Annotated in this window: 72 protein-coding genes; 46 read left to right on the top strand and 26 right to left on the bottom strand. The window is 67.3% G+C overall.

Annotated features, from left to right (window positions below):
* Positions 1 to 325, bottom strand: a 325-nt coding sequence (locus tag ON34_RS37885) for a hypothetical protein (RefSeq protein ID WP_245548267.1), incomplete at its 3' end; no start/stop codon positions are given.
* Here ON34_RS37885 and ON34_RS37880 point away from each other — a divergent pair.
* Genes ON34_RS37880 through ON34_RS29935 form a run of 4 tightly spaced genes read left to right on the top strand, consistent with a single transcriptional unit; the run spans position 272 to position 4,721 of the window.
* Entirely contained in the window at positions 272 to 541 is a 270-nt protein-coding gene (locus tag ON34_RS37880) for a 3-oxoacyl-[acyl-carrier-protein] synthase III C-terminal domain-containing protein (RefSeq protein ID WP_245548266.1), read from the top strand. The genes ON34_RS37885 and ON34_RS37880 overlap by 54 nt on opposite strands.
* Before the next feature lie 32 nt (positions 542 to 573).
* Positions 574 to 3,249 (top strand): phosphoenolpyruvate synthase, encoded by a 2,676-nt coding sequence (locus ON34_RS29945; RefSeq protein ID WP_040785908.1) that lies wholly within the window; start codon positions 574 to 576, stop codon positions 3,247 to 3,249.
* Positions 3,218 to 3,991 (top strand): PIG-L deacetylase family protein, encoded by a 774-nt coding sequence (locus ON34_RS29940; protein ID WP_245548263.1) that lies wholly within the window; start codon positions 3,218 to 3,220, stop codon positions 3,989 to 3,991. The genes ON34_RS29945 and ON34_RS29940 overlap by 32 nt, the downstream gene beginning before the upstream one ends.
* Before the next feature lie 13 nt (positions 3,992 to 4,004).
* Positions 4,005 to 4,721, top strand: coding sequence for a maleylpyruvate isomerase family mycothiol-dependent enzyme (locus ON34_RS29935; protein WP_051023331.1), 717 nt, complete (start codon positions 4,005 to 4,007; stop codon positions 4,719 to 4,721).
* Positions 4,722 to 4,782: 61 nt separating this feature from the next.
* On the opposite strand, the gene ON34_RS29930 is transcribed toward ON34_RS29935, so the two are convergent.
* The 3 genes from ON34_RS29930 to ON34_RS29920 form a co-directional block, all read right to left on the bottom strand.
* Positions 4,783 to 5,214 carry a hypothetical protein gene (locus tag ON34_RS29930; RefSeq protein WP_040785905.1) on the bottom strand — a complete coding sequence of 144 codons (432 nt, stop codon included), beginning with the start codon at positions 5,212 to 5,214 and terminating at the stop codon, positions 4,783 to 4,785.
* Positions 5,215 to 5,325: 111 nt separating this feature from the next.
* Positions 5,326 to 6,081, bottom strand: coding sequence for an ABC transporter ATP-binding protein (locus tag ON34_RS29925; protein WP_245548262.1), 756 nt, complete (start codon positions 6,079 to 6,081; stop codon positions 5,326 to 5,328).
* A complete protein-coding gene (locus ON34_RS29920; RefSeq protein ID WP_218003950.1) occupies positions 6,078 to 6,746 on the bottom strand; it encodes a DUF2269 domain-containing protein in 669 nt (222 codons plus the stop codon). The genes ON34_RS29925 and ON34_RS29920 overlap by 4 nt, the downstream gene beginning before the upstream one ends.
* 226 nt (positions 6,747 to 6,972) lie before the next feature.
* Between ON34_RS29920 and ON34_RS29915 the strand changes: the two genes are divergently transcribed.
* The 4 genes from ON34_RS29915 (at position 6,973) to ON34_RS29900 (ending at position 12,843) form a co-directional block, all read left to right on the top strand.
* Positions 6,973 to 8,361 (top strand): cation:proton antiporter, encoded by a 1,389-nt coding sequence (locus ON34_RS29915; protein ID WP_245548261.1) that lies wholly within the window; start codon positions 6,973 to 6,975, stop codon positions 8,359 to 8,361.
* Between the two features lie 505 nt (positions 8,362 to 8,866).
* Entirely contained in the window at positions 8,867 to 9,622 is a 756-nt protein-coding gene (locus tag ON34_RS29910) for a DUF8832 domain-containing protein (RefSeq protein ID WP_373291988.1), read from the top strand.
* Positions 9,623 to 9,738: 116 nt separating this feature from the next.
* Positions 9,739 to 11,118, top strand: coding sequence for an MFS transporter (locus tag ON34_RS29905; RefSeq protein ID WP_040785901.1), 1,380 nt, complete (start codon positions 9,739 to 9,741; stop codon positions 11,116 to 11,118).
* A gap of 306 nt (positions 11,119 to 11,424) precedes the next feature.
* A complete protein-coding gene (locus ON34_RS29900) occupies positions 11,425 to 12,843 on the top strand; it encodes an MFS transporter (RefSeq protein WP_040785900.1) in 1,419 nt (472 codons plus the stop codon).
* A gap of 153 nt (positions 12,844 to 12,996) precedes the next feature.
* On the opposite strand, the gene ON34_RS33930 is transcribed toward ON34_RS29900, so the two are convergent.
* The 3 genes from ON34_RS33930 to ON34_RS29890 all read right to left on the bottom strand — a co-directional run bounded on the left by ON34_RS33930 (position 12,997) and on the right by ON34_RS29890 (position 15,156).
* Positions 12,997 to 13,413 (bottom strand): MFS transporter, encoded by a 417-nt coding sequence (locus ON34_RS33930; RefSeq protein WP_157172495.1) that lies wholly within the window; start codon positions 13,411 to 13,413, stop codon positions 12,997 to 12,999.
* Positions 13,414 to 13,519: 106 nt separating this feature from the next.
* Positions 13,520 to 13,699 carry a hypothetical protein gene (locus ON34_RS33925; RefSeq protein ID WP_051023327.1) on the bottom strand — a complete coding sequence of 60 codons (180 nt, stop codon included), beginning with the start codon at positions 13,697 to 13,699 and terminating at the stop codon, positions 13,520 to 13,522.
* A 32-nt stretch (positions 13,700 to 13,731) separates the two neighbouring features.
* Entirely contained in the window at positions 13,732 to 15,156 is a 1,425-nt protein-coding gene (locus ON34_RS29890; protein WP_040785898.1) for an MFS transporter, read from the bottom strand.
* Between the two features lie 116 nt (positions 15,157 to 15,272).
* On the opposite strand from ON34_RS29890, the gene ON34_RS29885 reads away from it, so the two are divergent.
* Complete coding sequence (locus ON34_RS29885; protein ID WP_063821767.1) at positions 15,273 to 15,962, top strand: TetR/AcrR family transcriptional regulator; 690 nt, start codon at positions 15,273 to 15,275, stop codon at positions 15,960 to 15,962.
* A 35-nt stretch (positions 15,963 to 15,997) separates the two neighbouring features.
* On the opposite strand, the gene ON34_RS38680 is transcribed toward ON34_RS29885, so the two are convergent.
* The gene (locus ON34_RS38680; RefSeq protein WP_157172493.1) at positions 15,998 to 16,087 is read right to left on the bottom strand and encodes a hypothetical protein; all 90 of its coding nucleotides are present in this window, start codon (positions 16,085 to 16,087) and stop codon (positions 15,998 to 16,000) included.
* 433 nt (positions 16,088 to 16,520) lie between these two features.
* Between ON34_RS38680 and lpqS the strand changes: the two genes are divergently transcribed.
* The 3 genes from lpqS (at position 16,521) to ON34_RS29870 (ending at position 19,504) form a co-directional block, all read left to right on the top strand.
* On the top strand, positions 16,521 to 16,931 hold the full coding sequence (gene lpqS / locus ON34_RS29880) for a putative copper homeostasis (lipo)protein LpqS (RefSeq protein WP_157172492.1): 411 nt from the start codon (positions 16,521 to 16,523) through the stop codon (positions 16,929 to 16,931).
* Between the two features lie 99 nt (positions 16,932 to 17,030).
* Positions 17,031 to 18,158 (top strand): PLP-dependent cysteine synthase family protein, encoded by a 1,128-nt coding sequence (locus tag ON34_RS29875; protein ID WP_040785895.1) that lies wholly within the window; start codon positions 17,031 to 17,033, stop codon positions 18,156 to 18,158.
* The gene (locus tag ON34_RS29870) at positions 18,155 to 19,504 is read left to right on the top strand and encodes an MDR family MFS transporter (RefSeq protein ID WP_083889898.1); all 1,350 of its coding nucleotides are present in this window, start codon (positions 18,155 to 18,157) and stop codon (positions 19,502 to 19,504) included. Before ON34_RS29875 ends, ON34_RS29870 begins: the two co-directional genes overlap by 4 nt.
* Before the next feature lie 467 nt (positions 19,505 to 19,971).
* On the opposite strand, the gene ON34_RS29865 is transcribed toward ON34_RS29870, so the two are convergent.
* From ON34_RS29865 to ON34_RS29855, 3 genes are all read right to left on the bottom strand, one after another.
* Entirely contained in the window at positions 19,972 to 20,334 is a 363-nt protein-coding gene (locus ON34_RS29865; protein ID WP_157172491.1) for a DUF2218 domain-containing protein, read from the bottom strand.
* Positions 20,335 to 20,523: 189 nt separating this feature from the next.
* Positions 20,524 to 22,071, bottom strand: coding sequence for a multicopper oxidase family protein (locus ON34_RS29860; RefSeq protein ID WP_040785891.1), 1,548 nt, complete (start codon positions 22,069 to 22,071; stop codon positions 20,524 to 20,526).
* A gap of 87 nt (positions 22,072 to 22,158) precedes the next feature.
* Complete coding sequence (locus tag ON34_RS29855) at positions 22,159 to 22,566, bottom strand: four-helix bundle copper-binding protein (protein ID WP_040785890.1); 408 nt, start codon at positions 22,564 to 22,566, stop codon at positions 22,159 to 22,161.
* A 198-nt stretch (positions 22,567 to 22,764) separates the two neighbouring features.
* Between ON34_RS29855 and ON34_RS29850 the strand changes: the two genes are divergently transcribed.
* The 5 genes from ON34_RS29850 (at position 22,765) to ON34_RS29830 (ending at position 27,702) form a co-directional block, all read left to right on the top strand.
* Positions 22,765 to 23,421: a YcnI family copper-binding membrane protein gene (locus ON34_RS29850; RefSeq protein WP_040785888.1), complete on the top strand. Its 657-nt coding sequence runs from the start codon at positions 22,765 to 22,767 to the stop codon at positions 23,419 to 23,421.
* 322 nt (positions 23,422 to 23,743) lie between these two features.
* The gene (locus ON34_RS29845; protein WP_245548260.1) at positions 23,744 to 24,094 is read left to right on the top strand and encodes an MmyB family transcriptional regulator; all 351 of its coding nucleotides are present in this window, start codon (positions 23,744 to 23,746) and stop codon (positions 24,092 to 24,094) included.
* A gap of 358 nt (positions 24,095 to 24,452) precedes the next feature.
* Positions 24,453 to 25,367 (top strand): D-alanyl-D-alanine carboxypeptidase family protein, encoded by a 915-nt coding sequence (locus tag ON34_RS29840; RefSeq protein WP_051023326.1) that lies wholly within the window; start codon positions 24,453 to 24,455, stop codon positions 25,365 to 25,367.
* A 105-nt stretch (positions 25,368 to 25,472) separates the two neighbouring features.
* Complete coding sequence (locus ON34_RS29835; protein WP_174372090.1) at positions 25,473 to 26,150, top strand: SGNH/GDSL hydrolase family protein; 678 nt, start codon at positions 25,473 to 25,475, stop codon at positions 26,148 to 26,150.
* A 163-nt stretch (positions 26,151 to 26,313) separates the two neighbouring features.
* Entirely contained in the window at positions 26,314 to 27,702 is a 1,389-nt protein-coding gene (locus ON34_RS29830; RefSeq protein WP_051023336.1) for an MFS transporter, read from the top strand.
* 9 nt (positions 27,703 to 27,711) lie between these two features.
* Here the strand turns inward: ON34_RS29830 and ON34_RS29825 are convergent, their stop codons facing one another.
* Together ON34_RS29825 and ON34_RS29820 are read right to left on the bottom strand one after the other, a co-directional pair.
* Complete coding sequence (locus ON34_RS29825) at positions 27,712 to 28,104, bottom strand: Rv0313 family protein (protein WP_040785944.1); 393 nt, start codon at positions 28,102 to 28,104, stop codon at positions 27,712 to 27,714.
* Positions 28,105 to 28,204: 100 nt separating this feature from the next.
* Positions 28,205 to 29,497 carry a hypothetical protein gene (locus ON34_RS29820; RefSeq protein WP_157172490.1) on the bottom strand — a complete coding sequence of 431 codons (1,293 nt, stop codon included), beginning with the start codon at positions 29,495 to 29,497 and terminating at the stop codon, positions 28,205 to 28,207.
* A 48-nt stretch (positions 29,498 to 29,545) separates the two neighbouring features.
* On the opposite strand from ON34_RS29820, the gene ON34_RS29815 reads away from it, so the two are divergent.
* On the top strand, positions 29,546 to 30,184 hold the full coding sequence (locus tag ON34_RS29815) for a cysteine hydrolase family protein (RefSeq protein ID WP_063821766.1): 639 nt from the start codon (positions 29,546 to 29,548) through the stop codon (positions 30,182 to 30,184).
* 87 nt (positions 30,185 to 30,271) lie between these two features.
* Here ON34_RS29815 and ON34_RS29810 read toward each other — a convergent pair whose 3' ends face one another.
* Together ON34_RS29810 and ON34_RS29805 are read right to left on the bottom strand one after the other, a co-directional pair.
* Positions 30,272 to 30,499 (bottom strand): hypothetical protein, encoded by a 228-nt coding sequence (locus ON34_RS29810; RefSeq protein WP_157172489.1) that lies wholly within the window; start codon positions 30,497 to 30,499, stop codon positions 30,272 to 30,274.
* A 626-nt stretch (positions 30,500 to 31,125) separates the two neighbouring features.
* Positions 31,126 to 32,121 carry an alpha/beta hydrolase gene (locus ON34_RS29805; protein ID WP_051023325.1) on the bottom strand — a complete coding sequence of 332 codons (996 nt, stop codon included), beginning with the start codon at positions 32,119 to 32,121 and terminating at the stop codon, positions 31,126 to 31,128.
* 184 nt (positions 32,122 to 32,305) lie between these two features.
* Between ON34_RS29805 and ON34_RS29800 the strand changes: the two genes are divergently transcribed.
* Together ON34_RS29800 and ON34_RS29795 are read left to right on the top strand one after the other, a co-directional pair.
* Complete coding sequence (locus ON34_RS29800) at positions 32,306 to 33,313, top strand: alpha/beta hydrolase (RefSeq protein WP_040785880.1); 1,008 nt, start codon at positions 32,306 to 32,308, stop codon at positions 33,311 to 33,313.
* The gene (locus ON34_RS29795) at positions 33,310 to 34,728 is read left to right on the top strand and encodes an MFS transporter (RefSeq protein WP_051023324.1); all 1,419 of its coding nucleotides are present in this window, start codon (positions 33,310 to 33,312) and stop codon (positions 34,726 to 34,728) included. The genes ON34_RS29800 and ON34_RS29795 overlap by 4 nt, the downstream gene beginning before the upstream one ends.
* Before the next feature lie 20 nt (positions 34,729 to 34,748).
* On the opposite strand, the gene ON34_RS29790 is transcribed toward ON34_RS29795, so the two are convergent.
* Positions 34,749 to 36,941 carry an MMPL family transporter gene (locus tag ON34_RS29790; RefSeq protein ID WP_051023323.1) on the bottom strand — a complete coding sequence of 731 codons (2,193 nt, stop codon included), beginning with the start codon at positions 36,939 to 36,941 and terminating at the stop codon, positions 34,749 to 34,751.
* A gap of 267 nt (positions 36,942 to 37,208) precedes the next feature.
* Between ON34_RS29790 and ON34_RS29785 the strand changes: the two genes are divergently transcribed.
* From ON34_RS29785 to ON34_RS29775, 3 genes are read left to right on the top strand one after another with little or no spacing between them, the layout of a single operon-like run.
* Positions 37,209 to 43,628, top strand: coding sequence for a type I polyketide synthase (locus tag ON34_RS29785; RefSeq protein ID WP_040785878.1), 6,420 nt, complete (start codon positions 37,209 to 37,211; stop codon positions 43,626 to 43,628).
* A 31-nt stretch (positions 43,629 to 43,659) separates the two neighbouring features.
* Entirely contained in the window at positions 43,660 to 45,057 is a 1,398-nt protein-coding gene (locus ON34_RS29780; protein ID WP_040785877.1) for a condensation domain-containing protein, read from the top strand.
* A gap of 9 nt (positions 45,058 to 45,066) precedes the next feature.
* Positions 45,067 to 45,750, top strand: coding sequence for a hypothetical protein (locus tag ON34_RS29775; protein ID WP_040785876.1), 684 nt, complete (start codon positions 45,067 to 45,069; stop codon positions 45,748 to 45,750).
* Between the two features lie 60 nt (positions 45,751 to 45,810).
* Here ON34_RS29775 and ON34_RS29770 read toward each other — a convergent pair whose 3' ends face one another.
* Entirely contained in the window at positions 45,811 to 46,179 is a 369-nt protein-coding gene (locus ON34_RS29770) for a hypothetical protein (RefSeq protein ID WP_157172488.1), read from the bottom strand.
* 318 nt (positions 46,180 to 46,497) lie between these two features.
* Between ON34_RS29770 and ON34_RS29765 the strand changes: the two genes are divergently transcribed.
* Complete coding sequence (locus ON34_RS29765; RefSeq protein ID WP_040785873.1) at positions 46,498 to 51,963, top strand: ATP-binding protein; 5,466 nt, start codon at positions 46,498 to 46,500, stop codon at positions 51,961 to 51,963.
* 232 nt (positions 51,964 to 52,195) lie between these two features.
* Positions 52,196 to 52,828: a VOC family protein gene (locus tag ON34_RS29760; protein WP_040785872.1), complete on the top strand. Its 633-nt coding sequence runs from the start codon at positions 52,196 to 52,198 to the stop codon at positions 52,826 to 52,828.
* A gap of 27 nt (positions 52,829 to 52,855) precedes the next feature.
* Here ON34_RS29760 and ON34_RS29755 read toward each other — a convergent pair whose 3' ends face one another.
* Positions 52,856 to 54,223: a flavin monoamine oxidase family protein gene (locus ON34_RS29755; RefSeq protein ID WP_040785870.1), complete on the bottom strand. Its 1,368-nt coding sequence runs from the start codon at positions 54,221 to 54,223 to the stop codon at positions 52,856 to 52,858.
* 61 nt (positions 54,224 to 54,284) lie between these two features.
* Here ON34_RS29755 and ON34_RS29750 point away from each other — a divergent pair, with 61 nt between their 5' ends.
* Positions 54,285 to 54,890: a TetR/AcrR family transcriptional regulator gene (locus tag ON34_RS29750; protein WP_040785868.1), complete on the top strand. Its 606-nt coding sequence runs from the start codon at positions 54,285 to 54,287 to the stop codon at positions 54,888 to 54,890.
* A 177-nt stretch (positions 54,891 to 55,067) separates the two neighbouring features.
* Entirely contained in the window at positions 55,068 to 55,886 is an 819-nt protein-coding gene (locus ON34_RS29745) for a class I SAM-dependent methyltransferase (protein ID WP_040785867.1), read from the top strand.
* A 28-nt stretch (positions 55,887 to 55,914) separates the two neighbouring features.
* Here the strand turns inward: ON34_RS29745 and ON34_RS29740 are convergent, their stop codons facing one another.
* The gene (locus ON34_RS29740) at positions 55,915 to 57,195 is read right to left on the bottom strand and encodes a PucR family transcriptional regulator (RefSeq protein WP_051023335.1); all 1,281 of its coding nucleotides are present in this window, start codon (positions 57,193 to 57,195) and stop codon (positions 55,915 to 55,917) included.
* Between the two features lie 171 nt (positions 57,196 to 57,366).
* Between ON34_RS29740 and ON34_RS29735 the strand changes: the two genes are divergently transcribed.
* Together ON34_RS29735 and ON34_RS33920 are read left to right on the top strand one after the other, a co-directional pair.
* The gene (locus ON34_RS29735; protein WP_051023322.1) at positions 57,367 to 58,272 is read left to right on the top strand and encodes an AMP-binding protein; all 906 of its coding nucleotides are present in this window, start codon (positions 57,367 to 57,369) and stop codon (positions 58,270 to 58,272) included.
* A 106-nt stretch (positions 58,273 to 58,378) separates the two neighbouring features.
* Complete coding sequence (locus tag ON34_RS33920; protein ID WP_051023321.1) at positions 58,379 to 58,957, top strand: LppA family lipoprotein; 579 nt, start codon at positions 58,379 to 58,381, stop codon at positions 58,955 to 58,957.
* Here ON34_RS33920 and ON34_RS37280 read toward each other — a convergent pair.
* Complete coding sequence (locus tag ON34_RS37280; RefSeq protein ID WP_051023320.1) at positions 58,954 to 59,475, bottom strand: hypothetical protein; 522 nt, start codon at positions 59,473 to 59,475, stop codon at positions 58,954 to 58,956. The genes ON34_RS33920 and ON34_RS37280 overlap by 4 nt on opposite strands.
* A 153-nt stretch (positions 59,476 to 59,628) precedes the next feature.
* On the bottom strand, positions 59,629 to 59,928 hold the full coding sequence (locus ON34_RS29715) for an aromatic-ring hydroxylase C-terminal domain-containing protein (protein ID WP_040785865.1): 300 nt from the start codon (positions 59,926 to 59,928) through the stop codon (positions 59,629 to 59,631).
* A 228-nt stretch (positions 59,929 to 60,156) separates the two neighbouring features.
* Between ON34_RS29715 and ON34_RS29710 the strand changes: the two genes are divergently transcribed.
* The 6 genes from ON34_RS29710 to ON34_RS29685 all read left to right on the top strand — a co-directional run bounded on the left by ON34_RS29710 (position 60,157) and on the right by ON34_RS29685 (position 67,650).
* Positions 60,157 to 61,242: a mechanosensitive ion channel family protein gene (locus ON34_RS29710; protein ID WP_245548265.1), complete on the top strand. Its 1,086-nt coding sequence runs from the start codon at positions 60,157 to 60,159 to the stop codon at positions 61,240 to 61,242.
* Between the two features lie 149 nt (positions 61,243 to 61,391).
* On the top strand, positions 61,392 to 63,170 hold the full coding sequence (locus ON34_RS29705; RefSeq protein WP_245548264.1) for a hypothetical protein: 1,779 nt from the start codon (positions 61,392 to 61,394) through the stop codon (positions 63,168 to 63,170).
* On the top strand, positions 63,167 to 63,355 hold the full coding sequence (locus ON34_RS29700) for a hypothetical protein (RefSeq protein WP_040785864.1): 189 nt from the start codon (positions 63,167 to 63,169) through the stop codon (positions 63,353 to 63,355). Before ON34_RS29705 ends, ON34_RS29700 begins: the two co-directional genes overlap by 4 nt.
* Positions 63,356 to 64,066: 711 nt before the next feature.
* Positions 64,067 to 65,308 (top strand): oxygenase MpaB family protein, encoded by a 1,242-nt coding sequence (locus tag ON34_RS29695; protein WP_040785862.1) that lies wholly within the window; start codon positions 64,067 to 64,069, stop codon positions 65,306 to 65,308.
* Positions 65,309 to 65,473: 165 nt separating this feature from the next.
* The gene (locus ON34_RS29690; protein ID WP_040785860.1) at positions 65,474 to 66,430 is read left to right on the top strand and encodes an alpha/beta fold hydrolase; all 957 of its coding nucleotides are present in this window, start codon (positions 65,474 to 65,476) and stop codon (positions 66,428 to 66,430) included.
* A 209-nt stretch (positions 66,431 to 66,639) separates the two neighbouring features.
* On the top strand, positions 66,640 to 67,650 hold the full coding sequence (locus tag ON34_RS29685) for a DNA topoisomerase IB (protein WP_040785858.1): 1,011 nt from the start codon (positions 66,640 to 66,642) through the stop codon (positions 67,648 to 67,650).
* 29 nt (positions 67,651 to 67,679) lie between these two features.
* On the opposite strand, the gene ON34_RS29680 is transcribed toward ON34_RS29685, so the two are convergent.
* Entirely contained in the window at positions 67,680 to 68,423 is a 744-nt protein-coding gene (locus ON34_RS29680; RefSeq protein WP_051023318.1) for a PDC sensor domain-containing protein, read from the bottom strand.
* A complete protein-coding gene (locus tag ON34_RS29675; RefSeq protein WP_083889896.1) occupies positions 68,407 to 69,171 on the bottom strand; it encodes a FadR/GntR family transcriptional regulator in 765 nt (254 codons plus the stop codon). Before ON34_RS29675 ends, ON34_RS29680 begins: the two co-directional genes overlap by 17 nt.
* Before the next feature lie 322 nt (positions 69,172 to 69,493).
* Here ON34_RS29675 and ON34_RS29670 point away from each other — a divergent pair, with 322 nt between their 5' ends.
* Entirely contained in the window at positions 69,494 to 69,751 is a 258-nt protein-coding gene (locus ON34_RS29670) for a hypothetical protein (RefSeq protein ID WP_157172487.1), read from the top strand.
* 84 nt (positions 69,752 to 69,835) lie between these two features.
* On the opposite strand, the gene ON34_RS29665 is transcribed toward ON34_RS29670, so the two are convergent.
* Positions 69,836 to 70,042, bottom strand: coding sequence for a hypothetical protein (locus tag ON34_RS29665; protein WP_040785854.1), 207 nt, complete (start codon positions 70,040 to 70,042; stop codon positions 69,836 to 69,838).
* A 118-nt stretch (positions 70,043 to 70,160) separates the two neighbouring features.
* Here ON34_RS29665 and ON34_RS29660 point away from each other — a divergent pair, with 118 nt between their 5' ends.
* The 3 genes from ON34_RS29660 to ON34_RS29650 all read left to right on the top strand — a co-directional run bounded on the left by ON34_RS29660 (position 70,161) and on the right by ON34_RS29650 (position 73,732).
* Positions 70,161 to 70,829 (top strand): cyclase family protein, encoded by a 669-nt coding sequence (locus tag ON34_RS29660; RefSeq protein WP_063821765.1) that lies wholly within the window; start codon positions 70,161 to 70,163, stop codon positions 70,827 to 70,829.
* A gap of 303 nt (positions 70,830 to 71,132) precedes the next feature.
* Complete coding sequence (locus ON34_RS29655) at positions 71,133 to 72,113, top strand: DUF3089 domain-containing protein (RefSeq protein WP_157172486.1); 981 nt, start codon at positions 71,133 to 71,135, stop codon at positions 72,111 to 72,113.
* Between the two features lie 182 nt (positions 72,114 to 72,295).
* Complete coding sequence (locus ON34_RS29650) at positions 72,296 to 73,732, top strand: ABC1 kinase family protein (protein WP_051023316.1); 1,437 nt, start codon at positions 72,296 to 72,298, stop codon at positions 73,730 to 73,732.
* Between the two features lie 68 nt (positions 73,733 to 73,800).
* Here the strand turns inward: ON34_RS29650 and ON34_RS29645 are convergent, their stop codons facing one another.
* Positions 73,801 to 74,379 (bottom strand): DUF2165 domain-containing protein, encoded by a 579-nt coding sequence (locus tag ON34_RS29645; protein WP_063821764.1) that lies wholly within the window; start codon positions 74,377 to 74,379, stop codon positions 73,801 to 73,803.
* A 190-nt stretch (positions 74,380 to 74,569) separates the two neighbouring features.
* Between ON34_RS29645 and ON34_RS29640 the strand changes: the two genes are divergently transcribed.
* The 5 genes from ON34_RS29640 (at position 74,570) to ON34_RS29620 (ending at position 80,295) form a co-directional block, all read left to right on the top strand.
* Entirely contained in the window at positions 74,570 to 75,625 is a 1,056-nt protein-coding gene (locus tag ON34_RS29640) for a FecCD family ABC transporter permease (RefSeq protein ID WP_245548259.1), read from the top strand.
* Positions 75,622 to 76,710, top strand: a complete 1,089-nt coding sequence (locus tag ON34_RS29635; protein ID WP_245548258.1) for a FecCD family ABC transporter permease — start codon at positions 75,622 to 75,624, stop codon at positions 76,708 to 76,710. Before ON34_RS29640 ends, ON34_RS29635 begins: the two co-directional genes overlap by 4 nt.
* Before the next feature lie 269 nt (positions 76,711 to 76,979).
* A complete protein-coding gene (locus tag ON34_RS29630) occupies positions 76,980 to 77,867 on the top strand; it encodes an ABC transporter ATP-binding protein (protein WP_051023334.1) in 888 nt (295 codons plus the stop codon).
* Between the two features lie 59 nt (positions 77,868 to 77,926).
* Positions 77,927 to 78,940 (top strand): ABC transporter substrate-binding protein, encoded by a 1,014-nt coding sequence (locus ON34_RS29625; protein WP_040785849.1) that lies wholly within the window; start codon positions 77,927 to 77,929, stop codon positions 78,938 to 78,940.
* Between the two features lie 143 nt (positions 78,941 to 79,083).
* Complete coding sequence (locus tag ON34_RS29620) at positions 79,084 to 80,295, top strand: NupC/NupG family nucleoside CNT transporter (protein ID WP_040785912.1); 1,212 nt, start codon at positions 79,084 to 79,086, stop codon at positions 80,293 to 80,295.
* 9 nt (positions 80,296 to 80,304) lie between these two features.
* On the opposite strand, the gene ON34_RS29615 is transcribed toward ON34_RS29620, so the two are convergent.
* A complete protein-coding gene (locus ON34_RS29615; protein ID WP_051023314.1) occupies positions 80,305 to 82,251 on the bottom strand; it encodes a glycoside hydrolase family 15 protein in 1,947 nt (648 codons plus the stop codon).
* Positions 82,252 to 82,499: 248 nt separating this feature from the next.
* Here ON34_RS29615 and ON34_RS29610 point away from each other — a divergent pair, with 248 nt between their 5' ends.
* Together ON34_RS29610 and ON34_RS29605 are read left to right on the top strand one after the other, a co-directional pair.
* Entirely contained in the window at positions 82,500 to 85,403 is a 2,904-nt protein-coding gene (locus ON34_RS29610) for a UPF0182 family protein (protein ID WP_040785847.1), read from the top strand.
* A gap of 275 nt (positions 85,404 to 85,678) precedes the next feature.
* Positions 85,679 to 86,904, top strand: a 1,226-nt coding sequence (locus ON34_RS29605; protein ID WP_157172485.1) for an amino acid adenylation domain-containing protein, incomplete at its 3' end; no start/stop codon positions are given.

The raw sequence follows: 86,904 nt of genomic DNA, 5'->3' as shown, positions 1-86,904 counted from the left end.
TGATGGTGGTGGTGCGGTGGTGTTGTCGAAGCGGGGTGGGTTCGCTCGGTTGCTTGCTATCGATTCGGTCTCCGACCCAGAACTCGAATACCGCCACCGCGGCGGTGAAGCACTGTTTCCGCCTGGCTTGACGGTGGGACGCATGCTGAATTTCGACGAGCGATTGGAATACAGCCGCCGTGAGGGGCTCGCTGGCGGCCCGGTTTTCACTGACCTCGGAACCGTGCTCATCGAGACCGTCGAACGAGCGCTCGAGGACGCCGGTGTCCGCATGGACGACATCGCACGCGTGGTCCATGATGGATTCCACCGCGATGCCCTCCACGCAATATTCTTGGAGCCCTTGGGAATCAAAGAAGACCAGGGGATCTGGGAGTACACGCGCCGAGCAGGGCACGCGGGCCCGGTGGACCAGATCCGGGGGCTGGAGCACCTGTGGCGCTCGGGCGCGGTCGGCGTCGGCGACCACGTTCTGCTGGTCAGCGACGCGCCCGGCATGGAGGCCGCGTGTGCCGTTCTCGAGATCGTCGACACCCCCTGATATCCCGACCCCGAAACACGGGAGGACACCGCATGTCCGAATACATTATTCACATATCGGAGTTGCCCGATAGACCACTCCGTGTAGTTGGAGGCAAGGCACGCAACCTCGGTGAATTGATCAGCGCGGATCAGTCCGTCCCCGACGGGTTCTGTCTCACTACCGAAGCATTTCGCCGGTTCCTCGACTCGTGCCCTGATGTGGAGGAGCTGTATTCGCGGCTCGACAATGCGGCCGATGACGCGGAGCGCGCCAGGATAGGGGCCGAATTCCGCAAGCGGCTGGGCGAAATTCCGGTGCCGGAACACATCTCACTGGAGCTGTGTGATCAGTGGCATCGAGTGATAGACGGCAATCCGTGCGCGGTACGGTCTTCCGCGACGGCTGAGGACCTGCGGACAGCGTCGTTCGCCGGACAATACGACACATTCCTGAATGTGACCGACGAGCGGCAGTTGCTCGACTGCGTACGTCGTTGCTGGCTGTCGGTGTTCACCGACCGAGCGATCGACTACCGTCGGCGGCGCGGCATCGGCCATCGCGACGTCGAGCTGGCGGTGATCGTGCAGCGGATGGCGGACGCCACGGTCGCGGGCGTGATGTTCACCGCCGATCCTGTGTCCGGCCGGCGCGGCGTCACCGTGATCAACGCCGCGTTCGGCCTCGGCGAATCCGTCGTCTCCGGGGCAGTCAGCCCAGATCTGTATTCACTGGACTCCAGCGGCGTCCTGCACAAGTCGATCTCGACCAAGACCGTGATCACGAAGCCTTTGCCCGGCGGCGGTGTAGAAAACGTCGAGCTCGCGACGGCAGACCGCAGAGCTCAGGCATTGCCGGACAACGAAATTCGTGAACTGGCGGCACTAGGCCGGCGGCTCGAGGCCTACTTCGGCAGTCCACAGGACATCGAATGGGCCCGCACCGGCACCGGATTCCTCATCCTGCAGTCCAGGCCGATCACCTCATTGTTCCCAACGCCACCGCCACCTGCGGACGGATGGCTGCACCTGTACTTCTCCTTCGGCCACCAGCAGATGATGACCGAGGCCATCTCCCCGCTCGGACAGTCGGTGCTGCGCACGTACTTCCCGTTCGGCCGCAGACTGCCCAGCGGTGAAAGCTCACAGATGACAACCGCGGGAGATCGCGTGTTCTTCGACTACACCGCGCCATTGCACTCACCGCTCGCCCGTCGAGTGCTGTCCTGGGCCGTCGGCAGCATGGATGCCCGAGTTGGACAGACCGTGCGCGAGTTCGCCGCTCGCACCGAGTTTCAGCGTGGGTATCGCACGACATTGCGCCGCGAAGCAGCCATCAACATCTTCCTCCTTCGCGCGGGGCTCCGGGTGCTCAATGATCTGTGCTGGTCGAATCTGAACGAACGACACGCGGCCATCCACCGGTTCAGGCAGCGGAGCCTGGCGACCGCTCGTGCGAGGGTGGGTTCGTCGGGCGGCGCGAAACGTATCGCAGCGATCCAGGCCGACATGCACGCGGTCGCGCCGCGAATCGTCGATCAGCTGGTCATCGGCCCGATGTCGGCGTTGCTGGCTCGCCAGCTGATCGAGCGATTGGTTGAGCGCTGGCTCGGTGACACCACCGATGTCGGCGCGCTGGACAAGTCCCTGCCGGGCAACATCACCACCGAAATGGGCTTGGTGCTCGCCGATCTGGCCGATTCGACCCGGGACAACCCAGCATTGCGCGAGATCCTCGAAGACCCTCCGGAAGAATTCGAGCTGGCAATGCTGGACACGATGTCCGGCGGTCCCCAGTTCCGAAAGGCTCTGGAGGACTTCCTGGCGCACTTCGGCATGCGCGGGCCCGGCGAGATCGACATCGCCCGACCGCGCTGGATCGATCGCCCGACCCTGTTGTTCACATCCATTCTCGCCGCCAGCCAGACCAGCTTTCCCGGCGAGCACCGCACCCGCTTCGTGGAAGGCGCACGGGCGGCCGACACCGCGATCGATCGGATCCTCGGTCGTGTTCGAAGCACTCGCAACGGGCGGATCCGCGCTCGAATCCTGTCTCGCCTGATCCGAGTACACCGCACCCTCATGGCGTTGCGTGAACACCAGAAGTTCCTCACGGTCGGCTTGTTCGACATCTATCGGACCGGGATCAGGGCCGAGGTCGAGTCGCTCGTCGCCACCGGCGTTCTCGAGTCCGCCGCCGACGGTAACTACCTGTCGCTGCACGAATTACGCGGATTGCTGTCCGGTCGGGCCCCCGACGACCTCGCCGAAGTCATCCGCGCGCGAAAGTCCGAATTCGAGGTCTCGATGAGTCTGCAGGTACCACGACTGCTCGCGAGCGACGGCGAAATGGTGGCGATCGGCGGCAGTGCCGTCCCGACCGCCGGGACCTTGGTAGGCAGTCCGGTGTCCGCCGGTGTGGTCGAAGGTCGGGCCCGTGTCGTCTTGCGGCCCGAGCAGGCGACGTTCGAGGACGGCGACATTCTGGTCGCTCCGTTCGCCGACCCGGCATGGACACCGCTGTTCTCGGCGGTGCGCGGCGTAGTGCTGGAGGTCGGCGGGGTGATGGCTCACGGCGCCGTGGTGGCGCGTGAACTAGGTCTGCCCGCGGTGGTCGGCATCGACAACGCGACCACGCTCATCACTGACGGTCAGCGGATCCGCGTCGACGGTTCGCTCGGCACGGTGTGCTCGCTGAGTGCCGCGTCCGCCGATGTCGTTCGCGTTTAGGGGGCCTTCGATGTCGAACGAACTTCATCCGGTCGCCGAGGACTGGTCGACCGCACTGGCTGTCGTGGCACATCCGGACGACCTCGAATACGGGGCGGCCGCCGCCGTCGCCCGCTGGACCGCGCAGGGCAAGAACGTCGTCTACTGCATTGCCACTCGCGGCGAGGCAGGCATCGACGCAATGGCGCCCGAGTGGGCCGGAAGTGTCCGAGAACGCGAGCAGCGTGTTGCCGCGGCGATCGTCGGTGTCCATGCCGTCGAGTTTCTCGATCATCAGGATGGGATCATCGAGTACGGCATACCGTTGCGTCGCGACATCGCTCGCGTGATCCGGCGCCATCGCCCCGACGTTGTGCTGACCGCCAATCATCACCTCACCTGGATGGGCGGCGCGCCCAACCAAGCCGATCACATCGCGGTGGGACGCGCGGTGATCGACGGCGTCAGAGATGCCGCCAACCGGTGGGTGTTCCGAGACCAACTCGACGAGGGCCTCGAGCCGTGGAGTGGAGTGCGGTCGGTCCTGGTCGCCGGGTCGCCATACCCCACCCACGCGGTCGACGTCGACGAGCACTTCGCCACCGGTGTGAAGTCGCTGCGTGCGCACTCGACCTACCTCGACGGACTGTCGGAAGGTCCGATGGCCGATCCCGAGCAGTTCCTCACCGGCATCGCCCGGGGGGCGGGCGAGCGTCTCGGCTGCACCTATGCCATGGCATTCGAACAAATCCCTCTGAGCTGACGAGGTTGTGCAGATGAATACCGATGATGTCGTCCGGCAGGTGAAATCCATTCACGAGCGGGAACGCACGTTGATCGCTTCGATCGGCGAAGACAGCGCGCGGGCGAATTCCGTCCTGCCGGGCTGGACTCGCGGTCATGTCTTGTCCTGTCGGCTCGCCTTCCTGCGGGCGGCGCACCGCCAGGTGCGGCACGCGATGACCGGCTCATCAGTCGACTTCTATGACGGTGGCAGACCGGGCCGGGAAGCGGAGATCGCCGCGCGCGCCCACGAACCGGCCGACCGATTGGTGGCCGAGCTGACCCGCGCGACATCGGCATTGGACGAGACATGGTCCGCACTCGGGCCCTCCGACTGGGACCTGCCCGCGAACTACCGCGAACCCTGCACGCTGACCAGTGTGCTGTACGGCAGCTGGCGCGAGGCCGAAATCCACTGTGTCGACTACGACTTGGGCTACTCACCGAATTCGTGGTCGCCGTCCTTCTGCGCGCACCTGTTCGAATTCCTGACTCCACGCATCCCCGCGGGAATCCAAGTGGACCTGATCGCACATGAGGGAGGCACCTGGAAGCTCGGGACAGGGGAGCCGGTCGAGATACGGGGAGCGTTGACCGACCTCGCGGCGTGGCTGTCCGGACGAGCGCCGCAGTCGCCGGTGGAGTCGTCGTCCGGCGAGCTGCCGACCTTGCAGCGGTTGCGTGGTCCGGAGCCGTTGAACCGCGCCTGAGGGTGGGCGGAGGTGGTCGGCTCGTGCTGCACGGCGGCCGACCACCCAGAGCGGCAACCGCCTACGGGAGCAGGGTGACCCGGCCCGCGACATCGGACTGTGGCTCTGCATGCGCACAATTCCCGTCGTTCGCGATGCCGACCCCGAACTGGGGTTCGCCAGTGGTCACAGGCACGACCAGGCAGCGAACGCCGGCCGCGCCGCCGTCTACTTCGACGATGATGCCGTAATCGGTCGGGGACACCGCGGTCCAACTCACGGCCTTGATGCTGTAGGTGGCGGCACCTCCCGGCATCGGGACCGCGAGTCGGCCGGTTCCCTCCGCAGTGCCATCGGCGAACAACTGGCCGGCCACCCGGCCCCCGACATTGCGGGCCTCCACATTCCAGGTGGCCATCGGTTTGCCGGACTGGGCCGCAGCGAAGGGTGCTTCCAGAGCGAGTGCCGGAAAAGCAAGCACCAGAGCGAATCCGATGACTGTTCGCATGTTCATGTCGTGCTCCTCGAACGCAGTTGTGGTGTCGGCCGGGACTGCGGCCGCGCCGAGGATACGTTGTGTAGTCGGGCAATACGTAGTGTTCGAATAGCGGCACTTCGTCCTGCATCATGGCCGGACCGGCACCAAGCGCTCGTCCCCGACGATGCGGCCGTCCGCGATGGTGATCTCTCGTTTGACGAAGGCCCGGATGCCCTGCTCATGGGTGACCACAACGATGGTCCGCCCGTCGTGGTTCAGGTCCACGAACAGCTCGAGCACTTCCTGCGACGTGGTGGAATCCAGATTGCCGGTGGGTTCGTCGGCGAGCAGGAGGGGAGGGTCGTTGGCGAGCGCCCTGGCGATCGCCGCCCGCTGCTGCTGACCACCGGAGAGCATCGACGGCAGCTTGTCGGCCTGATCGGCGATCCCGACGCGATCGAGCAGTTCCCACACCCGGCTGCGACGGTGCGCCGGCGTATCGAGATCGGCGAGCTCCATGGGCAAGCGGACATTCTCGGCGACGGTCAAGGTCGGAAGGAGCTGGAAGAACCGGAACACCAGCCCGACGCGGCGACTGCGCCACCGGGCAAGTTCGGTCTCGGAAAGAGTGTCGAGCGAAGCGCCCGCGGCCGACACCGAGCCCGATGTCGGACGCTCGATCCCGGCAAGGAGGTGCAACAACGTCGTCTTGCCGCTGCCCGACCGTCCGACGATCGCAACGAAGTCCCCTTCCTCGACTTTCAAGCTCATTCCATGGAGCGCCACCACGTCGCGATGGCCGACCGGATAGGTTTTCGCGATATCGACGGCGTCGATCAGGCCTGTCGCCGCTGTTACGCCTGAATCGGGGACAGCACGCAACCGGCGCGCTTCGGCGATCACGACGCCACCCGTGTGGTGTCCGCCGGAGTTCCAGGCAAATCCCTTCGGCGTTGTCTGCGTTGCGCAAGAGGCGTAACCCCTTTGGGCTTGTACACCGACAGTGCGGCCGCGGCCACCAGTACCGCGAGGCCGCCGAGGGAGTGGATCAGGTGTGTGGGGTTCTGCAACTCGGTAATCTGGTCAGTCGATTCCGCCTCGCTCGCCAAGCCCGCGAAGTAGTCGATCGAGCGAGTGTAAATCAACAGCACGGCGATGCCGACCACGGTCAGGATCAGCTTGAAGATCACCCAGTAGTGCACGAACAGGCCCCAGCGAGTGCCGACGGATTGGATCAAGCCGGTCAGCAGCGAAGCCAGGCTCAGCGGGACGATGACCGTCCACGCCATAGTCTGCATGGACACGAGTGCTCCTCGAACAGTCAGCGCGTCGGGCTTGTCGAGTACGACCACCGCCAGCGCCACATAGGCGACGACGGCGCCGACCCAGGCGACGGAGGACAGGATGTGGGCCAAGAGGACGAACCGGCTCCAGCGCGGCGACATAGTCATCACAGCTCCCAACTCGATAGACGGTAGGTACTCATCAAGACATACCGTCACTAATAAATACATACTGTATAGAACAGCTAGAGTGGTTTCGCTGTCGGGAGGGGTGACGTCACCCACCGGGCGTCGTTCGCCGCGCGCTACTTCCGCTGTGTGACAAGTTATTTCGTTCAACTTGTGCGGCTTCGGCGATGAGCCGGGCGATGATACCGTCTGGCGCGAGAGCAGCCGCGGCCGATGACCGTGAGCCCAGCGAGCCCACCGCCGTGAATGCGATCTCCGACGTCTGTCGAATAGCGACCGCTGGCCGCGTCGGCCGGTTCGTCGCTGGAAAGAGGTTTCCGACATGGCCGCCGATGATTTGCCCGCTATGGATCCTGCGGCGTGGCTCGCCGCGGTCGCTCCGGTAGCACCGATTCCAGGGCACAGCCTGCTCGTCCTGTTGGTGCAGCTGGCGGTGCTGCTGCTGGCCGCGCGGTTGCTCGGTGCCTTGGCGAATCGATTCGGGATGCCCGCGGTGGTCGGTGAGTTGAGCGCGGGCGTCCTCCTCGGCCCGTCCATACTGGCGCATCTGGCTCCAGGGGTGTCGCGGTGGTTGTTTCCCCCGGCGGCGGCGCAGTTGCATCTGCTCGATGCCGTCGGTCAGTTGGGTGTGCTGCTTCTGGTGGGTTTGGCCGGAACGCACGTGGACGTCGGCCATATCCGACGTAACGCGGGCAAGGCGTTCACGGTGAGTTTCGGTGGACTGGTGATTCCACTCGCTTTCGGTGTCGTCGCCGGTCTCGTCATGCCGGTGCCGTTGCGTCCCGCTGAGACCGAACGGCCCCTGTTCGCGATGTTCCTCGGGATCGCGATCTGTGTGTCGGCCATCCCGGTCATCGCGAAGACCCTGATCGAGCTGAAGCTGGCCCACCGCAACATCGGTCAGCTCATCCTCACGGCAGGAGTGATCGATGACGCCGTGGGTTGGCTGATGCTTTCACTGGTATCGGCGATGGCGACGAACGGGCTTCGCGGAACCACCGCGCTCGGCTCCCTCGGCTGGCTGGCGGTCGTGCTCGTCGTCACCGTGATGGCCGGCCGCCCAGTGGTGCGGTACGTCATGCGCCGGGCGGCCGCCGCGGCGGACGCCGGAGTTGTGACAGGTGCGGTCGTGACACTACTGCTGCTGGGCGCGGCCGGGACCCACGCGCTGAAGTTCGAGGCGATCCTCGGCGCTTTCCTCTGCGGCATTCTGATCGGGTCCTGCGGCGTGGATCTGTCGCGGTTGTCCGCACTGAACACCGTGGTCATGTCGGTGCTCGCCCCGATCTTCTTCGCGACCGCCGGGTTGCGCATGGACCTGACCGCCTTGGCGCAGTGGCCACTGCTCTTGGCGGCGCTAGGAGTTCTCGGGATCGCGATCGTCGGCAAGTTCCTCGGCGCCGGGCTGGGCGGATTGGCAAGCGGGCTCACCCGCGCCGAATGCGTTGCCCTCGGCGCGGGAATGAACGCTCGTGGCGTCATCGAGGTGATCATCGCCATGGTCGGACTGCGCTTGGGCGTGCTCGGCGTCGAGGCCTACACCGTGCTGATCGTGGTCGCGATCGTGACATCCCTGATGGCGCCGCCCATTCTGCGACGGGCGATGGCAGGCGCCGCCGTCACGGAGGAAGAAGCGCAGCGCGCCCGCAAAACCATGGCGCTCACCCATCCGACGCCGGAAACCGCACGTCCCGAACGTGAGGCGGGCTGAGGACGGCCTTGTCCTGATCCTCGGGCGCGAAGCTCTCTGTCCGGCGTCGCGAAGCCCATTTCCTCAGGGGGTATCGAGGTCGCCGAACTGCTCGGAGACACCCGCTCGGGTCGGTAGAGCGCTGACGCGGGGCTGCAAGCCCGCTTCATCGCCAAGTCGGCCGATATCGAGACCGAGCTCGCGGGTTACAACGTCGTCGCACCATGCCTGACGCGTGCAGCGACCTCATTGCGTCTATGCCACATGCGATGCCCGCCGACGGTGACCCCCTCATGGAGTCGGTTTGGGGGTGAGGCGCGTCACCGTCACCTCAGTTGCGCAGATACCCCGGGGGGGTATATGTTCTTCGTGTCGGAAGAACAAGATCAGAAAGGCCGGGGCGATGACCACGCAGACCCACATCAATCACCATGGCGCGCACGGGGACCATGCGGGGCACGGTGCCCACGCTGAGCATGCGGCTCACGCTGAGCATGCGGCTCACGCTGAGCATGCGGGTGGAGCCGTGCACGCGGACCATGGCGCACACGGGGGAGGGCTGCCCGGAGGGCTGCAGATCACCCAGGACGGCTACACGCTGGAGCTCGCGGAGCGGGTCCTGCGCCCGGGTGAGGTGGAATTCCGTTTCCGCATCCTCGGGCCGGATGGTGCGCCGGTGACCGAGTACACCCCCATCCATGACCGCGACCTGCATCTGATCGTCGTGCAGCGCGAGCTGACCGGTTTCTGGCACGTGCATCCCGAACTCGCCGCTGACGGAACCTGGACCGTACGACTGAACCTTCCGGTGGCGGGCGCCTACCGTGTCTTCACCGACATCGCCCCGCGTGCGCTCGGCAAGACGATCACCCTCGGCGCGGATCTCGCTGTCGCGGGTGCATACGAACCGCGCCCCACCCCGGAGGCGACGCGCACCGCGACCGTGGACGGCTACGAGGTGACTCTGGACGGGGACCTGGTTCCCGGCGCGGGCCGACTGCTGACCCTGACCGTGCGCAAAGACGGCCGACCGGTCACCGATCTGCAGCCGTACCTGGCCGCCTACGGCCACCTGGTGATCCTGCGTGCGGGCGACCTGGCTTACGTCCACGTCCACCCGAACGGGGAACCCGGTGACGGAACGACCGCGCCCGGCCCGGACATCACATTCCACACCGCCGTACCGGGACCCGGAACCTACCGCCTGTTCCTGGATTTCCAGCACCGTGATGTCGTGCGCACCGCGGCCTTCACTCTGCCGACGGCTACCGCCGGTCACTGAAATCGACCGAGCCGAGCACACTCCGCCCGACCACTTGCCAAGGGGAGCCGCCATGTGCGCGTGCCACTGTCCCAGCGCCCGCGATCCACCCGACCCAGATCCAGAAAGTGTTTCCCATGATCACCTCCCTGTTCGCCCACCGGGACTACCTGCGACTATTCATCGCCCAGGTCTCGGCGCTCTTCGGCACCGGATTGACCACCGTCGCACTGGGACTGCTCGCCTACGAACTCGCCGGCGCCGACGCGGCCGCGGTGCTCGGCACCGCACTGACCATCAAGATGCTGGTCTACGTCACTGTCGCGCCGATCGTGGCCGCCTACGCCGACCGCTTCCCGCGCCGTTCGCTGCTGGTCGGTCTCAACGGGGTTCGGGCAGCCGTAGTGCTCGGATTACCGTTCATCGACCACGTGTGGCAGATCTACGTTCTGATCGCCGTGCTGCAGACGGCCTCGGCCGCGTTCACCCCCACCTATCAGGCGATCATTCCCGACATCCTGCCCGACGAGCGCGAATACACCCGGGCGCTGTCGGCCGCGCAACTGGCCGCGACCATGGAGACATTGCTCAGCCCGATGCTGGCAGCGGCCGCACTGGCCGTGATCAGCTTCCACTGGCTGTTCGTCGGCACCGCGATCGGATTCGCCGTCTCGGCGGCCTTGGTGGTCACGACCCGCATTCCGGACGCCGGCGCGACCATATCGGGCAGCTTCCGCGACCGGATCACGGTGGGCATGCGAATCTTCGCCGCCACACCGCGACTGCGCGGACTGCTCGGCCTGAACCTGGTGGTCGCCGCCGCGGGCTCGGTGATCATGGTCAATACCGTGAACTACGTGCGCGACACGCTCGGCGGCACCCAGTCCGGAGTGGCGATGTTGCTGGCAGCCAATGGTTTCGGCACCATGCTGGTCGCGCTGTCGCTACCTGGGGTACTCGACCGGCTCGGTGCGCGGCCTGTGATGCTGGCCGGCGCGGCCACCTTGCTCGTCGGGCTCGGTGCGGCCATCGCCCTGTCGACCGCCGCAGCGGGCGACTGGCGCTGGAGTGCGGCGGTCACGGTATGGACGCTGGTGGGCGTGGGCACCGCGGCAGTGCTCACCCCGGCCGGGCAGGTGCTGCGGCGCTCGTCGCGGGCCGCCGACCGTCCCGCTCTGTTCGCCGCCCAGTTCTCGCTCTCACACCTGGCCTGGCTGATCACCTACCCCATCGCCGGTTGGCTGACCACTGCCGCGGGTTTCACGACCACCTGGGTCACGCTGGCCGTCATCGCAAGCGTCGGCATCACGATCGCCCTGCGGGCCTGGCCCCGCCACGATCCCGAAACGCTGACCCACCTGCACGAGGTCGGCACCATCGACCCGATCCGGCTGGCCGACGCCGTACGTGTGAACGAACGCTTCTATCAGCACACACACCCATTCGTCATCGACGCCGACCACCACCGCTGGCCGACACGAATGGAGCGGCAACGTCGAACGGCAGCGGTGGCATAGCGATCGAAACTGCACGAGGGCGCCTCACGAGGGGCGCCCTCGTCGTCGATTCGGAGGTCGTCTCGTAGGTGCTGAGATGCCGGTGCGATTGGCATGTGAACGTTTGCCCACCGTGACGACCCGGCTTTCGGCAACCCTGCCCTATCGCCCTGGAGCACCCCGCGTGTCGCGCAGGCTGCATCGCCAGTCCGTGAGGCGCGCCCAGCAGCAGCGGATGTCACGCAGCACTCGCGGCTTGACAGGAAGATACCCTAGGGGGGTAGGGTACTGATCATCGTTCCATCGTTCCGGAAGGACAGAATCGAAATGTCTACCCAGACCGCGCCGACCACGCGAAAGTGGTTGGCGCTGGCGGTGATCGCCGCCGCGCAATTCATGGTGATCATGGACACCTCGATCATCGGCATCGCGCTGCCGAAGATGCAGGCCGAACTGGGTTTCTCGCAGGAGAACCTGAGCTGGGTGTTCAACGCCTACGTCATCGCCTTCGGTGGTCTGCTGCTGCTCGGCGGCCGGTTGTCCGATCTGTTCGGCGCCCGTCGTGTATTCGGCGCAGGATGGCTGGTGCTGTTGGCGGGCTCGGTGATCGCCGGTGCCGCGGGCACTGTCGGCGTCGAGCTCGCGGGCCGAGCGATTCAGGGCGGCGGCGCGGCTCTGATCGCACCGTCGGCGCTGACACTGTTGATGATGCTGTTCGGCTCCTCGCCGCAGGAGTTGACGAAGGCGCTGGCGATCTACGGCGCTGCGGCACCGGCGGGCGGCACCGCGGGCGTGTTCCTCGGCGGCGTCATCACCGAATACATCAGCTGGCCGTGGGTCTTCTACATCAACGTCCCGATCGCGGTGCTCGCGCTGATCGCTGTGCCGGCCCTGATGCCCGACGCCGCGGCGACGTCCGGATCCGTGGATCTTCTCGGAGCGTCGACCGTCACCGCCGGTTTGGCTGCCGCGGTCTATGGAATCGTCCGTGCCCCGGAAGTCGGCTGGGGTTCGGGGCAAACCTGGGCGGTGCTCGCCGTCGCGGCCGCGCTGCTGGCCGGATTCGTTGTCATCCAGTCGCGCCGGAGCCAGCCGCTGATGCGACTCGGCATCTTCCGTGCGCCCAATCTCGCCGCTGCCAACGTCGCTCAGTTGCTATTGGGCGCCGCGTGGGTGCCGATGTGGTTCTTCTTGAACCTGTACCTGCAGCAGGTCCTCGGCTACAGCGCCTTCCCGTCCGGCGCGGCCCTGCTACCGATGACCACGCTGATCATGCTCGGCATGGTGGTACTCGCCCCGCGGGCGATGCAGCGCTTCGGCGCCAAGCCGATGATCGTCACCGGCTTGGTGATTCTGGGCTTCGGCCTCGGCATCATGTCGCTGGTCCGTCCCACCGGCACCTTCTGGATCGACGTGCTGCCCGCTTCGCTGGTCGCCGCGGGCGGCATGTCGCTGGCCTTCATCCCCTCGCTGGGCACCGCGATCTCCGCGGCGCGTCCCGAAGAGGGCGGGTTGGCCTCCGGCATCGTCAACGTCAGCTACCAGGTCGGTTCGGCCATCGGGCTGGCCGCGATGACCGCCGTGGCCGCCGCATTCGGCGCCGACCGAATCGGTGACCTGCCCGAACTCACCAACGGATTCTCCGCGGCGTTCCTCGGAGCGGCAGTCATCGCCCTGGCAGGCGCGGGCATCACGGCGATGCTGATGCGCACCCCCGCCCCCGAGTCCGTGCTCGAGGCCGCTTGAGACGCCGCGACCGGGGATTCCCGGCAAGCACCAAGGCTGAGCCCGTCGTCCAGGCGGGCTCAGCCGCGTGCCGTCGCTGAGAAGACGTCGTCGGGGTCCGTGTGGCAAGCATTGCCGACACGGTACCGAGGAAGACGACCGCGACACCGACTATCAGCGCGGTCGCCATCCCGCTGTGGAAGCTGTCCAGGACACCGGCCAGTGCGGCGACCGCCAGTACCGTGAGCAGCCTGCCGCCGATGTCGACCCGTTCGCCCGGGTCGTGGTCTTGCCGGGCACGATCAGCGTTGCCGCCAGGGTGATCGCGGTGAGGCCGACGTTGAACGCGAACACCGACCGCCACGAAAACGCTTCGAGTAGTCCACCCGCGGTCAGGAGGCCGATCAACGCGCCGCCAACGGTCACGCCCGACCAGATGCCGACCGCGCGGCCCCGCTCCTCGGGCGGGAACACCCGCGTGATGATCGACAGCGTCATCGGCATCACAGCGGCCGCGCCGATTCCGGCGATCGCTCGCATCGCAATGATCACCGGGATGTCGTCGTCGACGAGTACCACCGCCGAAGACACCCGAACAGCGACAACCCGGATACCAGCAGAGCTCTGCGACCGTAGCGATCTCCTAATGCCCCTGCCACCAGCAGCAATCCCGCGAAGGTGATGCCGTAGGCATTGACTATCCACAGCAGCTGCGTCTGCGACGCGCCGATATCGAGGCGAGATGCGGCACGGCGACCATGAGCGAAGCCATCATGCCTACGACCGCGACCAGTGCCAGGCACATCACGACCAGAATCAGATTGCGCCGCACTGGACCGGGAACGGTGGCGGGCGCCGGTTCGTCCAACTGCGTCATAGCGCAGCTCCTTACAGAGACACTCGAGGCGGTCAGTGGGCGCTGACCCGCAGACCTGCGGGTGGCTTACCGGCCGGGACGAATACCGCGGCCGCGAACGCGACGACGAGCGCGGTCACCGCACTGAAGGTGAAAGAATCGGTGAATCCGCTGGTGTCGACCCCGAGGCTGCGCAGGCTGGTGGCCGCGATGGTGGAGATCACCGCGACACCGAGCGCCGAACCCACCTCATGGAAGGTGTTCACCAATCCGGAAGCGACTCCGGCATGCGTGTGATCGACATTCGCCAGCGCGGTCGTGGTGGCGGTGACGATCACCGCACCCTGCCCCGCTGCGGCGATCGTGAGTCCGATGATCAGGGCGGTTGTTCCGCTCCACAGCGCGGGCACGACAGCTCCGGCCCCGGCGATGGTCAGCCCGACCACACCGACCGGGCGATAGCCGAAGCGGCCGATGAAATGCCCGGCGTTGTGCGCGCCGACGATCGTGCCGAGCGCGACCGGGACGAACAGCAACCCTGTCACCAGCGCTGATTTCCCTTGCGCCTGCTGCAGGTAGAACGAACCCAGGAAGAAGCCGGTGATCAGCAGGCCGGTAGCGACCAGCATCAGCACCGCACCCGCGGCGACCGGTCGGCGGGTCAGCAGTCGTGGATCCAGCAGCGGCGCGCTGGCCTTACGCTCGTAGACGACGAATGCCGCATACAGAACCGCGGCGGTTGCCAGCGGCAGCAGCGTGAGCGGATCTCCCCAGCCGTTGTCACCGGCATTGATCAGTCCATAGATCCCCGATCCGGTCGCCCCTGTGGCCAGAGTTGCTCCGAGTACGTCGATTCCGCGATCGCGTCGGGCAGGCGCGGACGGGACCAGCTCGACTATCGCCGCCAGTAGTACGACACCGACCGGCACGTTGACGAAGAAGATCCACGACCACCCCGGCCCTGCCGTCAGCAGGCCGCCGACCAGCACACCTATTGCGGCGCCGGTGCCGCCGAGCGCTCCCCACACCCCGAGCGCCTTGTTGCGTTCGGCGCCATGAAAAGTTGTCGTCACGATCGACATCGCCGCGGGCGACAACAGCGCGGCGCCGATACCCTGCCCGACCCGGCCTGCCACCAGCATCGGCGCGTCGACCGCCAGACCAGCCAGCAGCGAGGACCCGGTGAACACGGCCAACCCGGTCATCACCATCCTGCGCGCACCGAACAGATCCGCCGAGCGGCCGCCGAAGATCATCAGCCCGCCGAACAGCAGCGTATAGGCGGTGACCACCCACGTCGTCGCGGCCCGGCTCAGGTCCAGATCGCGACCGATGTCCGGCAGCGCCACCGTCACGACGGTGATGTCGAGAATCAGCATGAACTGCGCGACCGCGAGCACCGCCAACGCACGCCAGCGACGCGGGTCCGGCGGGGCGGTCGAATCAGGCGCGCGCTGGGCATCTGGGTGGGCATGCATGTCCTACTACCTCCTGCATACGGTTCGCGAACCGAGCCGCCATGAACTACCACAACTGTGGTACCCCATCCGTGGTACCACTAGAGTGGTGTCATCGCAACAGGGAGGTGTGCCGAGTGGCCGGAAACCGAGCGCGACGAGAACTCCTGCAGGACACCGCTATCGCCGTTCTCGCGGCGAAAGGAGCGCGTGGGCTGACCCACCGGCAGGTCGATTCCGACGCCGGTGTCCCCGAGGGGACGACCAAGAACTACTTCCCGACCCGTGACGCCTTACTGGTTGCGGCCACCGAACGGCACTTTCGGCTCTACCTCGCCGACATCGCTCGCCTGCGGGCCGCCGCCGCACCTGCCGACCGCGAAGGGTTCATCGCCCTGCTGACGCAGATCATGCGGCGGCTACCGGAGGGCGCCCGCCCCGGGGCCGATGTCTTCGTCGAAATGCACGCGGAGGCCCTGCGCAACCCGGCGGTGAGCAAACTGCTCGCCGACATGATGTACACCGATTTCGGCGTCAACGAAGAACTCCAGCGCGCCGCCGGCTTGCCCGTCACCCCGGCCTCGGCGCGAGTATTCACCCGCTGCCTTCACGCCGCCACCATCAATCTGCTCACCACACCCGCCGAAGACCTCGTCCGCATCGGACTCGACGACCTCGAGGCCTTTGCTCGCGAACTCGTCGATGTGGTCTACCCCGATCCGGCCGCTCCCCATCGGCTCCAATCCGACCCGCACAGCAACGGGCCAGGGACGTCCGATGTTTCCACTCCCGGGTCGGGCGCACCCGCAAAGACGAGTTCCGCATGAGTGGTGACGATGTGCGGAGATGACGACGGGCGGTGTCATCCTCGCCGTCGCCACGATGGTCCACAACGTTTGCTGGACGTGAACTGACTGATGTATCGACGGTCGCTGGGCGCTCGGAGTGGCACCGAGGCCGAACACGCTCACCGGGGGTGTGCCGATTTGCGCGTCAAGCCACGTCGGCACGAGCCTCGACTCTCCGGGACGCGTGGTTTCGATCACATCACACCAGCTGAGTACGCCCTCGGATAGTAGATTGCTTCCGAGGGAGGCCCAGCACACGTACATGGCGTGAGGTATCAGGGTCGAAAGCCCAGTTCAACTCCTGTGTGTTCGGAGTAGAGAAATCGCTTGGAAGTCGGAGGACGGCCTGAGTACTGAGCATCGCGGTATGTTGTGCATCAACCGGGCCGTGCCGGAAGGAAACCTACCAGGGGTCGTCGGCGCGATCGGCGAATCTGTTGCGTGCGGATTTGTGAATTGCACGGACAGCCCTCATTACGATCTTGTTGCTAGAGTGGCTTCACTGTGAAACTCATCGGTTGGTTGCGGACTGGTGGCTTGGCGCTGGCGCTGCTTGCGGCGGCGCTGCTGATGACGCCGCTGATGCACTGCATGCTGACCGATGTCGATGACCATTCCCATGGGGTTGCTCAGCACGCCCATCAGGCCGCAACGCCGATCACCGCGCTGGTGGCCTCGGCTGTGGATGGCACCTCTCGTGTCACTGCCGATATCGGTGGGCGCCACGGTGCGCCGCATGCCGTCCATTGCGCTGTCACACCCGCGCTACCGGCAGGTGGCGGAAGCGCCGTGCCGCTGCAGCTGATCCTGTTTGCGCTGGTCGCGGTTATGGTCGTCGCGGCGGTGTACCGGGTGGGTCCCGGTGGAGTGCGCGCTCCGCCTGTCGCGGGAGTGCCCATCGTCAGCGGCAGAGCTCTGCTGACGCACATCTGTATCGCCCGACGCTGATCGGTCAGCGCCAGGCCGACGTGTCGTCCCCGTCGGCCGGTGTGCTGCCCGTGCACGTCTCCGTCCTGCGGGGCGGTCTCGATACAGAAAGCGACAGTCATGGACAACGTTGTGCTCGGCAGGCGTGCCGAGGTCCCCGCCGCGCTGGGAGCCGCGCCGGATGCGGCCCGGCAGCCGCACGCGCTGGTCGGCAACACACCGGTGTTGTGGGTCGGCGCACCGCTGGCGCCGGCCGGCCGTGGGTTCTGGGCCAAGCTCGAGGGATTCAATCCAGGCGGAATGAAGGATCGCCCCGCCTTGCACATGGTGCGGCGGGCGAAAGAACGCGGCGAATTGGCGCCCGGAGCGCGGATCGTCGAGTCCACCAGCGGCACTCTCGGCATAGGGCTGGCGCTGGCGGGAATGACCTACCACCATCCGGTGACCGTGGTTACCGACCCTGGGCTGGAACCGATCGTCGCGCGAATGCTCGCGGCCTACGGAACGCGCGTCGACGTGGTCACCGAACCCCACGCCATCGGCGGCTGGCAGCAAGCACGCCGCGATCGAGTCGCGGAGCTCCTCGAGGGCGAGCCCGATGCGTGGTGCCCGGACCAGTACCACAACCCGGACAATGTCGCCGGTTATGAATCGCTCGCCATCGAGCTGATCGAACAGCTCGGTGGGGCCGATGTGCTGGTGTGCGCCGTCGGCACCGGCGGGCATTCGGCTGGGGTGGCGCGGGTGCTGCGCCGGTTCAATCCCGATCTGAAACTCATCGGTGTCGATACGGTCGCCTCCACCATCTTCGGCCAACCGGCGGGCCCGCGGTTGATGCGGGGCCTCGGCTCCAGCATCTACCCGCGCAACGTCGACTACGGTGCCTTCGACGAAGTCCATTGGGTCGCACCGTCGGAGGCGGTGTGGGCGTGCCGCACGCTGGCCGCGACCCATCACGCCAGCGGCGGGTGGAGCGTTGGTGCGGTCGCGCTGGTAGCGGGGTGGGCCGCCCGGATCTTCGACCCCGAGCTACGGATCGCGGCAGTGTTCCCCGACGGGCCGCACCGATACTTCGACACCATCTACAACGACGCCTATTGCCAGGAGCAGGGTTTGCTGGACGCCGATCCACCGATCGAACCGGACACCATCACCCACCCGGCCGAGAAGGTCGTGCGGTCCTGGACCCGCTGCACCACCGTGATCGATCCCCAACAGCTCACCCGCGACAGGAAGCGGTCGTCGTGACGGTAATCGTCAAGTTCCGCAGCTTCGATCTCGCCGCCCGGCTGCTGATGGTGAACCAGTTCGGCATCAACCTCGGTTTCTACATGCTGATGCCGTATCTGGCCGGATACCTGGCCGGACCCCTCGGGCTGGCGGCCTGGGCGGTTGGGCTGGTGCTGGGTGTGCGGAACTTCTCCCAGCAGGGGATGTTCCTCGTCGGCGGCACACTCGCCGACCGGCTCGGCTACAAACCACTGATCGTCGCCGGATGCCTGCTCCGCACAGGTGGTTTCGCGCTCCTGATGTTCGCCACCTCACTGCCCGGGTTGCTGATCGCCTCGGCCGCGACAGGTTTCGCTGGAGCACTGTTCAACCCCGCGGTGCGCGCTTATCTCGCCGCGGACACCGGAGAACGCCGGGTGGAAGCGTTCGCGGTGTTCAACATCTTCTACCAGGCGGGCATCCTGGCCGGGCCGCTGGTCGGACTCGCGCTGATGGCGCTGGATTTCCGGGTGACCGCGGGCGCGGCGGCAGCGGTGTTCGCGATCCTGACGGTCGCACAGCTGTTCGCGCTTCCCACCCGGCGCGCCGACACTCCGGCGCGGAAGACCACCGTGGTCGAGGATTGGCGCACCGTGGTCTCCAACCGGCGATTCGTGGCCTTCGCGGTGGCGATGATCGGTTCCTATGTGCTGTCGTTCCAGGTTTATCTGGCGCTGCCGCTGCAGGCGGAGTACGTGGCAGGCGCGCGATCGCAGGCGGTGACCTCGGCGGTATTCGTGATCTCCGGTGTCGTCGCGGTGGCCGGGCAGTTGCGCATCACCGGGTGGTTGCGCTCCCGCTGGGCCACCGGCCGCAGCCTGGTCGTCGGCATGAGTCTGCTGGCGGTGTCATTCCTGCCGCTGGCCCTTGTGCCCGACCCGCAGCGCTTCGGGACGGTAGCCGCGATCGCCGCGGTTCTGATGGCGGCAGCCCTGCTGGCGGTCGGGACGGCAGCGGTCTTCCCGTTCGAGATGGACACCGTCGTATCGCTGGCCAACGGCAGGCTGGTGGCCACCCACTACGGGTTCTACAACACTGTCGTCGGCGTCGGAATCCTGATCGGCAACCTCGCCACCGGCGCGGTGGTCGGAGCCGCCCACGATGCGGGCGCCGACTGGGCGGTCTGGGTCGGGCTCACCGCCATCGGCGCGATCGCCGCGTTCGCGTTGCACGGACTCGACCGCTCCGAGCGTGCGGTGGTGACGGCTTCCGCAGACGTCGATTCGGATGCCACAACAAGCAGCGAACGGCACGACGAGCCTCTCGGCCGGACAGCGCGGCCGGTCAGCCCTCCGCCCGGCCGCGACGACCGGATCAGGACCTGACGCGGCGGACGTGATGATTGCGGAGCTCGCAGCGCCCGCATAGTTCCAGCGCATGCTGACCGGTCACGGATCCGCGGAACCCCACTGCGGGTCATGGTGGTCGGCGCGGACAACCGCCGCTGATCCTGGTGTATGCCGATGGCCTGGACCGCGCCGAATACGATACCTTTCGGCAGTCTCCGTCAGTCCGGCGTCCGAGTGTCTGCGGCCGTCCGCCTCCTGCCTGTGAATCCGCGCACCGGTCCCGGGTGAGGCGAAAACACGGCCGCGGTGCACGGCAGGGGAGTGCCGTGGGCACGGGCACTTCGATCTCCTCCGAGCGGTATGGATGCCAGGCACCCTCCGATGCGCCGCACGGTTACCGCTTGATCGGCGCAAGCGCCGAATCGCGTCCCGTCCGGGTACAAGCCAGGAGGTCTACATGTCGACGTTCACACTCACCCGCAGCAACGCGGCAGGGAGTTCGGTCAGGCGTCTTCTGGCGTGTCGCCCAGCACCCGCCATTCGACCATGAGCTCGTGTCGGCCGAGCCGGTCGAAGTCGCGGTCGACGATTTCCCGGATTCTGAGTAAAGCTTGTTCGTTCGTAGCCTCGATGCGGACCAGCAGTGCGTCGGCGGTAGCGTGCAGAAGGCAACGGCCCCATGGATCGAAAACCGCGGTGCCATCTGTATCGGACCACTGCACGTTCAGCCGGAGCTCGCCATGGGCGGCAGGGCTGCCACCGTGCCTACGCATGCGATCGCCGCGGGGTGACCCGATTGCCTCCGCGTGCTTGCAGAACTGATGCAGGTACCGGCGGGACTGCTCGGTGATGATGCGCGCTTCCAAGCACGGCATGGTGTCCTCATATTCTGGTGATCGATGCGAGCCACGCCTGGGCACTGTAGGGGTCGGGGGCAATGGCAACAGGCACCTTCCTCCGCAAGCGGCCGCCTACTATTTTTCGATACAGTATGTGTACTGTTAATACGCAATGTGCGCATTGCGTGACCTCACACGCGGGTAGAGACAGCGATATCAGCGGACATAGGACACAACGCTCATCATTCCGGCTTCGCCGTGATACGCGTTGTGGCAGTGCAGCATCCACTGCCCTGGGTTCACTGCGTCGAAGTCGACCTCGACGGTCTGGTTGGGCAGCACGATGGTGGTGTCCTTGCGGGCGCCGGTGCTGTTGCCGTCGACCAGTTGGAAGGTGTGGCCGTGCAGGTGCATCGGATGGAACATCATCGTCGTGTTGACGAACCGCAGCCGGACCCGCTGGCCTTCGCGGACGTCGAGCATGGCGTGCTCGTCGAAGGTTTTCCCATTGATGGTCCATAGGTAACGTTCGTCGTCGGCGCCCAGGGATACATCGAGGACCGTGTCCGGCGCCTTGGGCGCGAGCAGTACGGATTCATCGGCGCGCAGCCGCGTGGCGGTCAGGGGTGTTTCGTCCAGCTCGCGAGCCCGGACGTCAGGGGGCGGGGGAGTGCCGCCGCCGGTGCGGATCAATGCCAGTCCGCGTCCCTGTTTGCCTTCGGCGGCCGCGATCAGCGGGAAGACGCCGTCGCCCAGTTCCACGATGGCGTCGTAGCGCTCTCCCATGCTGATCAGCAGGCAGTCTGTCGTGACCGGGTGCACGGGGAATCCGTCGCTGTGCGTCACCTTCAGCTGGTGTCTGCCGACGGCGACTCGGAAGGCGGTGTCGGCGGCGGCGTTGATGATGCGCAGACGCATCCGCTGGCCGGGGCGTGCGGCGAAGGTCGTCGGATCGGTGTCGAGACGCCCGTTGATCAGGTAGTACGGATAGGTGACATCGCCGGTGTCGGTCCCCAGCGGCGCCGTCGGATCTGTCGCGCCCGAGCCGTGGCCGCCATGTCCACCCGTCGCACCACCGGCCATCGGGCCCATGTTCATGCCCGCCATGCCCTTGGCCCGCAACTGCTCGAGCTCTGCGTCCGGGTCGCGGCCGTCGACGCCGTCGAGCCAGTCATCCAGTACGACAACAGCCTCCACGTCGTAGTCGTCGCCGTCGGCAGGATCTTCGACGATCAGTGGCGCGTACAACCCGCGATCCAGCTGTACACCCACGTGCGGATGAAACCAGTAGGTCCCCGCGTCGGGAACGGCGAATTCGTAGCGGAAGCCACCGCCTGAGGCGACTGCGGACTGAGTGAGTTCGGGAACCCCGTCCATGTCGTCACGCAGCGCCACACCATGCCAATGGATGGTCGACGGTTGTGGCAGGGCATTGGTGAAGTCCGCCCGCAGGACCTCACCACGAGCGATCCGGATCTCCTGCCCTGGCAGCTTGCCACCGTAGGTCCAGGTGCGCACCTGCACACCGCCCAAGTCGATCGTCGTCGGCTCGGCGCGCAACACCACGTCACGAACCGGCGCACTCGCAGCTCGGCGGCGATTCTCGGCGGCACGAACCGCATCGGAATCCGGCCCGACGACGGCAGCCGGCGCTCGGGATCCACGCGAGCACGCGGCGAGCGCGGATGCCGCGACACCAGCACCGACTGCGAGGAAACCCCGCCGAGACATTGCCCTGGTGTGCGGGAGCCGCCTCGGCGACATCAATTTCTCCTATGTTGCGCCAGCATCCTGTTACCGTACACAATACCCCAACAGGGTATACGGTGAGGTTGTGGCGGTGCGGCCGTTTCAGCCGAGCGCCCGAACGAGGTCGTTGCAGGCTTGTTCGCAGCGGCGGCATGCTTCGGCGCACACGCGGCAGTGCTCGTGAGTGTCGGCGTGGGCGGAGCATTCGTCGCCGCAGGCTTTGCAGGCGGTGGCACATGCCTGCAGGATCGCGCGGGTGATGTTGGCGTCATAACCGGTGTGCCGAGAGAGGACGGATGCGGTGGCGTTGCAGATATCCGCGCAGTCCATGTCGGTGCGGATGCACTTGGTGAGCTCGCCGACCATGCCCTCCGACAGGCAGGCGTCCGCGCAGGCGGTACACGCCTGGGCGCAGGCGATGCATTCCTCGATGCACTTGGTGAGCTTGTCGCGATCGACCTCGCCGAGGTCGGCCGGGTAAGTGGCGAGCATGTCTTTGACCGTGGTCATCACGGATCGCCTCCTTTCATCGGCGCAGGCCCGGATGGTCGGGATGGCCGCGTCTCTTCGACCTACTGCCGCCTGGCGGGTAGCCAGCGCGAAGCGACGCAAACACGCCCCATCGGCGGCGATGCGAGCAGGGGTGCGTCGAGGGCCCCCAGTGCTGCCCGCGACGGCCTCCAACCTCCGAAAGAAGGACACGATCACATGAATACAGTTCTCCGGCGACTCGTTCTCTCCATCGGTGTCGCTACTGCCGCGACCGTCCTGGCCAGCGGTGCGGCGTCCGCGCACCTCGATGTGGAGGCGCCTACTGCGAAGCAGGGCTCCACATCGACGATCTCGTTTCGTCTATCCAACGAATCCGAGCAGGCGAGCACGATCACTTTGAGGGTCGAGCTGCCGGGTCTCAAGACCGCGCGGACCGAACCGATGCCGGGCTGGACCGCGGTCGTCGAGAGGGATTCGGCGAAGAAGGCTATAGCGGTGACCTGGACCGCTGATCCGGGCTCTGGCGTGGGACCTGGCCAGTTTCAAAGGTTCTTCCTCTACGGGGGTCCGCTTCCGAAGCAAGACCAGGTGCCTTTCCGGGCAATACAGACCTACAGCGACGGAAAGGTCGAGACATGGGATCAACCTGTTCCCGACGGCGCGCCTGAACCCGAATTCCCGCTGCCCGTATTGTCGCTTGCTGCGGGCGGCGACGAACATTCACATGACTCCGAGCAAGCGGCTCTCGGCGAATCGGATCACGAGGAAAGCGGCGATTCGGTCGCTCGTTGGCTGGGCGTAACGGGGCTGCTGCTCGGGCTTTTGGGCGCCGGCGCAGGTGTGGCAGCTCTCGTCCGCAGGCGCCGAGCTTAGGCCAGCGGCTCCATCAAACCCGCCATAGTCGGTCCGAGTAGGTTGTGTGTGCAGGGTTCTCCGAGATCCGGCACACGCAAGCCCTGTTTCACAGGAGCAGCAGGTGATATGTGCCGTGGGGCGATCGATCGCTCCGATGCAGGTGTGCGGCACCAGGTAACCGGCGAACTCGGAACACCGAGCGATTGCGTCCGGACACAGGAATGCACCCGAGTCGTCTCTCGAGACTCGGGCGACGAGGCGAGCTTGTCGAAGGGGATCAGGTCGGTGCGGTCGTAGAGGTCGACGTGGCCCGCGCCAGGGACGAGAGGTGGCCGACGGCGTGGTGAATCTCCTGTGCATCGACGCCGGTCGCGACCCGTACGACCGCGGGATCTCCGATCTGGTCGGGGAATTGTCCACGCGCAGCGACGAATTCCGGGTCCGGTGGGCCAAGCGCAATGTGCGCCTGCACGACAGCGGCACCAAGCGTTTCCACCACCCGGTGGTCGGCGATCTGACCCTGGATTGGGAGTCGATGCCCCTGCCCGCCGACCCGGGCCTGGCCCTCGCCTTCTACATGCCCCAACCCGGGACGCCGTCGGCCGACGCGATCTCCTTGCTCGGCGCCTGGGCCGCGACCAACATCCACACACCCGCACCCGCTGAGCAGCCCACAATCGCAAGCGAATAGCCCGCCAGTGTGCGAGCACCTGCCCGACGTCGGCGTACAGGCCTACCGTGGGCGGCATGGATTATCAGGCGGAGTTGCGCGGGTTCCGCACGACTCGTCGCGGCGATTTCGCCATGTAAGCGCACCATGTGATCCTCGGTGGCGTTTCCGCCGAGTACAGGCATCCGCGTTCAACGGGCTGCGCTCGGTGAACCATTCGTCGCTCGGCGTGGTAATGCCGTTGGGCGAGCGGTCGCACGCAAGAATCGTTGGGCTCAGAGCATCCTGAAATAGCTGAGTAGATGCTGTCGCCCGAGATCATCGGTAATCCGGTCGGTAAATCCCGCTGGTCGACGGAGTTGAATGGCAGAATGCGGCCATGCGGACATTTGCCCGATTGTTGCAGGCTGTCGTCGCCGTGGTGCTGGTCGTGGCAGCCGGTCAGGGTGTCGCGGCTGTCCCCGCCGCGAGCGTCGCCGAGAGTCGATTGCCCTGGCTGATTCCTGAGCCGGTCGGGGTGCAGGCGCTGGGGGCAGAGCTGGCGGAAGGAATCACCGGCACGGTGCTGTGGTCGCGTGAGCCGAACACCCCGGTGCCGATAGCCAGCATCGCGAAGGTGATGACGGCACTGGTCGTGATCGATGCGGGTGACCTCGACCGGACTATTGCCGTGCCGCGGGAAATCATCGCCTACTGCACCAGGTACGACGGAAGCAACGCGGGCCTGGTTCCCGGCGAGGTGCTCACCGCGCGACAGCTCCTGTACGCGATGATGCTGCCGTCGGGCTGTGACGCCGCCTATGCGCTTGCCGAGGCATACGGGCCCGGCCAAGACGACTTCATCGCCAAAATGAACGACACCGCGCGTCAAATGGGTCTGGCCGGAACATATTTCACCGACCCCAGCGGACTGCCCGCCCCCACCGACCATTCCACCTATTCCACACCGGCGGATCTGGTGGCACTCGGCCTGCGCGTGATGAGCCTGCCGGTGTTCCGTGAGATCGTCGGATCGCAGAGCTATCACCTGCCCGCTGGATCGGGCAACCGCGAGCACCTCTGGCGGACCACGAACCTGCTGCTGCGCGACTATCCCGGCACTATCGGCATCAAAACCGGATCCACCGACGCTGCCGGAACCTGTCTGCTGTTCGAGACGGTCAGGGCGGGAATTCCGCTGATCGGCGTGGTCCTGCACAGCTCACCCGACAGCGGCGTTGCCGCAAAGGACGACGCGGAACGCATGCTGAACTGGATCTACGACCCGATCCTGAGCGTGCTGCCGATCGGTTAGCGCCGGATGCGGCAAGGTGGCCGCTGATCCGATTGGGCTCCAGGACGATCCGCTGCCATACGACGACGGTTGAGAAAGAATACGTCCGACCGTATGCTCTTCTGCATGGAGCAACCCACCCTCACCGAGGCGAACGACCCGTTCTGCCTGGAGCAGGCGGATGCCGTGGCATTGCTGACTGGGGCCCCGTGGGGCCGGTATGCCGTTATCGGAGACAGCCTTTCGGCGGGAACCGGCGATCCCACCCCGGGCTACCAGAATCAGGGCTGGCCAGACCGGGTTGCCGCTGTCTTGCGTGCTGTCCGGCCGGAATTGGCTTACCTCAATGTCTCCGAGATCGGGGCAACAACCGCACAGACGCTCGAGAACCAGGCGGCCCGCATGGTCGAGTTCTCCCCGGACCTGCTCCACGTGCCATGCGGGGCCAACGACATCGCGCGGCGCAGGTCGGACTTCGGTGCGATAGAGCGAACGCTTCGGCAGATGTACGACCTGGCGAAGGAGACCGGCGCCTTGCTGACCACTTTCACGCTCGGCAGGGCATATGTCGTCCCGGTCTTCCCCGACTGGCCGGAGCGGATTGCCACGGTCAACGAGATCGTGCGCGGGCTGGCTTCCGAATACGACGCCATCGTCGTGGACATGTGGGATCACCCGGTCAACGACCGCGACAACCTGCTCAGTGCGGATCGTATCCACTTCTCCACCTCGGGTCAGGCCGTTATGGCGGCTGAGGTGGTCAAGAAGCTGGCTGGTTCCCTGGGACGCACCACATCCGCGTAATCCTCGCCCCCTGACCGCCGCCTAGCGAAACGCGCTAGGCGGGCTTTTCCGGGTTCACGCCTTGCCGGACCCCGACGAACAAAAGAGGTTTCTTATCGTGGCAAGTAGTCAGCAATCAGCTAGCCAGCCCGTAGTGGCCGCGGAAGCGGACGCTGTTCCGTGGATGACGATATCGATTGGCTTGACCGCCCTGTTCATGGCGGTCCTCGACTCGTTCATCGTCGTGGTCGCCGACCCCGCGATCGTGGCGGACCTGCATGCCTCCGCCAGCGATGTCCAGTGGGTTCTGGCGGGTTATCAGTTGAGTTACGCGGTCTTCATCATCACCGCTACTCGCTTGGCCGAGTTGTACGGCCGCAAGCGGATTTTCCTTCTCGGGGTGGCCCTGTTCACTGTGTCATCAGTCGCTTGCGCGCTATCGCCGAACGCGGGCGGCCTTATCGCCGCGCGTGTCGTCCAGGGCCTGGGAGCCGCCCTGATGGTTCCTCAGGTGTTCGCGTACGTCACGGTGCTGGTGCCCGCGGCGCGGCGGCATAGCGTATACGGCGTGCTCGGCATCGTCATGGGTATGGCGACCATCGGCGGACAGGTCATCGGCGGGCTGCTGATCGGCGCCAACCTGTTCGACTCCGGCTGGCGCCTGGTGTTCTGGGTGAACGCGCCGATCGGAATCGTCATGTTCCTGCTCGCCCTGCGATACGTGCCGCAGACCGGCTCCGCCGCCACCCGCAAGCTGGACATGCCCGGCGTCCTGGTGCTCAGCGCGGCTCTCTTTCTCCTGGTGCTCCCGCTGATCCAGGGACAGCAGGCAGGCTGGCCGAGATGGGTCTGGGCTTGCTTCGCGGGCAGCGCGGTCGCGTTCGGCTTGTTCGTCGCGATCGAGCGGGGCCTGGAACGGCGGGGCGGGGATCCGCTGGTATCGCTGACGCTGTTCAGGCAGCGCTCGTTCTCGCTCGGGATCATTCTCGTGCTCGCCCTGTACGCGCTGATCTACTCGTATTACCTGGCCCTATCGGTAACGATGCAGCAAGGCCTCGATATGTCGGCGCTCGGCGCGGGCCTGGTCTACACGCCAGCGGCCATCGCATTCTTCGTGTTCAGCATGGTGGCGAGCCGGATCATCCCGAAATATGGACGACGTGTCCTCGAGGTCGGGGCGATCATACTGGCGAGCGGTTACCTGGCGACCGGGCTCTTGCTGGTGTCCGGCCCGCGGATCACTCCGCTGCTCGTGATTCCCACCCTCGTTCTGCAGAGCGTCGGTGGCGGACTGGTCATCACTCCGGCGCTCAACACGGTGCTGAGCCGAGTCGAGCCGGAGTCGGCCGGTGTCGCGTCAGGAGCCCTGTCCACGGCCCAGCAGTGTGGCGGAGCGCTAGGCGTTGCCGTTATCGGAGCGGTCTACTTCAGCTCGTTCCATCCCGCGGCAGTCGGCAGGGTTGCCGCCGCTGGTCACGCCTTTGCCGTCGCGTCCTTCGGGGCGTTCGTCATCGCTGTCATCGCGGGCGTTGTCGTCTTCCTTCTGCCGAAGCGGCCAGCGGCCCAGGCCTGAGTGTGAGGATCAGGGCGCATCCAACACACTTGCCGGAACCCCGTAGGGCAGGAACCGCACCCGACGGCGATCGTCGGTGTTGTCGCGATGCGCGCGCAAGGCCTCGAGTTCGCTCGGGAAGACTTGGTCGACCCTGGCCTCGCCGCTGTCATCGATGCTGTAGATCACCCACACCCCGCTGCCGGTCTCACCGGTGGTCCCGCCCTCGGGTTTCGGTGGACGTTGCCGTTCCGGTTGCACGAACTGACCGAGCAGCGACGCCAGTGAACTGACGCTCGCGTGATCTACGCGATCAAGGTATACGCCGGCTTTCCCGAGCAGGTCGCGGAGCTCGGTTCCGGCCGCACGCAGTGCGCGTTCGAAATCTTCCGGATCGATGCCGAAAGGCCCGTTGGTTGGCATCGCATGTGCTCCTGGGGACGAGTTGGGCGCTATGTCCTCAGTGTCCTCGCCGAACGCCGACTTCGCCACGCCCGTCCTCGACGCCTCTGATCGGCGATTGTCAACCCGTTGACGTGGTCGTCGGCCTGGGCGGCTGAGGACTGATCCCCCACTGCACGAGTTTTTCAGCAGGCAGGTCCCATGCCCGTACCGCCGAGTTGGGAACGAACGTCGTAATCTCCGGGATTCCGTCCAGCTCCGGGACCGTGGCGAGGAAGTGGAGATAGCTGCCGTCTTCGAGCCGGGTCGAGAAGGGTTGATCGGGATCGTCGGGCTCGGCGTCGAACGACAGTTCGGGCTTATCGGCGAGCCACGGCTCCAGCCGACCCTCGACTTGCGTGAAGGAGACTTGGGTGAGCCAGTCTCGTTGTGGCTGTGCAGTGGAGAAATCGTCGATCATGGCGAAGCAGAGAACATGCCAGTCTTCGATATCGCTTGCTCGACATTGGCGGGCCAGGCCGGTGATGTCGAAATCATGGAGTTCGGGATCTGGGTCGCCGGCGGCCAAGGTGACATAGCCGGCGTCGATGTCCTGGCCTTCGGCGCCGAAGCAACTCGCGGCCGAGTCCACCTCGCGGGCGAACCTGCTGTACTCGTCGGGTGTAAAGAATTCACACCAGTCGGGGACCGTGCCGCCCGCTTCACGCGTGTCGGGCACCCCTGCGCTCCCGGCTTCCTCGCAGGCGTTCAGCAGCGGGACGGCGGATTTCCGCAGGGTACCGCGTTCTCGATCGCGGACCAGCTGGCGCAGAAAGAATTTCGGGACCACACCTATCGTGAACTCCGTCGGCGTGTTGGAGCGGATGACCGCAGTACGGTTGTAGGGGTTGAGGTCGTCACTTCCGCGATCCTGGTACCCCCATCGAGCCGGTGCGGCACGCACCAGGACTTCACCGATGTATCGAACCGTGCCCGCAGTGAACTCCGCGTTGTCCTCGATGCCGATGGCGGCCTGGTCGGGACAGCGCGCCAGCACGATCGGTTCCAGCGCGTCCAGGGAGTCGAGGGTGAAATCGAAAGGGAAGTCCGTGGGCAGGTAGCGACGGCGCCACTGCTCCAGCGCACTTGCCATGGTGGCCATCCATCGGTCCAGAAAGACGCGGGCCGACTCGGTCATGGTCACGCGGTCCTCGGCCATGTATGCCTCGGTTCGGTCGTGCTCGTGCGCGATGGACAACTTCGCACTCTCCATTGCCTGCGGTTCCAAAAGAATCGACTCTGCGTAGCACACTCGACTGTCTTCGCCAAAGACGTACGTTGCCCGGCGCGAGAAGCCGTGACTACTCGATCGAGGCTCACCGCGACGGCCGCGCGGCCAGCTGCCTCGTTTCTCGCGAATTGTGCTGGTCCGCAAGCTATCCTGACAGCCACGCGGTAGCGGGCAGGCAGGGGATGGTTGGGGATGAGTGAACCGGATCGGCGCAGTCAGGATGATGCGGGGTTGCCGTTGTTGATGGTGATCGACGTGCAGAACGGGTTCGTTCTGCCCTCCTCGCGGCATGTCGTCCCGGTGGTGGCCGGACTGGTCGACCGGTGGCTGGCCGCGGACGCGCCGGTGATACTCACCCGCTACTTCAACCATCCGGGCTCGCCGTTCGAGCAGTTGGTCGGCTGGCGGGCCATGCACCACGCACCCGACACCGACCTCGTCGCCGAACTGGCCGGTTACGCCGCCGATGACCGCGTGCACGTCGTCGACAAGACCACCTACACCGCACTGACGTCACCCGTGCGCGACCTCATCACCAGCTGGAATGTCACGCAGCTGTATCTGTGCGGGCTCGCCACCGACGCGTGCGTGTTCGCCACAGCTCTCAGTGCTTTCGACGCCGGACTGACGCCGTGGATCATCACCGACGCATGCGCGTCCAATGCCAGCAGCCGCTGCCCGGAAAAGGTCCACGATGAGGCCGTGATGCAGCTGAGCCACCTGATCGGCGCGAATCAACTCATAGCTTCCCGGCAGGCTTGCCGCCCTGTCGGTGGCCCAGATGCGGGTTCTGCACGCGTTGGACCGGCGCATTGGATTCGTCGCGGGTGAGTAACCGCTGCGGGTCACAGTCACGGCAGCCGACAGTTGCCCGCGGGTCGCGTCGCCAGGGGCGTTCGGCCGACCGCTGGCCCGCCGTTAGGCGTGCGGCTCGACGTCGAGGACGTACTCGAGGTTTCTGATCTGCTCGGCTATGTCGGGTGAGCAGGAAATGACGACGCGATCGGCGCCGCAGAGTTGGACAAGTTCGGCGTCGGTGGTTTCCAGCCAGTCGAAGAACTCGACCCGGATTCGCCGCGGAGTGGCGCTGTCGTCGAGGATCCCTGGATCGAGACGGACGAGGTAGGTGCGGTGGTGCGCCGACATACAGTTCTCCTTGAAGTCGTCGTGGTGATCCGTGTCTGGCGGCATCGCTGGTAGTCGGTTTTTGCGTGTCGGCGAGGTCGATGCGATCGGCGTGCGGTTACCGCTGGTAGGGCCCCGGATTCTGCGGCCGGGTTTCAACCGTACCTGGCCACGGGTTTCCGTACCGCTGGCAACGCTGGGCCGCAAATTCGAGCGGGACGTCGCGATCCCGCTCCGGGGCGCCTCCTGTTAGTCTCCCTCCGAGCACGCGGTGTGATGGGGTCGGGAACATAGAGAGAACCGAGCATTGAAACTCCGCAGCACCAAGAAACCACGTTCAGAGCCAGGCTGGCCGCATGGGTGGTCGGTCTGAGCCTCGCGGCGATCACCGCGATATCGGTGCTCGTGGTGACCATGGCAGAACCCGGCGACAGAGGCAGCGTCTCACAGCTCGTGTTCTCGTCGGTGCTACCGCTGTTCGGGACCTGGGTGGGCACGGTCTCGGCGTTCTACTTGGCCCGCCGAGCCCGTGCTGGGATGGGTCACCAACAACCTTCTGGCGGTCGTCGCGTAGCGCGACTCCTGGGGCGGCGGCCACAGCACGCCGCGGTCCGATCGCGGCAGCTGCTGATCACGTGGTCGGGCCGCTATCGCAGAACGGATTCGAACAGCGGCCAGCTGTTGTGCAGGTCCTGCTGCCAGTAGCCCCAGGAATGGGTCCCGCTCGGGCGCAGGTCGAAGGCGGCGGGGACGCCGAGCTCGTGGAAGCGGTCGCGCAGGGATCGGGTGCAGCGGTCGGAGACGGCCTCGAGAATGCCGCCGATGGCCACCTGGTCCGCCAGCTTCGCGGGATTGCCGTCGATCCCTGTGCTGTTCGGCTCGTCCAAGGGGCCCGGCTGGCCGTTTCCGGCGGCCACGTAGATCGTCGTGCCGCGCATCCGATCCGCGTGCACGTACGGGTCGTTGGCCGACCAGGCCGGATCGTCCAGCGGACCCCACATGTTCGCCACCGTGCCGCCCTCGGCGGTGACGATCGTGGCCACCATGGCCTGTCCGGCGGGGTCGCTGGTGCGAACGCAGCCGCTGTAGGAGCCGATCGCCCGATACAGACCCGGAGCGGCCATGGCCAACTGGAAGACCGAGGTGCCCGTCATCGAGACCCCGGCGATGGCATTGGCGCCGGTGCCGCCGAAGGCGGCGTCGATGAGCGGGGGGAGTTCGCGGGTGAGGAACGTGGTCCAGCGCGGACGGCCGAGGACCGGGTCGTCGCTGCGCCAGTCGGTGAAGTAGGTGCCCGCGCCGCCGACCGGCACCACCACGGTCACCTGCTTGTCGGCGAAGAACCGGTCGACGTCGGTCCGATCGGTCCACCCGTCGCCCGTGGTGCCGCCGTCGATGCCGTTGAGCAGATACAGCACCGGAGCCGGGTGGGACGGGTCCGGGCGTGGCAGCACCATGACCCGCACCGGTGCTGCCATCGCCGGGGAGAAGACGGTCAGCTCGACGGCTCGCCCGTGCGAGGGTCGCATCGCGGGTGGTTCGGCGCCCGCCGGGCTCCCTGAGCTGATCAGCGTCAGCAGTACGAACAGGATTGCGCGCCAAAGCCTTCCGCGCGACGTTCGGCACAGTCGACGTGACGCCATGCGCTCGACGCTAGGTTCCGCCGCATCGGGACGGCAATGGCCGCACGCTCGGTTTGGGAATTCCGGCAATGGTCGCCGCGCCGAATTGGTATGAAACACAGGATCGCTCGGAAATCTGGCGGATCGGCCACGCGATGTTATTGACTGCGAATTCGAGCCCGCCTATCCGGGGCCAGGAGTCGACATGCCCGAATATCTGCGAACAGGCGCGGTACTCGCCGCGGTCCTCACCGTGGCCTGCACAATGATCGGCGCCCGGCCGGTCCGTGCCGACCCGCCGCCGACCGTCGTTGCGGCAGGCGCCTCGCGAATAGTGGAAATTCGGGCGGAATCCGACCGGAATTCGGAGGTCGAGGTGTATTCGGCCGCGATGAACAACACCACGCGAATTCGTGTGCTGCGCGCGGCCGATCCGGACGCACCGGCGCCGACGTTCTATCTGCTCAACGGCGCCAACGGCGGGTCGGACGGGAATTGGCTCGATGGCACCGATCTCGTCGATTTCTTTCGCGACAAGCAGGTGAACGTCGTCGTCCCGTTCGGCGGTGCGGGCAGCTACTTCACCGACTGGCGCAGCGACGACCCGGTGTTGGGCCGGCAGCGCTGGTCCACCTTCCTGACCAAGGAGCTGCCGCCGCTCATCGACGCAGCCTTCAACGGCACCGGGGCGAACGCCATCGCGGGCATCTCGATGGCGGGCACCTCGGTGTTCCAGTTGGCGCTGGCCGCACCGGGTCTGTATCGGGCCATAGGTTCCTACAGCGGCTGTGTTCGCACGAGCGACCCCGCCGGTCAGGCGATGGTCCAGGCGGTGGTCACCCAGCAGCGCGGCAACGTCGTCAACATGTGGGGGCCGCCGACCGATCCCGCGTGGCGCGCGAACGACCCGTACCTGCACGCCGACCGGCTGCGCGGCATCTCGATCTACGTCTCCACCGGGACCGGGCAGCCCGGGCCGCTCGACAACCTCGATGGCGCGCACGGCGACTTCGCGCACCTGCTCTATCAGCTGCTGTTCGGTGCCCCGCTGGAGGCGGTGACGAACCTGTGCACGCAGCAGCTGCGGGACCGGCTGCGCCAGTTGGGTGTCGCGGCGACCTTCGATTTCCGGCCGAACGGCACCCACTCCTGGGGCTACTGGCGACAGGACCTGCGCAATTCGTGGCCGATGATCGAAGCGGCGCTTCGATGACCCGCAAAGAGGCGGCGGTGGCGCTCGGATCGTTCGGTGCGTGCCTGATCTCGGTCTTCATGCAGATGATCGATGTGACGATCGTCAACACCGCTCTCCCGGTCGTCACCGCGGAGTTGGGGGCGTCGCGGTCCGAGCAGCTGTGGGTGGTGGCCGGGTACTCGCTGGCGTTCGCCTGCGTCCTGCTCACCGCCGCACGCGTCGGCGCCATTGCCGGCCGTCGCCGGATGTTCCTGTGGTCGGCGGCGGCCTTCACGACGGCCTCGGTATGGTGCGGGCTATCCAGTTCCGCAACTGAATTGGTGCTCGCCCGGATCGTCCAGGGCGTGGCAGGGGCGGGAATGGCGGCACAGACCATCGCCATCATCACCGCGAGCTTCCGGCGCGAGCACCATCAGTACGCTTTCGCCGTGTACGGCGCGACAGCCGGTTTCGCCGGAATGCTCGGCCCGATCCTGGGCGGCGGACTGATCACCCTGGATCCGTTCGGGCTCGGCTGGCACGCGATCTTCCTGATGAATCTGCCGCTGGGCGTGGTGGCGATCGCGCTGGCCGCGGGGTACCTGCGGTTGGGCTCGGCGACGGATCGGGACCCGCTGGATCTGCGCGGGGCGGTGGTGGCCACCGCGGCGCTGTTCCTGCTGCTGTTCGCGCTGTCGGACAGCCAACAGGCGGGCTGGCGTCCGCTGCACGGGGTGTGCATCGCTGCCGCGGTGGTGTCGGGCGCGGTGTTCGTGGCGCATGAGCGCGCGACGCGCCGCCGCGGCGGCCGCGCGCTGGTGCGGCTGGACCTGTTCGCCGACCGGGGATTCGCGGTGGGATCGGCGCTGGTGACGAGCTTCTTCGGCCTGTTCACCGCGTTCGTGTTCACCGTCTCGATCCTGCTGCAGGACGTGCTGCGGTTCTCCGCGCTGCGGACCGGTGTCGCCATGACACCGTTCGCCCTCGGCGCGGGCGCGGGCGCGGTGCTGTCGCCGATACTGGTGGGCCGCTGGGGGATTCGGGCGCTTGCCGCCGGTATCGCCGTCTTCGGCGGGTGCGTCGCGGTGGGGGTGGGATACCTGTACGTGGGATCAGGCGCGGTGAACCTGCCGCTGGTGGCCGGGCCGGTGTTCCTCGCGGGCTTCGGGGTGGGGGCGTTCGGTGTGCCGCTGCAGCCGCTGATGCTGGCGGAACTGGACGATCGGGCCATGGGGGAGGCGTCGGGTTTGCTCCCCACCATCGAACAGATCGGAAATTCGGTCGGACTGGCGGTGCTCAGCGCGCTGTTCTTCCGCGCGCACACGCTGTCGGGCAGCATGATCATGCTCTCGGCCATCGCCGCCGCGGCCCTCGGCCTCGCCGCGCTCACGCTGGCACTGCCGGACCGTGCACGGGCGGCGACGAGTCCGTGGAGCTGGTCGACCGCGAGCTGACCGCGCCCGTCCCGGTCGGGCTACGGGCGTTCTGAGACAGCTTCGGTCCGGAAATCCTCGGGCTCGGGAGCGGCGCGGCGCCGCACGCCGCGCCGCAGCCAGGACGGGGCCCACCAGCAGGTGTCGCCGAGTAGCCGCATGGTCGCGGGCACCAGCAGCAGGCGCAGGACCGTCGCGTCGATGAACAGCGCCGCGACCATGCCGTAGGCGATGTACTGCATCATGACCAGATCCGACAGGGCGAAGGCCCCGGTCACCACCAACAGGATCAGGGCGGCGGCGGTGATGATCCAGCCGGTGCGCGCGATGCCGACGCGTACCGCCTCGGTGGTCGTCGCACCGGCCGCCCGCGCCTCCACGATGCGGGCGAGCAGGAATATCTCGTAGTCGGTGGACAGGCCGTAGATCACGGCGATGATCAGCACCAGCACCAGCGCCATGATCGGCTGCGGGGTGAAGTCCAGCAGACCCGCGCCGTGACCCTCGACGAAGATCCAGGTGAGAATGCCGAGCGTGGAGCCGAGCCCGAGCAGATTCAGCGCCGCGGCCTGCAACGGCAGCACCACTGAGCCGAAGGCCAGCACCATCAGCACGGTGGTGACGAGAAAGACGAGCGCGATCATCAGCGGCATCCGGCGCAGCAGCGCGTCGACGCTGTCGCGCTGCAGCGCGGGCTGCCCGCCGACCAGCACGGTCGTTCCTTTCGGCACGGGCATGGACCGCAGGTAGTCGATGGTCGCGTTCGCGTCGTGCGCGTCGCGCAACACGGTCGAGGTGGTGTAAACGCTCGGATGCCCCGGTCCCTGCAGTGCGCGCGGAAACGGCGCGATGAGTCCGGGGGCCCGGCCGGCCTGCGCGACCACCGCGTCGACGTCGGCCGTGTTATGGGTGATCAGCACCAGGTCGACCGGATTGATCTGCCGCAGCGGGAAGACCTGATCGAAGTGCTGCTGCGCCGTGCGGGCCGGATGCCGCGGCGGCAGGAAGCGCTCGGTGATGCCGCCGAAGGCCACCTCGCGCACCGGGACGATGAGCACGACCAGCACGGCCACCAGCACAACGGCCACGGCCAGCGGCCTTCTCATGACCCACCCGGCGACCCGGCCCCACGCATTGTGCTGCCCGCGATCGCTCGCCCGGCGCTTATGGAACCGGTTGAACCCCAGCCAGTCCACGCGCCGGCCGAGCACGGCCAGCATGGCGGGCAGCAATGTGATCGAGATCAGCGCCGCCAGTGCCACCGTCACCATCGCGCCGAAGGCGAAAGAGCGCAGGAAGCCCTGCGGGAACAGCAGAATGGCGGTCGCGGCGACCACCACGATGGTCGCGGAGAACACGACGGTCCGCCCGGCGGTGGCGACCGCGCGCCGTACCGCGTCGGGCACCTCGTGGCCGTCGGCCAGCTCCTCCCGGAACCGGCTCACGATGAACAGGCCGTAGTCGATGGCCAGGCCGAGACCGATCATCGAGACCACCGGCGAGACGAAGGAGTTCACCTCGGTGACCGTGGTCAGGGCGCGAATGATCCCCCACGCCCCCAGCACGGTCAGCCCGCCGACGATGAGCGGGAGCGCGGCCGCCACGACGCCGCCGAACAGGAAGAACAGCAGCACCGCCACGGCGGGAACGGCGAACAGCTCCATGCGTCGCTGGTCGTGGGCCATGGTGTCGTTGAGAGCCGCCGCGACCGGCTGCCCGCCCGCGATCTCCATATCGATGCCGGGTATCCGGAACTGGTCGGCGACCTTTCGGTAGTTGCGCATCACCTCCGTGTCGCCGTTGCCGCGAATGGCGACGGAGGCGAAGGCGTAGTCGCGGCCCTCGGAGCCGAAGATATCCGGCAGCGCGAGGCCGGTGTCGGTGGGCCAGTAGGTGGCGTTGATCTTGGTGATCTGGCCTGGAAAGCGTTGCGGCAGGCCGTTCAAGTGGCCGACGACCGTTGCGGCGAAGGTGGGATCATCGATCGTTTTGCCTGACGGGGCGTGGAACAACAAGAGCACGTCGGCGATGTGGTCGTGGCCGAAGGCCTCGTTTTTCAGCCGAGCCGCCCGCGCCGATTCGGACGTGGGATCGTGCCACCCGCTGACGCTGAGGTGATCGCCCAACCCGAGGCCGTACACACCGAGCGCGAGCAGTCCCGCGACGACGAGCCCGATGACGGTGAATCGCCGCCGGACAAGCGTATCGGTCCAGCGCGTGAACTCGGCGAACAATGCCGCCTCCTAATCGCATGACATCGTATTTCGACGAGGGTCTACGAACAGGTGAAAGATAGGCAACCCCAAGCCTTTTCACGGCCGAAGAACCCGGAATTTCGAAATGCCACAAGCCGGTTGGTCGGGGGATTGTGAACTCTCCCTGAGCGAGCGACGGCTGGTGTGGCGGCCGTTACGCTGGGGCCATTGCCAATCGCGCACACGCTAATTCGTGGATCGCCGGAGAAGAATGGCGATCAACTGGATTCGACCCGGAGGATGTGCATGTCGGATATTGCAATTGTCGGCATCGGCTGCAGATTCGCAGGCGGAATCGACTCGCCCGACACCTTTTGGGAATTCGTCCTGGACAAACGCGACGGTGTGATCGAGATACCGGCCGATCGCTGGGATTACCGCCGCTACTACGATCCGGAACCGCGCACACCGGGCCGCAGCTACACCAAGCGCGCGGCATTCATGACGAGCGACCCGTGGGAGTTCGACCCGGACTTCTTCGGCATCTCCGCCCGCGAGGCGACCGTGCTGGATCCGCAGCAGCGCCTGATGCTCGAGGTGACCTGGGAGGCGCTCGACGACGCCGGGATGGCGCGGCACGCGGCGGGCGGGTCGGTCGGCGTGTACGTCGGCGGGTTCGTGGTGGACCAGTCGGTGATCGGCGTGGTCGGCCCGGCCCTGTTCTACACCGACATGCACACCCCGGCCAGTGCGTCCTACACCATGCTGTCCAACCGGATCGCCTACACGCTCAACCTGGTCGGCCCCGCTCTCACGGTCGACACCGCGTGCTCCTCGTCGCTGGTCGCCTTTCACCTCGCGTGTCAGGCGCTCGAGAACGGCGACTGCGAGGTGGCGCTCGCGGGCGGCGTGAACGTGATGCTGCAACCGGAGACGTTCGTACTGATGTGCAAGGGCGGCTTCCTGGCCGCGGACGGCCGCTGCAAGTCCTTCGACGCCTCGGCCGACGGCTACGGGCGCGGCGAGGGCGCGGGCATGGTGGTACTGAAGAAGCTCGACGACGCCATCGGCGACGGCGACCGGATCTACGCGGTGGTCAAGGCGACCGGCTCCAATCAGGACGGCCGTACCACGGCGATCACCGTGCCCAACGCCGAATCCCAAGAAGCCCTGGCTCGTTCGGTATGCGGGCGCGCGGGGCTCGCGCCGGACACGATCACCTATGTCGAGGCGCACGGTACCGGCACGCTGGTCGGCGATCCGGTCGAGTTGCGCGCGCTCGGACGGGTTTTCGGCGCGGCCGCGGGGCGCACGCGCTCGCTGGGCGTCGGCTCGGTGAAGTCGACACTCGGTCACACCGAGGCCTCGGCCGGTATCGCGAGCGTGATCAAATCGGCGCTGGCGATCCACCATCGCACCATCCCGCCGCAGGGCTGGCTCGACAAACCCAATCCCGACATTCCCTTCGACGAGTTGGGACTGCACGTCCAGCTCGAGGCGGAAACGCTGCCCGACGACGCCGAGCCGATGACGATCGCGGTCAACGGCTTCGGCTACGGCGGCACCAACGCCCACGCCATTCTGCAGGAGTTTCGGCCGGACCACACCGAACCTCCCTCGCGCGCACGGCATTTCGGCGTCCTGCCGGTTTCGGCGCGCAGTACCGGCGCGGCACGTGCGCTGGCCGGCCGGTTCGCCGATCTGATCACCGCGGGCGCCGACCCGGACCGGCTGGCCGAGGCCGCGTGGACCCGCATGGCACACCATCAGTACCGCACGGGCATGCTGGTCGGCGACACCGCCGACCTGGTCCGGGATCTGCGCCGGTTCGCCGCCGGAGAGGGCCGCGACGCGGCGCGGACGATCGTGGCGCGGACAGCCGAACCGGTGTTCGTGTTCTCGGGCATGGGTCCGCAGTGGTGGGGGATGGCCCGTGAACTGCTCAGCGGCGATGGCGTGTTCGCCGAGACCGCCGCGTCGATCGATACGGAGTTCCGCGCGATCGCGGGCTGGTCGATCATCGAGGAGCTGCTGCGGCCCGAGGAGCAGTCACGGGTCGGCAGCACCGAGGTGGCGCAACCAGCCAACTTCCTCGTGCAGGTGGCGCTGGTGCGGGAGCTGGCCGAGTACGGCATCCGGCCCGCAGCCGTGGTGGGGCACAGCGTCGGTGAGGTGTCGGCGGCCTACGTCAGCGGCATGCTGTCGCTGCGTGACGCGGTGCTGGTGGCCTATCACCGGGCCCGGTTGCAGGCGACGACCGCCGGTTCGGGCGGCATGCTCGCGGTCGGGATGTCGCTCGAGCAGGTCCGCGAGCTCGTCGGCGACGACCGGCGGGTGGATGTCGCCGCGATCAACAGCGCGAGCTCGCTGACCTTGTCCGGTGACGTCGACCGCCTGGACGAGATCGCCGAAAAGCTCACCGAGGACGGCGTTTTCGCGCGCCGACTGCGCGTCGAGGTGCCATACCACAGCCGGTTGATGGACCCCATCCTGGACGAGCTGCGTGCGGCGCTGGCCGGGCTGAGCCCGATGGCGCCGACCGTGCCGCTGTACTCCTCGGTCACCGGCGAGCCGGTTTCCGGCCCCGACTGGGACGCCGAGTACTGGTGCGCGAACGTGCGGCAGCCGGTCCGGTTCGCCGACGCGGTCACCAAGCTGATCGGCGCGGCCAGCCGGGTCTTCCTGGAGGTCGGCCCGCACCCGGTGCTGTCGGGCAACATTCGCGAGGCTCTGCTCGGCGCGGACGTCAACGGCACGACGGTGGCGACACTGGATCGCAAGCAGCCGGATTCGGTGAGCATCCGCCGCACCCTCGTCGGCCTGTACGGCGCGGGCGTGCTCGACCTCGACGAGTTGTTCCCGGCGCATCACCCCGCCACCCCGCACGTGCCGCTGCCGCGCTATCCCTGGCAGCGGGCCCGGCTGCATTCGGCGCTGCCGCTGTTCGAGCAGGCACGGTTGGGCACCCCCGGCACCTACGCCATGCTCGGCGACCCCGACGTCGAGGGCAGGCCGGACTGGCTGCTGCAGGTCGGCACCGAACTGCTGCCATGGCTGGCCGACCATGTGGTCAACGGCGTCAAGATCATGCCGGGCGCGGCGTACCTGGATGCCGCGCTGAGCGCCACGGCCGCCCGTCTGGGCGTGGAACGCGTTGCGCTGGAACAGGTTCGGTTCGTGGCCCCGCTGATCATGGGCGCGCCGGATGTGCCGCTGGTGGCGCTGACCGTCGAGGAGGCCAGCGGCCGCTTCATGATCCGATCGCGCTCCGCGACCGGGACGGCCTGGACGGTGCACGCGTTCGGCCGCACGCTGACCGGCAGCCACAAGCCTACGAAGGTCACGGTTCCCACCCTGGACGTCGGTCTGGACGTCGACCCGCAGATGTTCTACAGCGGGCTGGCCGCGGCCGGGCTGCAGTACGGCCCGGCCTTCCGCCGCGTCACCTCCGTGCGCGTCGGTGCGGAGGCGGTCGTGGCCACCGTCGACGGCACCATCGCCGCGGACTCCGGCCACCTCGCCCACCCCACGGTCGTCGATGCCGCGATGCAGTCCGCGGCTCTGCTGTTCGCCGACGCCCGGATCGACGAGGGCACGCTGGTGCCGGTCGGTGTCGCGGCCGTGCGGCTGGTGGCGCCGCTGCCCGAGCGGATCACCGTGGTGGCGCGTCGCGATCCCCGCGCCCGGCTGCGTGCCGACGTGGATCTGCTCGACGACGAACACAACCTCGTGATGCGGTTGAGCGGCCTGCAGATCGGTGCACTCGCGCCGGGCCAGGATCCACTGCATCGGATGGTCGACTTCTACTACGCCGAAACGTTGGAACAGCGCGAACCCCTCGATCCTGCTGCGCTGCCGCAAGATTCGGTGACCACCGTAATCGTCGCGCTGGGCAGCGGCTGCCGCCGTGCGGGGCAGCTGGCCGCCGCCGTCCCGGGCTCGCGGCTCTACGTGCCCGCCGTGACGGCTCGCGAACTCGCCTCCGATCTGGCAGCGACACTGGCGGCCGCCAAGGCGGAGGGCGCCGACCGGCTGCACGTGTGCGTGGTCGCGGGGACCGTCGAAGACGATCTCGCCGACCTGTGGACCCTGGAGCGGATCGCGGTCGCCCTCGACGCGTTCGTCCACCCCGAAACCACCGAGGAGGGACCCAAGAGCGTCTTCGGCGACGGGTGGTGTCATGCCACCTTGGTGACCGAGCGGGCGTTCGCGCTGCCGGACAGTCCGATCCCGCCGAACTCGAATCATGCCGCGCTGGCCGGTGCGCGCCGGGTACTGCTCAATGAACAGTCGGCGCTGCGCTGGCGGCTGATCGACGTGGAACCCGACACCGAGATCGCCGCGCTGATCAAGGAACTGGCCGTGCCGGGCGCGTTCTGGAACGACAACCTCGACGAGGTCGTGCTGCGCGCGGGCAAGCGCTGGGCCCCGGTCGTGATCAAGCCGCTGCAGGAGCGCCTCGACGCCCTCGACACCGCCGAACCGCTGACCGACCCGGAGGCCAACTTCGCGCTGGACCTGCCCAGGACCCGGCTGCTGTCGGCGCTGGCGTGGCGGCGGTGCCCCCGGCGGGAACCGGGACCGGGCCGGGTCGAGGTGCGGATGAAGATCGTCGGCCTCAATTACAAGGATCCGCTCAAGGTCATCGGCCTGCTCGGCGAGCGAGAGCTCGCGCCCACCTATTTCGGCACGGTGCCCGGGATGGAGGGCGTCGGCGAGGTGGTGCGCGTGGGCGAGGGGATCACCGACCTCACGGTCGGCGATCTGGTCGCGGTCGCCGCCAAGGGCATGATGCGGCGCTACGTGGTCGTCGACCGGCAGCTGACGATCCCGCTGCCTGCCGACGCCGATCCCGCGTACTGCACCAGCACCATCGCCTTCGGCACGGCCGAGTACGCGCTGCTGGATCTGGCCCGGCTGGAACCGGGCGAGACGGTGCTGATCCACGGCGCCGCGGGCGGCGTCGGCACGGCCGCGATCCAGGTGGCCAAGGACCGCGGGGCGCGCATCATCGGCACCGCCAGTACGGACGAGCGCCGCGCCCACGTGCTCGCGCTCGGCGCCGATCACGCGATCGACTCGCGCTCGCTGAACTTCGTCGACGACGTACTGGAACTGACCGGCGGCAAGGGCGTCGAGGTCGTGCTCAGCAGCGCGCCGGGCGAGATCCTGCGCCAGAACTTCAACGCCGTCGCGGAATTCGGGCGCATCGTCGAGGTCGGCAAGGCCGACATCTACACCGGCGGCCTGCTCGAGCTGGCCAACTTCGACAAGAACGTGGCGTACTTCTCGATGGATCTGGACCGCCTGGTCGCCGTCGACGCGCAGCGGCTGGCCCGGCTGCTGCAGCGGGTCTACGAGAAGGTGCTCGCCGGTACCTACACACCGCTGCCCTACACGCTGTTCGAGAGCGACGAGGTGGCCAGGGCCTTCGAGGAGACCATCCGCTCGACCGGGCTCGCCCGGATCGCACTGCGCATGGATTCGCCCACGCCTGCGGTGCGGCCCTACCTCCCCGAGGTCGAGATCGACAGCGCCGCGACCTATCTCGTCACCGGTGGGTTCGGTGGCTTCGGAATGGCCATCGGGCGCTGGCTGGTGCTGCGCGGGGCGCGGCGGCTGGTACTGCTCGGCCGCGGCGGCGCGAGCACGGAGGAGGCGCGCAGGCAGCTCGAGGCGTGGCGCACCATCGGCGTCGACGTGGTCGAGGAGCATGCCGACGTGACCGACCCGCAGGCTGTCGCCGCGATCGTCGCGCGGGCCCACAGCGGCGAGCACCCGCTGCGCGGGGTGTTCCACGCGGCGGGCGCGGTGGCCGACAACCGCTTGGCGGCAATGGAATTCGAGCAATTGGCCGAGGTATACCGCCCGAAGGTGCACGGCGCCCGGCTGCTGCATCGAGCCGTGGCCGACGCCGGGATCGGGTTGGACATGTTCGTGCTGTGCTCCTCGGGCGGTTCGATGTACGGCATCTACGGTCAGTACAACTACTGTGCGGCGAACGTGGCGGTGGAGTCGCTGGCCGAGGAATGGTCCCGGGCGGGCGAGCGGGCGCTGTGCGTCGGCTGGGGCCACCTGTCCGGCGCGACGGGCGGCATGGCCTCCGACGAGACGGCCCGCAAGTACCTCGATCTGGTCGGCTTCGACCCGATCGACATGGCCGACGCCACCGCGTACCTGGAGCAGACGCTGCGCCTCGGCGTCGCTCGCGCGGCGATCATCCCGACCGACTGGGCCAAGCTGACCGGTACCTTCCCGCAGCTGACCCGCACGGGCCGCACCATCGCGCTCGCGCAGGCCTCCGCCAAGGACACCTCCGAACTGGCCCGGCTGCGGGCCGAGGTGGCCGCGATCGAGGAGAGCAAGCGCGGCGCCTTCGTCGCCCGCAAGATGGCCGAGGAACTCGCCGTCGTGATGGGTGTGCCGGTCGAGTCCATCGACATGACCGTTCCGGTGCCCGAACTCGGGCTGGATTCGCTGATGGCGGTGGAGCTCGGCGCGCGGGTCACCAAGACGCTCGGCATCGACCTGATGTCGCTGCAGATGGGCCGGTCGTTCAGCCTGGAGCAGGCCGGTCCGAAGGTGGCGGAGCTGATCCTGGCCGCGGATGTCGGTCAGTCGCAGGCAGTTCCGGACGCCGCCACGCTGATGGCCGAGCCGATGGCCTCGAACGGCGCCGCGGCGGAGCCGGTCGCGGCGCTGGTGGCGGCCGAGGCCAGGCCGTGACCGGCCACCATCGCCGAAACGAGGTGTCATCGTGGTGAGTTTCGGGCTGATCGATGAGTGGGAGCCGGGGCCTGGCCGGCTGGTCAGCTGGGTGGCGGCACCGGAGTCGGTGGCGCGCGCCCGCCGGGCGCCGGTCCACCCCGCTCCGCCGTCACATCAGCAGGAGCAGTATCTCCGGCTCGCCGATCGGCATGCCGGGGCGGATTTCCGGTACTCGGGCCTGTGCCTGGTGACCGCGGAGATCCCGACCGGCAGTCTCGACCTGGCGGCGATGACGCGAGCGGTCAACGCGTTCCTGTTGCGCCACGACACCTTTCGGACCTGGTTCCGGGTCGACCCGACCGGCGAGATCGAGCGTCATCTCGTGCCCGCGGAGGACGTCGAATTCGTGCCGATCGATTACGGCCTCGTCGACGAGGCCCGTGCCATCCGCGATCATGTCCAGAAGACGACGCCGGGGCCGTTCGACTGGGACTGTTTCACCTTCGGTGCCATCGCCCGCGAGGATTCGACCACGGTCTACCTGGCGGTCGATCATCTGCACACCGACGGATTCGGCCAGTACCTGTCCGGATTCGACCTCGCGCTGCTGTATCTGCGCGAGGTGTGGGAAGACGTCGGCATGCTGACCCCCGCCGCCAGCTACCTCGACTACTGCACCGCCGAGCGTGCGTACACCGGCCGGATGACGCTCGCCTCGCCCGGCGTACGGAAGTGGCTGGAGCTCATCCGCGGAAACGACGGCGAACTGCCCTCCTTCCCTCTGGACCTGGGTAGGCGCACCGATATGTACAACCGCAGCGCTCATCGCACCCTCACCCTGTTCGACGAGCGCACCGCGCTGCGGTTCGAGCGGGTCTGCCGCGACAACGGGGCGGAATTCGTCGGCGGCATCTTCGCCGCGGCGGCGCTGACCGAACGCGAACTCATCGGTAACGACTACTACTTCGGCATGACGCCCGTCAGCACCCGCGGCACCGCCGCGGAACGCGCGTCGGTCGGGTGGTACGCGACGCTGCTGCCGGTGGCCTTCCCGATCGGCGCCACCACCACCTTCGCCAGAGCCGCGGCCATCGCGCAGCGCGCCTACGAGAACGGCCTGCGCCTGGCTCCGACCTCGTTCCAGCGCGTGGTGGAACTGCTGCCCGCCGACTCCGATCTCGCCCTGGAACCGGGCTGGTCCACGCCGATGATCTCCTACGTGGACACCCGGGAGCTGCTCGGCAACGAGTTCTTCGACCTGGGGTCGTGCGGGCTGTACGCCAATCGCGCCGCGTCCGAACAGGTGCTGATCTGGATCAACCGGTTCGCGTCGGAAACCACGCTGAGCGTCATCTACCCGGACACGCCGGTGGCGCACGGCTCCGTCGAACGCTACGTGACCACGCTGAAAGCGGTGTTCGCGGCGGCGGCCGAGGGCACACGCTGAGGAGGACATGTGCACACTGCGTTTCGCGACCCGGGAATCCCCGACGGGGAGAAGTCCGTCTACACCGTCACCATCGCCGATCGGCCGCCGAAGCTGGACCTGATCAGCGTGGTCGCCCACGACGGCGACGGCTACCGCTCGATCCTCGAGGCCGGTCTGGGACACGGGAATTTCGCGATGACCATCGAGCAGCGGTTCCAGCGCTGCGGAGATCGGCTGCGCGCCGAGCACTACCGCGCCGAAACCCGCTCCGGCGCAGCGGTGGTCACGCGCGAGGAGGCCAACTTCCTCGGCACCGCGCACCTTCGGTTCGGTGGCGGGATCGCGCCCTTTCCGGCCAACGTGATGCCGCTCGCCGGTGGCCTGACGCTGCTGCGCGGCCTGGACTTCGCCGAGGGCGCCGAGGAGTGCGTGGATCTGTGGCTGGCCTTCTCGGTGCACATCCCGCTCGGTGCGAAAGTGGAACAGCGCACCGTTGTCGAGGTCCCTGCCGGGCACATCACCAGCTGGCAGGTTCGGCTGCGGCCGCGGTTCTCCGGGCTGAACATGATGCTGGAGAAGGTGATCGGCGGGTTCCTCCCGCCCTCGGTGGCGCACTTCGACGCGGCCTCGCCGCACCGGCTGGTCCGGCTCAGCTTCCCGACCGGGCCGATGCCGTGGGATCCACGCGGCCTGCTGGAACTGGTCGCCTAGGTCCGCCCGCGCAGACCCGCTTTCGAAGGTCCGGCTCCTCCGTTCCGCGGACGCCGGTCGTCACTTCGCCGTTCCCTCGGTGTCCAGGCTTGCGGCGGTGAGGTTCTGGGCGGCGAAACGCGCGATGCTGCATGCCTGGCGCGCGTGGGCTTCCGGGTGCGCGGTGCGCTGCTCGAGCACGGCGCGGATCCGATCCAACGATGCGGCGGCATCGCTGGTCGCGCGGCGAAGCACGGTGTGCTGGTGGTCGAGCTCGCGGTAGGCGAGGTCGATGTCGCAGTAGCGGCGTCGTAGGTCGGCTATGTGATTGAGCAGGTCTGCTACTTCGCGAGTGGTCAGGGTGAGGGTCGGGTGTTCCTCTCCGGAGAGGATCGCCTCGCCCGCGACCTCGGCGCAGCGAGCGTGCAGTACATCGAGAATGTCGGCCACACAGATCACCTCCCACACTGCGGCGGAGCGTTTCACGGCTTCTCGGTGCCTCCAGCCGATCGGACATGGCGCCGCAGCGCGCCGCGGGCGGCGATTCGCTGGACTACGATCCGATCACAGGTACGGTACTGGAAGCCAGCCGGTCGAGGAATTCCTCCGCCGCTGTCATGGCCTCATACGAGGCATTGCCCACGATACGTGCGAGTAACACCCGCACGCCGTGCACGTACGTGGGGTGAGGGTGCACACTACGCGGAGTCGGAAGTCGTAATCCCTCGTCCGACCGGGTCAGTGCTGTGGAATGGAAGGAGCCGGCGAGTGTTCAGCCGCATCGCCATCGTGAACCGGGGTGAGGCCGCCATGCGCCTCATCCACGCCGTCCGAGACTTGGCTGCGGAGACCGGTCTATCGATCGAAACCGTCGCGCTGCATACCGATGTCGACCGGAACGCGACGTTCGTGCGCGAGGCCGACATCGCCTATGATCTCGGCCCGGCCTCCGCGCGTCCGTACTTGGACCTGAAGGCGCTCGAGCGTGCCCTGGTGGAGACAGGAGCCGATTCCGCCTGGGTGGGCTGGGGTTTCGTCGCGGAGGACCCGGCGTTCGCCGAGCTGTGCGAGCAGATCGGGGTCACCTTCATCGGGCCGAGCCCGGAGGCCATGCGCAAGCTCGGTGACAAGATCGGTGCGAAGCTGATCGCCGAGGAGGTCGGCGTCCCGGTGGCGCCGTGGAGCCGCGGTGCGGTCGAGTCCGTGGAGGCGGCCGTGGCCGCCGCGGCCGAGATCGGCTACCCGTTGATGCTGAAGGCCACCGCCGGCGGCGGCGGCCGCGGTATCCGGGTGATCACGAACGAGGCCGAGCTCGTCGACGCCTACGAGCGCACCTGCCAGGAAGCCGCGCGGGCGTTCGGCAGTGGCGTGGTATTCCTGGAGCGGCTGGTCACCGGCGCCCGGCACGTCGAGGTTCAGGTGATCGCGGACGGCCAGGGCACCGCGTGGGCGCTCGGCGTCCGCGACTGCTCGGTGCAGCGGCGCAACCAGAAGGTCATCGAGGAGTCGGCGTCACCGGTCCTGAGCCCCGAGCAGACGGCCGAGCTGAAGGCGTCGGCCGAGCGGCTGGCGATCGCGGTCGGGTACCGCGGCGCGGCGACTGTCGAGTTCCTCTACCACCCCGGTGAGAAGCTCTTCGCGTTCCTCGAGGTCAATACGCGCCTGCAGGTCGAACACCCGATCACCGAGTACACCACCGGTTTCGACCTGGTTCGCGCGCAGTTGCTGGTGGCGTCGGGAGGCCGCCTCGAAGGCGAACCCCCGGCGGAGCGCGGGCACGCCATCGAGGCCCGGCTGAACGCCGAAGACCCCGACCGCGATTTCGCGCCCGCTCCGGGCCGCATCGCGCGGCTGGACCTGCCGGCCGGGCCTGGTATCCGCGTCGACACCGGCGTCAGCGAGGGCGACACGATTCCCGCCGACTTCGACTCGATGATCGCCAAGATCATCGCCTACGGCCGGGACCGTGACGAAGCGCTGGGCCGGCTGCGCCGGGCGGTGGCGCAGACCCGGGTGGTCATCGAGGGCGGCGCCACGAACAAGAGCTTCGTGCTCGACCTGCTCAACCAGCCCGAAGTGATCGATGCCAGCGCGGACACCGGCTGGATCGACCGTGTTCGCGGTGCGGGCCGTCTGGTCTCGCACCGCCACTCCGCCGTCGCGCTGGCCGCCGCCGCCATCGATGCCTACGAGGAGGAAGAGCGAGTCGAGCGGCATCGGCTGCTGTCCACGGCCTCCGGCGGACGTCCGCAGGTACAGCACCAGAGCGGTCGGCCGCTCGACCTGAAGTTGCGCGGCATCGGCTACCGCGTGCGGGTCGCACGCATCGGCGCGCACCGGTTCCGTATCGGTATCGAGGCGGGTGGCGATATTCGCACCGCCGACGTCGACCTCGAGCGCTTCGATCGCCACACCGGGCAGATCGTGGTCAACGGCACCCGGTACCGCTTGATCACCGGCACGCACGGGCCGATCCACTTGGTCGACGTCGACGGCGTGACGCATCGGATCAGCCGGGACGAGGGCGGTGTCGTCCGTGCCCCCGCCCCCGCGCTGGTCGTCGCCACGCCGCTGGAGATCGGCGCCGAGGTCGAGGCGGGCGCGCCGGTGCTGGTGCTGGAGAGCATGAAGATGGAAACGGTGCTGCGCGCGCCGTTCCGGGCGCGGCTGAAGGAATGCGGTGTTTCCGTCGGCACCCAGGTGGAGACCGGCGCACCGCTGCTGCGGCTGGAGCCGCTGGCCGAGGGCGGCGAGGCCGACGAGGCCGCCGCGGCCGGGTCGGTCGAGCTGGATCTGCCCGGCGAGCCCGCGCAGGTCCAGCCGTACGAGCGACTGACTCGCGGCCTGCAGGACCTGCGCAGCCTGCTGCTGGGCTTCGACGTCGACCCGCACGACGAGCGCCGGATCGTCGAGGACTACCTCGCCGCGCGCCGGGCGGCCATCGCGGACAACTACCGGCCCCTTGCCGAGGAACTCGAACTCGTGCAGGTGTTCGCCGATGTCGCGGAGCTGAGCCACAACCGGTCGTGGGACGAGGACGGCGGCCACGGCCACGTGCACAGTGCCCGCGAGTATTTCCACACCTATTTGCAGAGCCTCGATGTCGAGCGGGCCGGGCTGCCGGAGTCGTACCGGGCGAAGCTCGCCAAGGCGCTCGGGCACTACGGGGTCACCGATCTGGAACGCTCCCCGGACCTCGAAGCCGCGGTCTTCCGGATCTTCCTGGTCCAGCAGCGTCCGTCCGACATCGTCACGGTCATCACGACCCTGCTGCGCGAGTGGCTGGGGGAGCCGGTGCCGGACCGGGCGCTGCGCGAGCCGGTCGGTTTGGCGCTGGAGCGACTGGTGGCGGCGACGCAGGTGCGTTTCCCCGTGATCGCCGACCTCACGCGCGGCCTGGTGTACGCCTGGTACGGCCAGCCGTTGCTGCGGCGTAACCGCGCCCGCGTGTACACCAACGTCCGCAGGCACCTGCGCCACCTCGACGCGCACCCGGACGCCCCGGATCGCGCCGACCGCATCTCCGACATGGTGCGCAGCACCGAGCCGCTGGTGCGGCTGCTCGGCCAGCGGCTGCTGCGCGGCAATCCGGACAACACGGTCATGCTGGAGGTGCTGACCCGGCGGTACTACGGCAACAAGGGACTCACCGGCGTTCGCACCCACGAGGTGGGCGGCTGCACGTTCGCGATCGCCGAGCGCCGGGGCGTGACCCTGGTATCCGCCGCGGTCAGTTTCGACGCGCTCGACACCGTGCTGCACGGGCTCACCGAGCTGGCGACCGGCGCGGTGTCCATCGAGGCCGACATCTACCTCGGCTGGGAGGGGCAGCCCGAGGACTTCGACGCCATGGCCGCGGCTCTGCAGGACGTGCTCGGCGCGCAGCGGTTGCCGAACCAGGTGCATCGGATCACCACCACTGTCGCCGGTAGCGGCGGCGCGGTGATGCACCATCACTTCACTTTCCGCCCGTCTGCCACCGGCATGGCCGAGGAGCGGCTGATCCGCGGCCTGCATCCGTACATCGCGGAGCGGATGCAGATGAAGCGGCTGCGCAAGTTCGACCTCACCCGGCTGCCGTCCTCGGACAATGACGAGGTCTACCTGTTCCGGTGCGTCGCGAAAGAGAATCCGTCCGACGAGCGCCTCGTCGCGTTCGCGCAGGTGCGGGACCTGGCCGCCCTGCGCGAGCACGACGGCAGGCTGCTCGCGCTGCCGACGGCCGAGGGCACCATCGCCACCTGCCTCGACTCGATTCGCCGGGCGCAGTCGCGGCGGCCGTCGGCCAAACGCTTCAACACCAACCGCATCGTGATGTACATTTGGCCGCCGCTGGACATCACCCCCGCCGAGTTCGAGACCATCGTCCAGCGTGTGGAGCCGACCACCGCGGGCGCCGGGTTGGAGGAGATCCTGATCATCGCGCGGCAGCGCGACCCGCAGACCGGTGAGCTGGTCAAGATGACCATGCGCATCTCCTTCGACGCCGCCGGAGGCACCGAGGTGACCGTCGGTGAGCGGACCGACGACCCGGTCGAGCCGCTCGACGAGTACCGGCAGAAGGTGCTGCGCGCCAGCAGCCGCAACACCGTGTACCCCTACGAGCTGACCGGTCTGCTCGGCGACTTCACCGAATACGACCTCGACGCCGATCACGCGCTGGTTCCGGTCGACCGGCCCAAGGGGCACAACACCGCGGCGATCGTCGCGGGCCTGGTCAGCACGCCCACCGAGCGGCATCCGCAGGGTGTGACCAGGGTGGTGCTGCTCGGCGATCCGACGAAATCGCTCGGCGCCTTGTCCGAACCGGAGTGCCGCCGCGTGATCGCCGCACTGGATCTGGCCGACCGGTTGCGGGTGCCGCTGGAGTGGTACGCACTGTCTTCCGGCGCCCGGATCTCGATGAAGTCCGGCACGGAGAACATGGACTGGGTTGCGGCGGCACTGAAGCGGATCGTCGAATTCACCCAGGACGGCGGCGAGATCAACATCGTGGTCTCGGGCATCAACGTCGGGGCGCAGCCGTACTGGAACGCCGAGGCCACCATGCTGATGCACACCAAGGGAATCCTGGTGATGACGCCGGATTCGGCGATGGTGCTCACCGGCAAGCAGGCATTGGACTTCTCCGGTGGTGTGTCGGCCGAGGACAACTTCGGCATCGGCGGCTACGACCGGGTGATGGGCCCGAACGGTCAGGGGCAGTACTGGGCGCCGAACCTGACCGGCGCGCGCGAAATTCTGATGTCGCACTACGACCACACCTACATCGCACCCGGTGAGCAGTCGCCGCGGCGGGCGCGGACCAGCGACCCGGTCGATCGCGACGTCTCCGATTTCCCGCACACGGTGGCGGACAGCGACTTCACCACCGTCGGCGAGATCTTCTCCGTCGCCAAGAACCCGGACCGCAAGAAGCCCTTCGACATCCGGACCGTGATGCGGGCACTGTCCGACCAGGACCACCCCGTGCTGGAGCGCTGGGCGGGGATGGCCGACGCCGAAACCGCGGTGGTGCAGGACGCGCACCTCGGCGGTATCCCGGTGTGCCTGCTCGGCATCGAGTCACAGGGCGTGCCGCGACGCGGGTTCGTGCCCACCGACGGACCGGACACCTACACCGCGGGCACACTGTTCCCGCAGTCGTCGAAGAAGGCCGCGCGGGCGATCAACGCTGCCAGCGGCAATCGGCCGCTCGTGGTGCTGGCGAACCTGTCGGGCTTCGACGGTTCCCCCGAGTCGATGCGCAAGCTGCAGCTCGAGTACGGCGCCGAGATCGGCCGCGCGATCGTGAACTTCGAAGGCCCCATTGTGTTCTGCGTGATCTCCCGGTATCACGGTGGCGCGTTCGTGGTGTTCTCGAAGGCACTGAACCCGAATATGACCGTGCTGGCGCTGGAAGGCTCGTTCGCCTCGGTACTCGGCGGGGCCCCGGCCGCTGCCGTGGTGTTCTCCGGTGAGGTCGACACGCGCACCGCGACCGATCCGAGAGTGCGGGAACTGGAGGCGCGCGCCGCGAACGCTTCCGGCGCCGACCGCGCGGCCCTGACCGCGGAACTCGACGAAGTCCGTTCGGCGGTCCGCGCGGCGAAACTCGGCGAGGTCGCCGCGGAATTCGACCGCGTGCACAGTATTCAGCGCGCTGTCGAGGTCGGCTCGGTCGATGCCATCATCCGCCCCGCCGAACTGCGCCCACGCATCATCGAGGCAATCGAGGCCCGTCTGCCTGCGTGATACGTCCGGCCCCTGTTCGCGGCGACGAGCTCTCGTCGCCGCGAACAGGGCGAGTCGCCAGCGAGGCCGAGGCGGCTCTTCCCGCGGCGCTCCTGCCGAGTATCGCTGTGCCGATGAGGCAGGATGCCCTGCGCCGCCGGGCTGGGATGCCGCTGTGCGCGCCGAAACGGCTGACGACACCGATCAGGAATCGAGAAGCGCCGGTCGCCGAGCGGCAATTAGCGTCAGTGGCATGAACATCGCCACTGACCAGACCACCATCGACTCCGTCATCCTGGAGGCGCCCGACCCGGCGGCCGCCGCGGCCTTCTACGCCGCCGCCTTCGATCTCGGCGACAAGCTGCGCGTGCGCGCCTCGCAGGCGCCTACGACCGGATTCCGTGGCTTCATCCTGTCGCTCGTGGTGTCGCAGCCGAGCACCGTCGACAATCTCATCGGCACCGCTGTCGACGCGGGCGCGACGACGCTGAAGCCCGCCAAGAAGAGTTTCTGGGGCTACGGCGGCGTGGTCCAGGCTCCGGACGGGGCGATCTGGAAGGTCGCGACGTCGTCGAAGAAGGACACCGGCCCGGCCACCCGGCAGGTCGACGAGTTCGTGGTGCTCCTCGGAGTCGACAACGTCAAGGCGACCAAGCAGTTCTACCTCGACCGTGGCCTGACCGTGGCGAAGAGCTTCGGCAGCAAGTATGTCGAGTTCGCCGCCCCCTCGTCGTCGGTCAAGCTGGCGCTCTACGGGCGCCGTGCCGCCGCCAAGGACGCCGGTGTCTCCCCGGAGGGCAGCGGGTCGCATCGGATCGTCATCGGCGGCGGCATCGGGCCCTGCACCGACCCGGACGGGTTCGCATGGGAGGTCGCCCCGGCCTGAGCCCGGTCGGCCGCAGCCTTCCGGAGGCTACCTGTGGGCGTGCTTCGCGAGGACCTGCGAGATCTCGCGGGCGGCTCGATGGCCGGATTCGACGGCCCCGTCCATGTACCCCGCCCAGCGGGTGGCGGTTTCGGTGCCCGCCCAGTGCAGTGGGCCGATAGGGGTGCGCAGCGCACTACCGAACCGGGTGAGGGTTGACGGCGCGGTGAACGCCCCATAGCACCCGCGACTGAATTCCTCTTCGGCCCAGTCGCGTTCGATGTAGGCGATCGGATGCCGGGCCTGCGGTCCGAAGTATCCGGCCAAATCGGCCAGTACTTGGGAGCGACGCTCTGCGGGACCCGATCGGCCTGCGGCGTCGGCGTGCTTGCCCTCGAGGAATCCGACGAGCACTCCGGGTGCCCCGTCGGGCGGGGTGTTGTCGAAGACGGTGCCCAATGGCCGATGATCGCTGTTGGCCTGGCCACTGAGCCCGGCACGGCGCCAGAACGGCTCGTCGTAGGCGACGTTGACCTTGATCACCCGGCCCATCGGCATGCGCTGGACCAGTTGGTCGCGGTCGCCAGGAAGACCGGGACCGAAGCGGATCCGCGCGGCCAACGGGGGCGGCACCGCGATCACCGCGCGGGCGGCTCGCACCGTGGCCCTTCCGGCGGAAACCTCGACCGCCGGTGTGTCCCAAGTGATTTCGGTGACCGGAGCGCCGAGCACGATTCGGTCGCCGAGTTCATCGGCCAACGTCAGTGCGATGCGTTGCGAACCTCCGACGACACGGTCCTGTTGCGCCCCGCCAGCGGTATTGATCAATGCGTCCAGCCCGCCCGCCGCACCGACGTAGAAGCAGGCCCACAGCGCGGACATGTCCTCCGGCTCGGCGGAGAACACCGCCTCGGTGATCAGCCGGAAGAAGGATCGGCCACCGGAGGTGTAGACCTTCCGCCGAAGCCAGGTGGCGAACGTCTGGCCGTCCAGATCCGCGGCTTGCTCGGCCAGCCACGGCTCCCGCGCCGCGACCTGCCGTGCGAGGCGGTCGAGTCGCCACTGGGCTTGTGCGACATCGGCCAGTGCCACCGGGTTCAGTCCTGGTATGCGACCGGTGTACACCGAGCGGGCCGTGCCGATTTCGGCGATGTGCCGACCTTCGGTGTGTGTGGGAAAGGTGGCCAGGCCGAGCTCATCGATCAGCGCGAGCACCTGCTCCTGTCCCGGTCCCACCCATTGGCCGCCCACCTCGATCGGGGCGCCACCCGGTAGTTCGCCATTCAGCAGCCGCCCGCCGACGCGGTCCCGCGCTTCCAGTACCACTACGTCACGCCCGGCCCGGACCAGGTCGCGGGCGGCGACCAACCCCGCGAGCCCGGCGCCCACCACCACGACATCCGCTGACGTCTTCATCGCAACCTGCCTTCATACACGATGTATCTGAAATACAGACTGTATGTGATATCCATAGCGTATGGAGTCCGTTCGGGAGAAATACGCGGAGAACACTCGTCAAACGCTGTTCGACACCGCGCTGCGCGTGTTCGCCGACCGTGACTTCGCGGACGTGTCGGCGGAGGAACTGGTGCGCGCGGCCGGGCTGACCCGCGGCGCGCTCTACCACCACTTCGATGGCAAGCGCGGCTTGTTCGAAGCGGTCATGAGTGAGCTGGAAAGCCGTGCGGCACAGCGGATCGGCGAAGCGATCGCGACGAGCTCGGACCCATTCGAGCGCGCCGATCGCGGGGTGGCGGAATTCCTGAATATCTGCGCCCGACCCGACTACCGTCAGATCGTGTTGCTACAGGGCCCGCTCGCACTGGGCTGGCAGCGCTGGCGCGAACTGGATCAACAGCATCTCGGCGGACTGGTCGTCGATGCCGTACGAGCTCTGCTCGCCGCCGAACTCATCCGGCCACACCCCGCCGAACTGATCGCGAGCGCGTTCTACGGCGCCCTGACCGAGCTGTCGCTGACCATCGCCGACACCGATCACCCGGACCGAGCTCGCGCACAGGCGACCCATCTCATCCAAGACCTCCTCGGCGGGCTGGCGACGGGAGCGGCTCGAACCGGGTGACCGCGACATGGCGATCTCAGGGCCGAGCGACGAGAGACGCTCCGGAACCGCCGGGCTGCCGGTTCGGCTCCCGTTTGTTGTGATCTTTGCCGGGTAACCCCTGCTCGGCGACACCCGCCGAGGAGCTCGATAGCTACCTTCGGCAGCGTTCCGGCCCAACTGCGGAGGAATCACCAGATGACTGAATCCGGCCCCGCTGATCTCAAGACGCGGCACCGCGCCATGTGGGCACTGGGCGACTACCCGGCCGTCGCCACCGAAGTCATCCCCGGACTGGGCCGCCGTCTCGTCGAGGCCTGCCGTATCGGCCCCGGGCAGCGCGTGCTGGACATCGCGGCCGGATCGGGGAACGCCGCGATCCCGGCCGCGGAGACCGGTGCGGATGTGGTGGCGAGCGATCTCACGCCGGAGCTTTTCGAAGCGGGTCGGCGTCTCGCCGCCGCGCGGGGCGTCGAGCTGGAGTGGCAGGAAGCCGACGCCGAGGCATTGCCCTACGCCGACGCCGAGTTCGACGCCGTCATCTCCTGCGTGGGCGTCATGTTCGCACCGTTCCATCAAGCGGCCGCGAACGAACTGGTGCGGGTGGTCAAGCCGGGCGGCGCGATCGGGTTGATCAACTGGACACCCACCGGATTCATCGGGCAGATGTTCGCCACGATGAAACCGTTCGCCCCGCCGCCCCCGCCCGGCGCGCTGCCGCCACCGCTGTGGGGCGACGAGACGCATGTCCGGTCGCTCTTGGGCGATCGCGTCGCCGACCTGGAGGTGCGGCGCGAAAACGCGGTCATCGATCGTTTCGGCGGCGGCGCGGAATTCCGCGACTTCTTCAAGGCCCACTACGGGCCGACGGTCGCCGTGTACAAGGCCATTGCCGCCGAACCCGACCGGGTCGCGCGATTGGACCGCGCACTGGCGGATCTCGCGTCCCGGCACGACCTGGGCAACGGGCGGATGGAGTGGGAGTACCTCTTGGTCACCGCCCGCCGATCGGCCTGACCTGGTGCAGATCATCGACTGGGTGGAGTCACGCCGTCGCCGGGATCGGTGGTCCGTACCAGTGGCAGAGCAATAGGGCGAGTTCGACGTCGAGTCTGTCTTCGGCGATCGGCCTGCCGCGCCGCGACACCGCTCGTGCGACCCGGTACTTCACTGAGTTGGAGTGCAGGTCCAGTTCCGCGGCGGCTGCTTTGTAGCTCGATCCGGTGCGCAGAAATACTCGTAGTGTCTCGCGTAGCCGTGCGTCGTTGTCGTTGTCGGCGGCCAGATCGCCGAGGATCTCGCCGACCCATTCCCCGACTTCCGCGATCCGGTCACTGAGTAGGGCCGCTACCGACAACCCGGGGTCTGCGGCCGCGATGATTCGCGGTCCTGCCTCTCCCCGCGCCAGGGCCACCGAGCGCGCGTCCAGAGCAAAGCGATGGGACTGCCGGAATCCCGCAACGCCGGGGGCGATTGTGCCGATCGCTACCGACGGTGCGTTGGATTGTGCGGCCGCGAACCCACGGACCTTGTCGACGGCGCCGGGTTGCGCTGAACGATAAGGCAGCCACGCACAGCCGGTCCTCTGATCGTCCGCGATGAAAAGGGGCGCCGCGGCGGTTCCCGCCGCCTCCGCCGCCTTGCGGACGAATCGTCGCAGCTCGGCCAGTTCGTCAGCGTGGGCGCCGGTGTCCGGATACCAGACGATCAGCGCCAAATGATGCCAACGGAGCGGATAGCGGATCTGGTCGGCGGCGCCGTCGATGTCGACGATCTTTTTGCCCTCCAGCAGCTCGTGCACACGGAGTGCGCGGACACTGTTGCGAGTTTCCAGCCACTGCTCGCGCTCTGCTTCATAGATGGCGACGACCTGCTGGGTAACGTGGTCGAGGTACTGGAACAGCCGGGTGGTGATCGCCTGTCCGGCGAGGAACTGTTCGACCGGCGTGACATCCGCGGCTTGCAGTTCGGTGAAAACCATCTCGGTGACCCGCCGCTGGCCGACGTGATATGCCCGCACCAGGGCGTTGAGCGGGACGCCGTGCTGGGCCAAACGCCGGGTGTACTCGATGGCCGCCGAAGGTAAGTGGATTCGCGCCGCCGGGATGTCGTGCCGTAGCGCGTGCAGCAGGGTGTCGATATTGCCTTGCACGCTCGACCCGAGCAGCTCGGCGGAGTGGACATCCGCACGCAGCTCGGGCACTTCCTCCTCGAGTCCACGGTGGATACTCGCGCTGATGTCCGTCACCCGCTCGTTCATGCGGGCGGCGATCGTCGCTACGCAGCGGCCCACCTCGATATCACCGTTGCGACGAAAAGTCGTCACCACCTGATAATAGTTACGTCGCCGTGATCGCCGGCGGTGAATGGAGCGGTCGATTCTGTCTTCCGGGGACAAAGCGGACGACGAATTCAGTCGGCGCACGACGGTGTCGATCCGTCGCACGATTTCTACAGTTTTTAACGATCCCTATACGCGGGGTGCTGAGGAGATCGCATGACACTTTCGACCCTCCCGGATCGTCGCGCCGAGGCCGCACCACAGGCAGCCGCCCTTGCCGACGACACCAACGAACTGAACAACAGCGAATTGCTGGCCGCCGTGCGGCGGACCGCGGCCGCCCTGCGCGCCGCGGGCGTCACGACGGGCGACGTGGTCGCGATCATGCTGCCCGCCACCGTCGAGCTCGTGGTGTCGCTGTTCGCCACGTGGCGCCTGGGTGCCACAGCGACCCTGATCGACCCGTCCCTGCCCGACGGAGAGGCGGGCTACCAGATAGCCGATGCGGGCTCCAAGATCCTCCTCGCCGCTGGGCATCCTCCGGCCATCGTCCCTTCGGGCGTGGGCGTCACGTCCGCCTGCGAGTTCAGCGCGGCAGAACCCGGCGCCATCGATGCGGCGCGGCCCGGCGCGGAGGGACCGGCGCTGATCACCTACGTCGGCGCAGGCGACCAAGCGATGCTCGACCACAGGAACCTCGAGGCAATGTGCCAGTTGGTGATCAAGGTCTTCGCGCTGACCGACTCCGACCACAGCCTGTCGACCCTGCCCATGTGGCAGGTGAGCGGGATCATGGTCGGCGCTCTGTCGCCGCTGGCCGCTGGGGGCCGCGCCACCATGGCGGGCCCGATCAGCCCGGAGGGATTCTCGGACCGGATCGAACACAGTCGGCCGACCTTCCTTTCCGCGGTCCCGCGAAATTACGCGGCGCTGTCCGATCTACCCGGCCACCCGCACGCGAACAACTCGTCGGTGCGGTTCGCGATCTCCTGCATGGAACACGCGGGTGTCGAACTGAGAACCAAGTTCGAACACCGCTATGGAATCCCACTCATCAACGGATACGGGTTGAGCACGGTTATCGCGCGAGCACACGGAATCCGTGTCCCCGCGACGAGCTAGACGACGGGGTAATGGGGATTCCCTTCGCCAGCGGGCATCCCGAATAAGATTGTGCTGGAAGCGCGCTCACGTTCCATGCGGCCGCGGGGAGCGTGGAGAGGCGACGATGACCGGACTGCGATGGCCGCGCGCCGCATCGCGCTGGCCTGCCGCGTTCGCGGCTTTGGCGGCGAGTGGATGCGCGACTCTGCTCGGTGAGCCCGCCCCACCGCCTTCTGCGGACGAGATCGCCGCCGCCACAGCGGAATTGACTGCTTTGCCGTCTTCCGAGGTGGCCGAGCATCAGGTGGCGTCGGTCGTCGAGCAGATCGCGGCCGCCGCCTCGGCGATCGAACCGGCGCTGCGGTGGAGCCGAAGCGAGGAGCGTGCGCTGGGGCCCTGCTACGGGCCGTACGCCTACACCGGCGGCAGGCGCGTCGTCCTGCCGCGCTACCGAGCCGAGGGTTCGCTGCCCGAGCAGGCGTGGCCCGGATTCCAGGAGACGGCCCGCGCGCTGGCCGCGTCGGTCGGCGCGACGGACATGCTGCCCGGCGGTAGCTCCTCGCCGGACCGGCACGTCACCTTCGAGGGCGGAGATGGTGCGGAGTGGGACAGCAACACCGAGCTGTCGGTGTTCGCCGATGCCCGATCGATGACGACCACCGCGACCGTGGGCTGCCGACTGTCCGCGGACGATGCCGACTAGAGCGTCGTCGAGAAAGGCTCGTTCGGCTGCTCGGACTGCGGGTCGGTCCGGGCGGACAGTTCGTGACGGGCGCTGCGCCGCTCGGCGACATATGGCAGTACGAACATGTACAGACCGGAGAACAGGAGCACAGCGAGCGGGAACAGAGGTAGGTAGGACACCCAGACGACAGGCTCCGCTTGTGCCAAGGCGACAAAAGTAGCGACGACGGTCGAAACAAACGCGATGGCCGACCAACGGTGCAGCCGCCGAATCCACGGCGCGGACAAACGACTCCGGACCTCGGCCGCTTCCCGGGACGGGAGCTCCGCGGCTGGTCGAGTGCGCCGAGAGGTGACATACGGCAACACCAACAGGTAGAGACCGGAAAACAGGAGCAGGGCGAGTGGGGGCAGCGGTAGGTAGGAAACCCAGACCGGACCCCGCAGCGCCAAGGCCACGACGGTGCCGATGACGGTCACCGTGAAGACAATGGCCAGCCACCGGTGCGTCTGCCGGACCCGCTTGTTCCAGTTCATTGCGCCCTCCTCCGAGACGAGCGACCCATGTCCCGACGATCTGCCGGGCGGACTCGGTGTCGAAGACGTTAGCTACGGCTCGGTGACCAGCGCTTCTCGATTCCTGATCGTTCTGGTCACCTGCTTCGCGCCGGGCGGTGCGGGGGCGGCCGGTCAGCCGTGGGCGCCGCGGATGCGGTCGACGACGACGAGTGGTTCGCCCGGGGCGGAGTCGCCGCGCCACGCGACATGCTGGTCGGGACGGACCAGGACGAGGTCGCGCTCGTAGAGCGCCCGGGCGTGATCGTCTCGGACGTCGACCACGTCGAGGGGAACGCCGCGCCGAGCGGCGGCGTCCACCAGCCCGTCGACGTTTCGCCACGGCCGCTCGGATCGGGACGCCGCCGGTGTCACGGTTGTGCCATGGACGCGGGTGTACCACTGGCGCTTCCGCGCGATGGTGGGATTCGCCACAGCGGCATCGCGACGACCGACGGCGAAAGCGGGTATGCGCCTTCGTGACAAGTCGACCGAGGGAGGATGTCGTGTCTGTTTCGGCCTCGCGCCTACGCATCGCGCCCACCGGCGCTGTAGTTGTGGCTCTGCGTATTCCGCATCTCGCGGTGCATTCGTAGCAGCCGGGGCGCGCGGTGCGCAGTGGGGTTCGGGCGCAAGACGAGAAGGAGTCGACCTTTGGAGGAAGTGTTACGGCCGCTCATCGTGGTCTCGGGCACGGTGGCGATCACCGTCACGGCAGGTCTGCTGATGGATTGGATGCTGCGTTACAGCGCACGGAAACGGCCGGGTAGTCATCTGCCCACGCTGCTCCGCCGCGTGCAGTTGCCCGTGCAGATATTGCTCGGCTCGATGGCGTTGCATGCCACTTATCCTTTGGCGCAGCTCGATCTTCGCCAGGACACGATGATCCGAACCATCTTGGCCACGGCGGCTATCATGGCGGCCGCTTGGCTGGTGATTCGCGCCGCCGATGCCGTCGCCGAGAACATGCTGCGCTCCTACGCCGGGCGCACTCGGGAGATTTCGCGGGTACGGCAGTTGCGCACCCAGCTGGCGCTGGTGCGCCGCATCGTGACATCGGTACTGGTCGTCACGACCGCCGCCGTGGCGATCCTGCTGCTGTTTCCGAGTCTGCGGACGCTGGGGACGTCATTACTGGCTTCGGCAGGCGTGATCGGCATCATCGCCGGTGTCGCCGCGCAGTCGACGTTGAGCAATCTCATCGCCGGTTTGCAGATCGCTTTCGGCGACTCGGTCAAGATCGGGGATACCGTTGTCGTCGAAGGGGAGTGGGGCATCGTCGAGGAGATCACCCTCGCGTTCCTCACCGTGCGGATCTGGGACGACCGCAGGCTGACGATGCCGGTCTCCTACTTCAACAGCAAACCGTACGAGAACTGGTCGCGGGGCGGCCCGCAGATCACCGGCACGGTGTTCTTGTACTTGGACCACAGCACGCCGGTGCCGCTGCTGCGTGAGCATTTACACGAGTATCTCCGCGAACGCCGGGATTGGGACGGTCGCAACTGGGATCTGGTCGTCACGGACACCACCCCGACCAATATCGTGGTGCGCGCGACGATGTCGGCGGCCAACGCCGACGACGCCTGGGATCTGCGCTGCGCGGTCCGCGAGGAACTGCTCGGCTGGCTCGGCCGCCATCACCCGCACGCACTGCCGAAGATCGCGACCGCGATCACCGACCCCGCTCCCGGCAACGGCCACATGGCGTTGACGGCCCACCCTTCCAGCAACGGCAACGGCGATTGATCTCGGCGGCCTTCGTGGTACCGTAAGTCACATATACATGGCTTCAGTGATGGAGGTCTCTCGTGCCCGACGTCGCGCAAGAGGGGATCATCTGGTTCGCCGCTCCGGGCACCGAGGGTGGCGGAGCGGCGCTGGGCCAGGTGGCGGTCATGACCGGCGCCGCCGGCGTCGTCGCGCTCGTACTGCTGTGGGTCGGGTATCTGCACAGATCCCGCCGCATCGCGTGGTTGGGGCGGCTGGCCGACCGGATCGGGCGACGGTACAACCGGCCCGGTTGGGTCGCGCTGCCGCTCGCGCTGTTCCTCGGGACGATCCTGACCGCGATGCTCGGCTTCATCTGGGATGTCAGCTTGCACGTCGGCAACGGCCGCGATGCCGGGCCGCTGGCCAATCCGGCGCACTACTTCATCCTGGCGGGATTGTTCTTCCTGTTCACCGCCGGGATGTCGGCGATCGTCCTGCCTCTGGACGAGAAGCCCGGCGCCGCGGCGGTGCCCGTCACCCGCACCTGGTACGCGCCGGTCGGTGGCATCCTCATCGCCGGTGCGGGCCTCTACGCGTTGATCGGGTTCCCCCTGGACGACATCTGGCATCGGCTGTTCGGGCAGGACGTCACGCTGTGGGGGCCGACGCATCTGATGCTCATCGGCGGCGCCGGTTTATCGCTGGTCGGCGTGCTGCTGCTGGAGTTCGAGGGCGGGCACAGCCGACCCGATCCCGACCGCGCCGACGGGCGAGTGATGTGGCTGCTGCAGTGCTTCGCCTTCGGCGGCCTGCTCATCGGCCTGTCGGTGTTCCAAGTCGAATTCGACTTCGGTGTGCAGCAGTTCCGGCTCGTGCTGCAGCCGATGCTCATCGTGGCCGCGGCCGCCGTCACCCTCGTCGCCGCCCGGGCGACCCTGGGACCGTTCAGCACCCTGGTTGTGGTGGTGTTCGCCGCCTTCGTCCGCACCGTGGTAGCCGTGCTGGTCGGCGGGTCGGTCATCGACGCGCCACGCAATGTCTTCCCGCTGTATCTCGGCGCGGCCGTCGTGGTGGAACTGCTGGCGCTGCTGCCGCTGGCCCGTCGGTCGATCTGGTGGGGTGCGATCTGCGGACTCGCGGTCGCGACGGTGGGGCTGTGGCTGGAATCCCTCTGGATCGAGGCAATGTTCGTCAACTCGTGGCCGAGGGCGATGTGGCCCGAACTGCTGGCGATGGCGGTACCCACCGGTATCGCGGGCGGTGTCGTCGGTGCGTTGCTGGGCATGGTGCTGCGGGGCGAAGCGCTGCCACGCCCACCGGTCCGGCGCGGTCTGCTGATCGCGGCGGTCGTGACCGTGGCGGCCGCGACCGCCAACGGCCTGTTCATCGAGGTTCCGGAACGGGCCGAGGCCACTGTGACACTGCGCGACGCCGAGTCCCACGCGGGCGGACGAATGGTGCTCGCCGACATCCGGATTACGCCTGCTGATCTCGTCGGCTCCGATCCCGAATGGGTTCAGATCCTGTCCTGGCAGGGCGGGATCGGCCACGACAGTCCCGGCCGCGGTCTCGTCGTCGACCAGCTCCAGCGGGTGGGCGCCGGCCACTATGTGTCGACCAAACCCGTTCCGGCGCATGGCAGTTGGAAGACGGTCCTGCGAATACAGGATGGTCGCGTATTGACCGCGGCGCCGATCTTCATGGCCGCCGACCCAGGGCTCGGCGTCGACGAGGTCCCCGCGCTCTCCTCCTTCACCAGGCCGTTCACCGCCGAGATCACCGTGCTGCAGCGAGAGCGATCGTTCGACCACCCGTCCTGGTTGTTCGCCGCGGCATCGCTGGTCGTGCTGGTGTGCAGCCTCGTCCTCGTCGCGGCGCTGTCCTGGGGTGCGGCACGGATCAACGACCGGTATCCGCACGCGAGCCCGACGGCGGCGCCGGAAGAACCGGCGGTCTCGCGATGACTGAGGGCTACGACGGCGTGGACGTCCTGGCGGATCATTCGATCCTGTTGGCGATACCCGCCTTCGTGCCTGCGTTGCTCGTGGTCGCCGTCGTAGTGTTCGTCGCGCTGCGGGGACGGCGTGGGGAGGATCGCGAACGGGGCGCGCGTTCGTCGTCCGAGCACGGCGCGGACGAGGAGGACTGATGGCATCCGGTGCACCGGGCCATCTGCCTGACGTGGCGCCATGAGCCCAGTCGCTGTCTGATCCGTTGTCCTGGGCCAGTGGCCCGCTGTGCTGGGTCTGTTCTCCTTCGTGCGGCTCTAACTGGCCTACCCCGATTCGCGTTCCGTTGCAGCGGTCACCAGGTTGCTGGCCGGATACCTCGTCGTGACCACGATGGGCTGATCCTGGGCGGCTCCGCTTGGGCCTGGCATGCGGAGTCTCTCGAGGTGTACAGCAGTCTGCTCGGCAGGCCGAGCCCGTTCGGTCGCCGCGATACCGGTGACCTAGTGCTGCGCTCGCCATCGGACAACCTGACGGGCGATCGGGGCGAGCTCGTCTTTCGAAGCCGTCGGTTTGAGCCGGCCTCGGTGCCTTAAGTGACTGGAAGTTAACGTTGGTCAAGAGACCTGGTCACGGCGGTGCCCGTGCTACAGCATTCAGCTTTCCGGCAGTGTCTCATTGAACTCACTGACGGAAGACTTCAGATGATAATGCTGCTCAGAAGCTTGTATGGACGTCGACCTGGCTGCTTGGCGACTGGGAAGTTGGCGGGCGCGGGTAATTCCCGGAAAGCTGGGACAACATGTCGGAATTCTTGGTAAGTTAATGAATATTCTAGAGCGTGAAAGCGAGAAACGAGTACCGCCCACTCGTCGCGGTGGTGCTCGGGCTCAACGAGGAGTAGCGAAGACATGGACGCATTCAGCAGGCGCGACGCGTTGAAGGCCGGTGGGGTATTGGGCGCATTCGGTGCGCTGACCATGGTGAGCCCGGTGCGGGCGGAGCCGTGGACGTGGTCACCGCAGGGTTCGGTGGAGGGTAGCGGGTCCGGGGTCGATCCGATGGGAGTATGGGACCCCGAGGCCGACGAGTTGGTCGCCGGACTGCTCGACAGGGGCGAGGTGCCGCGAGTCAATGAGCTCTTGCGTACCTGGACCAGGAACGGTCAACCCTTGCCCGCGGCTCTGCCGCCGGACCTGCGGGACTTCATGGAATACGCCCGCCGGCTGCCGCCCTGGGCCGACCAGGGCAAGCTGGCCACCGCGGTGGAGTTCAACAAGAAACGGGGGCTCTATCTCGGTGTGTTGTACGGGCTGGCCAGCGGCATGATGAGCACGGTCATTCCCAAGGAAGCGCGCGCGGTCTACTACTCCAAAGGTGGTCACGATCTCAAGGACCGCATCTCGAAGACCGCGAAACTCGGCTACGACATCGGGACCGCGAATGCCTATGCGCCCGATGGCGAGATGGTCGTGACCTGCGTCAAAACCCGGTTGGTTCATGCCGCGGTGCGTCACCTGCTGCCGCAGTCCCCACACTGGATGCACTCCGCCGAGGAGGACATTCCGATCAGCCAGAACGACATGATGGTCACCTGGCACAGCCTGCCCACGACCGTCATGAAGCACCTGACCGCGTGGAAGGTGCCGATCCCCGCCGCCGAGTCGGAGGCCTTCCTGCACTCCTGGCAGCTGTGCGCGCACATGCTCGGCATCCGCGACGAGTACATTCCCGCGTCGTGGGAGGAGGCCAATGCCCAGGCCCAGCAGGTCTTGGACCCGGTGCTGGCCGCGACACCGGAGGGCGCGAAGCTGGCCGACCGGCTCCTGCGCCTCGGCGTCAACCTCGATCTCGCCGTCCTCAGCAAACCGGTTCTCGGTGCGTTCACCCGCTTCCTGCTCGGCGACAAGATCGCCGATGGGCTGGCCATCCCCAGGGAACCGGTCTGGGACCCGCTGCTGCGGGTGAGTTGGGGGCCGTTCATCGCCGTCCGCGAGGGTCTGCTCCCCGTCGTCCCGCTCGCCCCCGACGCCTACTGGCTGTTCGACGAATTCCTCCGGCAAGCAGCGCTGATCTACCTGGCCGAACTACGGATGCCGATCAGTATCGAAATCCCGCACATGAACCGGGACATGAATCAACCGCCGCGCTGATCTCGGCCGTCTGCGCGGCCTGCGGCACAGCGGACGGGTGGCGGTGCACCCTTGGTGGTGATCTGCTCCCCCTTGGGGGACGGACCCCAGCTCTCGGGGGCCTGATACCGGCGGCACATCTGGCGGACAGTTGAACACATCACCGCCAGCAGACCGGAGGCTCCCATGACGATCTCCAGCTTCACCGCCACCTCGCCGGAGCGTCGTGCCACGGTCTGGACCGAAGACGGTGTCGCACTCGCGGTCCGCGAATACGGCCCACGAGACGCGGACCTCACGGTCGTGCTTCTGCACGGACATTGCCTGCGCACCGAGTCCTGGACCTACGTCCGCGACGCGTTGCTGCGCCGATACACCGGCGCCCGCATCGTCTGCTACGACCACCGCGGCCACGGCGACTCCGCCGCGGCGTCCCGGCGGACCTACAACCTCGAGCAGCTCGGTCACGACCTGCGGGACGTTCTCGACGCTGTCGCCCCGAACGGACCGGTGGTCCTCGTCGGCCATTCGATGGGCGGCATGACCGCGCTGACCTACGCCAGCCAGAACCCGCACGAGATCGGCACTCGTGTCACCGGCGTCGCGCTCATCGCGACCGCCGCGAGCGGGCTCGCCGACGCCGGCTTCGGCCGCCTCCTGCGCAACCCCGTCGTATCCGCGTTCCAGGCTGCCGTGCGACGCGCTCCGGGGGCGATGCACCGCGCGAAGCTGATGGCCTGCAAGGCTCTCGCCCCGATCGTCCGTACCGCCGAATTCGGCGACCGCAGGGTCAGCCCGCGGGTGCTCACCCTCGCCAACGCGATGCGCAACGAGACGCCGATCGTGACGATGGCGAGCTTCCTGAGCGACTTCATGGTTTACGACCGAACCGACGCGCTCGCCGTTCTGTCCGAGATCCCGACTTTGGTGCTGTGCGGCTCCGCCGACCTGATGACGCCGCCGTCGCATTCCGTCGCGATGGCCGCCACCGTCGAGTACTCGGATCTGGTGCTGGTCGACGGCGCCGGTCACTCGGTGATCCTGGAGCAGCCGAGGCAGGTGGCGGAGGCGATCGCGCGCCTGATGACGCGAGCGGGCGGCACCGGCACGGCCGAGAGCGCTCACCTCGCCCTCGCCGCGTAATCGGCTACCACCTGACTGGCAGCGGCAGGACGAGCCCGCCTACAGTGTTTGGCCCGCGCCGGGGCGGGCAGCCAGGTGATGTGCATGCGGAACGAAACCGGTCGCCGGGCGGACGCTTCGAGGATCCGCAAACCGGGGTGGGCTTCGGCGCAACGTACTCCGGGCGTACCGATGGCCCTCCGCACGACCCGAGCAACAGCGGTGCCTGAATGCGATTGCGCCGCAGCCGACCCTACGAGGTCGGCATAACGCGACTCAGGCGCGGACGCGGGTTCAGCTACCACACGTCGGCGGGCGAACTCGTGCGCGACGAGGAGGCACTCGAACGCATTCGGGCACTCGCGATCCCACCGGCTTGGCGCAAGGTGTGGATCTGCGCGTACCCGAATGGGCACATCCAGGCCGTAGGCATCGACTCGGCGGGTCGGCGGCAGTACCTGTACCACGAGCAGTGGCGTAAGGATCGCGACGAGGAGAAGTTCGAGCGGGTCCTGGAACTGGCCGCACGGCTACCGGATATCCGGGCGCAGGTACGGGAGGATCTGGCCGCGCGCGGGCTGATTCTTCGGCGGGTGCAAGCAGTGGCCATTGATCTGGTGGATCGCGGGGTGTTCCGGGTCGGGGGAGAGGAGTACGCCGAAGAACACGGCACCCGGGGTGTCGCCACACTGCTCCGCGAGCAGGTCCAGGTCTCGGGTGAGCGGATGCTGTTCGACTATCTGGCGAAAGGGGGCATCAGACGACGTGTCAGCGTGCGAGACCCTTTGCTGGCCAAGGCATTTCGAGCACTGCTGCGCAGTGATCCGGATTCGGATCGGCTGCTGGTGTACCGGAACGGCCGAGGCTACGGCGAACTGCGCGCCGATGACATCAACCTCCGCTTCAAAGAGCTCGCGGCCTGCGAGTGCAGCGTCAAAGACCTGCGCACGTGGCAGGCCACCGTCCTCGCCGCGGCCGCGCTCGGCGCCCGCGACCGTCCACGCAACCGACGGGACCGCAAGCAGACCGTGCGTCAGGTTATGGCGGAGGTCGCCACCGCACTGGGCAATACGCCCGCGGTCGCGCAAGCCTCCTATGTCGACCCCCGTGTGCTGCGGGCATTCGAAGATGGCACAACGATCGCTCCAACCCTGCGGCGCGCGAACCGGGCGACCTCCGCCGACGCGGAACGAGCGCTGGTCGACAGCGCGGTCATCCGGATGCTCCGCCGCACGCACTGACCCTGCTCCCCGAGATGCCCACAGCCGCTTCAGCGGGGTGCCATGGATCCCAGCGGGTACAACGACCAGGGCACGCCCTCGACCGGCACCGCCGCGGCGGATCGTTCCATCCGGCTCGTCTTGGATCCGGGCGTGAATTCGGGATCGGTCCCCATGATGACGCGACCCTCGTTGTTGACCAGCAGTACCCGCTGACCGGATGCCTGGAATCGCGGAAGCAATGCCTCCTCGATCGCGGCGACCGGCACATCGGCACCGGCGATTCCGAGGAAGGTTCCCGGGGCGACCGTGGCCGGTATCGCGAATGTGCAAACGTACTGATCGCTGCACGCGTAATCCAGGATCGGCCCGTGCACCCACCGCCGGCCCTGATCACGCGGGATCGAGAACCAGTCCATTTGGGTGTAGTCGTAGAAGTATTCGCTGTGGGGATTCAATTCCAGCGTCAGGCGTTGCGGTCCGCGTTGTGCGGCCAGACACCACCATTCCAGGTACCGGGGGCGATCCGCGAGAACACCGTCGGCCATCACCACGCCGGCGCCGTGGAACAGCTTTCCGCGCCGCTCGAGTTCCCCGACAATGGGCTCGCGCAGCGCTGCCAGGTCCGTCGACCGTGGAGCGGCCCGCGGCTTCTCGAGCAGACCCTCCCAGAGGGTCGTCAGCGCGGTCCCGATGGTTCGCAGCGACAGGTAGACCTCGTCGGCCAGTTTCGTGACGGCATGCGCGAGCGACTCGACGGTCGCCGAGGCTGGACAGTTATCGGTATCGCCCATCATCACTGAGCTCCAAGCGTAGGGCGACGAGGCGGCGGATGCGTGATTCGGTATGTGATTCTGCCAGCTCTCTGGCTCGGGCATCGTCTTCTCGTTCGATCGCGTCCACCAGGTCACGATGCGCGGTCGCCTCTACCGCCGGGTCCAGTTTCAGCCGCGGCAGCCAGAGCAAGGCGGAAAGCTCCGCCTGCAGAGCGACCTGGGCGCGGGTCAGCCGGGTGGACTGCGCGCACACCGCCATCTCGATATGGAAGCGGCTGTCGGCTCGGCGCGCCGAAACGAGTTCGGTGCTGCCCTGCAGCCGCTCGGCCAGGGCGCGGAGCCGGGCGATATCGGCCCCCAACCCGCGGCGCGCGGCGAACACGGCGGCCGCTCCGGTGACGGCGAAGTGCTCGTCGCCCAGATCACGCAGCTCCTGGATGCTCATCTGCTGCAACCGCACCAGCGAGGTGTTCGCGAGGATGTCCGCCGAACCGCGGATGAAGCTGCCACCCCCGCGCCCGCGCTTGGTGTAGACGATTCCTTGCTGCCGGAGGACGGCCAGCGCCTCCCGCAGGGTCATCGTCGACACACCCAACTGGTTGGCCAGATCGGTCTCGCTCGGCAACTGCTGTCCATCGGCCATCACACCGAGGCTGATCGCGGCGGAGAGCCGCTGCACCACGGCCTCGGTTTTCGGACCGCCACCCTCGATCGGTGACAGCACGGCGCCGAGTGCGCTCAATCCGGCGCTCTCCTGGTTGGACAACGCGACTCCTCGGGTGGCGGGTGTACACCCGATCTTACCCCGCTAACAATTGAAGTATGAACTATAAAGTTAGATTTTATCTCAGATACCATTGAACTATGAAATCTAATGTCTTATGTTCAAGAGCGTGACCTGCCCTCCGGGCAGCGCGACAGATCGAAGCGGGAATTGCTCATGTACGAGAACTCGACAGGCCATAGCAAGCGCCTTCGGCGGTGCATCCGCGGCCATGCCGAGTCGGCACCCCAGAAGACGGTGCACAGCCGACTGCGGCGTCCCCGAACGCACGAGGTACGCCTCCTGGGGGTCGACGATGGATGACGTGCGTCGGACGGAAGTCGACGGACTGCGGGTGACCTGGGGCTTGCTGCAGCATCATCTGATCGCGATCGTCGCCGTGCACGATAAGAACGACGCTTCGCCCGTAGTATCCTTCAGCCCCGGCAACTACCCGGACCTTGCGCAAGCGCGAGAACTCCACCCGGAACTGACGAGGTTGTGGGACGCGGTCCGCCGCGAATTCTGGGCGAAACTCATCCCGCCGCAGTCCGTGGCGGCCAGACGGCGGGCATGGGCATGACCTCCCCGGCCGGTCGGATCGGCAGCCGACCCTCAGGGTCGACGCGCTGATCGCGGGGCCCGGCTGGAGTGCCCAGGCAGTCTTTCAGGGAAGACGCATCAACTCCCTGGACAGGGTGAACAGCCGACGGGCGAGTTTCACCACCGGCATGCCCAGCGGCAGCAGGATGACTGTCACGCACAGCAGCGCGCCGACGAGCCACACCACGGCGGCGACGATCCCCAGCACCGTTCCGAGTACGGCCGTGAGGAGCCCCACCACCACACCGAGCAGGCCCTTTAGCAGTCGCATGATGACCTCCTGGTGCCAGTCTGCTCTCTTTTGAACTCAGGCGCACTTGACATCCACGGAAATGTGTGACCAGTGATCCCTGACCGCCGCGACGCGATCGGCCGGTACCGTGCCCAGCATGAGCAAGGTGATGGTGGAGCTATCGCACCCGATCTCCGATGGCATGCTCACCTGTCCCGGCCTGCCCGCCCCGCGGGTCACCACGGAGTTCTCGCGCGAGCAGTCGCCGCTGATCGACATGAGCTACGACATCGCGCGCGTGGATATGGTCGGCAACACCGGGACCTACATCGACGCGCCCTCGCATTTCCACGCCGACGGCGCCGACATCGCCGAACTGCCGCTGGAACGGCTGTTCGACGTGCCGATCGTGATGATCCGGGTGCCGGGGATCCACGCGGTGGGGCCGGATGTGCTCGGCGACCCGGCGCGGCTGTGGGGCAAGGCGGTGCTCGTGCACACCGGATGGTCGGGAAGGTGGGGTTCGTCCGCCTATTGGGGCCCGGGGCATCCCTTCCTGGTCGGCGAGGTCGCTGATGCGCTGGTCGCCGCCAATGTGGCGGTGGTGGGAATCGACTCGCCCGACATCGACGATACGTCCCTGCCGACGCGGCCGTGCCACCACACGCTGCTCGGTGCGGGAATCCCGATCATCGAGCAGATGACGAACCTGGCCGCGGTGCCCCACACCGGAGCCAGGCTGGTCGCACTGCCGGCGCCGGTGCGCGGGATGGGTTCGTTCCCGCTGCGCGCGATCGCCTGGACCGATCAGGGCGTTTGGAGCTGATATCTTTCCGAGAGCCAAGAGATTTCGCCGTCGGAGACGTCCGATCGAGCGTTCGCGGTGTGGCGCGGTGGACGCTGACAGTCGGGCGCGGAAGCAGTGAGGTATGCGATGCGGGACTGTCGGTGGGGGAGGGCGGTTGCGGCCGTCGCGTGCGGAGTCGGGCTGTTGGCGGGGTCGTCGGTGAGCTCGGTGGCGGACCCGGGTGGTGACGCCGGTGTCGTGTGGTTGTGCAGGCCGGATCGGACGGATGATCCGTGCCGGGGGAGCTCGGCCACGACGGTGCGGCGGGCGGGGGAGCCCGATGTGCGTGAGGAACCTGCCCCCGCTGCGGATTCGGGGGTGGACTGCTTCTATGTGTATCCGACGGTGTCGTTGGAGCCGACGCCCAACTCCTATACCGCGGTGACGCGGGAGGTGCGGGCGGTCGCTGAACAGCAGGCGGCTCGGTTTTCCCAGGTGTGTCAGGTGTACGCGCCGGTGTATCGGCAACGGACCATAATCGCGCTCGCGTCGGAGAGGTCCTACACCCCCGAGCAGCGCGCCGAGATGGCACGGATGGCATACGAGGACGTGCTGCGGGCGTGGCGGCAGTTCCTCGCCGAGCGCGAGAGCGGCAGGCCGGTCGTGCTGATCGGCCATTCCCAGGGTGCGCGCATGCTGCGCCAACTGATCCGGGAGGAGATCGAACCGCGGCAGGCGGTGCGCGACCGGATCCTGTCGGCGATCCTGCTCGGTGGCAATGTGGTGGTGCCGAAGAACGCTGACGTCGGCGGCGACTTCCAGTATCTGCCGCTGTGTCGCACCGAGCGGCAGACGGGGTGCGTGCTCGCCTGGCAGACGTTCGGCGTGACCCCGCCCGCGGACAGCCGATTCGGCCGCAATCCGATGACCCCGGAGCCGCTGCCGCGGCCGTACGGCCCGGATTACGAGATCGGCTGCACCAATCCGGCCTCGCTGGAGCGCAACGAATCCCGCACCGCGGCAACGGTCCTGCGCGTGAGCCCGGTGCCCAGTCCACTCGGCGTCGAGTTGGCGCTGCGCGACGGACCATCCGCCGCCGCGCCGACCCCGTGGCTGATCCCCGCGCAGCGGTACCGGCTCCAGTGCGTGCGCGGCGGCGACGCGACGGTGCTGATGGCGACTCCGGAGCCGGGCAGCCCAGAGCTGTACGCCGTCCCGGACGCGACGTGGGGTCTGCACCTCACCGACGTGGAGATAGCGCTGGGCGACCTGGTTCGCATCCTGACGTCCCAGAGCAGCGCCTATCGCTCGGCGCACCGCTGAGTTGGCCGCGCAGGCCGCGGAGCCGCCGGAGGAAGCCACCGGCGTGCCGGATTACGAATTGTGGCGTACCCGGATCCGGACATGCTTCGCTCATGTAGTGGAGACGAGCGCATGAGCAAACGAACCATCGACACAGCCGCCGCGACGGTCGTACCCGAGCCGGGCGTCAGTGAGGCGAAAGCATGAGTGCCGACCCGGTGTCTATCGCTGCCGACTCGCGCACCGAGCAGCGTCCGCCTGCCGAGGCATTCGCCGTCGACCGTCCCCGGCTCGACGCCTTCGGTGTGCCCGAGGCATTTCGGGTGCTCACCATCGTGCTGGTATTCGGCGTCGCCCTCACTCGCCGGGCCGTTGTGGAGCTCGCGCGATCCGTGCCCGGGACACGCGGGCGTGGCGGTCGGCGAACGCGGCGGGAAGTGCTGGCCGAGGGCGTCGTCGACGCTTTCGAACGTCTCGGGCCGATGTTCGTCAAACTCGGACAGTTGATCGCGTCATCGTCCGGCGCGTTTCCGCGCGAACTCTCCGATGCGTGCCTGCGCTGCCTCGACGATGTGCCGCCCTTCCCCGCCGCCGCGGCGAGGCGAATCGTCGAGGAGGACCTCGGCCGCCCGATCGACGAGATGTTCGCCGAGTTCGACGACGTGCCGCTGTCGGCGGCTTCGGTCGCGCAGGTGCACGCCTGTGCGCTGGCCGACGGACGCGAGGCCGTGGTGAAGGTGCAACGCCCGGGCATCGCACGCCGGATGATCGTCGATCTGCGCGCGGCGCTGGTGCTGGCGAAGCTGCTCGAACGGCGATCCGAGCACGCGCGGATCGCCAACGCCGCCGGCGTGGTGCACGACCTCTACGAGGTCACCGTGGCGGAATTGAACTTCCTGATCGAGGCGGACAATCAGAGCCGCGTCCGCGCCAACCTCGGCGCGTTCGACGACAATGCCGAAGTCGTTGTCCCTGAAGTCTATTGGGAGTTGTGCGGGCCGCGCACCATCTGTATGCAGCGACTGCGGGGCGTACCGCTCGACCAGTTCGACGTCGTCGGCGAGCACGCCGATCCGGAACTGCTGATCCGGCGGCTGGTGAAAGTGTGGCTGGAAGGCGTCATCGTCCACGGCCTGTTCCACGGCGACGTGCACGCGGGAAATCTGTGGCTGCTCGAGGACGGCAAACTGGCGATGCTGGATTTCGGCATCGTCGGCACGATGTCGCCGCCGTGGCGAGCGATGGTCCGGGCGATGTTCTACGCCAGCGCTTTCGACGGTGATTTCACCCCGGTGGCGACCGCGCTGCGCGAGCTGGAGCTGTTCGCCGAGCAGAGCGCCGACGACACCGCGATCGGCAGGCAGCTCGCCCTCGTGCTCGGTCCGATCTTGTCCGGGGACCTCGCGCGGCTGGACCTGAAGACGTTCACCTCGGCGCTGCTGGATTTCGGCAAGCGGCGCGGCGTCGCCGGACCCGAACAGCTCATCCTCATGGGCAAGCAGCTCGGCTACTTCGAGCGGTACGCGGTCTCGCTGGCCCCCGGCTGGCAGCTGGGCCGTGATCTCTACCTGCTGCGCAATATCTTTCCCGACGAGGTCGCGGCGAAAGCCGAAGAGCGCGGCATCGAACTGCCCGACTGAGTTCTCCAGGGCGCGGGCACGTCGTCGTCGAAAGGGGCCGACCGGTCAGCCTCGCGGCAGCTGTCGTGCTAGCGCTGGGACACATCCGGTGCTGGGGGCGCGGCCTGCGGGGTGGCCGATTGCGGCAGGTGCACGAGGAGCAAGCCGACGGCGGCGATCAGAAAGTTCTGCAGCGCAGCCGATGACGCGTTCACCTCTTTGTTGGCCCACATGCGGAACCATTCCCCGGCGACGGTGAGGAACCCGCCCGCGAACAGCAACACGGCCATGGTCCAGCCCAGGCTCGACAGCTTGACCGCCACGCCGATACCCGCTCGAAGCCTGCGCGGCCGTCCGGTCAGCACCCGGACCCACACCGCCGCGGCGGCCAGCAGCACGAAGGCGATCAAGAACTCCCAGATCACGATCAGGATGTAGGCGACGAGCGCGACGTTGCCGTTCGTGATCGCGCGCCAGTCCGTCCCCGAGTTGTGGATCGTCGACCTCATCGACAGCACGGCGGCGACACCTTTTCGGTTGGTGTCGGTGTCCACGCAGTTGGTGACCGCGACGAACAGGTAGTAGAACCCGGTGATCGCGGCCAGCGTCGCCACCGCCATCCACCGGCTGCCGACGACGTCGAGAAACCTTGTACCTCTGTGCCTCATATGCCCTACCTCAGGTCGACTGGCATCGATATCCGGCTCTGTAGCCGTCGACGTCTCGGGGTATCCCGATATGAACGCCATTGCCGCGGTAGAGATTACCGCTGGGTGCTAGGGGGAGAGTTGCTATGGGCACATATGAACCGTGCGGCTGGTAGCGCCTGGACGGCACCGGTTGGGAAGGTTGCCGTGTTTGACAGATTTAGGTCTGGCTAACTTAAGCTCACGTCTCGTGACCTCCACTGATACGGCCCGTACCACCTCGATGTGGCGCCGAATACCGGCGCTGTTCATCGGGTTTGCTGTGTTGCTGCTGTGTGTGGTGTTCAGTCTCGCGCTCGGGGCTCGGTCGGTGCCTGTGTCCAGGGTGGTGGAGGCTTTGCTCGGTGGGGGAGGGGGCCGCGACGGGTTGGTGGTCACTGGTCTGCGGGTGCCGCGGACGGTGATCGGTGTGGTGGTGGGTGCTGCGTTGGGGCTTGCTGGTGCGGTGGTGCAGGGAATTACTCGCAATCCGTTGGCCGCGCCGACCACGCTGGGTATCAATGCTGGTGCTGGATTGGCTGTGGTTACCGCTATTTACGCGTTGGGTTTGTCGCATCCGGTGCAGTATGTGGGGTTCGCTTTCGTGGGTGCGGCTGCGGCTGCGGTGTTCAGTTTGGTGTTGGGGCGGCGGGCGGGTGATTTGGATCCGGTGCGTTTGGTGCTGGGTGGCACGGTGTTGCAGTTGGTGTTGGTGTCGTGGACGTCGGGGGTGTTGTTGTTGAGTGAGCGGACGCTGGATGAGGCGCGGTTCTGGCTGGCTGGTTCGATCGCGGGGCGGGATCTGGATGTGCTGGTGCCGATGCTGCCGACGTTGGCCATCGGGGTGGTCGTCGGTCTCGCGATCGGTCCGGCGTTGAATACTCTTGCGCTCGGCGATGATTCGGCCCAGGCCCTGGGCGTGCCGGTGGCGCGGATTCGGTTCGCGGGAATGGTGGCGGTGGTGTTGCTGGCCGGTTCGGCGGTGGCGGTGGCGGGGCCGATCGGGTTCATCGGTTTGGCGGCGCCGCATCTGGTGCGGTTGCTGGTGGGTGGTGATCATCGGTTGGTGATTCCCGGATGTCTGCTGGCGGGTCCGTTGTTGCTGTTGTCGGCCGATATCGTGGGGCGGCTGATTGCTCGGCCGTCGGAGGTGGAGGCCGGTATCGTCACGGCGTTCCTCGGCGCGGGACTGTTGGCGGTGCTCGCTCGTCGGGCGGAGCGTCGATGAGCAACGAGGTCTCGGTACCCCAGGAGGAGCAGGATCGGTTCGGTCCCCGGAAGACCCTCTCGGGGAGCATGATTCGATCGGTCACCGCTGCGCGCCGTCGCCGTGTCGTATCGATCGGCGCCGGGTGTGGTGGGGTAGCGGTGATCCTGCTGGTGGTCGCGCTCTCCTCCGGTGAGGTGGACATGCCCGCGGTGACGGCGATTCGCGCCGCGCTTGGATTGGGTGATGCCGGGGATGTGTATATCGTCCAGCAGTTCCGTGCGCCGCGGGTGGTGGCCGGGGTTATCGCGGGGGCGGGGTTGGCGATGGCCGGTGCGGTGCTGCAACGGTTGTTCCGTAACCCGCTGGCGTCGCCGGATGTGATGGGGGTGACCGGTGGGGCTTCGCTCGGCGCGGTGGTGGTGTTGGCTGCGGGTGCGGCGCAGACGTTGATTCCGTTCGGTGCGTTGGCGGGGGGCCTGTTCGCGGCGGTGTTGTTGGGGGTACTGGGCCGGGCCGGGCTGCCGGTCGGTCGTCTGGTGTTGGTGGGGTTGGCGGTGCAGGCCGGGTTGGCGGCCGCGGTGAACCTGATCGTGGTGCGTTTCCCGAAAGAGCTGGCGGGATCGGCGATGCAGTGGACGGCGGGCTCCCTCTACGGCCGCACGTGGACGGAGGTGCAGGGCGCCGCGATCGCGTTGGTGGTGGTGCTGGCGACGCTATTGGTGCAGTACCGGACGTTGGCGGTGCTGGATCTCGGTGACGAGTCGGCGGGTGCGCTCGGAATCGCGGTGTCCTCGGCGCGGTTGCGGTTGTTGGTCACCGCGGTCGTGTTGGCGGCGTTGGCGGCGGCGTTGAGCGGGCCGATCGCTTTCGTGGCGTTGGCGGTGCCGCAGCTGGTGCGGCTGGTGGTGGGGCCGCCGACCGCGGCGGGCCTGGCTGTCACGGGGCTGCTGGGCGCGACGTTGCTGGTCGGTTGTGATCTGGTGGCTCAGCATCTGCTGCCGGTCGCGGTGCCGGTCGGCGTGGTCACCGCCACGGTCGGTGCGCCGTGGCTGCTGTTTCTTCTGCTGCGTGAGGGCAGCCCGGCCTATCGGAGGAGCGCATGAGCGAGGGAACGACCGGCACACCCGGTGTCGTTGCGGGCCAGGCCGAACGTCAGGCGGTCGGGGCCGGGAATGTGCTCGCCACCGAGGATCTGGTGTTGGGTGAGAGGCTGCCCGGCGCGTCGGAGGAGCGCGTGAGCGAGGCAGATTCCGGCACAGCGGGTGTCGTTGCGGGCCAGGCCGAACGTCAGGCGGTCGGGGCCGGGAATGTGCTCGCCACCGAGGATCTGGTGTTGGGTGAGGGGCAGCAGCCGGGCGCATCGGAGGAGCGCATGAGCGAGGGAAAGACCGGCACAGCGGGTGTCGTTGCGGGTAAGCGTCAGGCGGGGACCGGGAATGTGCTGGCCACGCACGATCTCGCGCTGCGCTACGGCGAGCGCGGCGTGATCGAGGGGCTGGATCTGGAGTTGCCCGGTGGTGCGATCACCGCGATCGTCGGACCGAACGCCTGCGGCAAATCGACTCTGCTGCGGGGGTTGTCGCGGTTGCTGCGTCCGTCCGGTGGAACCGTCACGTTGGACGGCGCGGAGATCCACCGTATGTCCGCGCGAACTGTGGCGCTGCGGCTGGGTCTGTTGCCGCAGCAGCCGATCACTCCGGAGGCGATCACGGTGGAAGCGTTGGTGCGGTTGGGTCGGTATCCGCATCAGCGGATGCTGCGCCCGTGGTCGGCGGTGGATCAGGCGGCGGTGGAGAATGCGTTGCGCCGCACGGGGACTGATGTGTTGCGGGATGAGCCGGTCGATCGGCTTTCGGGTGGGCAGCGGCAGCGGGTGTGGATCGCGTTGGCGTTGGCGCAGGAGACCGAGCTGTTGCTGCTGGATGAGCCGACCACTTTCCTGGATCTGCGTCACCAGCTCGATGTGCTGGATCTGGTCGCCGAACTGCACACCGACGCCGGGCGCACTGTGGTCATGGTGTTGCACGATCTGGGGCAGGCCGCCCGCTACGCCGATCACCTGGTCGTGCTGCACGATGGGCGGTTGGCCGCCGCGGGTGCGCCTGCCGAGGTGCTGGACGCCGACCTGGTCCGCACGGTTTTCGGTGTCGAGTGCCGGGTGATTCCCGACCCGGAGACCGGCACCCCACTGGTCATACCGAGAAGCCGAGCCACGCGCCATAGCAGCGCCCGCGCGGCATCCACCACCCTCCGGACCTGACACCCAAAAGGCCACACCGCCACTCCGCTGGAGTGACGGGCTGAGAGACGAGGATCATCATGTCCATCCGACGAATCCGCCTGCGCCGAGCAGGTCGCGTCACAGTCGCGCTGGTCGCGGCCGCCATCGGAATGTCCGGCCTGACCGCGTGCGGAACAGGTTCCATGCCAATGGATTCGGTGGTGTCGGCCGCCGACCCGGCGAGTTTCCCGCGCACCGTCGACACTGTGATGGGCCAGGTGACGATTCCCCAGGTGCCGCGGCGTGTGGTGGTGCTCGATACGGCCGAACTCGACTCGGTGACTCTGCTGGGTGTCAAGCCGCTGGGGGCGGTGGTTCCGCACACGAAGACCCGTGGCGGATTCCCGGACTATCTGGCGGGGAAGGTGGACGGGGTGATCGATGTCGGCCCGCTGCAAGAGCCGAATCTGGAACGCATCGCCTCGCTGAAACCGGATCTGATCCTGTCCTCGAAGATCCGGCACGAAAAGATCTACGACAAGCTCTCCGGGATCGCGCCCACCGTGTTCACCGAAACCGTCGGCGGCCCGTGGAAGGCCAATCTGGCGTTGCACGGCAGGGCGCTCGGTCTGGAATCGCAGGCCGCCGACGCGCTGAAGAAATACGAGGACCGCGCTCGCGCGCTCGGCGCCGACATCAAAGCCCAGCACAACGGCAGCCTGCCCACCGTGTCGGTCGTCCGCTTCCTCGCCGGACCGACCCGGTTGTATCAGAGCAACTCCTTCAGCGGCGTGGTGCTCGCCGACATCGGATTGCCGCGCCCGGCGTCACAGATCTCGAACGATCCGAAGAAGATCATGAAAGAAGTCAGCCCGGAGCAGATCGACCAGGCCGACGCCGATCTGATCTTCGTGGCCACCATCGACGATCCGGGCAAGACCCAGAAGAACGCCGTCACCACCAGCCCGGTCTGGCGCGACCTGCCCGCGGTGAAGAACGGCAAGGTCATCGAGGTCCCCGACGAGACCTGGATGTCCGGTATCGGTGTGCAGGCCGCCGATCGGATGCTCGCCGACGTCGCCAAAGCCACCGGCACCCAGCCAGCACGGTGATCTCGCCGCCGCCGGGACGCCGCAGGCCCTCCGTCCGCGCGAAAAGCCCTGACCGGGCTTCTCAGCTCTGGGTACACCCCACTATGGACCGACATGAGAGGTGCTTGTGAAAGCGGTTGCACGCCAGGGTTTCCGAGGTCCGCGTGCATTATCTGATCGGAGTCGCCGGGCTGGCGTGTTTCCTGCTGCTGGCATGGTTGCCCAGTACCGACCGCCGCGCCGCCTGCGGTAGACTGCCGCGGATCGCGGTCCTGCTGGCCGTCCAGATCGCGCTCGGTTTCCTGCTGCTGAAAACCGGGATCGGGCGCACCGTGATCCGCGCGGTGAGCGACACTTTCGCCCACATACTCGGCTACGCCGCCCAAGGGACGGCGTTCGTGTTCGGCGACCTGCCCACCACGGGCGAGAGCGGACCGGCGTTCCTGTTCGCGGTCCTGATGCCGATCGTGTTCGTCTCCGCCCTCATCGGCATCCTGCAGCACCTGCGGGTGCTGCCGCTGATCATCAAATACCTCGGCCTGCTGCTGTCGTGGGTGAGCGGCTTCGGCAAGATCGAATCGTTCAACGCGGTCGCCGCCGCCATTCTCGGTCAGTCCGAGGTATTCATCTCGCTGCGGGCCATGCTCGACGACATCCCGCCGCAGCGGATGTACACCCTGGCCGCATCGGCGATGTCGACGGTCTCGGCGTCCGTCCTCGGCGCCTACATGCAGCTGATCGACGCGAAGTACGTGATCGCGGGCATCATGCTCAACATGGTCGGCGCGTTCGTGGTGTGCTCGCTGATCAATCCCTACCCGGTCACCGCCGCCGACGATGCCGAGCTGCTGAGCGAGGAAATCGCCGACAGCCGCAAGCCGCAATCGTTCTTCGAGATGCTCACCGACTACATCCTGGTCGGGTTCAAAGTCGCCTTCACCGTCGCGGCCATGCTGATCGGATTCATCGCCCTGCTGGCCATGATCAACGGAATCTTCGCCGCCCTCTTCCATGGCACCACGTTCCAGGATGTGATGGGGCACGTCTTCGCCCCGCTGGCCTGGCTGACCGGCATCCCCTGGCAGGAGGCGGCGGACGCGGGCCGATTCATGGGCACCAAGCTGGTGTCCAACGAGGTCGTCGCCATGCAGGAACTGAGCAGACAAGACACGGGATTGTCCGACCGCACCGTCGCGATCGTGTCCACCTATCTGGTGTCGTTCGCGAACTTCTCCACCATCGCCATCGTCACCGGCGCGGTTCGCAGCCTCAGCGAGAAACAGGGCACCGTGATCGCCCGCAACGGACTCCGCCTGCTCTACGGCGCCACCCTGGTCAGCTTTCTGTCCGCCACCATCGTCGGACTCCTGAGTTAGACCGAAAGGTCAGTGGTGGATGTATCCCACGGTGAACGGCGCATCGCCCAGTCGTGGGGCGATCGATTCACCGCCGAGCGCCTCCCGCAGGACGGCTTGCTCGTCCTGGATGACGTGCATCACGGCGTTGATCAGGGCGAGGTGGGTGAACGCCTGGGGGTAGTTGCCCCAGTGCCGGCCGGTGCGGGGGTCGATCTCCTCGGCGTAGAGGCCGAGGGGGCTGGCGTAGCCGAGCAGTCGCTCGCACAGCTGTTTGGCTCGTCTCTTCTCGCCGATCTCCGACAGCGCCGAGACCAACCAGAACGAGCAGATCGTGAAAGCGCCTTCCTCCCCGGCGCATCCGTCGTCGGTCTCATCGACGCGGTAGCGCAGGACGAGGCCGTCTTCGGTCAGTTCGTCGGCGATGGCCAACACCGTGTTGCGTACCCGCTCGTCATCGGGAGGCAGGAAACGCACCAGCGGGATGAGCAGGGCCGACGCGTCCAGCGCCGTACCGCCGTAGTACTGGGTGAACACCTGCCGGGAGTCGACGGCGTGCGTGCAGATGTCGGCGTGGATTTCGTCGGCGGCCTGCTGCCAGCGCTGCGCGCGTTCGAAGTCCTGGTGGATGCGGGCCAGCCGGGCGCCGCGATCGGCGGCAACCCAGCACATCACTTTGCTGGAGGTGAAGTGCTGCGGCTTGCCGCGCACTTCCCAGATGCCGTGGTCGGGCTCGCGCCAGTAGGTGAGGGCGCTCTTGACGGCCCGGCCCAGCAGCGGCCAGGCCCGCGCATCGATTTGATCTTGGTGGCGGCCATAGAGGTAGACCGAATCCAGCACCGTGCCCCACACATCGTGCTGACGTTGCCGGTATGCTTCGTTGCCGATGCGCACGGGACCGGCATTGTCGTAGCCGCGCAGGTGCGAGAGGGTCTGCTCGGTGAGGTCGGTTTCACCGCCGATGCCGTACACGATCTGCATGTCCCGGGCTTCTTCGGTCAAGCTGAGGATGTAGGAGAAGAAGTCGTTCGCCTCCCAGGTGAAGCCCAGCGTGTACAGGCCCCACAGCGCGAAGGCGGAGTCGCGGACCCATGAGTAGCGATAATCCCAGTTGCGTTGTCCGCCCGGGGTTTCCGGCAATGACGTGGTGGCTGCGGCGGCGATGGCGCCGGTGGGTGCGAAGGTCAGGCCCTTGAGGGTCAGTGCGCTGCGGGTGAGCTGGGTTGTCCACGGATGGTCCGGAAACCGTCCACCGGCCAGCCAGTGCCGCCAGTGGTGGATCGTCCGCAGCAGCCGTTCATCGGCCTCGTCGACGGAACAGGGGATCTCCCGGCTGCCCCAGGAGAGTGCGCAGAAGCGGGTGTCGCCCGCCTTCAGCAGCGTGCGGGCGACCGCGTGCGTTCCTTCCAGCCCCAAGCGCATGTCGGTGCTCAGCGTCAGCTGCAAATCGATGCCATCGGCGCTGGCTTGCGCGAGGTGGTAGCTGTCGAGGTACTCCCAGCGAGCGCGATGCCTGCCATAGTCGAAGCACGGGTGGCAGTCCAGCCCGAACTGGATCTGCCCGGTCTCGCAATGCACCGTCCGCAGCAGAATGTGCTCGGCGTCGTAGTCGGTGGGGGTCCGGCGATGGGCACTACGTCCGGGTGTCTGGTGGCGCCATGGGCCGACGAGCAGCACATCGCGCACGGTCGCCCACCCTTCGCCGCTGCGCCAGGTGGTCTCCATGACCATGGTGCCCGGGACGTACCGGCGATCGGTGGGCACCATGAAGTCGGCAGGGGCGAACCGGAACGATCCGGCGGAACGATCGAGGACGGCGGCGAAGACGCTGGGGGAGTCCATGCGGGGCAGGCACATCCACTCGATGGCCCCGCTGGGAGCGATGAGGGCGGCGACCTCGCAGTCGGAGAGGAAACCGTAGTCGTCGATAGGCGGGAACGCCGTCAGCCGCGGTGTGCGTTCGATCTCGTCGTCCATGGTTGCTCCATCGTCATCTCGGCGCTGACTCTGGCTGGGTATTCCACGCGATCGCCTGGTGAACCGCCTTCTCTCGACCACTGCTAGCTGGAGTGAGTGGTATGGCGTTTCCCAAAGCCCATCATTTCGCAGGTCGAATGGGCAACCCCCGCGTCCGCTACGGTCTCGGGGGTCCCTCGGTAGTATCGGGCTGAGTGGTCCACGTCGGCCGTACACCGTTCGGCTCGGCGCAGCCACAGGAGTGGGAGATGAGCGCACGCGACGGTCCCGGCCTGCGGCGGTTGCATCGCAGCACTCGGGTGCTGGTGGTCGCCGCCACGGTGTTCGTCGTGTCGCTGCTGTTCGTTCCCCGCCTGATCGGTGCCTACGTCAGTTGGCTGTGGTTCGGTGAAGTCGGCTTCCGCGGTGTCTGGGCCACGGTGCTGTTCACGCGTCTGTCGCTGTTCCTCGTGATCGCGTTGTTCATCGGTGGCGTCCTGTTCGCGGCGATGTGGCTGGCATTCCGGTCTCGCCCCGTCTTCGTGCCGGATACCGGGGAAGAAGACAGTCTCCGGCCGTATCGGGCGATGGTGATCCGGCGGCCGCTGCGGTTCGGGTTGGGCATCGCGGCGTCGCTCGGCCTCATCTCCGGTCTCATCGCACAGTCCAGTTGGAGGACGGTCCAACTGTTCCTGCACGGCGGGTCCTTCGGCGTGTCGGATCCTGAGTTCGGACTCGACATCGGGTTCTTCGTCTTCGATCTGCCCCTCTACCGGCTGGTCGTCAACTGGCTGTTCGCCGCCACGATCCTCGCGTTCCTGGCCGCGCTCGCGACGCACTACCTGTTCGGGGGGTTGCGGCTGTCCGGAAGCGCGCCCGGTCTGACCCACGCGGCCCGCGTCCAGCTCGCGGTGATCGCCGGCACGTTCATCGTCGTGAAAGCAGCCGCCTACTGGCTCGATCGATACTCGCTGCTGTCGAGCCGTCGCAAGGAACCCACCTTCGCCGGAGCCGGGTACACCGACATCAACGCGGTGCTTCCGGCCCGGCTGATTCTCTTCGCGATCGCGGTCATCTGCGCCGCCGCGGTCTTCGCCGCCGTCGTCGTCCGGGATCTGCGCATCCCCGCGATGGCCGCCGCGCTGCTGCTGTTGTCCTCGATCCTGGTAGGCGCCGTCTGGCCGCTGGCCGTCGAGCAGTTCTCGGTGCGCCCGAACGCCGCCGACATGGAACGCGCCTACATCGAACGCAACATCGCGGCTACCCGCCAGGCGTACGCGATCGGCCACGACCGCGTCGAATACCAGGCCTACTCCGGGATCGGCACCAAGCGCCCACCCGACGTACCGGCGGACGTCACCACGATCGCCAACGCCCGCCTGCTCGATCCGACCGCGCTCTCGCGAACATTCACCCAGCAGCAACAGCTGAAGAACTTCTACAGCTTCCCCGCGCATCTGGACCTGGATCGCTACCGCATCGATGGGGAAAAGCGCGACTACGTGGTCGCGGCCCGCGAGCTGACCCCCAGCGCGCTGAGCGGCAACCAGCGCCACTGGGTCAATCGGCACACCGTCTACACCCACGGAAACGGGTTCGTCGCCGCGCCGGCCAACCGCGTCAACGCGGCGGTCCGCGATGCCGCGGGCGATGCCGCCAGCAGCAACAGCGGATACCCGCTCTACACGGTCAGCGACATCGCCTCCCAGGCATCCGGACACCAAGTGATCCCGGTGGATCAGCCTCGCGTCTATTACGGCGAAGTGATCGCCCACGCTAGTCCCGACTACGCGATCGTCGGCGGCGGCACCGAACCGCGCGAGTACGACACCGACACCACCAAGTACACCTACACCGGCGCCGGTGGCGTCCCGATCGGGAACTGGCTCAACCGCCTCGCCTTCGCCGCGACCTACACCGAGCGCAACATCATCTTCTCGAAGGCCATCGGTCCCGAATCGAAGATCATCTTCAACCGCGACCCGCGTCACCGTGTCGAACTCGTCGCTCCATGGTTGACGACCGACCACAATCCCTACCCGGCGGTCGTGGGCGGCCGGATCGTGTGGATCGTCGACGCGTACACGACGATCGACGGCTACCCGTATGCCAAGCGCAGCTCGCTCGGAGCCGAGCAGCCGGACAGCGATGTCCAGCTGCCTCCGGAGATTTCCTACGTGCGGAATTCGATCAAGGCCACCGTCGACGCCTATGACGGCACGGTCACCCTGTATCAGGTCGACCGGCAGGACCCGGTCCTGGCGGCGTGGATGAAGGTCTTCCCGGGCACGGTCGAACCCGAGGAGTCGATCAGCGCGGAATTGCGGGCCCACTTCCGTTACCCGGAGGACCTGTTCACCGTCCAACGCGAGATGCTCGCCCGATACCACGTGGACGAACCGCGAGAATTCTTCACCACCAACGCTTTCTGGTCGGTGCCCAGTGATCCGACCGTGGAAACCAACCCGCACCAGCCGCCGTTCTACGTCCTGCTCGGCGACCAGTCCACCGCCCAGCCGTCGTTCCGGCTGGCCAGCGCGATGGTCGGATACAACAGGGAATTCCTCTCCGCCTACGTCTCGGCCCACTCCGACCCGGAGAACTACGGCAAGATCAGCGTCCTGCAGCTGCCCACCGACACTCTCACCCAGGGGCCGCAGCAGATCCAGAACTCGATGATCTCCGACACCAGGGTGGCGTCCGAACGGACCCTGCTCGAGCGATCGAACCGGATCCAATACGGCAATCTGCTCACCCTGCCGATCGCCGACGGCGGCGTGCTGTACGTCGAGCCGCTGTTCACCGAGCGGATCTCCACCACGCCGAACGCATCGACTTTCCCGCAGCTGGCGCGGGTCCTGGTCAGCTACCGCGAGCCCGGCACCGGCGGCGTCCGCGTAGGGTACGCCCCGACCCTCGCCGAGGCGCTCGACCAAGTGTTCGGCCCCGGTACCGGCCAGCTCGCCACCGCACCGGGCGCGGGCCCCTCCGCTCCTCCCGCACCGGGCCAGCAGTCCGCGGCTCCACCGCAGGCGGCACCTCCACCGGCGCAGTCTCCGCCCGGGGTGGATCAGGCGAAGATCGACGAACTCAACGCGCAGATCGATGCCATCCGCGCGGCCCTGGACCGGCTCCAACAGCAGTTGAAAGACCTGGAACGCTCCGGTCGATGACGCTGCCGTCATCCGTCGGTCAGCGCGGCGTTCGACCGTCACCACGAGGTGCGCGCAGGGGGATCCGTGGAATGTCGTTGATCACAACTACTGTTCATCGCCCCGCGGAACGGGTACCCCGGGTGCTCCTTCCCGGGTTCGGTGGGCGGACGCGATCGTCGTTCGCTATATTCCGACAGCACGCTCGGGTCATGGGTTCACGCATTTGAAGCATCGCTTCTGGCTCCATAGCCAGGGCGAACACTGATTGATGCAGAGAGTGAACTTGCCGCCGTATGACCTCGACACGTCGTTCCGCACGTCGTACCCGTCCCTCACGAGCACGGAGTCTGCTGTTTCCCCAATTGCTGACCGCCGCGGTGGACACGGCGTTCGATTCGGCCGCGCTGCGATACAACCCGACCGGTGAGCCCGCTGATCAGCGTGAGCTGACTTATCGGGAGTTGGATGAGGCGTCGTCGCGGTTGGCGCGGTATCTGATCGGGCAGGGGGCGGGTCCGGGCGATTTCGTCGCGGTGGCGATCACCCGTTCGGTGGAGTCGGTGCTGGCGATGTGGGCGGTGGCGAAGACCGGCGCCGCGTACGTGCCGGTGGACCCTGGGTATCCGGCGGATCGCATCGCGCACATGCTGTCGGATTCTGGTGTCGTGCTGGGTGTGACCCTCGGGGCGCATCGGCCGGGGTTGCCGGGTGCGGGTGTGGAGTGGATCGAGCTGGATGCGCCGGTGCGCCGGGAGCGGATCGCCGCGGAGGCGGCGCATTCGGTGTCGTATCTGGATCGGTTGCGCCCACTGACCGAGCAGCATTTGGCGTATGTGATCTACACCTCGGGGTCGACGGGTAAGCCGAAGGGGGTCGCGGTCACGCATGCCGGTCTGGCGGCGTTGGTGGAGCATGAGATCGCGGTGCGTGGGGTGACGCGGGCGTCGCGGGTGTCGCATTTGACGACGCCGAGTTTCGATTTTTCGGTGATCGAGATGTTGCTGGCGTTTTCGGCGGGCGCGACGTTGGTGGTGGCGCCGCCGTCGGTGTTCGCGGGGGTGGAGTTGGCTGATTTGTTGCGGCGGGAGCGGGTGACGCATCTGTGTATCACTCCGGGTGCGTTGGAGTCGTTGGATCCGGCGGGGCTGGATGATCTGCGGGCGATTTTGTGTGGTGGGGAGCGGGTGGGCCCCGAACTGGTCGCGCGGTGGGCGAGTGGGGATCGGTCGTTCTACATCGTGTACGGGCCGACCGAGACCACCATCTTCGCCACCGGCACCGAGCCGTTGTCCAGGGATGACGCGACGCATTTGGGCACTCCGGTTCCCGGTATGGGTCTGCATGTGCTGGACGCGCGGTTGCGGTTGGTGCCGCCGGGCGTGGTCGGTGAGTTGTATCTGTCCGGGCCTGCGCTTGCCGAGGGGTATCTTCGGCGTCCCGGATTGACCGCGGAGCGGTTTGTCGCCAATCCGTTCGCCGAGGCGGCGGGCGGTGCGGGTGCGCGCATGTATCGCACGGG

Origin of the sequence: Nocardia pneumoniae NBRC 100136 (assembly GCF_000308755.1) — a bacterium.
Classification (GTDB): Bacteria; Actinomycetota; Actinomycetes; order Mycobacteriales; family Mycobacteriaceae; genus Nocardia; species Nocardia pneumoniae.
The sequence above is the reverse complement of the archived record's forward strand: the minus strand, read 5'-3'. Positions and strand labels throughout refer to the sequence as shown.

Bases quoted from the DNA above. Each gene is read 5' to 3' on its own strand.
- ON34_RS29830 (WP_051023336.1), top strand. From the start codon at position 26,314: ATGACGATATCGATTGGCTTGACCGCCCTGTTCATGGCGGTCCTCGAC.
- ON34_RS29615 (WP_051023314.1), bottom strand. From the start codon at position 82,251: ATGGACGACGAGATCGAACGCACACCGCGGCTGACGGCGTTCCCGCCT.
- ON34_RS29705 (WP_245548264.1), top strand. From the start codon at position 61,392: ATGACCGGCGCCGCCGGCGTCGTCGCGCTCGTACTGCTGTGGGTCGGG.
- ON34_RS29860 (WP_040785891.1), bottom strand. From the start codon at position 22,071: ATGTCGCCGAGGCGGCTCCCGCACACCAGGGCAATGTCTCGGCGGGGT.
- ON34_RS29735 (WP_051023322.1), top strand. From the start codon at position 57,367: ATGACACTTTCGACCCTCCCGGATCGTCGCGCCGAGGCCGCACCACAG.
- ON34_RS29785 (WP_040785878.1), top strand. From the start codon at position 37,209: ATGTCGGATATTGCAATTGTCGGCATCGGCTGCAGATTCGCAGGCGGA.
- ON34_RS29685 (WP_040785858.1), top strand. From the start codon at position 66,640: ATGCGATTGCGCCGCAGCCGACCCTACGAGGTCGGCATAACGCGACTC.
- ON34_RS29915 (WP_245548261.1), top strand. From the start codon at position 6,973: ATGGCCGCCGATGATTTGCCCGCTATGGATCCTGCGGCGTGGCTCGCC.
- ON34_RS29625 (WP_040785849.1), top strand. From the start codon at position 77,927: ATGTCCATCCGACGAATCCGCCTGCGCCGAGCAGGTCGCGTCACAGTC.
- ON34_RS29750 (WP_040785868.1), top strand. From the start codon at position 54,285: ATGGAGTCCGTTCGGGAGAAATACGCGGAGAACACTCGTCAAACGCTG.
- ON34_RS29825 (WP_040785944.1), bottom strand. From the start codon at position 28,104: ATGCCAACCAACGGGCCTTTCGGCATCGATCCGGAAGATTTCGAACGC.
- ON34_RS29680 (WP_051023318.1), bottom strand. From the start codon at position 68,423: ATGGGCGATACCGATAACTGTCCAGCCTCGGCGACCGTCGAGTCGCTC.
- ON34_RS29815 (WP_063821766.1), top strand. From the start codon at position 29,546: ATGAGTGAACCGGATCGGCGCAGTCAGGATGATGCGGGGTTGCCGTTG.
- ON34_RS29700 (WP_040785864.1), top strand. From the start codon at position 63,167: ATGACTGAGGGCTACGACGGCGTGGACGTCCTGGCGGATCATTCGATC.
- ON34_RS29850 (WP_040785888.1), top strand. From the start codon at position 22,765: ATGAATACAGTTCTCCGGCGACTCGTTCTCTCCATCGGTGTCGCTACT.
- ON34_RS29855 (WP_040785890.1), bottom strand. From the start codon at position 22,566: ATGACCACGGTCAAAGACATGCTCGCCACTTACCCGGCCGACCTCGGC.
- ON34_RS29665 (WP_040785854.1), bottom strand. From the start codon at position 70,042: ATGCGACTGCTAAAGGGCCTGCTCGGTGTGGTGGTGGGGCTCCTCACG.
- ON34_RS33925 (WP_051023327.1), bottom strand. From the start codon at position 13,699: ATGACGCAGTTGGACGAACCGGCGCCCGCCACCGTTCCCGGTCCAGTG.
- ON34_RS29795 (WP_051023324.1), top strand. From the start codon at position 33,310: ATGACCCGCAAAGAGGCGGCGGTGGCGCTCGGATCGTTCGGTGCGTGC.
- ON34_RS29900 (WP_040785900.1), top strand. From the start codon at position 11,425: ATGTCTACCCAGACCGCGCCGACCACGCGAAAGTGGTTGGCGCTGGCG.
- ON34_RS29630 (WP_051023334.1), top strand. From the start codon at position 76,980: ATGAGCGAGGGAAAGACCGGCACAGCGGGTGTCGTTGCGGGTAAGCGT.
- ON34_RS29695 (WP_040785862.1), top strand. From the start codon at position 64,067: ATGGACGCATTCAGCAGGCGCGACGCGTTGAAGGCCGGTGGGGTATTG.
- ON34_RS29935 (WP_051023331.1), top strand. From the start codon at position 4,005: ATGAATACCGATGATGTCGTCCGGCAGGTGAAATCCATTCACGAGCGG.
- ON34_RS29690 (WP_040785860.1), top strand. From the start codon at position 65,474: ATGACGATCTCCAGCTTCACCGCCACCTCGCCGGAGCGTCGTGCCACG.
- ON34_RS29840 (WP_051023326.1), top strand. From the start codon at position 24,453: ATGCGGACATTTGCCCGATTGTTGCAGGCTGTCGTCGCCGTGGTGCTG.
- ON34_RS29875 (WP_040785895.1), top strand. From the start codon at position 17,031: ATGGACAACGTTGTGCTCGGCAGGCGTGCCGAGGTCCCCGCCGCGCTG.
- ON34_RS29890 (WP_040785898.1), bottom strand. From the start codon at position 15,156: ATGCATGCCCACCCAGATGCCCAGCGCGCGCCTGATTCGACCGCCCCG.
- ON34_RS29800 (WP_040785880.1), top strand. From the start codon at position 32,306: ATGCCCGAATATCTGCGAACAGGCGCGGTACTCGCCGCGGTCCTCACC.
- ON34_RS29835 (WP_174372090.1), top strand. From the start codon at position 25,473: ATGGAGCAACCCACCCTCACCGAGGCGAACGACCCGTTCTGCCTGGAG.
- ON34_RS29930 (WP_040785905.1), bottom strand. From the start codon at position 5,214: ATGAACATGCGAACAGTCATCGGATTCGCTCTGGTGCTTGCTTTTCCG.
- ON34_RS37280 (WP_051023320.1), bottom strand. From the start codon at position 59,475: ATGAACTGGAACAAGCGGGTCCGGCAGACGCACCGGTGGCTGGCCATT.
- ON34_RS29805 (WP_051023325.1), bottom strand. From the start codon at position 32,121: ATGGCGTCACGTCGACTGTGCCGAACGTCGCGCGGAAGGCTTTGGCGC.
- ON34_RS29650 (WP_051023316.1), top strand. From the start codon at position 72,296: ATGAGTGCCGACCCGGTGTCTATCGCTGCCGACTCGCGCACCGAGCAG.
- ON34_RS29745 (WP_040785867.1), top strand. From the start codon at position 55,068: ATGACTGAATCCGGCCCCGCTGATCTCAAGACGCGGCACCGCGCCATG.
- ON34_RS29755 (WP_040785870.1), bottom strand. From the start codon at position 54,223: ATGAAGACGTCAGCGGATGTCGTGGTGGTGGGCGCCGGGCTCGCGGGG.
- ON34_RS37880 (WP_245548266.1), top strand. From the start codon at position 272: ATGGACGACATCGCACGCGTGGTCCATGATGGATTCCACCGCGATGCC.
- ON34_RS29810 (WP_157172489.1), bottom strand. From the start codon at position 30,499: ATGTCGGCGCACCACCGCACCTACCTCGTCCGTCTCGATCCAGGGATC.
- ON34_RS29760 (WP_040785872.1), top strand. From the start codon at position 52,196: ATGAACATCGCCACTGACCAGACCACCATCGACTCCGTCATCCTGGAG.
- ON34_RS29635 (WP_245548258.1), top strand. From the start codon at position 75,622: ATGAGCAACGAGGTCTCGGTACCCCAGGAGGAGCAGGATCGGTTCGGT.
- ON34_RS29610 (WP_040785847.1), top strand. From the start codon at position 82,500: ATGAGCGCACGCGACGGTCCCGGCCTGCGGCGGTTGCATCGCAGCACT.
- ON34_RS29945 (WP_040785908.1), top strand. From the start codon at position 574: ATGTCCGAATACATTATTCACATATCGGAGTTGCCCGATAGACCACTC.
- ON34_RS29660 (WP_063821765.1), top strand. From the start codon at position 70,161: ATGAGCAAGGTGATGGTGGAGCTATCGCACCCGATCTCCGATGGCATG.
- ON34_RS29645 (WP_063821764.1), bottom strand. From the start codon at position 74,379: ATGAGGCACAGAGGTACAAGGTTTCTCGACGTCGTCGGCAGCCGGTGG.
- ON34_RS33920 (WP_051023321.1), top strand. From the start codon at position 58,379: ATGACCGGACTGCGATGGCCGCGCGCCGCATCGCGCTGGCCTGCCGCG.
- ON34_RS29905 (WP_040785901.1), top strand. From the start codon at position 9,739: ATGATCACCTCCCTGTTCGCCCACCGGGACTACCTGCGACTATTCATC.